This window comes from Bacillus sp. 22446 (assembly GCF_052044955.1).
Taxonomy (GTDB): Bacteria; Bacillota; Bacilli; order Bacillales; family Bacillaceae; genus Bacillus; species Bacillus altitudinis.
In genome coordinates, this window is sequence record NZ_JBQEOD010000002.1 from 403,039 (window position 1) to 518,381 (window position 115,343).

120 protein-coding genes (2 of these 120 only partly in view) are annotated in these 115,343 nt (G+C 39.9%); 94 read left to right on the plus strand and 26 right to left on the minus strand.

The features are described 5' to 3' along the window. From ACTJJD_RS06295 to ACTJJD_RS06420, 26 genes are all read left to right on the plus strand, one after another. Positions 1-636: the 3' portion of a GntR family transcriptional regulator gene (locus tag ACTJJD_RS06295; RefSeq protein ID WP_008344706.1), read on the plus strand. 90 nt of this gene lie to the left of the window's left edge; the window shows 636 of its 726 coding nt (coding positions 91-726); the start codon falls outside the window, past its left edge; the stop codon is at positions 634-636. A 103-nt stretch (positions 637-739) separates the two neighbouring features. After that, positions 740-1,969 (plus strand): MFS transporter, encoded by a 1,230-nt coding sequence (locus ACTJJD_RS06300; protein WP_377836751.1) that lies wholly within the window; start codon positions 740-742, stop codon positions 1,967-1,969. Between the two features lie 319 nt (positions 1,970-2,288). Next, the gene (locus tag ACTJJD_RS06305; RefSeq protein ID WP_440599954.1) at positions 2,289-5,405 is read left to right on the plus strand and encodes an MMPL family transporter; all 3,117 of its coding nucleotides are present in this window, start codon (positions 2,289-2,291) and stop codon (positions 5,403-5,405) included. Positions 5,406-5,550: 145 nt separating this feature from the next. Continuing rightward, entirely contained in the window at positions 5,551-6,831 is a 1,281-nt protein-coding gene (yfmF, locus tag ACTJJD_RS06310; protein WP_440599953.1) for an EF-P 5-aminopentanol modification-associated protein YfmF, read from the plus strand. Next, positions 6,828-8,120: an EF-P 5-aminopentanol modification-associated protein YfmH gene (gene yfmH / locus ACTJJD_RS06315; RefSeq protein ID WP_440599952.1), complete on the plus strand. Its 1,293-nt coding sequence runs from the start codon at positions 6,828-6,830 to the stop codon at positions 8,118-8,120. Before yfmF ends, yfmH begins: the two co-directional genes overlap by 4 nt. Positions 8,121-8,271: 151 nt before the next feature. Next, positions 8,272-8,748 (plus strand): MarR family winged helix-turn-helix transcriptional regulator, encoded by a 477-nt coding sequence (locus ACTJJD_RS06320; RefSeq protein WP_024720380.1) that lies wholly within the window; start codon positions 8,272-8,274, stop codon positions 8,746-8,748. Continuing rightward, positions 8,726-11,845, plus strand: coding sequence for an MMPL family transporter (locus ACTJJD_RS06325; protein WP_440608195.1), 3,120 nt, complete (start codon positions 8,726-8,728; stop codon positions 11,843-11,845). The genes ACTJJD_RS06320 and ACTJJD_RS06325 overlap by 23 nt, the downstream gene beginning before the upstream one ends. 29 nt (positions 11,846-11,874) lie before the next feature. Next, positions 11,875-12,603, plus strand: a complete 729-nt coding sequence (gene ymfI, locus ACTJJD_RS06330; RefSeq protein WP_041090430.1) for an elongation factor P 5-aminopentanone reductase — start codon at positions 11,875-11,877, stop codon at positions 12,601-12,603. Positions 12,604-12,676: 73 nt separating this feature from the next. After that, the gene (locus tag ACTJJD_RS06335; RefSeq protein ID WP_003211590.1) at positions 12,677-12,934 is read left to right on the plus strand and encodes a DUF3243 domain-containing protein; all 258 of its coding nucleotides are present in this window, start codon (positions 12,677-12,679) and stop codon (positions 12,932-12,934) included. A 131-nt stretch (positions 12,935-13,065) separates the two neighbouring features. Beyond that, positions 13,066-13,857, plus strand: coding sequence for a DUF3388 domain-containing protein (locus ACTJJD_RS06340; RefSeq protein ID WP_039166619.1), 792 nt, complete (start codon positions 13,066-13,068; stop codon positions 13,855-13,857). 23 nt (positions 13,858-13,880) lie between these two features. After that, positions 13,881-14,792: a helix-turn-helix domain-containing protein gene (locus ACTJJD_RS06345; protein ID WP_008344690.1), complete on the plus strand. Its 912-nt coding sequence runs from the start codon at positions 13,881-13,883 to the stop codon at positions 14,790-14,792. Between the two features lie 73 nt (positions 14,793-14,865). Beyond that, entirely contained in the window at positions 14,866-15,447 is a 582-nt protein-coding gene (pgsA, locus tag ACTJJD_RS06350; protein ID WP_008344688.1) for a CDP-diacylglycerol--glycerol-3-phosphate 3-phosphatidyltransferase, read from the plus strand. A 16-nt stretch (positions 15,448-15,463) separates the two neighbouring features. After that, on the plus strand, positions 15,464-16,714 hold the full coding sequence (locus ACTJJD_RS06355) for a competence/damage-inducible protein A (RefSeq protein ID WP_116306871.1): 1,251 nt from the start codon (positions 15,464-15,466) through the stop codon (positions 16,712-16,714). A 177-nt stretch (positions 16,715-16,891) separates the two neighbouring features. Next, positions 16,892-17,935 carry a recombinase RecA gene (recA, locus tag ACTJJD_RS06360; protein WP_007499478.1) on the plus strand — a complete coding sequence of 348 codons (1,044 nt, stop codon included), beginning with the start codon at positions 16,892-16,894 and terminating at the stop codon, positions 17,933-17,935. Positions 17,936-18,235: 300 nt separating this feature from the next. Continuing rightward, positions 18,236-19,798 (plus strand): ribonuclease Y, encoded by a 1,563-nt coding sequence (gene rny / locus ACTJJD_RS06365; RefSeq protein WP_003211958.1) that lies wholly within the window; start codon positions 18,236-18,238, stop codon positions 19,796-19,798. An 89-nt stretch (positions 19,799-19,887) separates the two neighbouring features. After that, positions 19,888-20,682, plus strand: a complete 795-nt coding sequence (locus ACTJJD_RS06370) for a TIGR00282 family metallophosphoesterase (protein ID WP_008344680.1) — start codon at positions 19,888-19,890, stop codon at positions 20,680-20,682. 202 nt (positions 20,683-20,884) lie between these two features. Continuing rightward, positions 20,885-21,145 (plus strand): stage V sporulation protein SpoVS, encoded by a 261-nt coding sequence (gene spoVS / locus ACTJJD_RS06375; protein ID WP_003211281.1) that lies wholly within the window; start codon positions 20,885-20,887, stop codon positions 21,143-21,145. Positions 21,146-21,348: 203 nt separating this feature from the next. Beyond that, entirely contained in the window at positions 21,349-24,393 is a 3,045-nt protein-coding gene (locus ACTJJD_RS06380) for an efflux RND transporter permease subunit (RefSeq protein WP_440608196.1), read from the plus strand. A gap of 176 nt (positions 24,394-24,569) precedes the next feature. Further along, complete coding sequence (tdh, locus tag ACTJJD_RS06385) at positions 24,570-25,634, plus strand: L-threonine 3-dehydrogenase (protein WP_440608197.1); 1,065 nt, start codon at positions 24,570-24,572, stop codon at positions 25,632-25,634. Beyond that, positions 25,631-26,812, plus strand: a complete 1,182-nt coding sequence (locus tag ACTJJD_RS06390) for a glycine C-acetyltransferase (protein ID WP_440608198.1) — start codon at positions 25,631-25,633, stop codon at positions 26,810-26,812. Before tdh ends, ACTJJD_RS06390 begins: the two co-directional genes overlap by 4 nt. 158 nt (positions 26,813-26,970) lie before the next feature. After that, on the plus strand, positions 26,971-28,497 hold the full coding sequence (miaB, locus tag ACTJJD_RS06395) for a tRNA (N6-isopentenyl adenosine(37)-C2)-methylthiotransferase MiaB (protein WP_007499471.1): 1,527 nt from the start codon (positions 26,971-26,973) through the stop codon (positions 28,495-28,497). Position 28,498: 1 nt separating this feature from the next. Continuing rightward, positions 28,499-28,933 carry a RicAFT regulatory complex protein RicA family protein gene (locus ACTJJD_RS06400; protein ID WP_008344661.1) on the plus strand — a complete coding sequence of 145 codons (435 nt, stop codon included), beginning with the start codon at positions 28,499-28,501 and terminating at the stop codon, positions 28,931-28,933. Positions 28,934-29,383: 450 nt separating this feature from the next. Then, positions 29,384-29,929 carry an outer spore coat protein CotE gene (gene cotE, locus ACTJJD_RS06405; protein ID WP_007499466.1) on the plus strand — a complete coding sequence of 182 codons (546 nt, stop codon included), beginning with the start codon at positions 29,384-29,386 and terminating at the stop codon, positions 29,927-29,929. A 124-nt stretch (positions 29,930-30,053) separates the two neighbouring features. Beyond that, on the plus strand, positions 30,054-32,630 hold the full coding sequence (gene mutS, locus ACTJJD_RS06410; RefSeq protein ID WP_440608199.1) for a DNA mismatch repair protein MutS: 2,577 nt from the start codon (positions 30,054-30,056) through the stop codon (positions 32,628-32,630). A gap of 22 nt (positions 32,631-32,652) precedes the next feature. Then, positions 32,653-34,554 (plus strand): DNA mismatch repair endonuclease MutL, encoded by a 1,902-nt coding sequence (mutL, locus tag ACTJJD_RS06415; protein WP_440608200.1) that lies wholly within the window; start codon positions 32,653-32,655, stop codon positions 34,552-34,554. A gap of 201 nt (positions 34,555-34,755) precedes the next feature. Next, complete coding sequence (locus tag ACTJJD_RS06420) at positions 34,756-34,929, plus strand: hypothetical protein (protein ID WP_158082758.1); 174 nt, start codon at positions 34,756-34,758, stop codon at positions 34,927-34,929. Between the two features lie 145 nt (positions 34,930-35,074). Here ACTJJD_RS06420 and bslA read toward each other — a convergent pair whose 3' ends face one another. Together bslA and ACTJJD_RS06430 are read right to left on the minus strand one after the other, a co-directional pair. Then, the gene (gene bslA / locus ACTJJD_RS06425; RefSeq protein ID WP_072367239.1) at positions 35,075-35,611 is read right to left on the minus strand and encodes a biofilm surface layer hydrophobin BslA; all 537 of its coding nucleotides are present in this window, start codon (positions 35,609-35,611) and stop codon (positions 35,075-35,077) included. 125 nt (positions 35,612-35,736) lie between these two features. After that, positions 35,737-36,138: a hypothetical protein gene (locus ACTJJD_RS06430; protein WP_008344023.1), complete on the minus strand. Its 402-nt coding sequence runs from the start codon at positions 36,136-36,138 to the stop codon at positions 35,737-35,739. A gap of 589 nt (positions 36,139-36,727) precedes the next feature. On the opposite strand from ACTJJD_RS06430, the gene ACTJJD_RS06435 reads away from it, so the two are divergent. The 3 genes from ACTJJD_RS06435 to ACTJJD_RS06445 all read left to right on the plus strand — a co-directional run bounded on the left by ACTJJD_RS06435 (position 36,728) and on the right by ACTJJD_RS06445 (position 39,579). After that, positions 36,728-37,201, plus strand: coding sequence for a CarD family transcriptional regulator (locus ACTJJD_RS06435; protein WP_007499456.1), 474 nt, complete (start codon positions 36,728-36,730; stop codon positions 37,199-37,201). Between the two features lie 314 nt (positions 37,202-37,515). Then, positions 37,516-38,265 carry a poly-gamma-glutamate hydrolase family protein gene (locus ACTJJD_RS06440; protein WP_056704764.1) on the plus strand — a complete coding sequence of 250 codons (750 nt, stop codon included), beginning with the start codon at positions 37,516-37,518 and terminating at the stop codon, positions 38,263-38,265. Between the two features lie 165 nt (positions 38,266-38,430). Beyond that, positions 38,431-39,579 (plus strand): Rap family tetratricopeptide repeat protein, encoded by a 1,149-nt coding sequence (locus tag ACTJJD_RS06445; RefSeq protein WP_056704766.1) that lies wholly within the window; start codon positions 38,431-38,433, stop codon positions 39,577-39,579. Positions 39,580-39,668: 89 nt separating this feature from the next. Here the strand turns inward: ACTJJD_RS06445 and ACTJJD_RS06450 are convergent, their stop codons facing one another. Further along, entirely contained in the window at positions 39,669-40,994 is a 1,326-nt protein-coding gene (locus tag ACTJJD_RS06450; protein WP_056704767.1) for a S8 family peptidase, read from the minus strand. Between the two features lie 583 nt (positions 40,995-41,577). Between ACTJJD_RS06450 and ACTJJD_RS06455 the strand changes: the two genes are divergently transcribed. Next, positions 41,578-42,312 (plus strand): poly-gamma-glutamate hydrolase family protein, encoded by a 735-nt coding sequence (locus ACTJJD_RS06455; RefSeq protein WP_039166578.1) that lies wholly within the window; start codon positions 41,578-41,580, stop codon positions 42,310-42,312. Between the two features lie 77 nt (positions 42,313-42,389). Further along, entirely contained in the window at positions 42,390-42,839 is a 450-nt protein-coding gene (locus tag ACTJJD_RS06460) for an OsmC family protein (RefSeq protein ID WP_017367284.1), read from the plus strand. A 46-nt stretch (positions 42,840-42,885) separates the two neighbouring features. Here ACTJJD_RS06460 and erbB read toward each other — a convergent pair whose 3' ends face one another. The 4 genes from erbB to ACTJJD_RS06480 form a co-directional block, all read right to left on the minus strand. Continuing rightward, complete coding sequence (gene erbB / locus ACTJJD_RS06465; RefSeq protein ID WP_212360300.1) at positions 42,886-43,254, minus strand: SMR family multidrug efflux transporter EbrB; 369 nt, start codon at positions 43,252-43,254, stop codon at positions 42,886-42,888. Between the two features lie 15 nt (positions 43,255-43,269). Continuing rightward, positions 43,270-43,587 carry an SMR family multidrug efflux transporter EbrA gene (gene erbA / locus ACTJJD_RS06470; RefSeq protein ID WP_017367286.1) on the minus strand — a complete coding sequence of 106 codons (318 nt, stop codon included), beginning with the start codon at positions 43,585-43,587 and terminating at the stop codon, positions 43,270-43,272. Between the two features lie 2 nt (positions 43,588-43,589). Further along, a complete protein-coding gene (locus ACTJJD_RS06475; RefSeq protein WP_008344015.1) occupies positions 43,590-44,132 on the minus strand; it encodes a TetR/AcrR family transcriptional regulator in 543 nt (180 codons plus the stop codon). Positions 44,133-44,244: 112 nt separating this feature from the next. Beyond that, positions 44,245-44,508: a hypothetical protein gene (locus tag ACTJJD_RS06480; protein ID WP_017359036.1), complete on the minus strand. Its 264-nt coding sequence runs from the start codon at positions 44,506-44,508 to the stop codon at positions 44,245-44,247. 104 nt (positions 44,509-44,612) lie between these two features. Between ACTJJD_RS06480 and ACTJJD_RS06485 the strand changes: the two genes are divergently transcribed. The 9 genes from ACTJJD_RS06485 to ACTJJD_RS06525 all read left to right on the plus strand — a co-directional run bounded on the left by ACTJJD_RS06485 (position 44,613) and on the right by ACTJJD_RS06525 (position 51,486). Then, a complete protein-coding gene (locus tag ACTJJD_RS06485) occupies positions 44,613-45,014 on the plus strand; it encodes a YmaF family protein (RefSeq protein WP_007499437.1) in 402 nt (133 codons plus the stop codon). A gap of 68 nt (positions 45,015-45,082) precedes the next feature. After that, positions 45,083-46,033: a tRNA (adenosine(37)-N6)-dimethylallyltransferase MiaA gene (miaA, locus tag ACTJJD_RS06490; RefSeq protein ID WP_017367287.1), complete on the plus strand. Its 951-nt coding sequence runs from the start codon at positions 45,083-45,085 to the stop codon at positions 46,031-46,033. A 25-nt stretch (positions 46,034-46,058) separates the two neighbouring features. Beyond that, on the plus strand, positions 46,059-46,280 hold the full coding sequence (gene hfq / locus ACTJJD_RS06495) for an RNA chaperone Hfq (RefSeq protein WP_003211269.1): 222 nt from the start codon (positions 46,059-46,061) through the stop codon (positions 46,278-46,280). A 161-nt stretch (positions 46,281-46,441) separates the two neighbouring features. Continuing rightward, a complete protein-coding gene (locus ACTJJD_RS06500; RefSeq protein ID WP_017367288.1) occupies positions 46,442-46,774 on the plus strand; it encodes a YmzC family protein in 333 nt (110 codons plus the stop codon). 79 nt (positions 46,775-46,853) lie between these two features. Continuing rightward, positions 46,854-47,066: a hypothetical protein gene (locus tag ACTJJD_RS06505; protein ID WP_003212415.1), complete on the plus strand. Its 213-nt coding sequence runs from the start codon at positions 46,854-46,856 to the stop codon at positions 47,064-47,066. 265 nt (positions 47,067-47,331) lie between these two features. Continuing rightward, positions 47,332-47,724, plus strand: coding sequence for a class Ib ribonucleoside-diphosphate reductase assembly flavoprotein NrdI (nrdI, locus tag ACTJJD_RS06510; RefSeq protein ID WP_017359034.1), 393 nt, complete (start codon positions 47,332-47,334; stop codon positions 47,722-47,724). Then, positions 47,684-49,786, plus strand: a complete 2,103-nt coding sequence (nrdE, locus tag ACTJJD_RS06515) for a class 1b ribonucleoside-diphosphate reductase subunit alpha (protein ID WP_017359033.1) — start codon at positions 47,684-47,686, stop codon at positions 49,784-49,786. The genes nrdI and nrdE overlap by 41 nt, the downstream gene beginning before the upstream one ends. Positions 49,787-49,803: 17 nt before the next feature. Further along, entirely contained in the window at positions 49,804-50,784 is a 981-nt protein-coding gene (nrdF, locus tag ACTJJD_RS06520) for a class 1b ribonucleoside-diphosphate reductase subunit beta (RefSeq protein WP_008344010.1), read from the plus strand. Positions 50,785-50,868: 84 nt separating this feature from the next. After that, positions 50,869-51,486, plus strand: coding sequence for a hypothetical protein (locus ACTJJD_RS06525; RefSeq protein ID WP_065460390.1), 618 nt, complete (start codon positions 50,869-50,871; stop codon positions 51,484-51,486). Between the two features lie 55 nt (positions 51,487-51,541). Here the strand turns inward: ACTJJD_RS06525 and ACTJJD_RS06530 are convergent, their stop codons facing one another. Further along, complete coding sequence (locus ACTJJD_RS06530) at positions 51,542-52,300, minus strand: N-acetylmuramoyl-L-alanine amidase (protein ID WP_008344009.1); 759 nt, start codon at positions 52,298-52,300, stop codon at positions 51,542-51,544. Positions 52,301-52,620: 320 nt separating this feature from the next. On the opposite strand from ACTJJD_RS06530, the gene spoVK reads away from it, so the two are divergent. The 5 genes from spoVK to glnA all read left to right on the plus strand — a co-directional run bounded on the left by spoVK (position 52,621) and on the right by glnA (position 58,159). After that, positions 52,621-53,580 (plus strand): stage V sporulation protein K, encoded by a 960-nt coding sequence (spoVK, locus tag ACTJJD_RS06535; RefSeq protein WP_008344008.1) that lies wholly within the window; start codon positions 52,621-52,623, stop codon positions 53,578-53,580. Positions 53,581-53,700: 120 nt separating this feature from the next. Continuing rightward, positions 53,701-54,963: a GTPase HflX gene (gene hflX / locus ACTJJD_RS06540; protein ID WP_017359031.1), complete on the plus strand. Its 1,263-nt coding sequence runs from the start codon at positions 53,701-53,703 to the stop codon at positions 54,961-54,963. 18 nt (positions 54,964-54,981) lie between these two features. Beyond that, on the plus strand, positions 54,982-56,262 hold the full coding sequence (locus tag ACTJJD_RS06545; protein WP_440608243.1) for an aminotransferase class I/II-fold pyridoxal phosphate-dependent enzyme: 1,281 nt from the start codon (positions 54,982-54,984) through the stop codon (positions 56,260-56,262). A 91-nt stretch (positions 56,263-56,353) separates the two neighbouring features. After that, on the plus strand, positions 56,354-56,764 hold the full coding sequence (locus ACTJJD_RS06550; protein WP_007499423.1) for a MerR family transcriptional regulator: 411 nt from the start codon (positions 56,354-56,356) through the stop codon (positions 56,762-56,764). Between the two features lie 60 nt (positions 56,765-56,824). Next, on the plus strand, positions 56,825-58,159 hold the full coding sequence (glnA, locus tag ACTJJD_RS06555) for a type I glutamate--ammonia ligase (RefSeq protein WP_007499421.1): 1,335 nt from the start codon (positions 56,825-56,827) through the stop codon (positions 58,157-58,159). Between the two features lie 130 nt (positions 58,160-58,289). Here glnA and ACTJJD_RS06560 read toward each other — a convergent pair whose 3' ends face one another. Then, entirely contained in the window at positions 58,290-58,550 is a 261-nt protein-coding gene (locus ACTJJD_RS06560) for a YesK family protein (protein ID WP_440608201.1), read from the minus strand. A 34-nt stretch (positions 58,551-58,584) separates the two neighbouring features. Then, positions 58,585-59,004 (minus strand): hypothetical protein, encoded by a 420-nt coding sequence (locus ACTJJD_RS06565; RefSeq protein ID WP_024720408.1) that lies wholly within the window; start codon positions 59,002-59,004, stop codon positions 58,585-58,587. A gap of 191 nt (positions 59,005-59,195) precedes the next feature. On the opposite strand from ACTJJD_RS06565, the gene ACTJJD_RS06570 reads away from it, so the two are divergent. The 5 genes from ACTJJD_RS06570 (at position 59,196) to ACTJJD_RS06590 (ending at position 63,262) form a co-directional block, all read left to right on the plus strand. Continuing rightward, positions 59,196-60,041 (plus strand): SMI1/KNR4 family protein, encoded by an 846-nt coding sequence (locus ACTJJD_RS06570; RefSeq protein WP_440608202.1) that lies wholly within the window; start codon positions 59,196-59,198, stop codon positions 60,039-60,041. A gap of 29 nt (positions 60,042-60,070) precedes the next feature. Then, positions 60,071-60,508: an NUDIX hydrolase gene (locus tag ACTJJD_RS06575; protein WP_440608203.1), complete on the plus strand. Its 438-nt coding sequence runs from the start codon at positions 60,071-60,073 to the stop codon at positions 60,506-60,508. A 414-nt stretch (positions 60,509-60,922) separates the two neighbouring features. After that, positions 60,923-62,014, plus strand: coding sequence for a Rap family tetratricopeptide repeat protein (locus ACTJJD_RS06580; RefSeq protein WP_113747387.1), 1,092 nt, complete (start codon positions 60,923-60,925; stop codon positions 62,012-62,014). Positions 62,015-62,016: 2 nt separating this feature from the next. Further along, positions 62,017-62,151, plus strand: a complete 135-nt coding sequence (locus ACTJJD_RS06585; protein WP_255201816.1) for a hypothetical protein — start codon at positions 62,017-62,019, stop codon at positions 62,149-62,151. Between the two features lie 775 nt (positions 62,152-62,926). Further along, positions 62,927-63,262 carry a hypothetical protein gene (locus ACTJJD_RS06590; RefSeq protein WP_057079508.1) on the plus strand — a complete coding sequence of 112 codons (336 nt, stop codon included), beginning with the start codon at positions 62,927-62,929 and terminating at the stop codon, positions 63,260-63,262. Between the two features lie 131 nt (positions 63,263-63,393). On the opposite strand, the gene ACTJJD_RS06595 is transcribed toward ACTJJD_RS06590, so the two are convergent. Beyond that, positions 63,394-64,380, minus strand: a complete 987-nt coding sequence (locus tag ACTJJD_RS06595) for a YhdH/YhfP family quinone oxidoreductase (RefSeq protein WP_440608204.1) — start codon at positions 64,378-64,380, stop codon at positions 63,394-63,396. A 112-nt stretch (positions 64,381-64,492) separates the two neighbouring features. Here ACTJJD_RS06595 and ACTJJD_RS06600 point away from each other — a divergent pair, with 112 nt between their 5' ends. From ACTJJD_RS06600 to ACTJJD_RS06610, 3 genes are all read left to right on the plus strand, one after another. After that, the gene (locus ACTJJD_RS06600; RefSeq protein ID WP_182489171.1) at positions 64,493-64,912 is read left to right on the plus strand and encodes a MarR family winged helix-turn-helix transcriptional regulator; all 420 of its coding nucleotides are present in this window, start codon (positions 64,493-64,495) and stop codon (positions 64,910-64,912) included. Positions 64,913-65,051: 139 nt separating this feature from the next. After that, positions 65,052-66,977: a T7SS effector LXG polymorphic toxin gene (locus ACTJJD_RS06605; protein WP_440608205.1), complete on the plus strand. Its 1,926-nt coding sequence runs from the start codon at positions 65,052-65,054 to the stop codon at positions 66,975-66,977. Positions 66,978-66,982: 5 nt separating this feature from the next. Continuing rightward, positions 66,983-67,471, plus strand: coding sequence for an immunity protein YezG family protein (locus ACTJJD_RS06610; protein WP_113767113.1), 489 nt, complete (start codon positions 66,983-66,985; stop codon positions 67,469-67,471). Positions 67,472-67,526: 55 nt separating this feature from the next. Here the strand turns inward: ACTJJD_RS06610 and ACTJJD_RS06615 are convergent, their stop codons facing one another. Then, positions 67,527-67,988: a macro domain-containing protein gene (locus ACTJJD_RS06615; RefSeq protein ID WP_243825307.1), complete on the minus strand. Its 462-nt coding sequence runs from the start codon at positions 67,986-67,988 to the stop codon at positions 67,527-67,529. A 186-nt stretch (positions 67,989-68,174) separates the two neighbouring features. Here ACTJJD_RS06615 and ACTJJD_RS06620 point away from each other — a divergent pair, with 186 nt between their 5' ends. Both ACTJJD_RS06620 and ACTJJD_RS06625 read left to right on the plus strand, forming a co-directional pair. Next, complete coding sequence (locus ACTJJD_RS06620; protein ID WP_440608206.1) at positions 68,175-68,699, plus strand: GNAT family N-acetyltransferase; 525 nt, start codon at positions 68,175-68,177, stop codon at positions 68,697-68,699. Between the two features lie 158 nt (positions 68,700-68,857). Then, on the plus strand, positions 68,858-69,439 hold the full coding sequence (locus tag ACTJJD_RS06625) for an undecaprenyl-diphosphatase (RefSeq protein WP_440608207.1): 582 nt from the start codon (positions 68,858-68,860) through the stop codon (positions 69,437-69,439). Positions 69,440-69,496: 57 nt separating this feature from the next. On the opposite strand, the gene ACTJJD_RS06630 is transcribed toward ACTJJD_RS06625, so the two are convergent. Beyond that, complete coding sequence (locus ACTJJD_RS06630) at positions 69,497-69,868, minus strand: iron chaperone (RefSeq protein ID WP_035700892.1); 372 nt, start codon at positions 69,866-69,868, stop codon at positions 69,497-69,499. 384 nt (positions 69,869-70,252) lie between these two features. Between ACTJJD_RS06630 and ACTJJD_RS06635 the strand changes: the two genes are divergently transcribed. The 5 genes from ACTJJD_RS06635 to ACTJJD_RS06655 all read left to right on the plus strand — a co-directional run bounded on the left by ACTJJD_RS06635 (position 70,253) and on the right by ACTJJD_RS06655 (position 74,692). Next, on the plus strand, positions 70,253-70,906 hold the full coding sequence (locus ACTJJD_RS06635; protein ID WP_272511603.1) for a CotZ-related putative spore coat protein: 654 nt from the start codon (positions 70,253-70,255) through the stop codon (positions 70,904-70,906). Between the two features lie 74 nt (positions 70,907-70,980). Beyond that, positions 70,981-71,325, plus strand: coding sequence for a DUF3992 domain-containing protein (locus ACTJJD_RS06640; RefSeq protein WP_008343952.1), 345 nt, complete (start codon positions 70,981-70,983; stop codon positions 71,323-71,325). A 44-nt stretch (positions 71,326-71,369) separates the two neighbouring features. After that, a complete protein-coding gene (locus tag ACTJJD_RS06645) occupies positions 71,370-72,650 on the plus strand; it encodes a BclA C-terminal domain-containing protein (protein ID WP_440608208.1) in 1,281 nt (426 codons plus the stop codon). Positions 72,651-72,895: 245 nt separating this feature from the next. Beyond that, entirely contained in the window at positions 72,896-74,008 is a 1,113-nt protein-coding gene (locus ACTJJD_RS06650; RefSeq protein WP_008343950.1) for a tetratricopeptide repeat protein, read from the plus strand. 462 nt (positions 74,009-74,470) lie between these two features. Beyond that, positions 74,471-74,692 (plus strand): hypothetical protein, encoded by a 222-nt coding sequence (locus ACTJJD_RS06655; RefSeq protein WP_008343948.1) that lies wholly within the window; start codon positions 74,471-74,473, stop codon positions 74,690-74,692. A gap of 39 nt (positions 74,693-74,731) precedes the next feature. Here the strand turns inward: ACTJJD_RS06655 and ACTJJD_RS06660 are convergent, their stop codons facing one another. After that, complete coding sequence (locus tag ACTJJD_RS06660; protein ID WP_440608209.1) at positions 74,732-75,427, minus strand: YoaK family protein; 696 nt, start codon at positions 75,425-75,427, stop codon at positions 74,732-74,734. Positions 75,428-75,461: 34 nt separating this feature from the next. Beyond that, complete coding sequence (locus ACTJJD_RS06665; protein WP_440608210.1) at positions 75,462-77,327, minus strand: DNA ligase D; 1,866 nt, start codon at positions 77,325-77,327, stop codon at positions 75,462-75,464. Between the two features lie 115 nt (positions 77,328-77,442). Between ACTJJD_RS06665 and ku the strand changes: the two genes are divergently transcribed. Beyond that, positions 77,443-78,291 carry a non-homologous end joining protein Ku gene (ku, locus tag ACTJJD_RS06670; protein WP_440608211.1) on the plus strand — a complete coding sequence of 283 codons (849 nt, stop codon included), beginning with the start codon at positions 77,443-77,445 and terminating at the stop codon, positions 78,289-78,291. A 28-nt stretch (positions 78,292-78,319) separates the two neighbouring features. Here ku and ACTJJD_RS06675 read toward each other — a convergent pair whose 3' ends face one another. After that, complete coding sequence (locus ACTJJD_RS06675) at positions 78,320-78,763, minus strand: DUF2188 domain-containing protein (protein WP_007499382.1); 444 nt, start codon at positions 78,761-78,763, stop codon at positions 78,320-78,322. Positions 78,764-78,922: 159 nt separating this feature from the next. Here ACTJJD_RS06675 and ACTJJD_RS06680 point away from each other — a divergent pair, with 159 nt between their 5' ends. The 8 genes from ACTJJD_RS06680 to ACTJJD_RS06715 all read left to right on the plus strand — a co-directional run bounded on the left by ACTJJD_RS06680 (position 78,923) and on the right by ACTJJD_RS06715 (position 86,837). Continuing rightward, a complete protein-coding gene (locus ACTJJD_RS06680) occupies positions 78,923-79,396 on the plus strand; it encodes a VOC family protein (RefSeq protein ID WP_159145701.1) in 474 nt (157 codons plus the stop codon). A 48-nt stretch (positions 79,397-79,444) separates the two neighbouring features. Further along, entirely contained in the window at positions 79,445-79,858 is a 414-nt protein-coding gene (locus ACTJJD_RS06685) for an Rrf2 family transcriptional regulator (RefSeq protein WP_135008853.1), read from the plus strand. Positions 79,859-79,993: 135 nt separating this feature from the next. Then, positions 79,994-80,845 carry an SDR family oxidoreductase gene (locus tag ACTJJD_RS06690; protein WP_440600413.1) on the plus strand — a complete coding sequence of 284 codons (852 nt, stop codon included), beginning with the start codon at positions 79,994-79,996 and terminating at the stop codon, positions 80,843-80,845. 223 nt (positions 80,846-81,068) lie between these two features. Continuing rightward, positions 81,069-82,667: a M48 family metallopeptidase gene (locus ACTJJD_RS06695; RefSeq protein WP_242730467.1), complete on the plus strand. Its 1,599-nt coding sequence runs from the start codon at positions 81,069-81,071 to the stop codon at positions 82,665-82,667. Between the two features lie 247 nt (positions 82,668-82,914). Further along, entirely contained in the window at positions 82,915-83,631 is a 717-nt protein-coding gene (locus ACTJJD_RS06700) for a (Fe-S)-binding protein (protein ID WP_007499377.1), read from the plus strand. A 21-nt stretch (positions 83,632-83,652) separates the two neighbouring features. Continuing rightward, complete coding sequence (locus ACTJJD_RS06705; protein WP_440608212.1) at positions 83,653-85,077, plus strand: LutB/LldF family L-lactate oxidation iron-sulfur protein; 1,425 nt, start codon at positions 83,653-83,655, stop codon at positions 85,075-85,077. Beyond that, entirely contained in the window at positions 85,074-85,796 is a 723-nt protein-coding gene (locus tag ACTJJD_RS06710) for a LutC/YkgG family protein (RefSeq protein ID WP_242730469.1), read from the plus strand. The genes ACTJJD_RS06705 and ACTJJD_RS06710 overlap by 4 nt, the downstream gene beginning before the upstream one ends. 132 nt (positions 85,797-85,928) lie before the next feature. Beyond that, complete coding sequence (locus ACTJJD_RS06715) at positions 85,929-86,837, plus strand: DMT family transporter (protein ID WP_440608213.1); 909 nt, start codon at positions 85,929-85,931, stop codon at positions 86,835-86,837. Between the two features lie 51 nt (positions 86,838-86,888). Here ACTJJD_RS06715 and ACTJJD_RS06720 read toward each other — a convergent pair whose 3' ends face one another. Next, entirely contained in the window at positions 86,889-87,029 is a 141-nt protein-coding gene (locus ACTJJD_RS06720) for a hypothetical protein (protein ID WP_440608214.1), read from the minus strand. A 111-nt stretch (positions 87,030-87,140) separates the two neighbouring features. Between ACTJJD_RS06720 and ACTJJD_RS06725 the strand changes: the two genes are divergently transcribed. The 8 genes from ACTJJD_RS06725 to ACTJJD_RS06760 all read left to right on the plus strand — a co-directional run bounded on the left by ACTJJD_RS06725 (position 87,141) and on the right by ACTJJD_RS06760 (position 98,946). After that, positions 87,141-89,357, plus strand: coding sequence for an RNA ligase (locus ACTJJD_RS06725; RefSeq protein ID WP_440608215.1), 2,217 nt, complete (start codon positions 87,141-87,143; stop codon positions 89,355-89,357). A gap of 64 nt (positions 89,358-89,421) precedes the next feature. Next, positions 89,422-90,132 (plus strand): DUF421 domain-containing protein, encoded by a 711-nt coding sequence (locus ACTJJD_RS06730; protein ID WP_440608216.1) that lies wholly within the window; start codon positions 89,422-89,424, stop codon positions 90,130-90,132. Between the two features lie 228 nt (positions 90,133-90,360). Continuing rightward, entirely contained in the window at positions 90,361-90,942 is a 582-nt protein-coding gene (locus tag ACTJJD_RS06735) for a TetR/AcrR family transcriptional regulator (protein ID WP_007499369.1), read from the plus strand. 21 nt (positions 90,943-90,963) lie between these two features. Next, positions 90,964-94,107 carry a bifunctional cytochrome P450/NADPH--P450 reductase gene (locus ACTJJD_RS06740; RefSeq protein WP_440608217.1) on the plus strand — a complete coding sequence of 1,048 codons (3,144 nt, stop codon included), beginning with the start codon at positions 90,964-90,966 and terminating at the stop codon, positions 94,105-94,107. A 189-nt stretch (positions 94,108-94,296) separates the two neighbouring features. Then, positions 94,297-95,205, plus strand: coding sequence for a trypsin-like serine peptidase (locus ACTJJD_RS06745; protein WP_045034804.1), 909 nt, complete (start codon positions 94,297-94,299; stop codon positions 95,203-95,205). Positions 95,206-95,351: 146 nt separating this feature from the next. After that, positions 95,352-97,346 (plus strand): glycosyltransferase family 39 protein, encoded by a 1,995-nt coding sequence (locus ACTJJD_RS06750; protein WP_440608218.1) that lies wholly within the window; start codon positions 95,352-95,354, stop codon positions 97,344-97,346. 227 nt (positions 97,347-97,573) lie between these two features. Then, complete coding sequence (locus ACTJJD_RS06755; RefSeq protein ID WP_224559893.1) at positions 97,574-97,954, plus strand: NucA/NucB deoxyribonuclease domain-containing protein; 381 nt, start codon at positions 97,574-97,576, stop codon at positions 97,952-97,954. Positions 97,955-98,097: 143 nt separating this feature from the next. Further along, complete coding sequence (locus ACTJJD_RS06760; RefSeq protein WP_008343823.1) at positions 98,098-98,946, plus strand: STAS domain-containing protein; 849 nt, start codon at positions 98,098-98,100, stop codon at positions 98,944-98,946. 34 nt (positions 98,947-98,980) lie between these two features. Here the strand turns inward: ACTJJD_RS06760 and ACTJJD_RS06765 are convergent, their stop codons facing one another. After that, on the minus strand, positions 98,981-99,523 hold the full coding sequence (locus tag ACTJJD_RS06765) for an IseA DL-endopeptidase inhibitor family protein (protein WP_008343822.1): 543 nt from the start codon (positions 99,521-99,523) through the stop codon (positions 98,981-98,983). A 296-nt stretch (positions 99,524-99,819) separates the two neighbouring features. Here ACTJJD_RS06765 and ACTJJD_RS06770 point away from each other — a divergent pair, with 296 nt between their 5' ends. Beyond that, entirely contained in the window at positions 99,820-100,263 is a 444-nt protein-coding gene (locus ACTJJD_RS06770) for a hypothetical protein (RefSeq protein ID WP_008343821.1), read from the plus strand. Positions 100,264-100,310: 47 nt separating this feature from the next. Here ACTJJD_RS06770 and lexA read toward each other — a convergent pair whose 3' ends face one another. Continuing rightward, positions 100,311-100,931 (minus strand): transcriptional repressor LexA, encoded by a 621-nt coding sequence (gene lexA / locus ACTJJD_RS06775; protein ID WP_007499350.1) that lies wholly within the window; start codon positions 100,929-100,931, stop codon positions 100,311-100,313. Positions 100,932-101,090: 159 nt separating this feature from the next. Between lexA and yneA the strand changes: the two genes are divergently transcribed. From yneA to ACTJJD_RS06805, 6 genes are all read left to right on the plus strand, one after another. Continuing rightward, entirely contained in the window at positions 101,091-101,402 is a 312-nt protein-coding gene (gene yneA / locus ACTJJD_RS06780) for a cell division suppressor protein YneA (RefSeq protein WP_007499348.1), read from the plus strand. A 17-nt stretch (positions 101,403-101,419) separates the two neighbouring features. Beyond that, positions 101,420-102,067, plus strand: coding sequence for a YneB family resolvase-like protein (locus ACTJJD_RS06785; RefSeq protein ID WP_017359583.1), 648 nt, complete (start codon positions 101,420-101,422; stop codon positions 102,065-102,067). Between the two features lie 69 nt (positions 102,068-102,136). Then, positions 102,137-102,367 carry a DUF896 domain-containing protein gene (locus tag ACTJJD_RS06790; RefSeq protein WP_008343816.1) on the plus strand — a complete coding sequence of 77 codons (231 nt, stop codon included), beginning with the start codon at positions 102,137-102,139 and terminating at the stop codon, positions 102,365-102,367. 188 nt (positions 102,368-102,555) lie between these two features. Further along, entirely contained in the window at positions 102,556-104,559 is a 2,004-nt protein-coding gene (tkt, locus tag ACTJJD_RS06795) for a transketolase (protein WP_008343815.1), read from the plus strand. 198 nt (positions 104,560-104,757) lie between these two features. After that, on the plus strand, positions 104,758-105,204 hold the full coding sequence (gene sirA / locus ACTJJD_RS06800) for a sporulation inhibitor of replication protein SirA (protein ID WP_007499339.1): 447 nt from the start codon (positions 104,758-104,760) through the stop codon (positions 105,202-105,204). Positions 105,205-105,288: 84 nt separating this feature from the next. Continuing rightward, positions 105,289-105,507 (plus strand): YneF family protein, encoded by a 219-nt coding sequence (locus ACTJJD_RS06805; protein WP_003212379.1) that lies wholly within the window; start codon positions 105,289-105,291, stop codon positions 105,505-105,507. A 268-nt stretch (positions 105,508-105,775) separates the two neighbouring features. Here ACTJJD_RS06805 and ACTJJD_RS06810 read toward each other — a convergent pair whose 3' ends face one another. Continuing rightward, positions 105,776-105,949 (minus strand): aspartyl-phosphate phosphatase Spo0E family protein, encoded by a 174-nt coding sequence (locus ACTJJD_RS06810; RefSeq protein ID WP_369810454.1) that lies wholly within the window; start codon positions 105,947-105,949, stop codon positions 105,776-105,778. Between the two features lie 208 nt (positions 105,950-106,157). Between ACTJJD_RS06810 and ACTJJD_RS06815 the strand changes: the two genes are divergently transcribed. Both ACTJJD_RS06815 and ACTJJD_RS06820 read left to right on the plus strand, forming a co-directional pair. Continuing rightward, positions 106,158-106,865 carry a cytochrome c biogenesis CcdA family protein gene (locus ACTJJD_RS06815; protein WP_008343813.1) on the plus strand — a complete coding sequence of 236 codons (708 nt, stop codon included), beginning with the start codon at positions 106,158-106,160 and terminating at the stop codon, positions 106,863-106,865. 94 nt (positions 106,866-106,959) lie between these two features. Continuing rightward, on the plus strand, positions 106,960-107,442 hold the full coding sequence (locus ACTJJD_RS06820) for a CcdC family protein (RefSeq protein ID WP_007499337.1): 483 nt from the start codon (positions 106,960-106,962) through the stop codon (positions 107,440-107,442). A 21-nt stretch (positions 107,443-107,463) separates the two neighbouring features. On the opposite strand, the gene ACTJJD_RS06825 is transcribed toward ACTJJD_RS06820, so the two are convergent. The 4 genes from ACTJJD_RS06825 to sspO all read right to left on the minus strand — a co-directional run bounded on the left by ACTJJD_RS06825 (position 107,464) and on the right by sspO (position 108,954). Beyond that, positions 107,464-107,892 (minus strand): DUF2621 domain-containing protein, encoded by a 429-nt coding sequence (locus tag ACTJJD_RS06825; protein WP_007499335.1) that lies wholly within the window; start codon positions 107,890-107,892, stop codon positions 107,464-107,466. A gap of 259 nt (positions 107,893-108,151) precedes the next feature. After that, complete coding sequence (locus tag ACTJJD_RS06830; RefSeq protein ID WP_025207398.1) at positions 108,152-108,541, minus strand: Hsp20/alpha crystallin family protein; 390 nt, start codon at positions 108,539-108,541, stop codon at positions 108,152-108,154. 102 nt (positions 108,542-108,643) lie between these two features. Further along, positions 108,644-108,790: a small acid-soluble spore protein P gene (locus ACTJJD_RS06835; protein WP_058337579.1), complete on the minus strand. Its 147-nt coding sequence runs from the start codon at positions 108,788-108,790 to the stop codon at positions 108,644-108,646. Between the two features lie 17 nt (positions 108,791-108,807). Further along, entirely contained in the window at positions 108,808-108,954 is a 147-nt protein-coding gene (gene sspO, locus ACTJJD_RS06840) for a small acid-soluble spore protein O (protein WP_017359581.1), read from the minus strand. A 220-nt stretch (positions 108,955-109,174) separates the two neighbouring features. On the opposite strand from sspO, the gene acnA reads away from it, so the two are divergent. From acnA to ACTJJD_RS06875, 7 genes are all read left to right on the plus strand, one after another. Further along, positions 109,175-111,904, plus strand: coding sequence for an aconitate hydratase AcnA (gene acnA / locus ACTJJD_RS06845; protein ID WP_008343808.1), 2,730 nt, complete (start codon positions 109,175-109,177; stop codon positions 111,902-111,904). Between the two features lie 66 nt (positions 111,905-111,970). Further along, entirely contained in the window at positions 111,971-112,474 is a 504-nt protein-coding gene (locus ACTJJD_RS06850; protein WP_008343807.1) for a TlpA family protein disulfide reductase, read from the plus strand. 76 nt (positions 112,475-112,550) lie between these two features. Beyond that, positions 112,551-112,676, plus strand: a complete 126-nt coding sequence (locus ACTJJD_RS06855; protein ID WP_003211002.1) for an FbpB family small basic protein — start codon at positions 112,551-112,553, stop codon at positions 112,674-112,676. A gap of 51 nt (positions 112,677-112,727) precedes the next feature. Further along, positions 112,728-112,871, plus strand: a complete 144-nt coding sequence (locus ACTJJD_RS06860) for an acid-soluble spore protein N (protein ID WP_008357830.1) — start codon at positions 112,728-112,730, stop codon at positions 112,869-112,871. Positions 112,872-112,886: 15 nt separating this feature from the next. After that, on the plus strand, positions 112,887-113,129 hold the full coding sequence (gene tlp, locus ACTJJD_RS06865; RefSeq protein ID WP_017359579.1) for a small acid-soluble spore protein Tlp: 243 nt from the start codon (positions 112,887-112,889) through the stop codon (positions 113,127-113,129). A gap of 103 nt (positions 113,130-113,232) precedes the next feature. Then, positions 113,233-113,655 (plus strand): acyl-CoA thioesterase, encoded by a 423-nt coding sequence (locus ACTJJD_RS06870; protein WP_008343800.1) that lies wholly within the window; start codon positions 113,233-113,235, stop codon positions 113,653-113,655. A 3-nt stretch (positions 113,656-113,658) separates the two neighbouring features. Then, complete coding sequence (locus tag ACTJJD_RS06875) at positions 113,659-113,967, plus strand: hypothetical protein (RefSeq protein ID WP_008343798.1); 309 nt, start codon at positions 113,659-113,661, stop codon at positions 113,965-113,967. Positions 113,968-114,008: 41 nt separating this feature from the next. On the opposite strand, the gene ACTJJD_RS06880 is transcribed toward ACTJJD_RS06875, so the two are convergent. After that, on the minus strand, positions 114,009-114,296 hold the full coding sequence (locus ACTJJD_RS06880; RefSeq protein ID WP_008343795.1) for a HesB/YadR/YfhF family protein: 288 nt from the start codon (positions 114,294-114,296) through the stop codon (positions 114,009-114,011). Positions 114,297-114,392: 96 nt separating this feature from the next. Further along, complete coding sequence (plsY, locus tag ACTJJD_RS06885) at positions 114,393-114,974, minus strand: glycerol-3-phosphate 1-O-acyltransferase PlsY (RefSeq protein WP_008343794.1); 582 nt, start codon at positions 114,972-114,974, stop codon at positions 114,393-114,395. Between the two features lie 154 nt (positions 114,975-115,128). Here plsY and ACTJJD_RS06890 point away from each other — a divergent pair, with 154 nt between their 5' ends. Then, on the plus strand, positions 115,129-115,343 hold the 5' portion of the coding sequence (locus ACTJJD_RS06890) for a CoA-binding protein (protein ID WP_429617395.1). 199 nt of this gene lie beyond the right edge of the window; 215 of the gene's 414 nt are visible here — the first part of the coding sequence; its start codon is at positions 115,129-115,131; its stop codon lies off the right edge, out of view.

A 115,343-nucleotide genomic window follows, 5' to 3' on the forward strand; every position in this document is an offset into this window, starting at 1 on the left:
GAAAAGCTCCCTTCTGAGTTTGAGCTCTCAAAGCTTTTAGGCGTTAGCAGAGCGACCCTTCGTGAAGCCCTTCGTATATTAGAAGAAGAGAAGTATTTAATTAGAAGGCATGGTGTGGGAACTTTCGTCAACTCAAGACCGCTTTTTTCTACTGGCATTGAACAGCTGACAAGTGTCACAAAAATGATTGAACAGGTCAATATGACGCCAGGTACCATCTTTTTGTCCTCACAAGAAGGAGAGCCGACAGAGAATGATGTCATTCGTTTTCAGTGTGATGAATCCGAGAAGGTTTTTTCAATGGAACGCGTTCGAACAGCAGATGGACAGCCAGTCGTCTATTGTTTAGATAAAATTCCGGTCAAACATCTTCCCGCTTCTTTTACTCATGAGGAAGAATCGCTTTTTGAGCTGTTTGGCAGAGAACCGCACAGCGGAATTAAATATGCAGTGGCAGACATCGAACCGATTGGTTATCACGATCAGGTTTCACCGATACTAGAATGTGACCCAGAAACAGCCTTACTATTACTGAAACAAATGCACTATGATCAAGATGATCAGCCGGTCTTATACTCGCTCAATTATTTTCGAGCGGATAAATTCAGCTTCCATGTCATACGTAAACGATTTTAACAAAGCAGTCGCTTCCATAGGCGGTTGCTTTTTGTTTGCCCATACATAAAACCCGTGAAACATGCCACACTAATACGTAACAGTATATAGAATTGGGTGAATGATGTTGGGCGAGAAAACAGTCAGTAAAAAGAATATTATTGCATTATCATCAGTGCCTCTAATCATGACACTTGGGAACTCGATGCTAATACCCGTATTACCAGAGATAGAAAAGAAACTCTCAATCACTTCCTTTCAAGTGTCACTCATTATTACGGTATACTCCGTAGTGGCGATTTTGTGTATTCCGATTGCCGGTTATTTATCTGACCGAATTGGGCGGAAAAAGGTACTTTTGCCGTGTCTTTTAATCGCAGGACTTGGAGGAGCTGTGGCAGCTGTTGCCTCAACCATCATGAAAGAACCCTATATGTGGATTCTATTTGGCAGGGTCCTTCAAGGAGTTGGCTCAGCCGGGGCAGCACCTGTCGTCATGCCATTTATTGGCGATTTGTTTCACGATGATGAAGAGGTAAGTGCGGGACTTGGAGCAATTGAAACTTCTAATACAGCTGGAAAGGTACTAAGTCCTATTATTGGGGCACTTCTCGCTTCTTGGTTTTGGTTTGTACCGTTTTGGTTCATTCCATTCTTTTCAATCATCAGCTTTGTGATGGTACTGTTTATGGTTGAATCCGCAAAGAAAGAGGAAGATCCGCCTACATTTAAAGAGTTTTTAAAATCAACAAAGACGATTTTTAAGCATGAAGGACGCTGGCTTTATGCCATTTTTGCTATTGGCGGTTTTATTATGTTTCTTCTTTTTGGCGTGCTCTTTTATTTATCAGATAACCTAGAGGCGGCGTATCAAATAACGGGTGTCAAAAAAGGCTTGCTGCTAAGTATCCCGCTCCTTTTCTTATCAATCAGCTCGTATATTGCGGGGAAAACAATCGGGAAAGAAAAGGGGAAAATGAGGATATTTCTCATCGTTGGTATGGCTCTTTTATCACTTTCGTATCTATTTTTATGGTGGAATCACAGTTTTTACGTGTTGTTTGTCTGCTTAAGTATTGGCGGCGTAGGGATTGGCATTGTGCTTCCAGCACTTGATGCGTTGATAACAGAAGGGATTGAAAAAGAGCAGTGCGGAACCATTACGTCATTTTATAGCAGTATGCGTTTTATCGGTGTTGCTTTAGGACCTCCAATTTACGCATTTCTTATGGATAAAGGAGACTCCATCGTTTTTATTCTATCGACCATATGTAGTCTCATTTCATTATTTTTGGTCCTCTTTTTCATCCAGCCAGATGAAAAGGATGAAAGTGAACAATTGAAAACGGTTTAAACATAGAAAAAAGACGGTATTTTGCCATCTTTTTTCTTTTTTATAAATTGACATGTAAAATTTTGATAGTTAAACTAATGTATAGTAATATCTTTTAAATTATCCCAAATAGGAGGTGTTCAAAAACATTCATTTTCTGTCTTTGTTTTAAGGCAGAAATTGAGCTCGTGGCTGATGATGGATATGCGTTTCTTCAACACGAAAGGACAATTGAATAGGTCATCCTGCCATTAGCACGTTGAAGGAGACGAAGTCAGCACTTCAGACACGCTCAAAAACAGCAAATTGATTGATGAACTAGAAGGAGCTTGAAGCAGCTATGTTGCAAATAATTAAAGCAAGATGGATTGTATTAATGGTGTGGATGATAACAGCTGTGATTCTGTTTATTACTGCGCCCAATTTAGAGGAATTAACAAGAGAAAAAGGGCAGTTAAAGGTTCCAGAGGGGACACCAACAGCTGAGGCACTTCACTTATTGGATAAGCTTTCAGATCATAATGGGAAAAAAGATACTGGTGTGATTGTATTCTCCGAACAACATTTGTTCCCTGCCAAAGAGCAGGAATTAAAAAAGGCTTTAGCTGCACTCATGACACATGCCCCAGAACTCCACATTGACGGAATTACTTCGTATTTTCATGTAGATCGTGACATTCAAAAACAACTTTTATCAAAGGATAAAAGTACACTTCTTGTTCCATTCAAATTCGACCACTACGAAACAAAAGCTGTGAAGGTTAAAGAACGAATTGAGGAAGTTTTAAAGCCCTACAACGTCTCATATGAAATGACAGGTCAAAAATTTGTGGACTCAGATGTCATTAAAAGCTCTCAACAAGGTCTGAAGAAAACTGAACTTATTACGATGATTTTTATTTTCTTTATTTTAATAATTGTATTCAGATCGATACTGGCACCTGTTGTTCCGCTTATTACGATTGGCATTTCTTATGCTGTCAGCCGGTGTATTGTGGCTTTTCTCGTAGAATATACACCATTTCCTCTGTCTAATTTCACTCAGATTTTTATGGTAGCTATTATGTTCGGTATAGGAACGGATTATTGTATATTACTTTTAAGCCGTTTTAAAGAGGAGATTGGTCAGGGGCGTGATGTCAAAGAATCAATTATCATCACGTATCAATGTGCAGGGAAAACAGTCTTTTTCAGCGGTTTAGCTGTGTTAGTCGGCTTCTCAAGTATTGGTTTCGCAAAATTCCAATTGTACCAATCAGCCGTCAGCGTTGCCGTAGGCGTTGGCATCCTGCTCATTGCACTTGTCACAATCGTTCCCTTTTTTATGTCGGTTTTCGGAAAATCCCTTTTTTGGCCGTCTAAAAGAGAAAACATTCGTCATCCACAAAGTAAGATTTGGGAATGGGCTGGACGCTTTTCATTTAAAAGACCGCTCATCAGCTTAGGTGTAGTTGCACTCATCACTGTTCCTCCGATTCTGATGTATGACGGCACTCTTTCTTATAATAGTTTAAATGAGATTGGGACAAAGTATGAGTCAGTGTCTGCATTTAATACGATATCTGAGCAATTTGGCTTTGGTGAAGCGCTGCCGCTGAATGTGCTTGTCGAAAGTGACAATGAGCTCGATAATCAAGAAAAGATCGTCATGATTGAAAAACTGACCCGTAAGTTAAATGACATTGAGGAAGTGAAAGCAGTTCGCAGTGTCACTCGCCCAGTTGGAGATGGGTTAAGTCAGCTCTACGTTACCTCTCAAGCGAAAGAGCTAGGAGGAGAGCTTGGGAAAGGTCACGAGGGCATCGGGAAAATTACAGATGGCTTGACCGAAACAAACTTAGCACTTCTCAAACAAAAACCAAAAATTGAAGAATCCGCTAAAGGGATTGATCAATTGATTGATGGGACAAAAGCTATCAAAGGCGGTATCGGAGAAGTGAGGAAATCACTCATTTCTTTAGAGGATGGTGTGAGGCGCAGTAAAGAGGGCGTAGGAACCATTCGCACTGAAATCAAACAAGCGAAAAAAGAATTAGAGCAAGAATACCGCAGAAGTGAAACCATGATTCAAGATCTTGAACGAGTCGTAAGCACACTGGAAGGTCACGCAACATCAAATGAGCAACTGATGACAACGATTAAAAAAGTGAAACAATCCTATGAAAACGTATCATTTGAAGGGCTTGAAAACCGGCTTCCAGAAATCAAAGACATGAATGAATATAAAGAAATCAAAAAAGTATTCAAAGACACAAAAGGAATGCTCGATCAAGCTGGAGAGCAAATGAGTGTCTATGAAGAGGAAGCATCTGCCTTTAAACAAAAGATCAAGAAAGCAGATCAAGTCATTCAAACGTTCTCAAGCAAGCAAAAAGAAATCAAACAACAAGTAAAGGCGCTGATGACAGGTCTAGATCAAATTTATGATGGTCTTGATGAAACGAATAAAGGCCAAAAACAGCTCATCAAAGAAATGCCTAAAATTGAAGATGGCGCAGATCAGCTGACAGATGGCCAAAAAGCCGTGAAAAAAGGGTTTAACCAGCTATCATCTAAACTATCACTATTAACAGATGGATTAGATGAAAGTATTTCCGGACTTGAGCAAGTAAAAAGCGGCTTTACCGAGGCAGACAGCTACTTAAAACAGCTTCAGGAAGCACCAGATGAAGAAGTAACGGGCTGGTTTATACCAGAAGAAGTATTGAAACGCCATGAGTTTAAGAAAATATTTAATACGTATATGTCCCCAGATCGCAAATTAACAACCTTTGAAGTAATTTTAAATGTAAATCCATACAGCAATGAAGCAATGAAAGGTGTAGCAAAAATCGAAGAAACCCTTGATCAATATTTACCTGTAAGTGGTTTGAAAAATGCCAATTACGGTGTATCTGGTATCTCCAGTTTAAATGTTGACTTAAAAGAAACGTCAGACGGTGACTTTATCAGAACGGTTATTTTCATGTTAATTGGTATCTTTATTATTTTAGTTTTATTACTAAGGTCAATCGTCATGCCGATATACTTAACACTTTCACTCATATTAACGTATTTTACATCCATTGGCTTAACAGAATGGATTTTCAAAACATTCTTTGGCTACGATGGTGTCAGCTGGGCTGTTCCATTTTTCAGCTTTGTGATCCTTGTGACCCTTGGCATTGATTATTCGATCTTCCTGATGGATCGCTTTAATGAATGGAAGGGAGAGCATGTTCAAGCATCCATGATATCAGCGATGAGAAATATGGGGTCCGTCATTATTTCAGCAGTTGCTATTTTAGCGGGTACTTTTGCTGCGATGCTGCCATCGGGTGTATTATCATTAGTTGAAATTGCAACGGTCGTACTCATTGGACTTTTATTATATGCTTTTGTTGTTCTACCACTCTTTATCCCGGTCATGGTTCGCATCTTTGGAAAATGGAATTGGTGGCCGTTTAGAATGAAATAACAACCTGCGTCTCTGCTTTTAGCAGAGGCGTTTTTATTTCCTATCCTTTCCTCTGATTGATATAATGACTATTAAATGGCTGTTTCACGTATATATCAGCTATGTTCTAATACATAATAAATAGGATGAACAAAGGAGGTTTCTCATGACGTACTTACAAGAGAAGACATTTGATACACCTGGTCTTCATACTCATATTGTCAAAACAGAAAAATTTAAAACCGTGACGATCCTTTTTAAAATGCTTGCGCCTTTATCCAAAGATGACGTCACCATGCGTTCCCTTTTCCCGCATGTGCTTTTAAGAGGAACAGAAAAAATGCCGAAAACGGGAGAGCTTCGTGCTTATTTCGACGAGCTCTATGGGGCGACCGTTTCCGCAGACATGGCGAAAAAAGGTGAAAATCACATCATTACCTTCCGTCTAGAAATGGCGAATGAAAAATATTTAAAGGATCAAACCCCTTTACTAGAAAAAGGGATTGCCTTACTTTCTGAACTTTTATTCCACCCGTACGTGGAAAACGGAGTATTTCATGAATTGTACGTTGAGCAAGAAAAACGAACATTGAAACAGCGCATTCAAGCCGTTTATGATGACAAAATGCGCTATTCAAACTTAAGACTTGTGCAGGAAATGTGTAAAGGTGAGCCATATGCACTGCACGTCAATGGTGAAATGGAAGACGTCGAAGCGATTACGGCAGAAGCGCTCTTTAAAGCATACGAACGTGCACTTAAGTCCAACCAGCTAGATCTCTATGTTGTGGGAGACGTTGATGAACAAGACATCAATCGAATGGTCTCGCAATACTTTAAAACAAGTGAAAGAGAGCCAGTCAAACAAAATACCGAATCATCAAGATCACAAATAGAGCCAAAAGAAGTCATTGATGAAGAGGACGTAAAACAAGGAAAGCTGAACATTGGCTTTCGCACACATACAACGATAGCAGATGAAGATTATCCGGCGCTGCATTTGTTTAATGGCATATTCGGCGGCTTCTCTCATTCAAAGCTATTTATCAATGTGCGGGAAAAAGCAAGTCTTGCGTACTATGCTGTTTCTAGACTTGAGAGCTTTAAAGGTTTGATGATGGTCATGTCAGGAATTGAAGTCGGCAACTATCAGCAGGCAGTAGACATTATCAAAGAACAATTTGATGCCATGCAAAAAGGCGATTTTTCTGATGAAGCAATTGAACAGACAAAGGCTGTCGTCAAAAATCAGCTGCTCGAAACCATTGATACGTCTTATGGAACAGCGGAATACTTATATCAGCATGCCGTCGTGCCAACAGGGGAGAGCCTCGATTCCTTTTTAGAAGCGTTAGACAGAGTGACAAAAGAGGACATCATCAAAGTGGGTCAAAAAATCGAATGGGATACGACCTATTTTCTTAAAGGAACGGAGGGTGCTTCATGACAGTGAAAACAATTCAATTCGACCAGCTGCAAGAAACGGTCTATCACGAAAAAATGGAGAGCGGACTTGACGTCTATGTACTGCCAAAGCAAGGGTTTAACAAAACCTATGCAACCTTTACAACAAAATACGGCTCTGTCGACAATGAATTTGTGCCTCTTGGCAAAGAAGACATGATCCGAGTGCCTGATGGAATTGCCCATTTCTTAGAGCACAAGCTGTTTGAAAAAGAAGATGGAGATGTGTTTCATACATTTAGTAAACAAGGAGCATCCGCAAATGCTTTTACGACATTTACGAGAACAGCTTACTTATTCTCAAGCACCTCAAATGTCGAACAAAACCTTGAGACACTCATTGATTTTGTGCAAGAACCTTATTTTACTGAAAAAACGGTCGAAAAAGAAAAGGGCATCATTGGTCAAGAGATTAACATGTATGATGACAATCCCGACTGGCGTTTATTCTTCGGTTTGATTGAAAATCTATATCAAGAGCATCCTGTGAGAATTGATATAGCTGGAACAGTAGAAAGCATCGCTCCGATTACAAAAGATCATTTGTATGAATGCTATGAAACGTTCTATCACCCAAGCAATATGCTTCTATTTGTTGTCGGTCCCGTTGATCCGAAGCAAATATTAGATCAAGTTCGAGCGAATCAGGCGAAAAAGCCATTTACAGACCAGCCAGAGATCAAACGAAAAGACATCAATGAGCCTGAAGGTGTGTACCGAAAAGAATATGAACTTCCAATGAACGTACAAGGCTCAAAATGTATGTTTGGATTAAAAACAAAGAATCCTCATAAAAAAGGCAATGAACTGTTAAAACATGAACTTGGCATGAATCTTATTTTAGAGACATTGTTTGGTAAAAGTTCTCTGCAATATGAGCGTATGTATGAAAAAGGCTTGATTGATGAGACATTCAGTTACGATTATACGGAAGAAGGCGGTTTTGGCTTTACTTCAGTTGGCGGAGACACAAATGACCCTGATCAACTCGCAGATGAATTAAAAGAAACGCTTCTTCAAGCAAAAAGCCTGATCACAGAAGAAAAGATTGAACTTGCTCGCAAGAAAAAAATTGGCAGCTTTTTAAAAGCGATGAACTCCCCGGAGTACATCGCCAATCAATTCACTCGATACGCATTCTTAGAAATGAGCTTATTTGATGTCGTGCCAGTACTGGAGCAAATCCAATTAACAGATATTCAGCAAATCTTAGACGAAGAAATTGATGAAGAACGAATGTCAGTTTTTAAAGTCGTACCGAAAGCAAAATAAATGAAAAAAAGACAAACTCAACGTATAAGAGTTTGTCTTTTTTGTGTCCAGCTAAAGAAATCGCTTTATATGCGAAGATATTGATTGACAATTGTTTGGGGATTTAGTTAAACTCTTTAATAGTTAAACAATCAAACTAAAGGAGCAGCATATGGTACAAAATAAAATTGCCCAGCTCATCCAGAGATATGCGGACGTCTATCTCATGATGGAAAAAAAAGTATCGAGTATGATCACGGAAAAGCTCGATAAAGAACTGACACTTGATCAATATTACTCGCTTCGATACATCAATTTACACCCAGGATGTACATCAACAGACCTTGCCATCGAATGTAATGTCAACAAAAGTGCTGTGACATCCATGACCAATCGTCTTTTTAATAAAGATTATATTTATCGAGAGCATGATCAAGCTGATCGAAGAAACGTTCATCTTTATGTGACACCCGAAGGAAAAGAAGTGGTCAGCCGAATGGAAAAGCAGCTTCAGGATCTTGTTCGGTCATATTTAGAAAAATTTGATGAAAAAGAAATCGAATCATTTATTCAAACATATGAAAAGATTTATCAAATTATCATCGAAGAGGAGGCACAACATAGTAATGAGAGCAATCATAAAGGGTAGATGGCTGATCACGATCCTTTGGGTCGTACTAGCGGCTGTATTATTAATCACCGCTCCTAATATGGCGCAATTAACAAAAGAAAAAGGGCAGATTTCTGTTCCAGATGGTTATCCCTCTTCCTACGCCGATCAATTATTAAAGAACATGTCTGAAAATGGGGATACGGAAAAATCGATCGTCATTGTCTTTCAAGGAAAGGATATCGTCAAAGAAAGAGAAGCCTCTTTAAAGAAAGCGATGGAGATTTTAGAAAAGGATCAAGATCTCCATGTTGAAGACATCACTTCTTATTTTGATGCAAACAAAGATATCAAAAAACAGATGCTCTCTAAAGATCAAACAACACTTCTTGTTCCAGTTACATACGACTCGAACAAAATCAAAGCATCCGATTTTAAAGAAAGAGTCAATGAAAAGCTTAAGAGCCTGAACCTGAAATTTGAAATGACAGGGCAGCCGCTAATTGACGATGATGTCATCACAAGCTCACAAGAAGGTCTGAAAAAAACAGAATTCATTACAATAGGGTTTATTTTAATTGTTCTTGTGCTTGTCTTTAGATCCGCAGTGGCACCGTTCGTTCCTTTAGTGGCCGTGGCGCTTTCCTATTTGGTCAGTCAATCCATTGTGGCTTACCTAGTAAAGTATGTTGATTTTCCGCTCTCGACCTTTACCCAAATTTTTATGGTCGCCATCATGTTTGGGATTGGAACCGACTACTGCATCCTGTTGCTAAGCCGGTTTAAAGAAGAACTATCTCACGGAAAAGATAAGATTGAGGCGATTATTACAACATATAAGACGGCAGGTAAAACCGTTTTATTCAGCGGAATTGCTGTCCTCATTGGTTTTACATGTATCGGTTTAGCTGAATTCCAACTGTATAAATCAGCTGTCGCCGTGGCGGTTGGTGTCGCCGTGTTAATTGTGGCACTGCTCACTGTCGTTCCATTCTTTATGGCGGTTTTAGGAAAAGTGTTATTTTGGCCGATCAAAGGCGATATTGCCCACCCGCAATCGAAAATGTGGGAAACAGCCGGCCGTTTTTCATTTAAGAAACCACTTCTCAGCTTGCTAATCGTTGCAATTATTACCCTTCCAGCGATTCTTATGTATAAAGGAACACTTTCATATAACAACCTAGACGAAATCGGCAATAAATACGAATCCGTCAATGCATTTAATACGATCTCTGACAAATTTGGACCAGGTGAAGCCCTTCCAGCAACCGTTGTCGTGAAATCATCCGATCTTTTAGACAATAACGAAGGTCTAATTGCTGTTGAAAAACTCAGTCGTGCGATTGAACAAACAGATGGCGTGAGTAAAGTGAGAAGTGCGACACGCCCTGTTGGAAAAGGACTGAATGATCTGTACGTGAAATCTCAAGCCAAAGAGCTAAATAGCGGACTTGATAAAAGTAACGAAGGGTTGAAAAAGATCCAAGATGCTCTTACAACCATGAGTAAATCCATCGAGGATCAAACACCACAAATTAAAGCATCTGGAAAAGGCATTAACAAATTGATTTCTGGAACCGAATCCGTAAAATCAGGTATTCAAAACGTCGAAAAATCGATGAGAGATCTGCAAACCTATATCGATCAAAACAAAAAAGGTGTTTCTGAAATTAAAGAAAGAATAAAGGGTGCGAAAAAGGAATTAACAGATCAAGTCGCACAAGTGAATCAGCAAGTGGCACTGTATAAAAGCATTTCCAAAGAATTAAAAGCCGCATTGGCACAAGTCGATACGTCATCCTCTGCCGCAGCGGATGTGAAAGCTTTGATCAGTCAAGCGAATAAACAGTTCAGTACACTTGAAGAGCAAATTCCGCAAGTGAAAGAAAATCAATCATATCAAGCCATCAAGGCTTCATATAACGAACTTTCTACTACCTTGCAAGAAGGAGCCAAACAGGCTGACAGCTATGCAAAACAAGCAAAAGAAGCAAAAAAACAGCTTGAAGCAGCAGATGCTTTTATCGCAAAAGCTTCAGAGCAGCAAAAAGTGTTTACAAATCAAATTGATGAGCTGATTGCTGGCTTAGAAGCCATTGAAAACGGGCTAGATCAAACGTCTAAAGGCCAAGGGCAGTTAGCTGATAGTATGCCTAAACTTGCAAATGGAGCCGGCGACATCATTAATGGTCAAAAACAAATGAAAGAAAAAATTGGCGGCTTTGGTGACGATCTGACCAAGCTGACGGATGGTCTAAACAAAAGTGTCGACGGACTTGAGAAAATTTCAAACGGCTTAATGGGTGCAGGAGACTACTTAGATGAACTGAAAAACGCACCAGATCAAGACATGGCCGGTTGGTTTATTCCAAAAGATGTCCTAAAAAATAAAGCATTCAAGCAAGTGTTCGATTCCTATATGTCTGATGACCGCAAGATGACAAAGGTTGACGTCATCTTAGAAGACAATCCATATGGAAACGACGCAATGAAAACGATTAAACAAGTAGAGGCTTCCGTCAAACGTGCACTTCCTGAAACAAACTTAAAAGATGTTTCATTTGGCGTATCTGGTGTTTCAAGTATGAACGCTGATTTAAAACAGTTGTCAGACCAAGACTTCAATAAGACGGTTTTTTACATGATGATCGGTATTTTCTTAATACTAGTGATTCTCTTCCGTTCTCTCGTGATGCCGCTTTACTTAGTTGGATCGCTGATTTTAACGTACTTTACCGCCATTGGTGTAACAGAATTTATTTTCACCCATTTCTTCGGATATCCGGGCATCAACTGGGCTGTTCCATTCTTTGGCTTTGTCATCTTAATGGCACTAGGAGTCGATTATTCGATTTTCTTAATGGAACGGTTCAATGAATACAAAACGAAAGACATTCAGTTTGCCATGACTGAATCAATGAAAAATATGGGATCTGTTATTATGTCTGCTGCCGTCATTTTGGCAGGAACATTTGCAGCGATGCTGCCATCAGGTGTATTGTCACTCTTACAGATTGCAACACTTGTTCTCACAGGGCTTTTATTGTATGCACTCGTTGTGCTACCATTGTTCGTACCTGTGATGGTCAAATTGTTCGGATCAGCGAATTGGTTCCCATTTAAACGAAAAGAATAAGGATTCCATAAAGAAAGTAGGAACAAAGTATGAGTCGTTGGGCACTGATTACTGGTGCCAGTGGCGGAATTGGGCAGGCGACAGCCAAAAAGCTTGCCCAAGAAGGCTGCCATCTGATGCTCCATTATCATCAAAATGAACAAGCGGCTAGTCGTCTTTCCGCTGATCTCAAAGAAACATATCAAGTAGAAACGCACGTCGTTCAAGCTGATTTAGCGAAAACAGGCGGAGCAGCAGAGCTTGTCAGCCGCCTGCCGCTTGATCCAGATATTCTTGTTTTAAATAGCGGAAAGAGTCATGTTGGTTTAGTGACAGATACTGAAAAAGAAATTTTAGCCAGCATGGTGCAGCTTCATGTGACAAGTCCATATGAGCTTACCCAATCTATTTTGCCTGCCATGATCCAAAAAAAGTCAGGTCATATTATTGCAGTTAGCTCGATATGGGGGGAAACGGGTGCCTCGTGTGAAGTACTGTATAGTATGGTCAAGGGTGCTCAAAATGCTTTCATTAAAGGGCTTGCCAAAGAGCTTGCCCCAAGTGGAATTAGAGCAAATGCAGTCTCACCAGGTGCTGTTCAAACTGATATGATGAAAAGCTTCACACAAGAAGACCTTGCGATGATGGAAGAGGAGATTCCGCTCGGCCGTCTTGCCGCACCTGAAGAGATAGCCGATGCCATTTGGTTTCTTGCCTCCAAGCAGTCAAGTTATATCACAGGTCAAATTTTATCCGTCAATGGCGGCTGGTACTGTTAAAAAACGTGTATAATTCGTCACTCCATGACAAAAGCTATGGCTGTAATTCATCTTTTCGAATGGAGGAATCGACATGTCAGTACTTGAGAACTGGGACCATTGGAAAAACTTTTTAGGAGACCGTTTAAATCATGCGCAGGATAAAGGCTTAAAAGATGATACTATCAATAACCTTGCGTATGAAATTGGCGGATACCTGGCTAATGAAGTTGAAGCAAAGAATGAGCAAGAAAGAGTACTTGCTGACCTTTGGAGCGTCGCATCAGAAGATGAGCAGCGCGCAATTGCCAATATGATGGTCAAACTGGTTGAAAATAATAGCTCGCACTAAACAAAAAGAGGGGTCGTTTGTGCCTCTCTTTTTATTTTAACTGTTTCACAACATTGTGCTTTCTAAAAATGTGAAAATGCTTTATGATAAAGGAAGGTAAAAATTTGCCACAATGAAGGGGGTAATATCATTTGGCAAAGCTCGAATGGTATTTTGAATATGAGATACAGGTGAACCGTCCCGGACTTTTAGGAGACATTTCTTCTTTAATGGGGATGCTTTCAATTAATATTGTGACAATTAATGGTGTTGATGTATCAAGACGCGGCATGCTTCTTCGCTGTGACCACACAGAACAAATTAAGCGGCTTGAATCAATTTTAAATACAATGGAAACGATAAAAGTAACGAAACTAAGACAGCCAAAACTTCGTGACCGTTTAGCTGTTCGTCATGGAAGATACATTCAGCGTGATGCGGATGACAAAAAGACGTTCCGTTTTGAAAGGGACGAGCTTGGTCTTCTTGTTGATTTTATGGCTGAATTATTTAAAAAAGAAGGACATAAATTGATTGGAATTCGTGGAATGCCGCGGGTTGGAAAAACAGAATCAATTGTTGCTTCAAGTGTATGTGCAAGTAAGAGATGGCTGTTTGTATCGTCGACTCTTTTGAAACAGACCATTCGCAGTCAGCTGATTGCAGATGAATACAGCCCAGATAACGTCTTTATTATTGATGGGATTGTGTCGACAAGAAGAGGTTCTGAAAAGCACTTGCAGCTTTTAAGAGAAATTATGAGACTGCCTGCTACAAAGGTGGTAGAGCATCCAGATATCTTTATTCAAAATTCAGAATATACAATGGATGATTTCGACTACATCATTGAATTGCGTAATAGTGCAGACGAAGAAATTACATACGAGCACGCTGAAGAACCACAAGTGTTTGATCATTCTGGTTTTTCTGGCTTCGATTTTTAATATGGTAATGGTAGGTGTTTGTTTTGACTGAATTGGGAAAACGGCTCGTTGAGGCCAGAGAGGAAAAAGGGATGTCGCTGGAGGATTTGATGGCGGCTACCAAAATCCAAAAGCGCTATTTGCTAGCAATAGAACAAGGAAACTATGATATCATTCCAGGTAAATTTTACGTCAGAGCGTTTATTAAACAATATGCCGAAGCCGTTGGACTGAATCCTGAACAATTGTTCGAAGAGTTTCGTAAAGATGTACCAAGTACGTATAACGATGAAGTGTCTGATAAATTATCAAATATTAAACCGCAAAGAGAGCTGCCAAAGCCTGCCTCAAAGGTACTGGAGCTGCTTCCGACGATTTTAATCATTGGAGGGATCCTTGTGGTGATCGCTATCATTTATGTGATCGTTCAAGCGGTTAATCATGATAGCGGACAAAAAAATAATCAGGCGGCTCCTCAGCAATCAGAATCAAAATACGAAGTGTCTAAGGATTCATCGCTTGCAAAGGATCAAAAGAAAAAGGAAAAAGCTTCGTCAGATGATCAAGAAAAATCATCTGAAAAAGACGATTCCTCAAAGGATTCATCTAAAGACGATGAAGATGTTTCTTTGAAGGCGACGAATACAGAGGGTTCTACGACAACGTATGAAGTATCAGGTGCAGAAGAGATGGAGCTAACCATTTCTGCCTCACAAGCTTCATGGCTTCGTGTGAGAGACGAATCTGGAAAAGTGCTGAAGATGGGTGAATTGAAAGATGGCGAATCGTTTAAAACAGACTTGACTGATCTTTCCCAAGTCGATATTCGCTTAGGAAATGCATCGGGAATCGATATTAAAGTCAATGACGAAACGCTGAAGTACGAATTAGACCCTAAAAACACCATGACACAAAACATTGTGATTGTGAATAAAGGAAAGGAAAAGTCATCTTAAGCAAGTAGATGACTTTTCTTTTGTTCCTACTATTATATACATAAAAAAATGCCTTATTGGAGGATTAGAATTCATGTTTAACTTACCGAATAAAATTACTCTTTCTAGGATCGCCTTGATTCCTGTGTTTATGTTGATTATGCTTGCTCCATTAGATTGGGGTGTTGCGCGCTTTGGTGACGTCAGCATCGAAGTCACTCACCTTGTTGGAGCGATCTTGTTTATTGTCGCTTCGACAACCGACTGGATTGATGGTTACTATGCACGTAAGCTCAATTTAGTTACAAACTTTGGTAAATTTTTAGATCCGCTTGCAGATAAATTGCTTGTTTCAGCGGCTTTAATTATACTTGTTCAATACAATCTCACACCGGCATGGATGGCAATTGTGATCATTAGCCGTGAATTTGCTGTAACAGGCCTAAGGCTTGTCTTAGCTGGAGGCGGTGAAGTGGTCGCAGCCAATATGCTTGGAAAAGTGAAGACGTGGGCGCAAATCATTGCGATTTCGGCACTTCTTTTGCATAACCTGCCGTTTGAACTTGTATCATTCCCATTTGGTGATCTTGCCATGTGGGTAGCGGTGTTCTTCACTGTTGTCTCAGGCTGGGATTACTTTGCGAAAAACTGGGAAGCCTTAAAGAATTCTAACTAAAAAGGACGTGTACGCTTTGAAGTCAGAGAGAAAAGCAGAAATTATTGCAGTCGGTTCCGAACTTTTGCTAGGGCAAATTACGAATACGAATGCACAATTCATCAGCAAACAACTAGCTGAAATTGGTGTGAATGTTTATTACCACACAGCAGTTGGTGACAATCCAGAGCGTTTAAAAAGGGCCATTCAAGTGGCTCAGGAAAGATCGAATTTTATTATCTTCTCAGGGGGTCTTGGACCAACGAAAGATGATTTAACAAAAGAAACCATTGCAAATACGCTCGGTAAAGAGCTTGTGCTAAATGAAGAAGCATTTGAGTCTATTCAAGAGTACTTCCGTAAAACCGGACGTGATATGTCGCCGAACAACCGTAAACAGGCGCTCGTTCTAGAGGGATCTGATGTGCTCGTAAACCGTTTCGGAATGGCACCTGGTATGTTTATACAAGAGGGAGATACGTTTTACATTCTGCTCCCTGGACCGCCAAGTGAATTGCACCCGATGTTTGAAAACGAAGCGAAGCCGCTTATTTCTGAAAAACTCGGCCTAAAGGAAAAAATCGTGTCTGTTGTCTTGCGTTTCTTTGGCATCGGTGAATCTCAACTGGAAACAGATCTTGAAGATTTAATTGATGCACAGACCAATCCAACGATTGCACCGCTTGCAGCTGACGGGGAAGTGACGCTAAGGCTGACAGCCAAGCATGAGGATGAAAAAGAAACAGAGCGTCTGTTAAAAGAAACAGAAGCACAAATTTTAGAACGGGTCGGCGAGTACTTCTACGGATATGGTGATACATCTCTGGCCTTTGAAGCTTCAAAGGCCTTGCATGAACACGGGAAAACAGTAGCAGCGGCTGAAAGCCTGACTGGTGGTATGTTTTCAGAGTGGCTGACAGATCTCGAAGGGGCATCATCCATTTTAAACGGCAGTGTGGTTTGTTACACAAATCAAGTCAAGCAGCAAGTGCTGGGCTGCCGTGAAGAAACATTGTCTTCTCATGGTGCTGTTAGCAAAGAGTGTGCGTTAGAGCTCGCAGAAGGCGTTAGAAAACTGACGGGAAGCGATATCGGTATTAGCTTTACAGGTGTGGCAGGTCCTGAACCACACGAAGGACAGCCGGTTGGAAAAGTATTTATCGGGCTATCGACAAAAGATCAGACAGACGTGTTTGAATGGATGTTTACTGGCAGTCGATCAGGCATTCGCAAGCGTGCTGTGAAATATGGTTTGCACCACCTTCTCAAATTATTAAAAGAAAGTTAATTTTGTTTTTTATGAGGTTTACTCCTTTATAAAAGAGCGTTTTTTCTAATAGAAACAGCTCTTTTCTTAAATAATCTGCCAAGAAAAAATCGAATATGTGTTCGTTTTTTTCTTGGCAAATGACGTAAAACAAGGTATAGTATAGATAGTGGAATTGATAAAGGAGGAAACAATAGAATGAGTGATCGTCAAGCAGCCTTAGATATGGCTCTTAAACAAATAGAAAAACAGTTTGGTAAAGGCTCTATTATGAAACTAGGAGAGCAAACAGATACACGTATTTCAACAGTACCTAGTGGTTCGTTAGCACTTGATACTGCGCTTGGAATAGGTGGGTACCCTCGCGGTCGTATTATTGAAGTATATGGTCCAGAGAGTTCTGGTAAAACGACAGTAGCACTTCATGCGATTGCTGAGGTTCAGCAGCAGGGGGGACAAGCTGCATTTATCGATGCGGAGCATGCGCTAGATCCAGTTTATGCTCAAAAATTAGGTGTCAACATTGATGAGTTGTTACTTTCTCAGCCGGATACAGGAGAACAAGCACTTGAAATTGCAGAAGCACTTGTTCGTAGTGGTGCAGTTGATATTGTTGTCATTGACTCAGTAGCTGCTCTTGTACCAAAAGCAGAGATCGAAGGAGACATGGGAGATTCACACGTTGGTCTTCAAGCACGTTTGATGTCTCAAGCACTTCGTAAACTATCTGGTGCTATCAACAAATCAAAAACAATTGCGATCTTTATTAACCAAATTCGTGAAAAAGTAGGGGTTATGTTTGGTAATCCTGAAACAACGCCTGGTGGACGTGCACTTAAGTTCTATTCATCTGTTCGTTTAGAAGTACGCCGTGCTGAACAGTTGAAACAAGGGAACGACATTATGGGGAACAAAACGAGAATTAAAGTTGTGAAAAACAAAGTGGCACCGCCATTCCGTATTGCCGAAGTAGACATTATGTACGGTGAAGGGATCTCGAAAGAGGGAGAAATCATCGACCTTGGAAGCGAACTAGATATCGTACAAAAGAGCGGGGCTTGGTATTCTTATCAAGAGGAACGTCTTGGACAAGGACGTGAAAATGCGAAGCAATTCCTAAAAGAGAATAAAGACATTCTTCTTATGATTCAAGAGCAGATCAGGGAGCACTACGGTTTGGATACAAACGGAGTGAAATCAACTGACGAAGAAGGACAAGAAGAATTGGAATTGAATGACTAAAAAGACGCTGAAAAGCGTCTTTTTTTTACAATTACATAACAGCTAGCGGGTCAAAAGTTCTGTCTTTGCTTGAAATAACGACTTACGCCTTAGTCTGACTAGCTTGACAAGTATTTCCGACACAATTACAATGGGAATGTATCACTTGTTTTTCTTAACATGATTGATAACTAATTTAAACTTGACAAGGGCAGTGAGGATCTCATTCCCTGTGAAGGCCCTGTATGTTGAGACACAAAACAATGTACATGCCGACACTTTATTTGTAAAACCAAGTTCATAGCAAGAGGAGGTGAAAATATGTCGCCTACGATGTTTACGATCATCTCCATTTTGCTGAGCCTAATCTGTTTAGTTGTTGGCTACTTTGTTCGTAAAACCATTGCAGAAGCAAAAATATCCGGCGCAAGAAACATGGCCGAACAAATTGTTGAGGATGCAAAGCGTGATGCGGAAGCATTGAAGAAAGAAGCGCTCTTAGAAGCGAAAGATGAAATTCATTCGTTTCGTGTAGAGGCGGAGCAAGAAGTTCGTGAAAGACGTAATGAGCTTCAAAGACAAGAAAACCGTTTACTTCAAAAAGAGGAAAACCTTGATCGCAAGGACGAATCTTTAGATAAACGGGAGTCCCTGTTGGAGAAGAGAGATCATTCTCTGAATGAACGACAACAACATATTGAAGAGATGGAAAGCAAAGTGGATGATATGATTCGTTTGCAGAAAGCTGAGTTGGAGCGTATTTCTAGTCTAACTCGAGATGAAGCGAAACAAATCATTCTGGATCAAGTTGAAAATGAGCTTTCCCACGACATTGCAGTCATGACGAAAGAATCTGAAAACCGGGCGAAAGAAGAGGCTGATAAAAAAGCGAAAAACATTCTTTCACTTGCGTTACAGCGTTGTGCAGCTGATCATGTAGCTGAAACAACAGTATCTGTAGTCAATCTTCCAAATGATGAGATGAAAGGTCGTATTATCGGACGTGAAGGACGAAATATCCGTACGTTAGAAACGTTAACAGGTATTGACCTGATCATTGATGATACACCTGAAGCTGTCATCTTATCGGGCTTTGATCCGATAAGACGTGAAACAGCGAGGATAGCTCTGGACAAGCTAGTCCAGGATGGACGTATTCATCCTGCACGAATTGAAGAAATGGTGGAAAAATCACGCCGTGAAGTCGATGATTATATCCGCGAGATGGGTGAGCAAACGACATTTGAAGTCGGAGTTCACGGTTTGCATCCGGATCTCATCAAAATTCTCGGTCGCTTAAAATTCCGTACTAGTTATGGACAAAATGTCCTGAAGCATTCAATTGAGGTTGCACATCTTGCAGGTCTCATGGCTTCAGAGCTTGGAGAAGATGCAAAGCTTGCAAAACGAGCAGGTCTTCTGCATGACATTGGAAAAGCCATTGATCATGAAGTAGAAGGAAGCCACGTGGAAATTGGCGTTGAGCTTGCGACGAAATATAAAGAGCATCCTGTTGTCATCAACAGTATTGCATCTCACCATGGTGACCAAGAACCGACATCTATTATCGCTGTTCTTGTTGCGGCAGCCGATGCATTATCTGCAGCACGCCCTGGTGCAAGAAGTGAGACGCTTGAAAATTACATTCGGAGACTTGAGAAATTAGAAGACATCTCTGAATCTTATGAAGGTGTTGAAAAATCGTTTGCGATACAAGCTGGACGTGAAGTGCGTATTATGGTGAAGCCAGATTCAATTAATGATCTTGAAGCTCACCGTCTAGCAAGGGATATTCGTAAGCGGATTGAGGACGAGCTCGATTACCCTGGTCACATTAAAGTGACAGTTATTCGAGAAACTCGCGCAGTAGAGTATGCAAAATAGAGCGGTGCGCTTAGCGCCGCTTTATTTTTTTGTGTAAATATGCAACACTGATAAGAAGATCATTTTATAAGAGAAAGGGTTCAAAACGTATGAAAATATTATTTGTTGGAGATATCGTTGGTTCACCTGGCAGAGATACACTGAAAGAATACTTGCCAAAGCTAAAGAAAAAATATCAGCCACACTTTACGATTGTCAATGGAGAAAATGCGGCTCATGGGAAAGGTCTTACTGAAAAAATCTATCACGAGCTGCTTCAAGCTGGGGCTGATGTGCTCACGATGGGGAACCACACATGGGATAAAAGAGACATTTTCGATTTCATCGATGATGCACCCCATATTGTTCGTCCGGCAAACTTCCCGCAAGGTACACCAGGGAAAGGGCTTACTTTTATTAAAAAACAAGGTAAAGAACTAGCTGTCATCAACTTGCAAGGCCGCACATTTTTACCTCCGATTGACTGCCCATTTCAAAAAGTAGATGAGCTCATAGCAGAAGCTTCAAAACGTACACCGTTTATTTTTATTGATTTTCATGGTGAAGCCACAAGTGAAAAGCAAGCAATGGGTTGGTATACAGATGGCCGTGCATCATGTGTCGTTGGAACACATACACATGTTCAAACAGCAGATAACCGCGTCTTGCCAAAAGGAACTGCTTATATTTCGGATGTTGGCATGACTGGTCCTTATGACGGTATTTTAGGTGTTGATCGGGAAACGATTATTAAACGATTTAAAACGAGCCTCCCTGTCCGTTTTGAAATTGCAGAAGGCCGCACGACATTAAGTGCAGTGATCGTAGAAATTGACGAATCGTCGAAAAAAGCTGTCAAAATTGATCGAATTTTGATAAATGATGACCATATTTTCTTTGAATAAATATTCACATATTTATTTCAGAAAAATATTAATCAGAAAGAAGGAATATGCGCCCTCTATCGTGAATATAGTAAAAATGGTAGGTAGCCTGCTATTTTTGAAAAACATTTTGGGGATGGATTTTCAAAAAAATAGCAACATCTAACAAAGATTGTTCTAATGAACACTCACTTATCCATTGTAAATTTAAGGGGGAGCAAAAATGGAAATTTTAAAAGTTTCAGCAAAGTCAAATCCAAATTCAGTAGCAGGAGCATTAGCCGGCGTTTTACGTGAACGCGGTGCAGCGGAAATACAGGCTATCGGCGCTGGAGCACTGAATCAGGCGGTCAAGGCTGTCGCCATTGCAAGGGGATTTGTTGCGCCTAGCGGAGTGGATTTGATATGCATTCCAGCCTTTACTGACATTCTTATCGATGGAGAAGAAAGAACAGCAATCAAACTGATTGTTGAACCACGATAATTCTAATTTTATTATTTTCAACCTGCTTACATCATGTAAGCAGGTTGTTTTTGTTTACCGCTATACATTTCTCATATAACATATTTCTTTCACAAAATAGATAGAAAATGACATATTAGAGCTTGCATTTTTTCACCATGATGATAAATTAAGATTAAGTTGAAAATACTTCATCAAAAATAAATATTTAAGTAGGTGAAATAATGATCGAAGCTTTTTTAAAAAGGGGAAAGCTTGTTTTTATTTTATTTTTTATCGTTCTCATTGCTGGAGGTTATTTGTTTACACAGCTTCCTAAACGAGAACTGCCAGAGTTTCAAGCAAATATTGTAACCATTTCGACTGTTTTCCCTGGTGCTGATGCAAAACAGGTAGAAAGTGATGTCACCAATAAGCTCGAGTCGGCCATTTCTGATATCAATGGTGTAGAGAAGACAAGCTCTGTTTCTGCTATTGGTTTCTCAAATATTGTGCTTGAAATTGATGATCAAGCCGATTTTCAAAAGGTGGCAAGTCAAATCAAGAGTGAAACCTCAAATGCCGCCTCTTCTTTTCCAGATGGTGTGATGGAGCCAGATGTAAAGGATGAGTTTGGCAATGTGCCAGTTGGTTCTTATATGATTGTAGCAAGTAACTCATCTGATTTAGCAAAAAGTCAGAAATCGCTGCGTGCGTTAAAAGAAAAAGTGGAGGACATCAAAGGTGTTGATGGAGTTGTCATCAAAGGATTCAATGACAAACAAGCAATATTGAACTTGGATTCAAGTAAACTGGAGGATAACGGGTTAAACGTGACCGATGTCACAAATGCCATCAATCAAGAATTTGACACATCCCCTCTAGGTGACGTCCAGGCAGCTGGAGAAAAGGTCAAGCTGTCCATTGATGCCTATGATCGTTTAGATCAAATCAAAAAGATTGAGATTTTCTCAAAAACGAGCCGCAAGCCTGTTACAATCGGTGAGCTTGGTCGTTTAAAAGAAGTAGAAAAAGAGAAAAGTGATATCGTTTCATATAACGGAAAGCCAGCCTATTCATTTACAGTCAATATCAAGCCGGGACTGGATATTCCTAAAATGTATGACAAAGTCAGTGCGGTCATTGAAAAAGAGAAAGAGCTGCCAAATGGTGTGGATTGGATAGACTACTATTCACAAAAAAGTGAAGTGGATTCCATTTTTAACGATTTAATCAAAGAAGCGATCGTGGCCATCATCGCCGTCATTATCGTCACCACACTTGGTCTAACCATTGGTGGTGCGTTTATCGTTTCACTTGCGATTCCGCTATCCATAACGATCGGAACCATCCCGCTGCCGTTTTTACAAGTGGACCTTAATCAAATTTCAATTATTGGCTTTATCATTGCGCTAGGGATACTTGTAGATGACGCCATTGTCGTCAACGATAATATTTTGAGGCAGATGAAAAAATACGAAAGTCCGCTTAAAGGAACAATTGCAGGTGTAAAAGAAGTGGCTGGATCTATTTTAACGTCAACACTGGCTGTTGTCTTTGCCTTCTTGCCGCTTGTTTTCCTTTCTGGTGCGAACGGTTCATTTATTCGAGCGTTACCGTCTGTTCTAGTCACAACTGTACTTGCGTCAATGGTCATTTCATTGACACTTGTGCCAGTGTATCAATATACAGCAAACCGAAAAAGAAAGAACAAGAAGATTCAAAAAGAACCGGGCTTTTTAGGCAAACCATTAAAAAGGTTAGCCGATTTTTATGCAGATCGAGTACTGACAAACATCGTGAAGCGGCCACTTCTCATTGGATTAAGTGGTTTGCTCGTAGCCACACTTGCCTTTTTGCTTATTTTCGCCACACCATTTGAGTTTTTCCCTGCGGCGAATAAGAAAGAAGTTGTTGTCACTGTGACACTTCCAAGTGAAACAACCTTAGATAAAACGAATGACACATTAGAGAAAATAGAACAAGAGATCAAACAGCAAAAAGGCATTGAAGAGACGGCCATTTTTGCAGGCGGCGGTGTGCCGAACTTGTTTAATGAAAGTATCTCAAACGCAAGTGATCATACGGGTCAGGTTGTTGTCAGAGTAGATAATGAGCAGATGACAAGTAAAGCATTGATCGATCGTATGACAGAGCCATTGCGAAAGAAATTTAAAGATCCTGATATCTTTATGAAAACCATTGTTCAAGGTCCGCCAACTGGTGCGCCTGTGACCGTAACCATTGCAGGAGAACAATTTTCAAAGCTCGTGGATGTGAAAGAGAAGCTCACAAAAGAAATGAAAGAAAGTGGAGCGAGCCTGATCACAGACGATGTCAATCAACCGGTGAAAACCATCTCATTTGAATTGAATCGTGACCGAATGGCAGAGGATGGGCTCACTGCTCAGTTTGTCAGCAGACAGCTTGGCCTAGTCACAGAAGGAATTCCATTAGGCACCTTTAAACAAGGAACAGATGACATCGACCTCGTAGTGAAACAAGACATGAGCACACATCAAAACGGACTGAAGCTAAAAGACATCAAGGTGCCTGTGAGTACAAATGAGGGGGGAATGCCTCAACTTGAGCCGCTTAGCCGATATGTAAAGGAAAAAGAAACAGAGCAGTATGAAAGCATTCCGCATGAAAACGGGATGCCGACGATCACGTTAAAGGCATATCCTGGTACATCAGATACGTTTAAAGACGATATGACAGAAGTTGTAAATGAAGTTGGGGAAAGCGATGCAGCGAAGAATTTGACCATTTCTCAGGGCGGAGAAAATGAAGATCAAACCCAATTCTTTATTGAAATTAGTCTCTTATTTGGGGTAGTCCTGCTGCTCATTTATGTGACCATCGCTTTCCAGTTCAATTCACTCATGCTTCCGCTTTTAGTTCTTGGAACGGTTTACTTAGCGATATCCGGAGCCATTATTGGACTATTTGTCACTCAAACGCCGTTTAGCTTTATGGCCACAATGGGGATTGTCTCATTGGCAGGTATTGTTGTCCGAAATGCGGTCGTTTTGTTTGAATTTATTGAACAGAGGCGCAAGCAAGGTCTCGATCAACGAACAGCTGTGATTGAAGCGGGGAGGGCAAGGATTAGACCTATTTTGCTGACAGCATTTACAGCACTTGTCGCTCTTATGCCCGTTGCTTTAAGTAATGACCCACTCTTTAAGCCGCTAGCGATCTGCATCGTATCAGGTGTCTTTTTCTCAACGATTCTGACACTACTGATTGTGCCGGCTTTATATGTAGCCGTTTCAAAAAAACGCTGACAACTTAAAAGCAAATCTCCGAATAAAAGGAGATTTGCTTTTTTTTTAGAAAAATATCTAAAAAAATATGTGGAGTGTTCATTTGTCTTCTCCTGAAAGACAGTGGTATTTACGTCTAAAATAAGACATGATAAGATCGGATTGGGAGAAGTTTTTTAACAAAGGGGTTGTACGTCATGTGTGGAACGATGAAAGCGATTGTTAAAAAAGAAAGCGCTTACGGAGCGACGATGATGGAAATGCCGATTCCAGAAATAAGTGATCATGAAGTGCTCATCCAAGTAAAGGCTACTTCGATATGCGGAACGGATGTGCATATTTATAATTGGGATGATTGGGCGAAGGGGAGAGTCAAAGCACCGTACATTTTTGGTCATGAATTCACAGGGGAAGTTGTCAAAACGGGGAACCAAGTCTCACGAGCAAAAGTAGGGGATTTTGTATCGGCTGAGACGCATATTGTCTGTAATCAGTGTTATATGTGTTTAACGGGTCAGCAGCATTTGTGCAGCGAAACGAAAATTTTAGGGGTAGACATTGATGGCTGTTTTGCTGAATATGTCAAAGTACCAGAACAAAATGTGTGGCATAATCCAGCTCAAATGCCAGTGGAACTTGCATCTATTCAAGAACCGCTTGGAAATGCTGTTCATACAGTTCTGCATACACCTGTTTCCGGAAAGTCAGTGGCGATTTTTGGCTGCGGTCCCATTGGTTTAATGGCGATTGCGGTTGCAAAAGCCTCCGGGGCTGTCCAAGTGTTCGCTGTTGATAAAAATGAATACAGACTGGATCTTGCCCGTAAAATGGGTGCAGATTATATCGTGGATATCGGAAAAGATGATCCTGTTGCCATGATTAAGCAGCTCACGCGGATGGAAGGGGCAGACGTGATGTGTGAGATGTCAGGACATCCCGTTGCGATTAATCAAGCACTCGAAGCTTGTGCAAATGGAGGGAAAGTGAATATACTAAGTTTGCCAGAGCGGCCGGTAACCATTGACATTACGAATCAAATTGTTTTTAGGGGACTAACCGTGCAAGGGATCACGGGGAGAAAAATGTTTGAGACGTGGCGTCAAGTATCCGAACTTTTAAAAACGAATACCATTGATGTACAGCCGGTTGTCACCCATACGCTGCCATTTGAAGATTATGAAAAGGGATTTGAACTCATGAGAAATGGTACGTGCGGGAAGGTCGTACTGATCATGCCATCATATCAAAGGGGGACGAAATGATGAAAGAATTTACGTATTTAAAAGATGAATTGGACACAATGAAGCAGCAAGGCACACATCAAACACTGAAAGAAATCGATTCCAAACAATCTTCCACGGTGACATTAAATGAACAATCCGTCATACAACTCTCTTCAAATAACTACTTAGGTCTCACCTCACATCCAAGGCTGATGAAAGCGGCAAAAGAGGCGATTGATGAATTCGGTGCTGGAACAGGATCTGTACGAACCATTGCTGGAACGATGACAATGCATGAACGGCTTGAAAAAAAGCTCGCTGCTTTTAAAAAGACAGAGGCAGCCCTTGTATTCCAATCAGGCTTTACGACCAACCAAGGAGTCTTATCCAGTATTCTCACAAAAGATGATATTGTCATTTCAGATGAGCTGAACCATGCCTCAATCATCGATGGGATTCGCTTAACAAAGGCAGATAAAAAAGTATATGCTCATTCTAATATGGAAGAGCTTGAGAAAATTTTAAAGAAATCGATGAATTACCGCGTCCGTCTTATCGTGACAGATGGTGTGTTCTCAATGGATGGAGATATTGCACCCCTTCCTGAGATTGTAAGACTTGCAGAAGCATATGATGCCTTTGTGATGGTAGACGATGCCCATGCGTCTGGAGTACTTGGTGAAAATGGGCGCGGAACAGTGAATCATTTTCAACTTGACGGCAGAGTGCATATTCAGGTTGGCACACTTAGTAAGGCAGTTGGTGTGCTAGGCGGTTACGTCGCTGGTTCTGCCGTTTTAATCGACTATTTAAAGCATAAAGCAAGACCGTTTTTATTCAGCACCTCACATCCGCCGGCTGTCACAAGAGCCTGTGAAGAAGCCATTGAAGTGCTGTTAGACGAACCGGAGCGCATTGAAACTCTTTGGGAGAACGCTGCCTATTTTAAAGAAAAAGTCATCGGTCTTGGATTTGAGGTGGCACCAACAGAAACGCCTATTATTCCAATGATGATTGGAGACGAGGCACTCACTTTCCGGTTTTCAAAAGCATTAATCGAGCGCGGCGTTTTCGCTCAAGGCATTGCTTTTCCAACTGTAGCGAAAGGAAAAGCGAGAATTAGAGCCATCATCACAGCTGAGCACACAAAAGAAGAGCTTGACCGTGCACTGACAATCATCGAAGAAGAAGCAAAAAAACTGAATATACTTGATTGAGAGAGCTGAGGCTCTCTTTTCTTTTGATCAAGAGTATTGATGACTGTCCAGATGAATAGACATTTTTCATAGAAAAAACACATATGAATTTATTTTCAATTCACGACAAAATAGTCTATACTGTAGGGTGGAGCTTGGTTTGAAAGGAGTACAAATTCATGAATGAAGAGCAGAGAAAAGCGAGCGGACAAGTAAGTTCATCGGACAAAAAATCCGAGAAGGACTACAGCCAATATTTTGAAGCTGTGTACATTCCGCCTTCCTTAAAAGATGCAAAAAAACGGGGTAAAGAAGAAGTCGAATACAATCAATTTCAAATTGACGAGCGGTTTCAAGGGTTAGGGAACGGCCGCAAGTTTTATATTCGCACATATGGCTGTCAAATGAATGAGCATGACACAGAAGTGATGGCTGGTATTTTTATGGCGCTTGGTTATGAACCAACAAATTCGACTGAAGATGCGAATGTCATCTTATTAAACACTTGTGCCATTCGTGAGAATGCAGAAAACAAAGTGTTTGGAGAGCTTGGTCATTTAAAAGCATTAAAGCGTGAAAAGCCAGATTTAATCTTAGGCGTCTGCGGATGCATGTCGCAAGAAGAATCTGTCGTTAACCGTATTTTAAAGAAACACCCATTTGTTGACTTGATTTTCGGTACCCACAACATTCACCGCCTGCCAGAGCTATTATCTGAATGCTACCTTTCAAAAGAAATGGTCATTGAGGTTTGGTCTAAAGAAGGCGATGTGATTGAAAATCTTCCGAGAGCCCGCCAAGGAAAAATTAAGGGCTGGGTGAATATCATGTACGGTTGTGATAAATTCTGTACATACTGTATCGTCCCTTACACGCGCGGGAAGGAAAGAAGCCGCCGTCCGGATGAAATTATTCAAGAGGTCAGACGCTTAGCAGCAGAAGGATATAAAGAAATTACCCTTCTTGGTCAAAACGTGAATGCGTATGGAAAAGATTTTGAAGACATGGAATATGGCCTTGGTCACCTAATGGATGAGCTGCGTAAAATCGATATTCCACGTATCCGTTTTACAACAAGCCACCCGCGTGACTTTGATGATCACTTAATTGAAGTGCTTGCCAAAGGCGGTAACCTTCTCGACCATATTCATTTGCCGGTTCAATCAGGAAGTTCTTCTGTGCTGAAACTCATGGCAAGAAAATACGATCGTGAACGTTACCTTGACCTAGTGCGCAAAATCAAAGAGGCAATGCCAAATGCTTCATTAACAACGGACATTATCGTTGGGTTCCCAAATGAAACAGATGAGCAGTTTGAAGAGACGCTTTCCCTCTATCGTGAGGTTGAGTTTGATGCGGCTTATACGTTCATTTACTCTCCAAGAGAAGGAACACCAGCAGCCAATATGAAAGACAACGTGCCAATGCGTGTAAAAAAAGAACGTCTGCAGCGCCTGAATGCACTCGTAAATGAAATTTCTGCGAAAAAAATGAAGGAATATGAAGGGCAGACTGTCGAAGTATTAGTTGAGGGTGAAAGTAAAAACAACCCTGAGATCCTAGCCGGATATACAAGTAAAAGCAAGCTTGTGAATTTTAAAGCACCAAAAGAAGCGATTGGCAACATCGTCAAAGTGAAAATCACACAAGCCAAAACTTGGTCTCTTGACGGAGAAATGGTTGGAGAAGCTATCGAGGTGAATTAAAATGACGCTTTATTCAAAGAAAGAGATTGTCGAGCGCGCAAGAGAGCTCGCGAAAATGATTTCTGAAACAGAAGAAGTTGATTTCTTCAAAAAAGCAGAAGCGCAAATCAATGAAAACACAAAAATTGCAGCGATCATTAATCAAATTAAGGCACTTCAAAAGCAAGCTGTGAATTTAAAGCATTATGGCAAACATGAAGCCTTAAAACAAGTGGAAGAAAAAATTGATGCCCTGCAAGAAGAACTGGATGAGATCCCAGTGATTCAAGAATTCAAAGAATCACAAACAGAGGTTAATTCCCTGCTTCAGCTTGTAGCGCACACAATTTCTAATCAAGTAACGGATGAAATCATACTTTCAACCGGCGGTGACCTCTTATTAGGAGAAACCGGTTCAAAAGTGAAAAACTCATCCCCAAGTTGCTCCATTAAATGAGAAAACCCCGCAGATGCGGGGTTTTTATATTATATAGAATATATGTAATTTGTATTTTGCTACTGCACCAACAACAAAATGTTGATGCAGTAGCCCCTGTATACCATAAAAATGTCTTAAACTAAAAATGAATTGATTTTACAGATTAGAAGATTTAAATTGAAACTCAATGCTTAATCCAAAAATATTTATTATAATATGAAACTCTTTCACAAAAATCCCTCCCTATATAAAGAAGGGCTACTAACTTTATTACATCAAATTACACCATTTCAGTCAACCCCAATCTCTCACTCTCCAACTTTTCCAATTTTCAAGGCAAGTTTATGGGCGACCATGCATACACTGAAACAGAAATGAATTTAATTGAACATGAGACTCAAAATCGTGACACACTAGACGAATGCCCAGCATAAGATAAAACGATCAAGAACAAGGAGGCATGCCGGAATGTCTGAATACAGAGAAATTATTACAAAAGCGGTGGTTGCAAAAGGGAGGAAATTTACCCAAAGCACACACACCATTTCTCCATCGCAAAAACCAACCAGCATCCTAGGCGGTTGGATCATTAATCATAAGTACGATGCTGAAAAAGTCGGTAAAACAGTTGAGATTGAAGGTACATTTGATATTAACGTGTGGTATTCTTACGCAGACAACACGAAAACCGAAGTGGTCACAGAACGTGTAAAATATGTAGATATCATCAAACTGAGATATAAAGATAAAAACTTCCTTGATGATGAGCACGAAGTGATTGCGAAAGTCTTACAGCAGCCCAATTGCTTAGAAGTCACCATTTCTCCAAATGGCAATAAAATTGTCGTTCAAGCAGAGCGTGAATTCATTGCTGAAGTAGTAGGGGAAACCAAAATTGTTGTAGAAGTCAATTCAAGCTGGAAAGAAAAAGATGATCACGAATGGGAAGAAGAAGTGGATGAGGAATTAGAAGATATTCATCCAGAATTCCTCGCGGGTGATCCAGAAGAGTAATTGATGACTAGGGCGCATATCCCCCTAGTTTTTTTGTGCCTTGATCTAGGGAAAAAAGGTGAATTTTTATGCTATAATGAAAGATGGTATGAATTCGAAAGTAATATAGTGAGGGATTAGAAATATGGCAAGTTATACGCCCATGATACAGCAATATTTAAAGATCAAGGCAGATTACCAAGATGCCTTTTTATTTTTTCGCTTAGGCGATTTTTATGAAATGTTTTTTGATGATGCAAAAGAAGCAGCACAAGAATTAGAAATTACGTTAACAAGCAGGGATGGCGGCACGATTCCAATGTGTGGTGTTCCATATCATTCTGCGTCTGCATACATAGAACAACTGATTGAAAAAGGCTATAAAGTCGCCATTTGTGAGCAGGTGGAAGACCCTAAAACGGCAAAAGGTGTGGTCAAAAGAGAGGTCGTTCAACTAATTACACCAGGTACGGTCATGGATGGCAAAGGACTGAATGAAAACGAAAATAACTTTATCGCATCTGTTTCCAGCTTTCAAAATGGCTACGGTCTTGCGCTTTCCGATTTATCAACAGGTGAAAACATGGCGGCTTTCATTGAACGGTTAGATGAAGTTGTGTCTGAAATTTATTCTGTCGGTGCAAAAGAGATTGTGGTATCAAAGCAGCTTAATGAAGAAACGGTGAAAACCTTGAAGGAACGCTGCCAAACGACCATCTCATACGAAGATAGCGCTGAATTAATAGATGAAGCTGAACGACTCGTTGCTCATCTTGACGAACATCTGAAAAGAGCATTTTTAACACTCTATGCATACTTAAGAAGAACGCAAAAAAGGAGTCTTGATCATCTTCAGCAAGTTCAAGTGTTTCAGCTTGAACAAACGATGAAAATTGATCTTTACTCAAAGCGAAACCTTGAATTAACAGAAACCATCCGTTCAAAAAGCAAGAAGGGTTCTTTATTATGGCTCTTAGATGAAACAAAAACGGCAATGGGCGGAAGATTGCTGAAGCAATGGATCGATCGTCCGCTCATCCGCCTTTCACAAATCAAAGAACGCCAGGAAATGGTGCAAATTTTGATGGAACATTTCTTTGAGCGAGAGGATCTGCGAGAACGTTTAAAGCAAGTGTATGATCTTGAACGTCTAGCAGGCCGTGTGGCATTTGGAAATGTGAATGCCCGTGATCTCATTCAATTGAAAGAATCTCTCAAGCAAGTGCCGGCTATTAAAGAGCTTGTCCATTCTCTCCCAGAGGATATGGCGAAATCTAGAGCAAATAACATTGACCCATGCGGTGATTTACTTGATTTATTAGAAGATGCTCTTTATGAGAATCCGCCGATGACGTTAAAAGAAGGCAATTTGATTAAAGACGGCTACAATGCAAAATTAGATGAATATCGTGATGCGAGCCGGAACGGGAAAGATTGGATTGCTCGTCTTGAACAGCAAGAAAGAGAATATACAGGCATTCGATCGTTGAAAGTCGGCTTTAATAAAGTGTTTGGCTACTATATCGAAGTGACCCGTGCAAATACGCATTTATTAGAAGAAGGCCGTTATGAAAGAAAACAAACCCTTGCCAATGCAGAGCGGTATATTACACCTGAATTGAAAGAAAAAGAAGCCCTTATTCTTGAGGCGGAATCAAATATTAGTGAATTGGAATATGAACTATTTTCTGCGCTTCGGGAACAAGTAAAAGCCTATATTCCTAGATTACAGTTGCTCGCAAAACAAATGAGTGAGCTTGATGCGCTGCAATGCTTTGCGACTGTGAGTGAAAAGCGGCGTTATGTCCGCCCTGAATTTTCATCAGATGAAGTGGAAGTCATTGATGGTCGTCATCCTGTTGTTGAAAAAGTGATGGATCATCAAGAGTATGTGCCGAATGACTGCCAAATGGGCAAAGGGAGACAAACCTTGCTCATTACTGGTCCGAATATGTCAGGGAAAAGCACATATATGAGGCAAATGGCATTGATCTCGATTCTTGCGCAAATTGGCTGTTTTGTGCCAGCATCAAAGGCAACCCTTCCGATTTTTGATCAAATCTTTACACGTATTGGGGCGGCAGATGATTTGATTTCTGGTCAAAGTACTTTTATGGTAGAGATGCTCGAAGCAAAAAATGCGATGGTGCATGCGACAAAGAACAGCTTGATTTTATTTGATGAAATTGGACGCGGGACAAGCACTTATGATGGAATGGCTCTTGCACAGGCTATCATTGAATTTGTGCATGATCATATTGGAGCCAAAACGCTTTTCTCTACCCATTATCATGAACTGACGGTACTGGAATCCCAATTAAGCGAACTGAAAAATGTCCACGTACGAGCAGAAGAACATGAAGGGACAGTTGTTTTCTTACATCAAATCAAAGAAGGAGCAGCGGATAAAAGCTACGGCATCCATGTAGCGCAGCTTGCTGAACTGCCTGATGCGATCATTGATCGAGCCCAGACCATCTTAACAGAGCTTGAGAGCGGATCACATGAAGTGATTCCGCGCGTCTCTAAAGCTCCGAAAAAAGAAATGGCTGAGGAAAAACAGCAGCTTTCTTTCTTTGAAGTGGAAGAAAAACCGCAAACAAAACCTGTGCTGAAAAACAAAGATCAAGCAGTGATCGAAGAGTTGAAGTCATTTAATTTAATGGATATGACACCGCTTGAAGCGATGACAAAGCTATATGAATTGCAAAAGAAATTATAATGTAAGGTGAGGTGAGCAAGAAATGGCAAAGATTATTCAGTTATCCGATGACCTATCAAATAAAATTGCAGCTGGTGAAGTGGTCGAACGCCCGGCTTCTGTTGTGAAGGAGCTCGTGGAAAATGCGATCGATGCTAGTAGTACTGTCATTGAAATCGATGTAGAAGAAGCAGGACTTTCTTCTATTAGAATTATTGATAATGGGGTGGGAATCGATGCTGAAGATTGTAAGCTCGCCTTTCAGCGTCATGCGACGAGTAAAATCAAAGATGAAAATGATCTGTTTCGTGTCAGGACGCTCGGTTTCAGGGGGGAGGCGCTGCCAAGTATTGCCTCTGTCTCTCACTTAGAAATGAAGACAAGTACCGGTGAAGGTGCTGGAACACACTTAGCTCTCCAAGGCGGGAAAATCATTTCGGAGAAAAAAACCTCTGGCCGTCGCGGCACCGAAATTGTGGTCACCAATTTATTTTATAATACGCCAGCCCGTCTAAAATACATGAAAACTGTTCATACGGAGCTTGGCAACATTTCTGATGTTGTGAACCGAATTGCACTTGCTCATCCAGAAGTGTCGATTCGTTTGCGACATCAAGGAAAAGTGCTGCTTCAAACAAATGGAAACGGAGATGTGCGGCATGTGCTTGCGGCCATTTATGGAACGGCAGTGGCCAAAAAAATGCTGCCACTACATGTACAATCACTTGATTTTGAAGTAAAAGGCTATATTTCCTTACCAGAAGTGACAAGGGCATCACGTAATTATATGTCTTCTGTTGTCAATGGCAGATACGTCAAGCATTTCCCGCTGGTAAAAGCCATTCATGAAGGATACCATACACTGCTTCCGATCGGACGCCATCCGATTACATTTATTGAGATGAAGATGGACCCCATTTTAGTCGATGTGAACGTACATCCTTCTAAACTTGAAGTCAGACTAAGTAAAGAGCAGGAACTTCATGAATTGATCAAACAAGGGATTAAGGACGTCTTTCAAAAGCAGCAGCTTATTCCAAGTGCTTCAGTGCCAAAAAAAGCACCAATGCCAGCAGTGAAAAATGAGCAACAGTCCTTATCTTTTGATTCTAAACAAACAATGAAAAGCCGAATGGAAACACCTGTTTCCTATGAGCCGGACTCACTCGCATCGGCTGTATACGAGACTAGTCAGAACGACACATACGGGATGCGTGAACCGGAAAGTACGGAAGCGACTTTACCAGCATCGTCTGAAGAAAAGTTTGACCATGTATATGTAGAGGAATCTGCAGCTTCGCATGAACAACATGATGAAGTGATACTGGAAGACAGTGCAGCCCAGCATCAGGCTGAAAGTGAACGTGTCCCTGTGATGTATCCGATTGGACAAATGCACGGAACGTATATTTTGGCTCAAAATGAACGCGGTCTTTACATCATCGATCAGCACGCTGCCCAAGAGCGAATCAAGTATGAGTACTTTCGTGAAAAGGTAGGAGACATTGAACAGGAAGTGCAAGAAATGCTTGTTCCATTAACCTTTCACTACTCAAAAAACGATATGTTGATTATTGAAGAGCATATCGATATTTTAGCAAAAGTAGGGGTCTTCTTAGAGCCATTCGGATCAGGCAGCTATATCGTTCGATCGCATCCGCAGTGGTTTCCTAAAGGAGAAGAGGCTGAACTCATCGAAGAAATCATTCAGCAAGTACTTGATGAAAAGCGTGTGGATATCAAGAAACTGAGAGAAGAAGCGGCGATTATGATGAGCTGTAAAGGCTCAATTAAAGCAAATCGTCATTTGCGTCACGATGAAATCAAAGCCTTATTAGATGAACTCCGGCAAACACAAGACCCATTTACATGTCCGCATGGCCGGCCGATTATGATTCATCATTCTACATACGAAATGGAAAAAATGTTTAAACGGGTGATGTAGCAGGATTTTAGCTGGTGGGTGAATCGGTTTGCCCACCAATTAATTTTTCAATCCGATAGTCTGTTTCGTGTTGTTGTGATGTGAAGATAAACATCCGCTGTCATGTTGTAAGGATAACCCCTTTCCTCAAATGGATAGGGGTTTTTGTTATTTGGTTATACGATTAGGTGAAGCGTGATATGATTGTAAAAAGGAGGGAATATGATGACATTCAAAAAAGCGTTCAATATAGGTTACTTTGTTTTGCTTTTATCTTTTTTTGTCGTATATTTTTTGCTTCCAGTCGATCAACTATTTACCGCAATGATGATCCTAACCTTACTATTTGGCGTATATCAATTTGTGATTTTTAAAAAACTAAAAGAGCAAAAATAACAATAAAAAACGCCATATATGGGTTTGCCAACTAAATGATGACAGTCCATCATGAGATATGGTGTAACAATTATATAAAGTGCAGTAAGCACAGCGGCAATAGTTGTGATAAATGAGAAAAAGCGCTCTAAGAGCGCTTTTTTGTTTAGCATCCGCAAGGATTTGGCGGTGTGACGACAACTGGCCGTTTATTAATATCAATCGTATCCTCTGCATAAAATGTGGAACCGATGCTGATCGCACGATTTTCTGCGCGGAACGTATATGTACCTGCAGCAGGAAGTACTTTATGAGAAAGTTGTAATGTATATTGGGAACTTCCGAATAAATCGAAACGAGCTGGAATGCGAACAGTTTTTCCATTGTTCAAAATGTAACTGTCTTTTAAAGCTTTTCCGTTGATAATATCCTTTGTTGTGGCTTGAAAACCTGCTGGTAAAGTAAATTCAACTGCACCAATACTTAGAACAGAATTTGGACGGTAAGTCAGGTCAATGTCAGAAAAAGACCATTCCTGTTTACTTGCTCCTGTGATTTTTGCATAAAGTGCAGCTGGCCTTGCATTCGTTGAAGCTTTGCTTTCCTCTGTTTTAGCCCCTTCAGCTGATGCGGCTAGCGGTACTGAGAGTGCTATGACCAATGTCAGCATCCCCATCATAATGATTGTCCATGTTTTCTTCATTTCTTCCTTCCCCCTTGGTTGATTATAGGTAAATAATAGATGATTACATCCATTATTTACCTATAAGGTTACCATATTCCTATATGTCATTAAATGGTATTTTATACCCTTATTTTTCTTGTTTTTTAGTAATAACGGGGTAGGAATGCATTTGGTTGGTTCATTCCGTAAGCATTTCCTGTCATATGATGATTTGCCGGCATCATCATTTGCATATCATGATAGCCGTATGGCTGGTGGGGAGCCATACCATAACCGCCGTAGTGACCGAAGTGATGGTGATCGTTCATCTGTACATTTGAATAGGGATCATACTGCTTCGTAAAAGGAGAATAGGCTGAATGATGATGCGGGTGGTGTCCGCTATAAGCATCTTTTTTACCGGTATGATAATGATTTGGCATATTCATATGGTCATGCATGTTTGGTGCGATCATATGCTCATGATTGGCTGTATACACATTTTCAAACGTGTGATAGGGATTTCCTTGATGGTAATGGTTGGTTTGGTTATTCATATTATTCATTTTGTATCTCATCCTTTTTTTCAGGTTGCCATATCTTATGAACTGCACCTGTTTCATGAGCCTATCCATATGAAAGAAAAGAACGACATGCAACAAAAAAACCGGCTTTTCAGCCGGGAAAACAAAAGCAGGTGCAGCGTCAAGCACTAAAATGAGAAGCTATGTCTTTTTCTGCGACGCTTCTTACATCTGCTACAGACACTTTTAGGAAAATAATGGGGATCGTAGCTTCTTGACGTATCCCAAAAATCGCTCTCAAACCAATCATCTTTTTTATGATAAGACATCTTTTTTTCACACGGCTCAATATGGTGATGATCGTCATGCTTTTTATAGCATTTTGAGTGGGAATGTTTGCTCTTGCATTTGCACATTGTCATCCCTCCTAAATGTGACTCAATGCTAGTATATGCAAGAAAGGTGTACGAGGACTGGATGGTGGCGCTCCTTTTGTAAAAAAAGGCTAATTCTTTAAAAACTCAAATAAAAAGAATTGACTAGTGCTAAATTAACATGATAAAATATAAATTTTTATCCTCTGCTGAAATGTGTTATAATGATATTGTGAATACTTTCGGAGGTGGCGGATTTGTTTCAAATAGGTGATAAAATTGTTTATCCAATGCATGGAGCCGGTGTGATTGAAGGAATGGAAGAAAAAGAGATTTTAGGTAAGACGCAGGAATATTTTCTGATTCAAATGCCGAATATGCAGATGATGGTCCCAAAAGGCAGAATCAATCAACTAGGTATACGTCCGGTAGCTGATCAAGCTACGCTGAAAGTTGTGATGAACAATTTTGCAGAAGAAACAAACGACGACACGCTTACTTGGAAGCAAAGATATGATGAAAATCTGAAAAAGCTAAAAACAGGTTCGATTGAAGATGGCGCAGACGTTGTCAAAGATCTGATGAGACGTAATCAGAAAAAAGCCTTAAATTCTAGTGAAAAGAAGATGCTTGAAGATGCACGGGGCATGTTAGTGAGCGAAATTTCACTGGCACAAGGCATGTCGCAAGATGAAGTGCTGACAGCATTAGAGAATGAATTAAGAGTTTAATGCTGGATATACAGAGACTGGCTGTAAACAGAAGGAGATATTCCTTTTGTTTACAGCTTTTTTATTTGAAAAAAGATGAAAATTCCCAATTTTGTAGGTGTTTTTGACTAAAACTAAAATGAGGTCATAGGATTTAGTTTTTACTTGCACATGAACCGTTTTAAAGAAGCCCAAAATACCTAGGGCAACATAAAAAAACAGGTAAGTTCTCCTGATTCATGAAAAGGAGCCGGACATTCTTTGAATTCTTTTAGCGATTGATAGTAAAATAATGCGATAAGATGACATCGAAGAGAATGAAAAGGAGCGGTGAAATGAAAAGACTACTCATATGTGGATTCATCTTTCTCATCCTGTGTGCTCTTTTAATGGTGAAATGCAGCCATTCTATCCAAGAAAATAAAGAGCAAAAACAACATCATGAAGAAGTAGAAAAGTATAAGAAAGAGCGAAAAAAAGGGGATCAATATGAAAGTTTTAAACAGCTTATACGGCATGAAAGAGACGGCTATGAGATAGAGTTTCATGAAAAAGGGGGAAGTGACTTACTTGTCTTTTCTCCTCACGGCGGCGAAATTGAACCAGGAACAAGTGAAATTGTAGAAGCATTTGAAAAGAAGTACTCTACGTATTTATTTGAAGGGACAAAACAAGATAACAATCGTGACTTGCATATCACTAGTACAAAATTCGATGAACCGATTTTGGTTCAAATGATTAAAACATATCCCTTTTCTATATCAATCCACGGCTATAAAAGTGATAGAAGACATACACTTGTGGGCGGGACAAACGAAAAAATGCAAGAAGCGGTTGTGCGAGAACTAAAAGACCGGGGCTTCTCCGCAGAGCTCGTGCAAAAAGGCGAGCGCCTCTCTGGAACGGATCCAAACAACATTAATAATCAAAATGCCAGTGGCGAAAGTGTCCAGTTAGAAATTAGTACGGCGCAGAGAAAAGCCTTTTTTGACAACTTTGATACGAGAAAAGGAAAGAAAAAAGCATTTAGTCGCTATGTCAGTGGTTTAAAAGAAGTGCTTAGAGAATTCGACCCTTCTTCGTAGAAAAAGGGTTTTGATGGGCAAAAGTACTCTCTTTAAACTTGGTAAAAAAGATAGAAATGTGCAAAATCAACATAAAATATGAAATAAATGACAATTTGCCTTAAAATCATAAATTATGTAAAATAATAGTTATCAGTTTGATATGATAGAATGGGGCTGAAGTGGATGGCACACAAAATACCATCTTCCGAAGTAGGTGTAAAAATCAATCAATGGTACACACATATTTGCAAATTTGAAGTTGATCAGGCAAACGATATGAAGCGCCTTGTTGAAGAAGACATTCATGAGATGGAAGAAGATCAAGATTTATTACTTTATTATTCTCTCATGGATTTTCGCCATCAAATGATGCTTCAGCACTTAACGCCAGTCCATGCAGGGAATGAATCGCTTCAAGCGGTCTCTTTTCCAAAAGAAATTGAAGAGGCAGAAGATGAGATGACGGGTTTATTGGGCTATTACTTTCATTTTTTCCATGGAATGTATGCATTTACCCAGCACCGGTATATCGAAGCCATTTCCTATTATAAGCATGCGGAACATCAGCTGATCTTAGTGACAGATGAGATCGAAAAAGCGGAATTTTATTATAAAATTGCTGAAGTATACTATCATATGAAACAAACCTATTTTTCTATGCATTATGCGAAAAAAGCGAGAGACATCTATAAGAAACATCAGCTTTATGGAAAAAGAAGCATTCAATGCGATTTTGTGATGGCAGGTAATTGGATTGATGTAAATCAGCATCAAAAAGCGCTCCCGTATTTAGAAAAAGCTTTAAAAGTGTGTGAAGCAATGGAAAGAAAAGAATGCACATCTTATTTTAAGGCGATGGCCCTTAATAACTTAGGAACTTGTCATTATAGTATGGGAACCTATCATACAGCGACTGTCTTCTTTGAACAAGCCATTTCACTTTATCAAAAAGATCAAGCTGCAACGATGATCAAATCATTGTTTTCACTGGCTCTTACTTGTTTTAAACTCGAAGATATGGAGCGAGCGAGTGAGGCTATAAAGGAAGGCATGAATCAGGCCTCTATATTGGGAGATGAAATTTATCAATTGAAATTCCAATTTTTACAGGCACTCTATATAGAAACAGACAGCTCTGAACAATTGAGATCAGCCCTTTTGGGACTACGAAACAAAAAAATGTTTGCTGATTTAGAGGAATTGGCACTTGATGCGGCTAATTATTATAAGGAACGCGACATGTACAAGGAATCTTCCACTTTTTTTGAAATTGTGATCGAAGCGCGTACGCACATTCAAAAAGGAGATGAGATGTATGAGAACGAAGCATAACATGTCAGCTGCTCAAGTAGAAGAAAGACTTCACACATAAAAACAGACAAAACAACACCCTTTACGAAAAACGTAAAGGGCTTTTTTATTTATTCTTGGATTGCTTTTTCTGCGTCGATGGCACCTGCTCCGTAAATCATTGGGTCCTCTCCAGACCACTTGCTTGTATTTTCTTTTAATAAGGCTTTGACTTCATCAGGTGTTAAATCTGGTGAATGCTCTAATAATAGTGCGCAGATACCGGCACAAATGGGTGTCGCCATCGAAGTGCCAGATAATGTCGTATAATCATCATCGACTCTACTTGATTTATCTAGTTTATCTAGGAATGATCTTGGTGATCTAAGAGAGACGATATTGACTCCTGGTGCGAGGAGGTCGGGCTTTGTTTCACCGTAGACCGTTGGACCTCTGCTCGAAAATGGTGCCACGACATCGTCACTTGATTCTGGCGTATTTCGATCATCATAGGCTCCGACTGTAATGACTTTTTGACTCACGGCAGGGCTTGCGATCGTTTGACTGTTAGGACCGGAGTTCCCAGCAGCAACGCATACGACAATCCCTTGATCCCATGCTGCATTAACAGCGCGCACCATCGGATCGTCTTGTTCGTCATCATAACGCTGTGCATCGCCGCCTAGTGACATACTGATGATGTGAATTGGGTCATCAGGATGGTCTTCGTTGAACTGTATGCACCACTCAACACCTTCTATAATAGTCGAAAGTGATCCAGCGCCTTGTTTATTTAACACTTTTACCCCAATGATATTGGCTTTTGGAGCGGGTCCTTTGTATAAGCCGTCTGAGGCAGCTCCGTCTCCAGCCACATCCCCAGCGCAATGCGTTCCATGACCGTTATCATCATAAGGTTTCGTTTTTTGTTTGACTAAATCTACAAAGTCGCGAATTCTTCCATCTAAGTCCTCATGTGGGTATACGCCTGTGTCAACGACCGCAACCGTAATGCCTTCACCGGTTAAGGTTGTGCCATTTCGAACGACTTCATCCGCATGACTTGATTGTGTCGCCACATCCAGCAGTGCATGTACCTGTCTGTCTAAATATATTTTGCGAATATGCTCCCCATTTGCTAAGAGTTCCTCTAAAGCCGCAGGGGTAAGATCAGCTGCGCAGCAGTTAATATGTGAAAAATGTTTTTTGATGTTTGTTTTTCTGCTTTTTTTCATTAGCTGCTTTGTGCTTTGAATACCTGCTTCGACTGCATCTTCTTTAAATTCAATGATGACCCGAAGCTTCTTGCTCTTCTTTAACCTTCCTTCAAAAAAACGATGAAGAAAACAAGGCGTCCACTTAAAAGGCTTATAGAGGTGAAGGACGGTCTCTCTTAAAGGCTGATCCAATTTACTAGCATGTGTTCTGACCATTTGTACCATGGAAAATCCAAACATGTGATGCCCTCCATTCTAGCTATCCATTCTCGTACACTCTTACGTTATGAACGTGACAGCATCTTTGTTCGGATTCTTGTCCCTTCTTTTGTTCATATTGGCGGCTGACTCATTCCCTTTAAAAAGAAAAGCGCTTACATTTTGTAAAATAATAGAAAAAGGTGGAAATCATATCAAAACTGCCGATGATAGGTGGGAGAGTTCTTCTTAGAGAACCAGTAAAACAGAGGATTCTGCAGAAAAAAGGGGGGTTCTAGACAGGGTCAATGCTCATACAAATGTGATTCATTCCAGATAAAAAAATCAAATTCGCATAAAAAAAAGACGAATTAAAGAAAACAGACTGGGTAGGACTAGGTCATTTTAAACATAACTTCATTTGTTTGTCATACTATTCTAACTCTGTTTTCAATCAGGAGAGGCGTTTCTGTGTATATAAATGCAATTATCTTATTTTTGAGGAATCTCATGATCTAGAGTGTTATGATCAAATTTGAAGAGAAAATGTGGAAAAAATGAAAAGAAATGATGATTCAATATTAATCATAGAAACGGCTTAGAAATCTGTTAAAGGAGAACGGGAATGAAGAAGTTTTTTGCTTTGCTTCTCCTGCTTGTCATCGGATGGGGCGTCTATTATACCATGCAAGCACAGGAACATGATGAGCCAGTGTCATCAGGTGGAGAAGACGAAAGCGGTTCAAATGATATGTATCGCAATTTTAAAGAACTGGAAGAGAATGAATCAACAGATCATTATCAAATTACATCCAATCCAGTGCCCGGCAGCCGTCTTCTAGTGATGTCGCCTCATGGCGGGAGAATCGAAGGCGGCGTTAGTGAGATTGTCCATTTTTTTGATAACGATTTTTCTACGTACTTATTTGAAGGTTTGAGAGAAAATGCATCAGAACTTCATATTACAAGTACAAACTTCGATGAACCAATCGGAGTCGCACAGGCAAAAGCACATGATTATGTCTTAGCTGTTCATGGTTATAAAGGGGAGCCGGGAATTGACCACACCCTTGTTGGCGGAACAGACTATGATCGTGCAGAGAAAATTGTGAACTCATTAGAGCGGAATGGATTTTCTGCTGAACTGGCTGTCGCACACGCAACCCTGAGCGGAACAAGCAATCATAATATTAATAATCTTACAAAAACAGGGCAAAGTGTACAGCTAGAGATTAGTAGAAGTCAGCGTGAAGCTTTATTTGACAGTTTTGACTTTCGGCGGCGGTCCAGCACAAAAAACGAGACGTTCTACCGGTATGTCAGGGCGATTCGGACAGTGCTTGATGAGGAATATACATAAAAATGGTGCACATGTTAAGACAAGCAGCGTGAATTCTTGTTACACTATAAAAAGTGATAACAAAAGGAGAGACAGATATGGCGCGTCATCATTTTCATCTTCAGGCAAGCTGGCCTGGTCTGCGTAACGATGTGGGGACAATCGAATGTGAACAGTTAAAGACGGAGATTTCCATTCCAAAAGAAATGGATGGACCGGGTATTGGAACAAATCCAGATGAGATGCTCCTAGGTGCAGCGGCCACATGTTATATCATTACACTTGCAGCCATGATGGAGCGGAGTCAATTAGAGAAAGAGGATTTATCGATGAGCTCTGAGGCAGTTGTCGATGTGACAAACGGTGTGTTTACATATGAGAAAATCATTCATCGTCCTGTCATCATTCTCAAAGAGTCGGCTACAGCACAGGACATAGAACGAGCTCGTAAGCTTGCACATAAAGCTGAAAGCTCATGTATGATCTCTAGAGCTGTGCAAGGGAATGTCCATATTTCCTTAGAAGAAACCATCAAAGCTGGTTATTAAGATAAAAAAGTCATTTTCTCTTGATTAATGGAGAAAATGACTTTTTTTATGACGTCCATTCGGTTTGATCGAATGGTTCTTTCTTTTCTTCCTTTTGTTTTTTGGATTGATTTAAGACAATGACGCCGCATATGACAAGTGCAAGACCAACGAATCCTTTCATATGAATGGTTTCGTTAAATAGCACGAGGCCCACTAGAGCAGTAAGTGCTGTACCGACCCCAGACCAAGTGGCATATGCAGATGACAGCTCAATTGTTTTGAGTGCCAAACTGAGAAAGGTAAAGGCGCATCCAAATCCGATCAGCACCCCCATACTCGGCAGCACCTGTGTAAAACCTTGCGAAAGCTTCAGCATCGTACTGCCAAAAACCTCTGTCAAAATGGCTCCTGTTAAATAAAGCATTCCTTTCATATCACTTCACATCCTTTAAGACATATTTAATAGTACGACCCCTGAAACAAGCATTGCCATTCCAATAAGTGCTTGACGGTTCAAGGTTTCTTTGAAAAAGAGCACGCCAAAAAAAGCCGTGAGGACGGTACCTACCCCAGACCATGTGGCGTAAGACATGCTAAGTGGAATGATATTTAGGGTCAATGACAGCATGTAAAAAGCAAGTGTATAGCCAGCGACAACGACAGCGCTAGGTTTAAAGCGTGTGAAACCATTTGATAGTTTCAGCATCGCTGCCCCAATCGCTTCTGAAAAAATGGCGATAGCCAAAAAAAGATATCCGAGGATCATCATCATCCCTCCTCTAAAATGTGTAAAATCCGATGAAGTAAAAGGGTTTTTTCCTCTCGATTCAATGGTTCAAGCTGAAACATTTCTGAAAACCATATGCCATCACAGGCAAGACGGATCAATTGGCTAAGTGCAGGGTCATTGATTTCCTCGGCTGCTTTTTCTTTAAATTCCGCATAAAAATGACGCCAAGGATTTAATAACGCTTCATCAAATGACATGGTTGCCAGCATACTTGTACATAGCTGTGTGGTGTTTTGTCTATCAAGATCATTTAATGTGGCCAATATATAGGCACGTACATAGGGCGCCTTTTCGTTTTTGTATGTTTCCTGATACGTGTCAAGCTGCTGACGAAAAGAGGCAACCGCATGCTCATTCATTTGCTGGATCAGGTCTTCCTTGCTCGAAAAATGATACAGTAGCCCAGCTTTGGTCATATTTGCATGTTCTGCCACCTGCTGAAGGGTGAGCTGACTCAATCCTTCTTTTAGAATGGTGTGAGCTGCTGCCTCAAAAATTTGTTCTTTTTTCGTTTTAGACATAAAAAAAACACCTACTTTACTGAACGGTCGGTAAAGTAAATGTTAACCTATGAAAAACAAATGTGTCAATCGATTCATTTTATAAGAGGATGTTTTCACTAAATCGTCATATTCAATAATAAGGGTATGGTCCATAAGGCGGGTATGGCGGTGGATAAGGATAACCATAGCCATATCCTGGAGCAAGAAGCGACCCAGCTAAAAGCCCTCCAGCAAAACCACCTAAAAATGGCGGTCCAAAAAATCCAGGTCTTCCATAGCCAAAACCAGGGCGCCCAAAACCAAACCCAGGTCTTCCAAAACCAAATCCAGGGCGTCCAAATCCAAAAGGTCTTCTCATCTCATCTTGAACAAACGGTGCGTCAAAATAATTCATAAAAAAAGACTCCTTTCACATAAAATCACTGTAACTGACATCAGTGTATTCGAATGGCCCACATGTGTTTGGGTGAATGCCTAAAATAAGGAGGAATGTAAAAAATGGGCCTGTATCCGTCTGATTGGGCTAAATGTCCACCTCATGCTCATGCTTATAAAGCGCGAACGGATGTAACAGAAGAACATTATCATTTAATAGAAGGTATTTCTCAGCCTGTGAATGGAAGCAGTACCGACAGACATACTCATTATTACCGGGGGATCACGTCATTTGAAAGAGGGCATTTTCATAGATATTATGGCGTCACTGGACCTGCTATCCCAAGAGTGGACGGGACGCACTATCATGAAATTGAGGAAGTCACGTTTTCTGCCTATACCGATTCTGTCCCGATTCCATACGGGGGAGTCGTTTACAGTCCAGATGAAGAAAGGCCAACGCATAAGCACCGTTTAAAAGGAAAGACATATGAAGTGGTCGGGAATGAACCGCTTGGCTGGTGACGGGAGGATATAGGAGAGAAAGAGAAGTTATGCTATACTGTAGGCAGTTTGTAAAAGAGAGTGATGTTATGAAAAAACAACCAGTGATTGTATTAGTAGGTCCGACGGCTGTCGGAAAAACAAAGCTGAGCATTGATATAGCGAAAGCATTTAATGGAGAAATTATCAGCGGGGATTCCATGCAGATCTATAAAGGAATGGATATTGGCACAGCGAAAATCACCCCTGAAGAAATGAATGGCGTACCGCACCATTTAATCGATATTAAACAACCGGATGAATCGTTTTCTACAGCTGAATTTCAGCAGCTTGTCCGCTTAAAAATCAAAGAGATAGCTGCGAGAGGGAATACGCCCATGATTGTTGGTGGAACTGGGCTATATATTCAGTCTGTTTTATATGATTACACGTTTACTGATGAGAAAAGTGATCCTGCTTTTAGAGAAGAGATGACGCTGTTTAAGCAGCAGCATGGACCGATCAAACTGTATGAAAAGCTAAAAGAAGCCGATCCTGACGCTGCAAAAGCGATTCATCCGAATAACGTCCGCCGCGTGATCAGGGCGCTTGAAATCATCCATACAACAGGTCAGAAAATGTCTGATATGCAAAACGGGCATCAAGAAGTTCCTCTTTATGATACTGCCTTCATTGGGCTGAAAATGGACCGAGAGCTTTTGTACGAGCGCATTCATCAAAGAATTGATATGATGTTAGATGAAGGCTTAATTGAAGAAGTGAGCGCACTTTATCAATCTGGTTTGAAAGATTGTCAGTCTGTTCAAGCGATTGGTTATAAAGAGTTGTATGCCTATTTTCAAGGCAACTGCTCACTTGATGAAGCCATCCAGCAATTAAAACAAAATTCCCGCAGATATGCGAAGCGTCAGTTTACGTGGTTCCGTAATAAAATGGATGTCACCTGGTTTGATATGACACCACCTTGCCACTTTTCGGACAAAAAAGAGGAAATTTTCGCATATATAGCAGGAAAGCTTGGACTTAAAGCGAAACTGTAGTTATCAGAATCAAGGAGGACGAAACATGAAACCGATTAATATTCAGGACCAATTTTTGAATCAGATCCGCAAAGACAATACATTTGTCACAGTATTTTTACTGAATGGCTTTCAGCTTCGCGGTCAAGTAAAGGGATTTGACAATTTCACGGTGCTGCTTGAGACAGAAGGGAAGCAGCAGCTTATTTATAAACATGCGATTTCAACATTTGCACCTCAAAAAAATGTAAATCTTGAATTAGAATAAACACCCGTTTTCACCAATAGCCCCATGCAACTGCGAATAAACCGGCCGAAACCCGCTACGTTTTTTGTCAGTGCAGAGGGGCTATTTTGCATGCCATGAAACTTTTCTGTCCAAGTTGCGTATAAATCCTTATTGGACATTTAAAAGGTGAGGGGATTTATATGGAAAATGCAGAGCTTGAATTGAGAAGGATTCGAGTGATCCTTCTTTTGATTGGAATCGTTGTCTTATTTGGAGCATGCGCCATCTCGAACATCGAAACGAGACAAGAAAGTTGGCATAACCATTCTGGTGAGCATGATGGGAGCCATGTTGATGGTCTTTTACCATCATCTGTTGCGCTAAAAAATAATCACATTGCTGTTGTAAAAGATGATGAAGTACATGTATACCGGTTTGATGAAAAAGAAGGAGAGCTGACGCTCATTACGACAAAATACATAGATGAATGGGATGAAGATGATGGTGATAGTGAAGACTTTGATGAAGAGTAAGCACGTAAATTTACAAATGAATGTGAAGTCGCTACACTATAAACATGCATCAGACATCTAGACAGAAAAGGATGAGTTCATGACACACAAAATTAAAATTAATCATTGGGAACAAACTTGTGAAGATGACTCCTGTTTCGAATATGGAACAAGCGTTTCTGTAAACGGGAAAGAGTTAGTAAGAGAAGCCTCGATCGTCTCTGCGCTTGAAGCGGTGCTGAAAGAATTAGGTGTTGAAGTGGAAATAACAGAAGTGTCAGAAGATTTACAGTGCGATGCCTACAAAAAATAAAACAAAAAGTCTAGTCTACTAAGCGATTTTTTTTCGTGTTATGATAGATTTCGGTTTCAGTTGAATAGGGAGTAGGGCAGTCTATTTTTAGAACCTGCTCTGCTCTATTTATTTGAACGTACGAGTTCGGCTATGAATGTTCGGCCGGGTTGGTTGATTTTTTTCGTTTCGAGCATCTATATGTTGTGTTTTGAAAAAACATAGTATACTATATATAGTGAATAGCGGAATGATCAACAATACTAAAAACTAGGTCGTGATGGAATTGATTCAAATCGTATTTGATTCAAAAACAGGAAATGTTCAACGCTTTTTGGACAAGACCCCTTTTACAGACAAACGAAAATTGACTGGAGAAGAGTTTTTGGATACGCCGTTTATTCTCGTCACCTTTACGACAGGATTTGGACAAGTCCCTGGTACCACTCAGTCATTTTTAGAGAAAAATGCGCACCTTTTACTAGGCGTAGCGGTGAGTGGGAACAAAGTGTGGGGAGATAACTTTGCCAAAAGCGCCGATACGATTTCTAAACAATATCAAGTTCCTATTTTGCACACCTTTGAACTAAGCGGAACAAAAAGGGATGTTGAATTGTTTACACAGGAGGTAGAAAGAATTGTCACAAAATCAGGTTCCAAAGTGGATACAATTAAATAACGAGATTATGATTCAAAAAGAAGGAAAGTTTCAGTTCGACAAGGACAAAGAAGCTGTACATAGTTATTTCGTAGATTATATTAATCAAAACACGGTCTTCTTTCATAATCTAGAAGAGAAGATTGATTACTTAATAGAAAACGACTACTATGAGGAAGAATTTTTAAGACAATACAGCATGTCAGATATTAAAGAAGTATTTGAAGCTGCATATGCCAAGAAATTTAGATTCCCATCATTTATGAGTGCGTTTAAGTTTTACAATGACTATGCACTGAAAACAAATGACAAAAAGAAAATCCTTGAACGCTATGAAGACCGCATTTCAGTTGTGGCTCTTTTCTTTGCGGGCGGAGACAAAAAGAAAGCACTTGAGTTTGTGGAACTGATGATCAACCAAGAGTATCAGCCAAGTACACCAACATTCTTAAACGCAGGCCGTAAAAGACGTGGTGAGCTGGTGAGCTGCTTCTTGCTTGAAGTGAATGACTCATTAAACGATATCTCAAGAGCCATTGATATTTCCATGCAGCTGTCTAAATTAGGCGGCGGCGTCAGCTTGAACCTTTCAAAGCTTCGTGCGAAAGGTGAAGCGATCAAAGATGTTGAAAATGCGACCAAAGGTGTCGTAGGCGTCATGAAACTTCTTGATAATGCATTCCGATATGCAGATCAAATGGGACAAAGACAAGGTTCAGGAAGTGCGTACTTGAATATTTTCCACAGAGATATTAATGATTTCTTAGATACGAAAAAGATCTCTGCGGATGAAGATGTTCGTGTGAAAACACTTTCGATCGGTGTCGTCATTCCAGATAAATTTATCGAGCTTGCTAGAGAAGATAAAACAGCTTACACATTCTATCCTCATACAGTTTATAAAGCTTATGGACAGCATCTTGATGAGATGGATATGGAAGAAATGTATGACGAGCTTGTAGAAAACCCGAAAGTCAAAAAAGAAAAAGTCAATCCGAGAAAACTTCTTGAAAAATTAGCTGTTCTGCGCTCAGAATCAGGCTATCCATATATCATGTTCCAAGATAATGTGAATAGAGAGCACGCTCTGAACCATATTTCACGTGTGAAATTCTCAAACCTTTGCTCAGAAGTACTTCAAGCTTCAGAAGTCTCTTCTTACACGGACTATGATCAAGATGATGAGATCGGACTTGATATTTCTTGTAACCTTGGTTCTTTAAATATCATGAACGTGATGAAAAACAAATCCATTGAAAAAACAGTCAAGCTTGCAACGGACTCACTTACACTTGTGTCTGAAACAACAGATATCCGCAATGCACCAGCTGTTAGAAAAGCGAACAAAGCGATGAAATCAATTGGACTTGGTGCGATGAACCTTCATGGGTATTTAGCTCAAAACCAAATTGCTTATGAAAGTGAAGAAGCAAGAGATTTCGCTAATACGTTCTTTATGATGGTGAACTATTACTCCATTAAGCGTTCAAGTGAGCTTGCAAAAGAAAAAGGGGAAACATTCCATCGTTATGAGGGCTCTGGTTATGCAACAGGTGAGTACTTCAATAAATACGTAGAAAATGATTTCACTCCAAAAACAGAAAAAGCGGCTGCGCTATTTGAAGGCATGCACATTCCAACAAAAGAAGATTGGGCAGCACTCAAAGACTTTGTAGCGGAAAATGGCATGTACCATAGCTATCGATTATGTATTGCGCCAACAGGTTCTATTTCGTATGTTCAATCGGCAACAGCTTCTGTAATGCCAATTATGGAACGTATCGAAGAAAGAACATACGGAAACAGCAAAACGTATTATCCAATGCCAGGACTTTCAGCACAAAACTGGTTCTTCTATAAAGAAGCATACGATATGGACATGTTTAAAGTAGTCGATATGATCGCAACCATTCAGCAGCACGTCGATCAAGGAATTAGCTTTACATTATTCCTAAAAGATACGATGACAACGCGTGACTTAAACCGCATCGATCTTTATGCACACCATAAAGGCATTAAGACACTTTATTATGCAAGAACGAAGGATACAGGGCAGGAAGGCTGTCTTTCTTGTGTTGTTTGATTAAAGGAGAGTTTAACGTGACAAAAATTTATGATGCAGCCAACTGGTCAAAACACGAAGATGATTTTACACAAATGTTTTACAACCAAAACGTCAAGCAATTCTGGCTTCCAGAAGAGATTTCCTTAAACGGGGATCTCTTAACATGGAAATATTTAGGTGAAGAAGAGCGAGATACGTACATGAAGGTACTGGCTGGACTGACGTTACTTGATACAGAACAAGGAAATACAGGAATGCCGATAGTGGCTGAACATGTGGACGGTCATCAGCGTAAAGCCGTGTTAAACTTTATGGCAATGATGGAAAATGCCGTGCATGCAAAATCATACTCAAATATCTTCATGACGCTTGCACCGACTGAAACGATTAGTGAAGTATTTGAATGGGTCAAGAAAAATAAATTCTTGCAAAAGAAAGCAGATATGATTGTAGGTCTGTACCGTTCCATTCAAAAGGATGACCCGATTTCCTTATTTAAAGCAATGGTTGCTTCAGTGTATTTAGAAAGCTTCCTATTCTATAGCGGCTTTTACTACCCGCTATATTTCTACGGTCAAGGAAAGCTCATGCAAAGTGGTGAAATCATTAACTTGATTTTGCGCGATGAAGCGATTCACGGTGTGTATGTTGGATTGTTAGCACAAGAAATTTACAACAAACAAACACCTGACGTGCAAAAAGAGCTTTATGATTTCTCTATCGATCTGCTTAATGAGCTTTATGAAAATGAACTTCATTACACTGAGGATATTTATGACCAAGTCAATTTATCGCATGATGTGAAAAAGTTCATTCGTTACAATGCCAATAAAGCGTTAATGAACCTTGGATTTGCCCCTTACTTTGAAGAAGAAGAGATCAACCCAATTGTATTGAACGGACTCAATACAAAAACAAAGTCACATGACTTCTTCTCAATGAAAGGGAACGGCTACAAAAAGGCAACAGTTGAGCCGTTAAAAGATGATGATTTCTTCTTTGGAGATGAATCATAAGGAAAGCGTAAAAGTCAAAACGCATCACTCGTTTTGGCTTTTTGCCATTTCTAACAATGTGTTACATACTGGAGGTTACCGAACATGGGAAAAATGGACGAAATCATTTTAGTTGCACCTCGCGCACGCGTGTTCCAAAACGAAACACTTGCGTTTAATGGTGTGAATAGTGAAGAGAAAACAATCAACACCATTATGAAAGAAATTGAAGAGCACTTCGAGCAAATGCGAAGAGGCGATGCAGAAGAAAATCCTGACTTTAAGCAGCCAATTCCATATGTTGTCATTAAGCGTGAGGACGAAGTGTATGTATATGAAAGACTTCAAGGTGGGGGAGAGACTCGCTTACATCATAAGTTATCTCTTGGCTTTGGCGGTCATATGAATTTCATTGAAGGAAAAAAATTTGCTGAAATTCTAAAAGAAAATACCGATCGTGAACTGGACGAGGAACTTTCGATTCAAGAAGAAGACAAACTTGAGATGAAAACCCTTGGACTTATTAATGATGATGACAACAGTGTCGGCCGTGTGCACATCGGACTGTTATCAGCCCTTGAATTATCGCCAGGTGCTCATGTAGAAGTAAAAGAAACAGATCAAATCTCAGGCAAATGGATGAAAGTAACAGATTTGAAAAAGCCTGAGTACTTCGATCGTCTTGAAACATGGTCTCAATTTGTCGTGAACATTTTAGCATAATTGGATAGACAACAAACCGGCTCTAAAGATGACTTGAGCCGGTTTGTTTTTTAGATTATTGAAAAACGAATGCGTCGTGACCGGCCTGCTTTAATCGAGCGACGAGGTCATCTGCATTTTGCTTTGAACGGAAAGCGCCAGCTTGGACTCGGTACATGCCGCTATCCAGTACGACCAGCGCTTCAAATCCTTTGGATCTGAGTGTAGCTGCTAGTTCATCCGCATTGGCTTTGACCTTGAAAGCCCCTGCTTGCACTTTATATAGGTTACTTGCTTTTTTTTTCAATTGAAGGGCTTTTTCTAATCCAGTGGCATGAGCACGAGCGATCCCTTGAAGGAAAGTAGCGTTACGGAGCTTATTTGCATCAGCTACCGTATCAATGAAACCGTTTTCAGTTAAAATGGCAGACATAGAAGTTTCCCGCAGAACGTGGAAGTTCGCCGTTTTCTTGCCGCGGTCGGCAAAATCAACGGAGCGGACAATCTCATCATGAAGGGCATTGCGATACGTGGTGGTTGGTGCTGAAACGCCAGGGTACACATAACTTTCAAAACCTGTGCCTCCGCCAGCATTAATATGAATAGACACGAAATAGTCAGCTCCCCAGCTGTTTGCCGCATTCGTACGCTGGGATAACGTGACGGATTGGTCAATTGAACGACTTAAGCGGACGGAAACCCCATCATATTCACTAATCAACATATCTCTCAGAAAAAGCGCAATTTGCAGTGTGATATTTTTCTCCAAAAGTCCATTAGCAGCAGCTCCAGAATCTGTTCCTCCGTGGCCAGGATCAATAAAAATTTTCACCATCTATTCATCACCTCGTCTTTATTTTATGAGGAAATAGAAAAATTGCCTGTACAAAATGCGGAAATCATCGAGACTCTTTTCTGCACAATTTGTGATGAAAAAGCGCCATTTTTCTAAGAAAAAACAAATTGTTGGTTTGTCCGCCCGAAATGGATGAATACAATGGAAATAGCACATCATTTCCTGGGAAACCGCACAATCCCCTACAAAAACCGGTATCTCGGGTCATTTTGACAGTAAACCGATGCTAGTGCGGGCGATTGTCACGATTACAGCTCCACCCGAATAGATTAAAGAGAGAAGAGCGAGAGGTGAATACGTTGGAGCGAGCTGTCACATATAAAAATAACGGCCAAATCAACATTATACTTAATGGACAGAAGCAAGTATTGGTTGATGCAGATTCAGAGGCAGAATACTTAGAGGCCTTGCAAAAAAATGAGGCCAAACACAGCATCTTACGAGAAATAGAACGAGAAATGAACAGCCTTGTCGGGATGGATGAAATGAAACGAAACATAAAAGAAATTTATGCTTGGATTTTTGTGAATCAAAAAAGACAAGAACAAGGATTAAAGGTAGGAAAACAAGCGCTTCATATGATGTTTAAAGGAAATCCCGGCACAGGGAAAACAACGGTTGCACGGCTTGTCGGGAAGCTTTTCTTTGAAATGAATGTTCTTTCAAAGGGGCATTTAATTGAAGCAGAACGAGGAGATCTGGTTGGAGAGTACATTGGACATACAGCTCAAAAAACAAGAGATTTGATTAAAAAATCACTAGGCGGCATTTTGTTCATCGATGAAGCCTATTCTCTTGCCCGCGGAGGCGAGAAGGATTTCGGGAAAGAAGCCATTGATACCCTTGTAAAACATATGGAGGATAAGCAGCATGAATTCATCCTCATCTTAGCTGGATACTCCAAGGAAATGGATCATTTTCTTTCTCTAAATCCTGGTCTGCAATCGAGATTTCCGATTAATATCAACTTCCCTGATTATACGGTCGATCAGCTGATGGATATTGCAAAACGAATGATGGCCGATCGGGAATATGTCTTTACCCAAGAGGCAGAATGGAAATTGCGAGACTATTTAATGCACATCAAGAGCACAACGAGTCCTGCCAAATTCAGCAACGGCCGTTTTGTGCGAAACACCATTGAAAAAGCGATTCGAACTCAGGCGATGAGGCTGCTTCTTGTGGATCATTATGATAAAAAAGATTTACTTACGATTAAAAGCCATGATCTGCAAATGAAAGAGGATACGCCTTCTTGAAATGGCGTATCCTTTTTGTAAAGAGACAAGAAATTAAACCTTCCGAATGGTGGTATACGTGTGGTGTGTTTGGTATGATGGTACTACTGAAACTTAAGTACAGAAAGGAAACAACTGACGTTGAATGAACATGAAATGATCGAAAAAGCGATCCTTGTCGGCTGTCAACTGCCGCATATAACGGATGAACGCTTTCAATATTCTATGGAAGAATTAGCTTCCTTAACCAAAACAGCTGGCGGTGAAGCTGTCAGCATCATGACGCAAAAAAGAAATAGACAAGACAGCGCGACTTACATCGGGAAAGGGAAAGTGGAAGAGCTTGAAGTGCTTTGCGACGAGTTAGACTGTGACGTTATTATTTTTAACGACGAGCTTTCGCCTAGCCAGTTAAAAGCTTTGGCGACTGCCTTAGATGTGAAAATCATTGACCGTACGCAATTGATTCTAGACATCTTTGCCAAAAGAGCCCGTACAAGAGAGGGGAAGCTGCAAATAGAGCTTGCCCAGCTTCAGTATGCCTTGCCGAGACTGAGTGGACAAGGGATCAGCCTTTCAAGACAAGGCGGCGGAATTGGCGCAAGAGGTCCAGGTGAAACAAAACTTGAAACAGACAGACGTCATATTCGAAACCGCATACACGAAATTCACGGACAACTGTCTGCAGTCAAAGAACATCGCACGAGATACCGGGAACGACGGAAGAAAAATGGCGTATTCCAAATCGCTATTGTCGGGTATACAAATGCCGGGAAATCAACATTGTTTAACCAGTTAACAGAAGCGGATAGCCATGAAGAAGATTTGCTGTTTGCCACACTTGACCCAATGACGCGTAAAATGACACTTGAATCTGGCTACAGTGTACTGATTTCCGATACAGTTGGTTTTATTCAAGACCTTCCAACCACACTGATTGCAGCATTTCGTTCCACTCTTGAAGAAGTAAAAGAAGCAGACTATTTGCTTCATGTGATCGATTCTTCAAATGAGGATTATGAAGGGCATGAACGAACGGTTCATAAGCTTTTAGAAGAATTAGAAGCTGACCGTATTCCGATGCTGACAGTCTATAACAAAAAAGACCAAATCCGGCCGGATTTTATCCCTTCCTCAAAGCAGCGCCACATTTTAATCAGTGCTAGGCGCGAGGAAGATGTGAAGCGGTTAAAAGCGGATATCATGGCTGAACTGAAAAAAGATTTTTTAAAGCCATATCATGTAAGGATTCCGGCATATGAAGGGAAACTCATATCTGCCTTAAAGTCAGAAACCTTGGTGGAATCACTGGAATTTCAAAAGGAAGCAGAGCTTTATGACATCACTGGATTTAGTGGTGAGGAGCAAACCATATTAGGACAAATCAAGAAGTATATGTTGTAGGAAAGGAATTAAATGACGATGTTTCACACTTTAAAACATGGCACCATTTTAGAAAAAATAGCAGCAGAAGCAGAACAAGACATTTCACAAATACATCAGCAAATTGATCGAAAGAGTGAACAAAATGAGTGGCGGGTTCTTGAAAGCTACCGGAAACATAAAGTCAGCGACTCTCATTTTAACCCGACAACTGGTTATGGATACGATGATATGGGAAGAGACACGTTAGAAAAGATCTATGCGGATGTATTTGGAGGGGAAAGCGGTCTTGTACGCCCGCAGATCATTTCTGGAACACATGCCATTTCCATCGCCTTATTTGGTGTGCTAAGACCTGGTGATGAATTGATCTACATGACGGGGAAACCTTACGATACCCTAGAAGAGATTGTCGGGATTCGCGGCAAAGAAGGGACAGGCTCATTAAAAGATTTTCAGATCGATTACAAAGCGATTGATTTGCGTCAAGATGGATCTGTCGATTTCGACAAAGTCAAAGAATCTATTTCCCCAAAAACAAAAGTCATCGGGATTCAGCGTTCTAAAGGTTATGCGTCAAGACCATCCTTTACAATAGAAGAAATTGAACAAATGATTTCATTTGTGAAAGACATCAATGAGGACATCATTGTGTTTGTTGACAACTGTTATGGTGAATTTACTGAATTACAAGAGCCGTGTCATGTGGGCGCAGACCTTATGGCAGGTTCTCTCATTAAAAACCCAGGCGGCGGCCTTGCCAAAACTGGCGGCTACATCGTCGGAAAAGAAAAATGGGTAGAGACTTGCTCTTATCGAATGACATCTCCAGGCATCGGCAGTGAAGCGGGTGCATCGCTGTATGCGCTTCAGGAAATGTATCAAGGATTTTTCTTAGCACCGCATGTTGTTGCACAAAGTTTAAAAGGTGCCGTGTTTACAGCGCGTTTTCTTGAAAAACTCGGGTTCCAAACAAACCCGTCGTGGAATGCGAAAAGAACCGACTTGATTCAATCTGTAGAATTTGGAGACCCTAAAAAAATGATTGCATTTTGTCAGGCCATTCAATATGCATCACCGATTAACAGTCATGTCACACCTTATGCGAGCTATATGCCTGGATACGAGGACGATGTGATTATGGCAGCGGGCACATTTGTCCAAGGAGCCAGCATTGAATTATCAGCTGATGGTCCGATTAGACCGCCTTACACAGCCTATGTTCAGGGCGGTCTCACGTACGCCCATGTGAAAAATGCCATTTGCAGTGCTGTAGATGCCTTACTAGAGCAAGGTTTTATTGAAGTGCCTGCTCGATAAAAAAATCCATGTTAATATTCCTAACATTTCGTTGACACATAATATAACATGACATATAATAAATTTAAGCAAAGAGGAGGAGACAGTTGAGATGAGTGATAACATTCGCCGCTCAATGCCTTTATTCCCAATTGGGATTGTCATGCAGCTAACAGAATTATCTGCAAGACAAATTCGCTATTATGAGGAAAATGGTTTAGTATTTCCAGCTAGAAGTGATGGGAATCGCCGATTATTTTCTTTCCATGATGTTGATAAATTACTAGAAATCAAAAACCTCATCGAACAAGGTGTAAACATGGCAGGAATCAAAAAACTTTTTGCCAAAGCTGAGGCAGAAAATCCATCGTCTGAAACAAAGACAGAGGAGAAAACCACAGCGAAGCACAACTTGACAGATGATGAACTCAGGAAGCTACTGAAGAAGGAACTCATTCAGGCTGGACGTTTCCAACAAGGAACGACCTTTAGGCAGGGGGATATGTCAAGGTTCTTCCGTTAACCAATTAGCAAAAGCATTGCTATACACATTTTACCTTTTGTAGGGGAGGAGTTTTACGAAATGGCAAAGTACACAAGAGAAGATATCGTAAAATTAGTAAATGAGGAAAACGTAAAGTACATCCGTCTGCAATTTACAGACATTCTCGGAACAATTAAAAATGTTGAGATTCCTGTGAGCCAGTTAGAAAAAGCTCTCGATAACAAATGTATGTTTGATGGTTCATCTATTGAAGGGTTTGTACGTATTGAAGAATCAGATATGTACCTATATCCAGATCTAAACACGTTTGTTATTTTCCCTTGGACAGCAGAAAAAGGTAAAGTTGCACGCTTTATTTGTGACATTTATAAGCCAGACGGAACACCATTTGATGGAGACCCTCGTAACAACTTAAAGCGTATCTTGAAGGAAATGGAAGAACTAGGATTTAGTGATTTCAACCTTGGACCTGAGCCAGAATTCTTCTTATTTAAATTAGACGAAAAAGGCGAGCCAACGCTCGAACTAAACGATAAAGGTGGATACTTTGACCTTGCACCAACAGATTTAGGTGAAAACTGCCGCCGTGACATCGTGCTTGAGCTTGAAGAAATGGGCTTTGAAATTGAAGCTTCTCACCACGAAGTAGCACCTGGTCAGCATGAAATTGATTTCAAATATGCAGGCGCCATCCGTTCTTGTGATGACATTCAAACGTTCAAGCTTGTTGTGAAAACAATCGCTAGAAAGCACGGTCTTCATGCGACATTCATGCCAAAACCATTGTTCGGTGTAAACGGATCTGGTATGCACTGTAACCTATCATTATTTAAAAATGGTAAAAACGCATTCTTTGATGAGAAAGCAGACTTACAATTAAGCGAGACAGCTAGACACTTTATCGCAGGTATTGTGAAGCACGCAACAAGCTTCACAGCGGTCACAAACCCGACGGTGAACTCTTACAAACGTCTTGTTCCTGGCTATGAAGCACCTTGCTACGTAGCATGGAGTGCACAAAACCGCAGCCCATTGATTCGTATTCCAGCATCACGCGGCATTAGCACACGTGTAGAAGTACGCAGTGTAGACCCATCTGCAAACCCATACCTTGCACTAAGTGTATTACTTGCAGCAGGTCTAGACGGAATCAAAAACAAACTAGACGCACCAGCGCCAATCGACAGAAACATCTATGTCATGGACAAAGAAGAGCGCCTTGAAAACGGCATCGCTGACTTACCTGCAACACTTGCAGAAGCACTTGAGCTGCTCAAGTCAAACGAAGTCATGATCAACGCACTAGGCGACCACTTATTCGAGCACTTCATCGAATCAAAAGAAATCGAATGGGATATGTTTAGAACCCAAGTACACCCATGGGAACGCGATCAGTATATGTCTCAGTATTAATCAAGAAATCCCCTTGGAGCCATTGGCTTCAGGGGGTTTTTATTTAATTAGTTGGTCTTGTGATATTTTCATGCATATTTTCACTTTTAATAATCGAAAGAGCCACTTCTTATGCAGAAGTGGCTCTATGTTATTTATGACTAAAATAACTCAAGGTACTATTAATAATTAAGGTGCTCACAGATGCAATCAGTAAAGATATACTGATTGCACCCAGTCCTAAACCTTCCCACTTTCCTACGAAAAAACTGATTAATAATAAGATAATACTGATGAAGATGAGAATTGATGGTATTCCATACTGTAAAGGTGCATTCTTTCTTTTAAAGATCAAAGAAACACCCAATATAACAATCGTAAGGATAACTGTTAGCAGCCAAAATGATGACATTTATTGACCTTCCTTCTTTTAAAAATATATGAAATTATTTTATTTCCTCATCCATTACTTTCTTATACTTTTCAAATTCAGCATCTTTCATTTCACCGTTCATTTGTAATAAAAAGTTTCCTTTTGAATAGGTGTGAGAGAAGAACATAGATCCAGCATTGCCTAACTCATCATAATAGGATTTCGCCTGCTGTAAATCAGTTTCATTTCCAAATTTAAAAATTCGTCCACCAGCATTTTCACCTAAGGAAGGAACGAGAATTCTTTTTCCTTCTTCTCTTATATTTCCAAACTCTTTTTGTTTAAGATCAGATGGTTTTTCTGCTTCAAGCCCAGCACTTTTAAAAGCTTCAATAATATTGGCTGTCGTGAGCTGTTTTTCATTTGATGCTGCGCTACTGCAAGCTGTTAGCATCATTAAACAAATAAAAATGAATATAGATAATTTCTTCATATTGGATCCTCCTGATTTTTAGGTGCAAAGGAAATTTTACATGAAGTACCTTCTTTTTACTATCGTTTCGACAAAAATAGACAACGTGAATGACTAAGTAACTAATATTCTTCTTTTATTTTGCCTAAATTGTTAAATATACTCAGCAAGATGGTATACTTATGTGCATATTTTACTAGGAGGCATTCACCTTGAAATCATTTTGGGCAATAGACGAGGAAGGTTACTATACGTTAAAAAAGATCAACGAAGCAGAAATAGCTAAAGCTGAAAAGAAACTTGGTGTCACTTTGCCAGATACATATAAAAAGCTCATATTAGAGCAGAATGGTGGTTATACCATTCATAATGCTTTTCCAACCACTCACTCTAATTCATGGGCTGAGGATCATATTCAATTTAATCACCTGCTGGGTATCGCCGAAGGTGAAGGAATTATGGATAGTGCCTATTTGATAAAAGAGTGGGAGCTGCCAGAAGGGCTTGTCTTAATTAACGGGGATGGTCACACTTGGGTAGCGATGGATTATCGAAAAACGAAAGAGAACCCTGCAATTCATTATTTTGATGTTGAGATGGAAGAAGACTTTAAGTTAGCTGATTCCTTTGATGAATTCATTGAGGGGCTGGGGCTATATACAGCTGAGTATACTGTTGATGAGGAAGCAGCAGCGGCTGAATATGAACTTTCTGAAGATCATTTAAGTAAAGAAGAACTCGAAGCTATATTTGAATTGGACGTGCTTGATGAAGGTAATCTGTATAAAATTCAATATTACCCGATGGTTGATTTGAACGAAATTGAATGGTTTTTTAAAAAGATGCAATATCACATTGAAAAAACAAAAGATGAAGATGATCTTTATCAAGTAGCTGATACGATTATTAACATTCTCTTATTGAATCCAAATATGCCAATCAATAATAATATTAAAGAGCTGGTGCAACAAATATCCGATTTCTTACAAAGTAATGAAGATCCACTTGTAGTAAATGTAGGCGAACTTATTCTTAGTCAGTTCGAGAGTATTATTTAAGGTGAATTTTAAGAAAAAGAGGTTAAGCAATGAGAGCACCGTATCAAGTATTGATATTTCCTTATATAGAAACTGAAAATTCCATTCTATATGCTATTTTTCATCGAAGCGATTATGGTTATTGGCAAGGAATAGCTGGTGGTGGGGAAGATGGTGAGGCTCCTATTGAAGCAGCAAAACGGGAAGCGTTTGAAGAGGCTGGTATTATAAGAGAATGTCCATATATAACACTCGATTCTGTGTCTTCACTACCCGTAGAGGATGTAGTTGGTGAATTTCTTTGGGGAAAAGATGTTTATGTGATAAAAGAATTTTCTTTTGGCGTTAAAGTTTCTACAAAAAATATTAAATTATCTAAAGAACATGTTGATTATAAATGGGTGTGTTTTGAGGAAGCGGTAACTCTTTTAAAATGGGATAGTAACAAAACAGCTTTGTGGGAACTAAATAAAAGGGTATCAAAATAATTGAAATGTTGTTAACAAAGCCAATAGTAGAACGAGAATTAAACGGAAGAAACTTTGCTACACCTCTAAAGCAAAGCTCTTTTGCTTCTTCAATCAATTCAGGTTCCTCCTTACATAGTGAAATATGAAGTATCCTATCAAGTTCTTCTTTAGGCGCATTCCCAATAAAACATTTAAATAACCCTGTGTTCATCTAAGTCCTTCTTTTTATTTAAGTAAATCAAAAATCTACACTTTACTTTATTTTTGAAAAACTTCTAAATAGCGAATGAGAACAAAAGTTTGATTAACGGTTTGGATTTCATGTATTTTGCGGGATACCGAAAACTTTTAAAATAAGCACCTTGTCTTTACATATGTTGTAAATGTCATGTTAAAATTATACAAAGGAAATGATAGCAAGGGGGTAATGGAATGTCGAATTTGATTGCTTCTGTAGATGTAGCAAACACTCTTAACAAATGGTATTTACATATTAAAAAGAGGGAAGTTTCACAAGCAGTAGAGTTGAGGGATGAGATTCAAGATATGTTAGACGAAATGGAAGAAAATCAAGATGTTTTACTCTATTTCAATATTCTTGATTACAGGTTTAAGGTACTGATGGAAGATTTAGTGGGGCAACCAACAATAACAGAAAGTGAAAGAGTCAAAACAGATGACATGCTAAGGTTTTACTTTTATCTTTTTAAAGGTATGTATGAGAGTGCAAAGAATAACTATTCAGAAGCTCTAGTCCTATTCAGAGTAGCTGAGAGACAACTGGACAAGGTACATGATGAAATTGAAAAGGCCGAATTTCATTATAAAATTGGTACACTCTACTATTTCAATAAGGTCACGCTCCTTTCTCACCATCATCTACAAACAGCAAAGGACATCTACAAGGGTCATGAAGGCTACAGCATACAGACCATAAACTGTAATATGTTGTTGGCACTGAATTTGATTGATGATGGTAGACTAGACAAAGCTGAAAAAATGCTTTTGGATTGTGTTGAGAAACTGATTGAAAAGAATGATAAGAGATTGTTAGCGTTAGCTTATTACGATCTAGGATTTCTAAAAATTCAGGATGACCACCATATAGAAGCAATTGAATATTTCAACAAAGCAATTTCCGCAGAGGATCTAAAACAGTCAGCTCCCGTTTCATACTTACAATGTGCGTATGAATTTGCAAGATCAAGCTATAAATCAAATCAGTTGGATCAGGCAATAAGTTGGGTTGCTGAGGGGAAAGCCTTTTCTAAAGAACAGCAGAACACAAACTTTATTTTAAAATTCAATATCCTTGAGAAATGTTATACAACACCACAGGAAAGCTCTGAGGATATTAAGAAAGAACTAGGACTTTTGGAAGAAAGAAAAGCATATGTTGATATAGAGGCCTTAGCTCCTGATGTTGCCTCCATTTATAAGAAGTTAAATCTTTATGAAGAAAGTAACTATTTCTTGGAATTGGCTTTAAAATCTTGTACGCTTATAGGAAAGGAGGTCATATGATCATGAAAAAAGTAATGATGATGATTACTACTGCTTTGCTATTAGGTACAATTCTTGGAATGCCTGTTGTACAACAAACTCAGTCAGATGTTAAAGATGAGATAGTGTTACTTTCCTCAAGAGGTGCAGGATCATAAAAGGGATAGGGTTTTAATTCATCACTGCGAAGTATAATTGTTTAAAAAATGATAAAGTGGATTAAAGTGTCAGGCTCCTTATGGTATAAAAGAATATGCCATAAAGGAGTCTTTTTTATATTAGATGCTCCATTTGCTTTAATGTCAGTTAGAGGAACTCTGGGTATTACCCAATTTCACTGTATATATTTATGCGAGAGCTGTATAAAGCATGGGATTCTGAAAACCGAAAAAAATTTATGAAGAATTTCAGGATGTTTTTATGAAGAAAGAGAAGAAAACAATTTGAGATAAAAATAAATATAGTACATACTTTCAATTTTGTTACTCAACTCCTAAATATGGAACTGACTGTAGAATGTTAAGACTGATTGTTTTATAATTTCACGGTAACATAACTTTCTCTGGATTGTAATTAAAAGTATAAAACGTAAGTGAAAGTATATCGGAGGATTTGGATGATAAAAAAAGAAGTTTTTCAAATAGTTTTGTTTACAGTCCTTTTGGCTATTTTTCTTTATCAAGGTGTACAAAGAGATTTTCCTTTTGAATATCTGCTTACATTAATTGCGTACTATGTTGCTGTGATAGTTTATAGAATTATAAAAGTAATGAAATATAAAAAGGAGCAAAGTACAGTTAAGTAGTTTGAGCTATTTTTGTTTGCGGTGTTCGCAATCACTTTTGGGATCAGACGTATGAGGTCATGGCTCTTTGGCATGTTGACATTAAGAATTATATAATGAACTAAATTTAACTTCGGAGGTGCTTTTATATGTCTATTCAAGTAGATGATGATAATGTTTTAGAGATGTGTAATATATATGCTCAAGAAACTCATCACAGAGAAGCATTGATTTTAGGAAACAGGAAGGGTCTATTGGAATTAAAAAATGCGATAGATCAGGCTTTAAAAAACGGTAGTGCTGTTGCAAATTTATACCCATCTGATTTTGAAGGGTATGAAACTTGTATTGCTCTAGTGGATGATGAAAAGCAGTTTGAGAAATTAATTACTCCTTATGTAGAGGAATATACACAAGATGATGATGCGATTGATCCAATTGATATTATTAAAGAGTACGATTCCAAAAAAGAAAAACCCTTATAATAGAGTTTTTCTTTTATTATTTAGTGGAGTATAGTTTCACCTTTTTTAGCTTTGTGTTTACTTGGTATTAATGCTCTAAGAGCATGGGGTATATGGATTGGTAGTCTTGTATAATATAGTTCAAGTAGAGTTTAATATTTAATAATTGTTCTTCCTAAATGTTGGCCGTTTTTAATGGCTTCAATTTTTTCAGGTAACGAATCGAGAGTAATCTCATTGACTAGAGTCGTTTGGGCGATATTCCATTCGTTTGCTATCTCGTTCCAAATGACTTTGCGTTTATTGATTGGTACATTTACAGAATCGATTCCTAGAAGGTTGATCCCTCTTAAAATAAAAGGTAACACAGTTGTTGTTAATTTAATTCCACCTGCATTCCCGCACATGCTCATGCTTCCACCATAAGAAATTTGAGGGATTATGACAGAAGCCACATCTCCTCCTACGGTATCTAAGACGAAGTCATATTTTTGCTTGTTTAATGGTTTTTTGAGCTCTCCTAACTCGTTTGCAAAAATGACATCAGTTGCTCCTAAAGATTTTGCAATGTCAACTTGATAATCTTTACGCACTAAAGCATGAATATTTTTGTACCCAATTTTAGATAATAATTGTATCGCGATGCTGCCAACTCCACCAGTTGAGCCTGTAACGAGTATATGAGGTTGATTTTTTGTATTCATCCCACTTTCCTGTAAAGCCATGATCGAAAGAGCGGCTGTAAAGCCTGCTGTTCCAAAAATCATTGCTTCTTTTAAAGTCAAGTTATTTGGCAAAGGAACAATCCAATCCGCAGGTACTCTAGCATATTCTGAAAAACCTCCAGTGTGGCTCATACCCATAGCGAAACCTGTGACAATCACTTGTTGACCCTCTACAAAACGATGATCTGTTGTATGAACGATCGTTCCACTTAAATCAATTCCGGGAATCATCGGATAGTTACGAATAACACCTCCATTCTTTTGAACAGCCAGCATATCTTTATAATTGATTGAAGAATATGCTACTTTAATTAATACTTCTCCTTCAGATAGATCATTCACACTTACATTTTGAAGATCATAACTCACTTGATCATTTTGTTCTGTCACTAGTATCGCTTTAAATGAATCCATTATTTATTTTCCTTTCTAAAAATATATTATCACAAAACATTTCTGGTGCAAAAGTGTTTCAATTAAAAAACTACCATGATATTATAGGTAAAGTCAATGTGGGGGAGATAAAATGGAATTATCAGAGTGCATAAATTTCTTACTAAGTGTTAGTCAAAATAAAGTGTTTAAGTACTTTAGTAAGCTTTTAGAGGAATGTGATTTGACACCCGCTCAATATGGTGTGTTGAATTGTTTGTGGAGAGAGGGCCAGCTATCTCCCAAACAAATTGGAGAACTCGTGTATTTAGAAGCCTCAACAGTTTCTGGAATTTTAGATAAAATGCAAAAAGCTAACTTAATTGAACGCACAATAGATCCGAAAAACCGAAGAAATATTTTAGTAGAGGCGACTCAAAAATCTTTAGCCATTAAAGAAAAAGTTGAAGCAGCAACAATTGAGCTGAACAATACAGCGCTCCAAAACTTGTCAAATGATGATAAGGTTTTGCTAAAAAAAGCATTGTATACAATTATCAATAACTTTAAATGATGTATTTTTATAAACAAGTTACTTATGTATCAAGAGGTAGCTCTGATAGATTGGTTAAAAAACGATAAAGTGGATTAAAGTGTCAGGCTCCTTATGGTATTCTAGTAAAAGAATATGCCGTAAAAGGAGTCTTTTTTATATGAAAATATTAGATGCTCCATCTTTACTATCAGCTGTAGAACAGAGATCAAAGGCCTATCATGAGCTTCAAGAAGAAATGAAACTTGTGAAAAAAGCATTAAAAAGTGTGTCGGGCTTAGGTGATGAATTTACTGGAAAAGGTGCAGACAATATCAAATCTTTTTATGAGGATCTTGCGCTGTACACAGACACTTATCTTGATTTTATCGATATGCAGAAAGCTTTTTTAGATGGGGTGAAAGGAAAGCTTGATGATGAATCATTAGGCGGGAGTACTTTTATTGATGAGCACTTTTTAGACAATCAATTGAAACAAGGGATTCAGAACAATAAAGATATGGTCAAAGAACAAAAAGAGGCACTTTCCACTATTTTTGACGATATTAGTGATTTAATTGAATTACATACTTTTTCAAGTAAAGAGGTCAATGAACATTTAGACGATGCGAACAAAAAAAGAAAAGAGACCATTGAAGTTTTACATCAAATAGACAATGATTTGAAAACGGAATACGCAAAGTCAGAAGCGGTTGAGAATCACCTCAACACTTTTTATGCAAAGATGATGGCTGCTACTGGAAAAGGAAAAAATGCGCAGCCAATGTATTATGATGCAAAAGCATTCCATGAGACAGACGTGTACAAGAACCATGATCAGATTGATGCTCAAGTGAAAGCCTATTTAAAGGTGAAAAAAGAAGAAAAAGAAAAACGAAGAATCAAAGAATTGAAAGAAAAGCTCAATGATCCTTCGTGTCTATCAGAAGCGAAGTACTTTGAGATTGTAGATGAGATCGGTTATGAGAATCTCACATATGATCAAAAAATTTATTACAGCCAGCTTCTCCAAATCAAAGCACAGGAAGAAGCATCGGAGGTGTTCATTGATAGTGTAAAAGGTGCTGCAGTGGGTCTATATGATGTGGCAAAAGATACAGTAGTTGGTATCTACGATCTTGTGACAGATCCTGGAGGTGCCGTTGAATCGGTCGTAACGGCTGTTTCTCATCCAATTGAAACATCGAAAGCGATTGGAAAATCGATTTCAGACTCATTCCAAAAAGAGGTCATCGATGGTGATGCATATTCTCGATCACACTGGTTCGCCTATGCGACTGGTTCTCTTGCAGAAATTGTCTTTGGTTCTAAAGGGGCAGGAGCCATCACAAAAACAGGGGCAACAGCTGCCAAAACGACGGTGAAGAAAGGCCTTGAACAAGGGGCAAAATCAATAGATAGAGTCTCTATTCCGAATCTATTGCCATACTCACCAAAGTTTCAAATGGCTGGTGGACCTAAGCTCCCGTACAATGTATTTGATGGAGAAAATCTCAAAAATAAACTCCTCTCCATGGCAAAGCGACTAGACAACAATTCAGGATACGGGATCTCTAAGACAGGCAGACGCTTACCGGCACCAAAATCACCACCGACTGTTGTCAGTTACGGAGATCATTATGTGAGATGGAAACGTAAAAAAGTGCTAAAACCTAATGTTGTCTATTCAACCAAACAAGGTTACACCTACACAACCGATCACTACGGACGTATTGTCAAAGTCGAAGCAAGTGATTTAAAATACGGAGAGGTCAAAAGAAATCAATATGCTCAATCCAATTCAGGTAAGCCGGATCGATTGCTGGATGATGATGGTGGTCATTTAATTGCGACTATTTTCAAAGGTTCTGGTGATATTGATAATCTGGTGCCGATGAATTCGCAGATTAATCGTAGTGGCGGGAAATGGTATGAGATGGAACAGAAATGGAGAAAAGCATTAGCATCTGATCCCCCAAAGCGTGTAGAAATTATAATTGAGCCGAAATATTTAAATGATTCAATTAGACCCTCTGAGTTTGGTGTGTTTTATAGCATAGAAGGAAAGGAAAAGTATCTAATTATTGAAAATAAAATCGGAGGGTGAATAATATGGAAAACATAACAATAGATTCTATCTATCAAAAAATAGCTGAACTTATTCATGATAACATTCCAGTTGAATGGGAAAAAATACGAATGTATACGGAAGTGGTCAAACACGAAGCAGAAATAACTTTTTACTTTAGAAAAAAGGGTGATAAGGAGTTTATTTACGGGCACAATATACCTAAATTATTTAATATCAGTAGATCAATATATATGGATTTTTTAGTTGAATTAACACGATTATTTAGACAGTTAAAAACATTTTATGAAAAAAATAATTATGGTTCATGGACTAATCTCACGCTTGAGATGGAGCATTCAGGTAAATTCTCGATTGAATATGGGTATGAAGATATTTTCTCATTAGGTATTGATGGTGATCAAAGAATAGCCGTTTGGGAATACGAAACGTTCGGATTTCTACCTGAAGATGAGGAAGATAAAGAAGCTGTGCTAAATTATTTGAAAAATAAAGAAGAAAATAGCAAATGACCCTCCAAATAAATGAAGGAGGGTTTTTGTAATTCATTAGAATTTCTCATTTTACCTATTTAAACCGATAAACCGTCACTTCACACTCACCAAGGACCTCTTCCATCATCTCTCGAACAACCGTCCAATCGCCACCTGCCAAGCCGCAGCCGATCCCATAAGGAATGGCGATAGAATGAAGGGGGTTCTCTTCATTTGGATTTGTCACTGTCTGTTTTAGATGTTCAAAGCAGCTGCGTAACGCGTCGTCATCCGTTTGTTTTGTTTTTCTTCCGTATCCAACTTGGGCGAATAAGTTGGCAATGGTTTTTCCGTCGCTCGTTGTGATGAGCTGAACGGAGCTTAATAAATCATCTCCTTGTTCTGCACATAACCGTTTATAGTCTTTATACACATTTGGATATTTGCTTTTGATCTGCTTTGCTAACCCTGCTCCCATGACACCCTTACAATTCACTTGGTGACAGATGATATCTTCTTTTGCCTCTAAGATATTGCCTTCTACCGTTTTGATCATTTCAAGTCATCCCTTTTCAATAAAATGCAAACTTATGTTCGATTATAGCAGTTTTGATGACATTATTTCATTACAAAATGCGCTTGGAGTTTAAAAAATGGATACGTCCATGCGATCAGAGTGTCAAAAACAGTGGATGTCATCTAAAATAGTGAAAGATAAAGAAGAAACAGTAAGGAGACCCTTATGGATAAAATAGAAACAAATCGTTTAATTCTTAGACCATTTCGTGATGAAGATGCACCCGGAATGCTTGCATACTTGTCTCAACCAAGAGTAAATTGTTTTCTGGATGATCAAATCTCTACATTAGAAGAAGCGGTCGCTAAGGTGCAAAAAAGAAAAGCAGATCACTCTTATATGGCGGTTTGTTTAAAAGAAAGTCAGTTGATTATCGGTGAACTGTTTCATTTAAAAGATGAGCCGGATACGTATTCGATTGGCTGGAATTTTCATGCGTCATATGAAGGAAAGGGATATGCCCGTGAAAGTGCTGAAGCGCTCTTGTTATATCTATTTGTCAATCAAGGAGCAAGGCGTTTATATGCATATGTAGAGGATGACAATGATCGATCTCAAACATTATGTGAGCGTTTAGGCATGAGGAAGGAAGGCCTCTTTCTAGAGTTTGTTTCATTTACTACAAATGAGGATGGCACCCCTAAATATGAAAATACCTATCAATATGCTTTGCTGAAAAAAGAATGGTAGCAGTATCATTCTAAATAGTGCTTTGTTTCTTGGTATCCGAATGACAACGAAGTGACAAAAATGTGAGATGATCCCTTTATTTTGTTCGCTCGATCGATGTCACGGTCTTCTTTTTTCATTTATCCTTTTCCTAAACGAAGCAAAAGGAATGAAATGAGATGCAGGAGTTTAATGAACGGGTATTTCGGTCGATTAATCAACTTAGTATGAATCACGATGTCTTAAATCCAGTTCTTATTGGATTGGCTGAATATTCAGTGATGTTCATTGCGATCATGTTTTTGATCATGTGGTTTCAAAATCGGAGCAGAAGAAACAGATGGATGATGATATCTGCTGGGTTGACCTTTATCTTGGCAGAGATGCTAGGGAAAATCGCTGGGCTCTTTTATTCCAATCAGCAGCCCTTTGCAGAATTGAATCATGTTAATCTTTTAATCGAAAAGGAAGTGAACAACTCTTTTCCGAGTGATCACACCATTTTTATTTTTTCCATTTGTATAGTCTTTTGGCTTTTCCACAAGCGTCGTATTTACTGGCTTTTCATTGCCTGCGCTGTAGGATTTTCAAGGATTTGGGTAGGTGTTCATTATCCATTTGATGTGTTGGCAGGTGCTGTGATCGCTTGTTTAACGGCAGTAACGGTTGTTTATTTGCCGCTATTCCAAAAGGGCGTTAATGTACTTCTGTCGTGCTATGAATGGGTGGAGCAGAAATGGACAGGAGAGAGAACCAAATAAAATGTAAGTCCACGAAAAAACACCCCAATCTGTTATGAAAACAGATCGGGGTGTTTATTATTTTCGCCAAAATGTGGAACAATCTGCTTTGTCTTCAATGTTAAATTCGATGATTTTTTTTAGGAGAGGGTAGTCAATCGGTAAGCTTTCCTTCATCCGAAACATCTTTTTTCCATGGTCATAACCAGCTTGTACAATATCTGTTGAAAAGTGATCAATCCCTTTTCCTTCTGGCGCAACAGAAATGTGGTGTTTTGCGACGCTAAATCCGATAATAAATGTGCCATGATCTGTGAACATGGGCTGATTCCAAGCAATTCTTGGCTCTAATTGAGGGAATGTGTCTGAAATCCATTGTAAGATGTCTTGTGTGCGCTGTTTCAGCTCTGGATGACCGATATTGCTTACATATTCTTCAAAAACCTGCATTGTTTTCATCCTCCATATTCATCAAGCCTCAGACGGGATTCGAACCCGCACTCCTTTCGTAAGCATAGGCTAGGGGGCAACACGCTTCCCTACGGAATTTCACCGACAGGAGTTTCACCTGTCTCAGCTCATTTGCTTTTCGGTGCTTCTGAAACCCTTGCCTTGCGACCCGCTAGCTACAATTGTTTTACGGCGCTCTTCCCTTCTAGAGCTACTGAGGCACGGAAGTTCTTGTTCATATTATATAGAGAAACTTGAAAAATGAAAAGCTATGCTCATCATCTAATCCAATCGCACAAAATAGTCAAAGGCACATATGATAAAAGACCATATAGTTATGTATACAGCATGGAATTGGGCTGATTGAAAGTGACAAACCTGTTGATGAGTAAACTAAAAGAGATAAACAATCAAACAAAATTAGAAGGCTTTACTCACAAACGTTCGATGAGTTCTCCCTTTTTGCTCACCATGGAAGATGGGGAACCTTTTTACTCATGGGTGTTTTTTGAAAGAAGTGTGTTTAAGACTTGCTATTTTTCTTTGAGCTCTATCAATGAAAAGCAGAATTGTGTGCTGTTGGAACTTCTTGTACCGTGCTGCAATAGATCAACATGCTGTCAAAAAGTTTTGTATCGATCCAGTTCGAAAATTCTTGTAGATCTTTCTTTTTTATGTGGAATGATTGAAGTAGAGCTTCCTGTATATGATGCGCTTATTTTAAAGAATATAGAATCTCACCACATCTTTCTTTGTTTTTCCACATCGCCCAGTTCGGTGGAAGTATGGCGGAATGGAACAAAATTTCTCAATACGGCAACTGTTGTGTTGCATCATCAAGATCATCAGGATGTACCAGTCGCAATTAGGATTCAAACTGGTACATTTTGTTATGATCTTCTTGTCCAAAAAGGAGAAAGTCGTGCGATTACTGTGAAAGATGTGAAATTTATCTTGAAATCTCCATCAACTGAAAGTGTGCAAGCACGATTAGACATGCAAATCAACATGGTGCAAAGAAGAAAAATAAAGCTTTGAAGCTGTGATAATCGCACAATCTTCAAAGGTAAATGGATCATAGTCTATCAAGACTAGGTTGAAGGAGGGTTAAAATGGCTATTTTAGGCGGATGTAGTAATGAACAAGCGGGCTTTGTAAATGATGCAGTATGCTTCACACTTGATTTAGCAGCAGCAGCTGATGCAGTTGTCGTCTGGACAGATGGAACACCTTATGTCATAAACGGAACCATCATGGTGGAAAACAATGGGATTGTGGCTGTAGCACCTACCGTGGCTTTAGAGGTAAACGGTACAGCTGTTCCTGATTTCACGGTACCGCCAGGAGAGAGTCGATCCATTACGCTCAGTGATCTGAACTCGATTGGGATTTTAGCTACTGGTGGAACCTCGACTGGAAGTATTGTCGTTTCGTTTTCTCTCAATTATCAGTATTAGTGTGTATGTCTTGAAGATTCCACAGTTTGAAAGTAGTGTGAGACATGTGCGCCCAACTTAATATGTGTGGAGGAATAACTGGTCCAACGGGATCCACGGGTTCAACAGGAATAACCGGCTCAACCGGAGCCACGGGTTCAACGGGAGTAACTGGCCCAACGGGATCCACGGGTTCAACGGGATTAACCGGTCCAACGGGAGCCACGGGTCCAACGGGATTAACCGGCTCAACGGGAGTCACGGGTTCAACAGGAGTAACTGGTCCAACCGGATCCACGGGTTCAACAGGAGTAACTGGCCCAACTGGAGCCACGGGCTCAACGGGATTAACCGGCCCGACTGGATCCACGGGTTCAACGGGAGTAACTGGTCCAACCGGATCCACGGGTTCAACGGGATTAACCGGCCCAACGGGAGCCGCGGGTCCAACGGGAGTAACTGGCCCAACCGGAGCCACGGGTTCAACGGGATTAACCGGCCCAACCGGATCCACGGGTTCAACGGGATTAATCGGTCCAACTGGAGCCACGGGTCTAACAGGAGTAACCGGCCCAACTGGAGCCACGGGTCCAACGGGATTAACCGGCCCAACGGGAGCCACAGGTCCAACGGGATTAACCGGCCCAACTGGAGCCACGGGTCCAACAGGAGTAACCGGCGCAACTGGGACCACGGGTCCAACGGGATTAACCGGCCCAACTGGAGCCACAGGTCCAACGGGATTAACCGGCTCAACGGGAGCCACAGGTCCAACGGGATTAACCGGCTCAACGGGAGCCACGGGTTCAACAGGAGTAACTGGTCCAACGGGATCCACGGGTTCAACGGGAGTAACTGGCCCAACCGGATCGACGGGTCCAACGGGAGCCACAGGTCCAACCGGAGTAACCGGTGACACAGGTCCAACCGGTACTAGTTTTACAACTAACTCGATGTACGCATCCAATACGTCGGGAAGTACGGTGCTGGTTGTTTTAGGCGGAACGGCAGTGACGCTGCCTAATAACCAAAGTTTAGATGGATTTACCGTAAGTGGTGGTAATACGGTGTTTACTGTACCTGTTTCAGGGCGGTATTTTATCACGTATCAAGTAAATACAAGCGCTGCACTTCTGGCAGGAACAAGGGTGATTAACAACGGAACACCCATAGCAGGGTCTATTTTAACACCTGCTTTATCTACATCTACCTACAATGTATCTCTCATTACAACACTTGCAGCAGGGAATCAAATTTCTCTTCAAATATTCGGTTTAGTCGCAACCGTAGTATTACTTGGCGGGGGATCTGTTGGAGCGGCATTAACCATTATCAGATTGGAATAAATCCAAAAAGCCCAATAAGGGCTTTTTTTTCAATTCAACCGTGTCCTTTAATAGAAAAAAGACGGAATTTTTAGTGTATGCATCATTGACTAGGAGAAAGAAACGCAATAACGAAGGAATCGGTTATTGAAGATTCAAGTGATTCATATTAAAATGATGTCAAATGGACTAATTAGCAATTGCTAATAGAAGTTCCATATTTAGTGAAATCATGTGGTGTAGCTGAAGGTGATTGGGGGTGTAGAATGAGCAAAGTTCCTGTGGCGGAATTGGCATCACTATTAAATGACTGGAACATGGAAATCAAAAAAGATCATGCAGATGAGGCAGAACGGCTATTTGCTAAAGCGAAACAGGCAGTAGAGGAAATTGATGATGCTGACATCCTCATGTATTATTCTCTTCTAGAGAAAAGGCATCATATTCTGATGTACAATTTAAGAGGGCAAAAAGGCAATGTTTCAACGAAAAGTATAGAAGGCCATTATGGGAAAAAAGATGATGATTTGTCTAATCGCCTTGCTTATTATTTTGATTTTTATGAGGGTGTGTATGAACAGCATCAGGGGAATTATGAGGTTGCATTACAGATGTATCAAAGTGCGGAAAAGCTCTTAGATAAAATTCCAAGTGAAATTGAACGCGCTGATTTCGATTTTAAGGTCGCGTGGCTTTACTATCGCCTGAGTCATATTATGCTTTCATTAAGTTATATTCGCAGGGCTCTACACGTCTATAAACGTCACAAGCAATATGAAAGAAGAACTGCACTTTCATATTCTCTTATTGCAGCCAACCTTACAGAGATTGGCAGGTACGAAGAAGCGCTTGAGAATTATCGTTTGGCGGAAGAGGTGTTGACGAGCGAACAGGATGATTTTATGCTGGCTCAGCACCATCATAATGTGGCCATTTTATATTCATTTTGGAATAAACCGAAAGAATCCATCAGCCATCTTGAAAAAGCATTGTCTCATCAAGAGTATTATGATTCAGATTTCTTTTTCCATTCTACGTATCTGATCAGCCGGGAACTCTGTGTGATTGGTGAAAAGCAGCGCGCAAGCCAGTATATAGAGGCTGCATATGCACGAATAAAAGATGCTTCTCATGAAGTGTTTCAGCTCAAAATAGGCATCGTACATGATCTTTACTTAACGAATGTGCCACAAAGATTTCAGCAAATTAATGAGAAATTAAGAAAGTTAGAAGAAAAGAATGAATATCATGAAGTGAAAGAGCTTTCTCACTTTGCTGCAAAGTATTGTGAAAAGCAAGCACTTTATGAGCAGTCTGTTTTTTACTTGAATAAAAGTTTAGAAGCGGATTTACATATGAAAAGAATGGGGTTGATATAAGATGAAAACAGGATTAAAAGTATTATTCGTTGTGGGTTTAGCGGTCGCTGCGGCTGTTTTAACTGAAAATGTAGCGGGTTCTTTCGAAGTAGCAGAAAAAATCATTGGTGGTTAATCACCCAATCATATCTCGCCCTTGTTGATGATCATCAGCAAGGGTTTTTTATATGGGTGAAAATAGGCTCTTCTTATTAAACGCTGCAAGAACGTTTAATAAGAAGAATTCGCAACAAAGGGGGTGTGCAAATTTGTTACCTGCTCCATTATTCTAAATAAACATAGGGCAGAGCAACAAGTTAAAAAGGTCACCTTTCTTTGCTTAATTTAATTTTTTGCAGGACTTTTCATTCAAATTTTATGAAATTGGTCTATTGTACATAGAAATTGTTACAAAAGAGGGAACACCGCTCCATTTGTCACGCATATGATGAGATGAAGTGTAAGTTGAAGGCAGGTGATTGTATGGATCCACGGGTGTATGGAGGCTTTCATGGCGGCGGTTTTAGCGGTGGAGCAGTGGGACCTCATATTGGCTTTGGCGGGTATTATGTGAGCCCTGGCGTGTTCTCGGGCTTAGGAGGTTACCCTGGATATGGAGGGTTCGGGACGTTTTCTGGATATTCTCCATATGGCTCCACATTCATTATGGGGCGTCCTCCTGGTTTTTATGTAAGAAGTTATTAATGTTTCATCACAGTGGTTGAAATAGCCATCTAAGATTGGCTATTTCAATTGGTGAAAGTGCTTAAATGTAGCTGTGATTACAATAACCCCTAGGATGCAAATAGGCAGCCAAATGATGATAAACGGATCGTACGCATCTGTGTGTGCTGCTAAAGCAGCACCTAGGCAGTAAAAGACAATAGAACCGATTCGCAGCAAGCTCACATGTTGAATAGGGGCTTTTCTTTTTTCCCGATTTGATAAGCGCTGCGCCAAATCTTCAAATAAGTTAGCAAGTGTACTCGTTAAAACTGTTGTAGAAATGCCAGCGACATTTAATTTGCGTGCGGCCGCCGTTTGCATGCCCATCGCCATACTTAAAAGGATAATCAGCATAAAATAAGCACCTTGCGTATAAGGAAAAATGGTCATAAGAGCAAATAGAAGCAAGATGATGACTTCTATAATAAAGATGCGTGTAACGGCTTTTGGCCAAAATGTTTTTTCTTGTTTTCCACCTATGACAACAGCTAGTAAAACACCTAGAACAAATCCGCTAAGTGCCGTGATGGAATGAAGAGCGGTTAACTGCAATGAACTGCCTGCTGCAATGCCAAGCAGTACAATATTTCCCGTCATATTTGCTGTAAACACATGCCCCAGGCTTAAATAGCCAATAACATCCACTATTCCTGCGGTAAGACATAAGAACATCAGGGCAATGTTTCGTATTGAGTGTGCGGTCAAAATAGTCATCCCTTTCTTCCTCTCTAATGAATAAGTGTAACGCTTAATGACCGCGTATGTCCATTTTATGAGCTGGTAACATGTCCTGCAGCTGATATAAAACTTGTCGAAAAGAATCATCATTCACATGGTGCCTCATTTTCCGGAATGGATCGCCTTTTTCCTTTAGACGTTTCATAACAGCCGGCATCGTAAATAAAGAAGGATGACAGTCTTCGCTATTTAATTCTTCCCATTCAATCGGTGTTGCAACAAGTCCGAGCTCGTTTCCTCTCGGGGAATACGGGGCGATGATTGTTTTTCCAGCATCATGTTGAAGGTAGTCTAAATATAAACGGTTGCCGCGGTTTTTCTTTAGACGCTCTAGCGTAAACAGCTCGGGTGCTTGTTCACATAAAAATTGGCAGATGAACGCAGTGAATTGTCTAGTTTGTTCATATGTGAAGGCATTTTTCTTCAATGGGATATAAACTTGTAGCCCTTTCCCACCACTTGTTTTAATAAATGTGGTGAGAAAGAGTCCATCTAAAATGGCCTTGATTCGTTTGGCTGCTTCTATTGCTAGGTGAAACTCTTTAACAGAAGGCGGATCTAAATCAAATACAATTTCTACAGGCCGATCTGTATCTCTCGTTTCAAAAGGAATATGAAATTCCATCGCCAGCTGGTTACCAAGCCAAAGCAACGTATTAGGATCATTACAGATTGTGTAAGAAATATCGTGCGCTTGATCTGTCTCAACAAAATCAGGCGCATAATCGGGCGTTGCCTTTTGATAAAAAGATTCTCCACCAGTGCCATGAGGAAAGCGTATTAACGTAAGACGTCTTTCACGTAAAAAGGGCAATAAATAGGGAGCGGCTTGCCTCAAATAAAGTAAGTAATCTGCCTTTGTGATATGAAGGGCAGGTACAACCGGTTTCTCTGGGTGGGTGACGTCAATCAAAGCTGGGAGCGGATAAAGCTGTTTGAGCATGTGTTGAAAGGTACACGTTGCTGGATCTGCATCGAATAAAAACGAAGAAAACCGGGGCTCTCGTAAGGCTGATCCATCAAAAGAGATACAGGCAATCTTTGCGACAATGGATGGTGGGATTTCATAATGTGATGCTCCAGTCATTTGACCTTTGGTTAGAAATAAGGTGCGCAGGGTTTGTTCTTCTTCTTTAGAAAAACCATGCTTAAATTGGACAACCTCTAAGAGATTCGTTTCTTGATAAAGACATCCTTGAAAATAGCCATTGTCTTTATCAAAACGAGTCACGATGACAGATACATACCGCCAATTTTTGATTTTGAGCCATTCTTTCGAGCGGGTATGCTCCTGCCATTTACTCATTTTCTTTTTAGCAACTAATCCTTCCGCTAAATAGGTCAGCATGATTTTTTTCATGTCATCAGGGCTGCTATCGGTTTGGATGATTTGAAGAAGAGAGGGGTGATTCAGCTGAACGGAGGGAGGAAGATTTGCAGCTTGGAACACCTCATGCAGCTCAGCTTTTCTTTCAATCAGCGGTAAATCAACGAGGGATTTCCCTTTAAATCTCAATAGATCAAATGCAATCAAATGACATGGAAACCGCTTAGCCTGGCGTTGAATGGTTTCTTTGTTTTTCAGCCGGCCTCTTTGCTGAACCTTTGTAAAGTCGCTTTCTTGTTCACTCAGTAAAAAGACCAATTCTCCATCTAGGGTCAGCGGTAAAAAAGGTGCAAGCTGCTTTGTTAGTTGCTGGCACTGCTCAATGACTTCAGGAAATTGTTTGTTTAATCGTTTTCCCGCTCTGCTCTCTAAATGGATGGTGTCTTTTTCCCAAATAAGAATGGCCCTGAAGCCGTCATATTTTAATTCATACAGCCAGTCTGCTCCAGCAGGAATATCATGTGCAGACGTTAAACGCATCGGATCCATTGTGTTTTTCACTTCCTTACATCATGTGTTCTTATGGTGGGATGAAATTTTCATAAACATACATAACTCTGATGAAAACATTACATAGTAAGGAGAAAAGAACGGAGGCGTTACGATGCATACAGTATGGAAGGGCGGCATTAGCTTTGGACTGGTGAATATTCCAGTCAAGCTGTTTACCGCTACAGAAAACAAAGATATTAAATTAAGACAGCTTCATAAAGAATGCCATACGCCGATTAACTACAAAAAGGTTTGTGCTAACTGCGGCGAGGAGGTAGCGCCAGAGCAAATTGTAAAAGCGTACGAGTATGCCAAAAATAAATTCATTGAATTGGATGAGGAAGAACTCGAAAGGCTGAGAAAAGAAAATGAAGAAAAAGCCGTCGAAATTATTGATTTTGTGAAGATAGAAGAAATCGACCCCATCTATTATGAAAGAAGTTATTTTCTATCTCCAGATACCGGCGGAGCAAAGGCTTATTCATTATTAAGAAAAGCGTTGCAAGAATCAGGGAAAATCGGTGTAGCCAAGATCATGATTCGCTCAAAGGAGCAATTAGCGATTGTTAGGTGCTACGAACATATTTTACTAATGGAAACCATTCATTTCCCTGACGAAATTAGGCAAGTGTCAGACGTCCCAAATATCCCGCAAGAGGAAAACATCGTGAAGAAAGAGTTAGATACGGCACTCCTTTTAATTGAGCAGCTGACCACCACATTCGATCCAGTCGCTTATCGCGATGAATACAGAGAGCAGCTGATGAATGTAATTGGAGACAAAATCTCTGGAGAACATACCGTTCAACCAGCAACGACAGGTAAAAAAGAGGCTTCATCCAATGTCACCGATTTGATGGCCGCTTTGCAGGCTTCTATCGATCGATCAAAACCAGAAAAAACGAAAAAAGCAGCACCTAAGAAAAGAAAAGCACCCGCTAAAAAAGAAAAGAATGCATAAAGAAAAGACCGCTCGCCAAAGGGCGGTCTTATTTTGGCTTCACCACATCCTGAATTGTCCCGTCTGTTCGGTGGATGACAACTGCTGTTCCTTTTTTAGATGAAATCTCTTTCGCGCGGTCGATGGCTTCCTGTTTCGTTTCTTTTACCTCACTTGCACGCTTCGCTTTTTCAGTTTGAACCGCCCAGCCTTCATCATGTTTCACGACATGCTGCGCATGATCCATGAGCTCAGGTCGTGCAGAGCTGCTTTTCTTAGAAGGAGTCACAGAACCATGAGAGTGAAAGTCCTCCATTTCTTTTTCCGTCGCATTCTTTTTCCACTCTTTTGCTTGATTGATCGCAATTGGAATCGCTCTACCTTCTTCATAGCCTTCCTGCACCATTTTGTTGGCAATCTCAAGTGCTTTTTTTCGAATGACTTTGTCTAGTGATTGGAATGAAGCTGGATAATCTTCCATTGTCCAAGGCATATTGAACGCTCCTTTCTTTTATTTGAACACCTTCCCCCATATGCAATGGATCAAACATTTCACCATCTCAATCCAATGGCTTGGTTGAAATACATCGTTTTGCTGAGGAAGAATGTTTTCAATTCCTGCACAATAGAAGATAGTAAAGGAGTGATTGAAATGATGATGAAAGGCTTGTATGAAGCACATTTACCTGTGAGTGATTTGAAGGCATCCATTTCTTTTTTTGAAAAATTGGAATTAACGCTTGCTCATGAAAATGAACGAGTGGCCTTTTTATGGATTGAGAAAGGAAAGAGCTGGCTCGGCCTTTGGAAGGTTGATATGTCCACTGTTCCATATCACCCAGCGACGCGACATGTGGCCTTCCAAATAGAAACATCCAGCATTGACCAGATCAAAGAATGGCTGATAGAAAAAGGGATCAGCATACATCCGATGTTTGGCTTTTCGGAAGAGCAACAGCCTTTAGTACTTGATAACCCACCACAATTTCATGCCGCCATTTATTTTCTTGATCCCGATGGAAATCTGCTTGAATGTATTGCACCGCTAGAAATTGATGCAGCAGAACATCATGAGATGATGACATTTGAAGATTGGGAAAGAAAGAAAAATCCGTTTATTGATTGACAAATCCATTCATTGTAACTATATTGGTTACAACGGTGGTGAAGGAATGTGAAACAAATTAGCAGCAGGTATACCATTGCTGTTCATATTTTGTCATTTATTGCGGGTGTTTCAAAAGAGTGTACAGGGGATTTTATTGCAGAAAGTGTCAATTCAAATCCAGTCATTATCAGAAAAATGATGGCTATGCTCAAAAAGGCGGATCTCATTGAGATTCGCCGAGGAGTTGGCGGTGCTTCCTTAAAAAGGCCGGCAGAGGACATTACTCTACTAGATGTGTACCAGGCTGTGGATGTAAGCGCAAATGAAGAGTTATTTAACTTTCATCAACCAGTCATTGCATGTCGAATTGGTCAAGCCATGGATACGAGACTGCGGAAAGAACTTAAAGAAGCACAGTCCGCACTTGAGCATCACCTTAAACAAGTGACAATTAAGCAATTATTAATCGAGGCGGAGTAGAAAAAGCTCATACATAGAGCTTTTTTTACCCCTTCGTTGTAACCATTTCGATTATAACGAATGATCTGATGCAAGAAACTAGCTGCTTCATACATGAAACATCACCGTTGAACGAAAAATGAGGAGGTCAAATCAATGACATTATTAGTGACAGGTGCAACAGGACAACTTGGATCGCTCGTCGTCAAACATTTGCTCGCGAAAGTGCCAGCTGAACAAATTGCGGTCAGTGTTCGAGATCCGCAAAAAGCAGTTCATCTAAAGGAAGCTGGGGTGGATGTGCGCAAGGGAGACTTCACACAGCCGGATACACTTCAATCAGCGTTTCAAGGGATTGATCGCCTTTTGATCATTTCGTCTGGGGATGGAGACCGCGTGAAGCAGCATATCAATGCCATCCAAGCAGCGAAAGCAGCGAATGTGTCATTTATTGCTTATACAAGTGTTGTCAATGCAAGAGAAAGTCAGCTTAACCTAGCACATGACCATGCAAAAACAGAAGAAGCAATTTTGGCCTCTGGCATACCTCATGTTTTTCTAAGAAACAATTGGTATGTGGAAAATGAAAAAGATACGATTCTGGCATCAGTGAACGGAGCGCCGTTTATCAGCCCAATTGGTGAAGGTAAAGTCGGCTGGGCAACAAGAGATGACTATGCAGAAGCAGCAGCAAATGCGTTAACAATGCCGGCACATGATCAGGAAATCTATGAATTGTCAGGTCCGCTTCGCACACACACTGAACTTGCACAAATGGTCAGCAACGTGAGCGGGAAAGAAATCAAAGTAGAGCACATGGATATAGACGCATTTGGAGAATTTTTAGCGTCAAATGGTGTGCCAAAAGAAGTCGTTCCATTTTTCAAAGCGATGCAAAGCGGAATTCGTGATGGTGCGTTAACAGTCGAAAGCAATGATTTCGAAAAATTATTAGGCCGTTCTTTAACACCTATTGAAGATAGAATACGAGAAATGATATCAAACTAAACAATTAAAAACGCCCTGTAAAAGGGCGTTTTTTCTATCCTTGTTGATCCGTTATTTTGAAAAAATAGGTGTAATGTCCATTTTGTCGTACATATTCTTGTATGTAGATGTTAGAATTTTATGAGATGATTCCAGCAAATGAATGACGCTTACTTTATTATGAAATACATTATTCAAGATATTCATTTTGTTTTAGTCCTATTAAACAGCAGGATGTGATGACATGTTACGCAAAGCCTTCCTCTCTTATTTGACTGCCAGTATGATCACAATCATCGTCATTATGATTGAACTCGGCTTTCGTTCAGCCGTTGTTTCACCATTTGTTTTACTTGATTCGAACGAAGAAAGCAACCCAAAAGTATTCGTCGCTCATTCGCTATATCAGGGTGACGTTTTATTAACCTATCAAGACGGTTCTTTCAATGGCCCTTCAGAAGCATCCCTTCAATTAAGTGGAAAGAACATAAATCTCACACAGATCCCATCTACGAATGGAATCAGTATGATTGAAACAGACAAAATAATGAATGATAAGGCATTGGTTTTTCTAAGAAAAGGTTTTGTACCTATCCATGATGAGACGATCATGATGGAACAGGTAACGCAAAATCCCTTCTTTTCTACATACAATCTAACAAATCTAACAGAAACAACTAAGATCAACACAAACTTTAAGTATAGCATCACATTTGTTACATTCATGACTCTAATGGGAATTCTTTTGCCCGCTTTGTTATTTTTCCTTTTTAACCTTCATGAATCGATGAAAAACCTATTCACATTATTCATTCCCTTTGTTCTAGCCATTTTTCTTCCCTTGGGATTAAATTATTATTTTTTAATGGGATACGTGCTATCAGTTACAGGATCTTATGTGTTGAGTATGATTCTCTCTATACTTGTGCCTAGTTTCCTGTCAGTCTTATTGACAGCTTATTCATTTGAGTATGTGACAAAAAATTCTTCTGATGTATTAGGAGAAAATGAAGACACTTTAGGAAATTCATTCTTTCTAAACGTTAGGGAGCAAGCCGTTTTATTTGGTGCTATCACATTATCCTTGATATATTTCGGCTCTTATTTAGTCATGCCTTTGGCGTTTCAAGCGAAGGTTATGGATCACCTTTTTCTATTTTGTGCTTGGTATCTCGCCCTAGTCATCTTATTTATTATGGGTTACTCATTCATTCAAAAAATGATAAATAAGTATGAAGTCTTACGGACGGACGAATTCATACTTATTTGCAAAGATATTGAGCATCAAACGAACCAAAAGGTAAAAATATGGGTAAAAAAAGACTCACAACATGATGTGAATGCATGGATATATTCATTTCAACTTCCATTTAGAAGAAAAGTCAATCTATATGTGACGGAAGGGTTATTAGATAAGTTTGATACAGAGGAAATTCGTGCGATCTTATTCCATGAAATGGGACATGTAAAATTAAAACATGCGCATTTCACCATTTACCTCACTGTGATTGTCACTTTACTTATGGGAATCAGTATGTATTATGCCAGACAGGTGATGCTTGCCAATGGTTGGTGGCAATATATTTTGTTGTTCCCAGTAGGGGTATTAATCATAATATTTATGACGGAGTGGTTGCCAAAGAAAATGAGTCGGTTATTTGAGATTCAGGCGGATCGCTTTGCTGTTCACCATCTTGAGAATCAAACTCTATATCTCAATACTTTGATAAAATTAAGTCATTTGATTGAAGAAGATGGAGATGACGGAAGAAAATCTGAATGGCGTGAAAGTCATCCTTCTTTTGAAAAACGAATTCATCACATAAAGAAAATCATGAAGTGAAGGCGGTTTGTGTGAAAGACGACACTTCCTTCGGTAGTATGAAGAAATAAAAACATGAATGTTCTCAAACGCCCTGTAAAAAGGGCGTTTTTTTCATGTACCTTCACAAGCACAATATCCAAACTTTAAACAAATCCGTTCGTTGAAATTTCAGAAATTTGGGATTAAAATGAAATGAAGGTCCATTATTTAGTCATCAGATGACCAGACATAAATCAAGGTGCAGCAAAAGAAAGGAAGTTCGCCGATGAGAGTCAGTTTATTTGTCACCTGTTTAATTGACACGATGCAGCCACATGTAGGAAAGGCGACTGTTGAGGTATTAGAGCGGCTCGGTGTTGAAGTAGAATTCCCTGAGGCACAAGTGTGCTGCGGGCAGCCCGCCTTTAACAGCGGCTATACAAAAGAAACAATCAAAGCGGCCAAAAATATGATGAAAGCCTTTGAATCAGCTGAATATGTCGTCACACCATCAGGTTCTTGTAAGGCCATGTTTTTAGAATATCCGCACCTTTTTAAAGAAGACCGAGCGTGGTTCGCCCGTGCTCAGGCACTTGCTGCGAAAACATATGAATTAACGGAATTTATTGTTGATATATTACATGTAACAGATGTAGGAGCGAGTTTGAAAGGAAAAGCCACCTATCATACCTCCTGCCATATGACGAGACTGCTTAGAATTAAGGAAGCGCCTTTCACACTGTTGTCAAATGTCAAAGATTTGGTGATGGAACCATTGCCTCGCGCTGAAAATTGCTGCGGATTTGGAGGAACTTTTTCAATCAAAATGACACCCATTTCTGAGCAGATGGTTGATGAAAAAGTACAAAGCATAGAGGAGGCAGGCGCTGAATATATCATCGGTGCTGACTGTGGATGTCTGCTCAATATCGGAGGAAGGCTGAATCGTCTTCATAAGCCAGTTAAAGTGATGCATATCGCAGAAGTGTTGAATAGCCGCTGAAGCTAAGAGGGGGAACGGCACATGAGTATGAAAATTGGAGAGAAGGCTTTTAAAGAGCGGATCGGCGAAGGATTAGAAGACGCTGTGATGAGAGGAGCTGTTTCCTCAGCACAGGAGCGTCTGTATAAAAGGCGGATGACCGCAGGTGAAGAGCTTGGAAACTGGGAAAAGTGGCGTGAACTTGGAGAGGACATCAGGCAGCATACACTTGCCCATCTTGATGACTACTTATATCAATTAAGTGAGAACGTGAGTAGACGTGGAGGTCATGTGTTTTTTGCAAAAACAAAGGAAGAGGCATCGGCGTACATTCAAGATGTAGCACAAAAAAAAGCAGCAAAAAAAATCGTGAAATCAAAATCAATGGTCACAGAAGAAATTGAAATGAATGAAGCGCTAGAAGAGATTGGCTGCGAGGTAGTTGAAAGCGATCTTGGAGAATATATTCTTCAAGTTGATGACCATGAACCACCTTCACATATCGTGGCACCAGCCCTTCATATGACGAAAGAACAAATACGGGAAGTTTTTCACGAAAAGCTTGGATATGATATGTCAGAGACTCCTGAAGAAATGACCAAATTTGTAAGAGCTTTGTTACGAGAAAAATTTCTTGAAGCAGATATTGGTGTGACGGGCTGTAACTTTGCTGTGGCTGACACAGGATCGATTTGTCTTGTGACGAATGAAGGGAATGCGGATCTTGTCACGTCCATTCCAAAGACACATATCGCAGTCATGGGAATGGAGCGGCTTGTACCAACGATGGAGGAGCTCGATGTCCTTGTCGGTCTATTGTGCAGAAGCGCAGTCGGTCAAAAGTTAACAAGCTATATCTCTGTCGTGGGACCAAAAGGAGAAGGAGAGGTCGATGGACCAGAAGAGTTTCATTTGGTCATTGTGGATAACGGACGGTCAAATATATTAGGGACGGAATTTCAGCCAGTTTTGCAATGTATTCGGTGTGCAGCCTGTATTAATGTGTGCCCCGTTTACCGGCATGTTGGCGGTCATTCGTACGGATCAATTTACCCGGGTCCGATTGGCGCTGTTCTTTCGCCGCTACTTGGAGGATATGACGACTACCAAGAGCTTCCTTTCGCCTCAAGTTTATGCGCAGCCTGTACAGATGCTTGTCCAGTGAAAATTCCACTTCACGAATTATTAATCAAACATCGACAAGCCATCGTTGAAAAAGAGGGGAGAGCGCCTAAAGCGGAAATGATGGCAATGAAAATGTTCGGAATGGGCGCATCCACTCCTAGAATGTATCGATTTGGAACAAAAGCAGCCCCTGTGCTCTTGAAACATATGGCTTCAAACGGACAGATTTCAAAAGGTGCGGGTCCTTTAAAGAATTGGACAGAAATTCGTGACCTCCCAGCGCCAAGCAAAGAAAGGTTTCGGGATTGGTTTAAAAAGAAACAAAAGGAGGAGCGGCAATGAAAGGAACCATTTCTCATCGAGATCCATTTTTAGCACATATCCAGCAACAATTAGGCAAAAGCTCCTCCAAGCCTGCATCTATTCGGCGTCCGGCTTGGAAGAATCGAGTCAATTGGGAAACAAATGAAGGTCTGTCGAAAGAAGAATTGATAGAGCAATTGAAGGTGCAATGTCAGCAAATTCATACGAGAGTGGTAGAAACAACGCCAAAAGAAGCACCCTCAACGTTACGATTATTGATGAAAGAGTATGGAGAAGGTCCTGTGATGACTTCGAGCGATAGACGTTTTGCACAATATGAATGTCATCCTATGTTTCAAGCTTTGCAGAAAGAAGGAATCTCAGTCACTAGCTGGAATGCAGATACATCAAGAGAAGAAAATATAAGGCAGGCAGAACAAGCGAAATATGCAGTGGTATTCAGTGATTACACACTTGCAGAATCCGGAACGGTTGTTCTTTCCTCCCATCAAGGTCAAGGGAGAGCACTTCATTTTTTACCGATGATGTATATCGTATGTATTGAAAAAAGCACAATTGTCCCGCGGATGATTCATGCTGTTTCAGCTCTTCATCGCTTAGTAGAAGAAGGAGAGCAGACGAAAGGCGCCATTCATTTTATATCAGGTCCAAGTAATTCTGCCGATATTGAAATGAATTTAGTGGTTGGTGTTCATGGGCCGGTGCGGGCTGTTTATGTATTAATAGATGATGAATGAGGCTTTCGTGAAGAAAGCCTTTTTTATGTAAACATTCTTAAAATTCATCTTGCCTCTAGGCGAATAGTCATAGTAAGATGACGTCATACAAGATGAGAAGCTCATCTACTGCTGATGTAAAGGAAGCTGCTAATGGAAATGAAGACAAATGCTCCAAAGAAGTCGATTGCGGTGCCGCTTATGATCTCAATCATTGCGATTTCGTTTTCGGCCATTATTGTGAAGTGGTCAAGTGCGCCTGCTGCTATTTTAAGTATGTATCGAATGATATTTGCGGCGGTTTTGATGCTTCCGTTTATTCTGCCGCGTCAAAAAGAGTTTGTCTCGTTAAAGCGGAGAGACTGGTTTTTCTTATGTATGTCAGGTTTCTTTTTAGGGCTCCATTTTGTTTTGTGGTTCGGCTCATTGAAGCTCACCACAGTGGCGAGCTCTACAATCATCATTGCACTTCAGCCGATGGTGTCATTATTAGGCGGATTTCTCATTTTTCGTGAACGAACAACGAAGTCAGCCATTTTCACAATGTGTACGGCGATTGTTGGTGCGCTCATGATCGGATGGGGGGATATCGGACATAGCCAAGACGCCATTATAGGAGACATTTTATCCTTTTTCAGTGTAATCGCTGTTGTTTGTTATTTATTAATCGGTCAACAAGCTGTGAGAAAGATATCTCATTGGATTTATAGTTTTTGTGTATTTGGTTTTGCCGGCCTTTTTTTAATTTTATTTAACCTTATACAGCAAACGCCTTTTGTAGGCTATTCGGGTAAAGAATGGGGGATTTTCTTACTGCTCGCCATTATCCCTACCATGTCCCATGTCATTAACAACTGGCTGTTAACCTATGTGAATGCGACAACTATTTCAATGAGTATTCTAGGCGAACCTGTTGGGGCAACGATACTCGCTGTTTTACTGCTTGGAGAGAAAGTCACGCTGCTGCAAATGTTCGGTGGTCTTCTTGTCCTTTTAGGTGTCTTTTTCTTTTTGATGCAGCAGCGACAAGGGATCGTAATGAAAACACAAAAATCCGGATAACTCCCGGATTTTTACTCTTTTAAATGATTTTTTTCAATTACTTTGTTTCATCTAGCCTCTACTTTCTTTAATTCCATTTGTTTTCTTCTTATCATTCGAATAGCAATCACAATGATGGTCACGATCAATGCGATGAATAGAAGAGAATACGATATCCCCAATATTGAATGCAGCACTCTCTTCATTAGACATATGTAACCCCTTCTTTTTATATCTATATATTTCCATATTCAATAAAAGATTGAGATTTATCCATAATTTATCTATAATAGGTAAAATATCACTCATTAAAGGAGAACCATTATGAGAACTTTAGTCCTTTTACGAGGTCTCCCAGGTGCAGGTAAATCAACTTGGATCAAAGAACAAGGCTTAGAACCATATACATTATCAGCGGATCAGATCCGTCTGTTAACCCAGCCTCCGCAGTTATCAGTCAATGGGAAACCGGAAATTTCAAGCAAACATGATCATAAAGTCTGGTCTTTATTATTTGAACTCCTCACAGCCCGGATGGAACGAGGAGACTTTACTGTCATTGATGCAACACATGTCACAAGTAAGTCCATTTCGCAGTATAAGTCATTAGCTACTTCATATCGCTACAGAGTGTATGTCGTCGATTTTACGCAAGTGCCTCTTGAAACAGCCCTGCTGCAAAATCGCGGTCGAGAGCCTCACAAAGTAGTGAAGGAATCTGTGTTATATCAAATGAATGAACGGTTAAAGACAGAGAAGGTGCCTTCATGGGTAACCGTTTTGACGCCTGAGGAATATCCAGCCATTATGACTTATCAGCCCAGGTCTTTTGATCAGTATGAGGCCATTCACGTATTCGGTGATATTCACGGCTGTTACACGGCTCTAAATACTTATTTGCAAGGAGACTTGAAAGAAAACGAGCTTTATATCTTTGCAGGTGATTTGCTTGATAGAGGAATAGAAAACAAGGAAGTTTTAGAATGGATGCTGGCACATAGAGAATGCCGCAATGTGATCGTCATTGAAGGAAATCATGATCAGCATCTTTACAAATATGCGCATGAAGAAAAAGTGAGAAGCAATATGTTTAACCGTCATACTGCGCCTGAAATTGCAGAAGCAGGTTTTGACCTAAAAGAGTTAAGGAAGTTTGTCAGAACATTTCATCAGCTCACCTATTTTACGTATCATGGTCAGACATTTCTTGTCACCCATGGTGGGCTTGCCCATTTGCCAGAAGAGCTTCTGCATGTCTCAACGCAGCAGCTTATTCACGGAGTAGGTGAATATTCAGATGACATTGACCACTTATTTGTGCAAAATACTTCTGGATTAGATATCATTCAAATTCACGGTCATCGCAATTTATATAGACTGCCTATCCAAGCGGCGGAAAGATCTTATAATCTCGAAGGTCAGGTTGAATTTGGCGGACAGCTGCGTGTGTTAAAAATTACAGCAGGCGGGGTTGAGACACATGAAATTGACAATCCTGTCTACAGAGCTTCTGAAAACAAGCAACCGGTCTTTGTTCAGCCCAATGTGACGCTGGATGATTTTTTATCCCATTTAGATCAGCATGAATATGTACAGGAATTAAAGCTGCCACACGATATTTCATCTTTTAATTTCACCAAAAAAGCATTTAGTGAAAGACAATGGGATGAAATAAATGTCAAAGCAAGAGGGTTGTTTATCAATATGACTTCAAAGCAGATTGTGTCTAGAAGTTATAATAAGTTCTTTAATATTGATGAACGTCCTGAAACAAGAATGCAGCATTTAGTTAATCATCTTCAATTTCCTGTGACGGTCTATGATAAAGCAAATGGATACTTAGGCACGGTTGGGTTTAACGACATAAAAGATGAGCTGGTGTTTACGTCCAAATCGTATACGTCACATGTGAAGCAAAATCAGCATGCTGCTTGGGTCGAAGAGCTATTTTATGCGACCTTTGACGATGTGCAGGTCGATTACATCAAATCATATGTACGCGACAACCATGTATCCCTTGTATTTGAAGTCATATTGCCAGAGAAAGACCCGCATATTATCACATATGATCATGATCAACTCATTTTACTTGATATCGTGAAACGTCAGCTGAGTTATGAAAAAGAACCATTTGCTGAAGTGAAAAGGCTCAGTGAACAGCTTGGCATGCGGTGCAAACAGCAAGTGGCAGTGTTTCATGATTGGACCTCTTTCTATAAATGGTATCAATCTGTATCACATGATGACACAATCAAAGAAGAAGGCTATGTCATTGAGGATAATAGCGGCTTTATGACCAAGTTAAAGCTTCCTTATTATCAATTTTGGAAGCAAATGCGATCCATTAAACAGCGTGTTGCAGATAAGCGCTCCACCCAAAAATATATGCAGGCTTTGCAAACAGCAGAGCAAGCAAGATTTTATACATGGCTACTCGAGCAAGATCCAGTAAACGTGAGAAACAGCTCAATCATTGAGCTGCGTTCACAATTTGAGCAAACGGAAGCGGGCCATTTGAATAATGACGGAATAAATGCATAGTCTAACAAAGAGTCTTTTCTAGAGAAAAGGCTTTTTTTCATGAAATCGAAAGGTGGAAGCTGAAATGCCAGATCATATTGAAGTCATACTTCGAACCATATTTGCTTTTGCTATTTTATTCGGCGGTGCCCGTCTTCTTGGAAAGCAAACCATTGCACAAATGAATATTTTTGATTTCATTGCGGCGATCAGTCTAGGTTCAATTGCGGCGAACCTGGCGTTTAATACTACGCTTCCGCTTCATCACACAACCATTTCTTTTGTGACTCTTGTGATCATTATTTTTGTGATTTCTTTGCTTGCTTTAAGAAGCCGGAAGATGAGAGGATTTATGGCCGGTAAACCAACGCTTGTGATTCAAAATGGCAAAATCCTTGAAGAGAATATGAAAGGAATGAGGTATACACTTGATTATTTAAATCAACAACTCAGAGAAAAGAATGTGTTTGACATTAGTGAAGTTGAATTTGCAATGATTGAAACAGATGGGCATATGTCAGTGAAAAAATACCCTTCATTTGATTATGTCACGCGAAAAGATCTTAACCTGTGGATGCAGGCAGAGCGTTACATGCCCATTGAAGTCATTATGGACGGAAAGCTCATTTTGAAAAACCTTCATGAAAACCAATTAACGGAGCAGTGGATATATGAAGAAATGCAAAAACGGCAGCTGTCTTTAAAAGACATTGTTTATGCGGTTCGTTCAAGTAATGGCAGTTTATACATTGATACATATGACGATCACATCCATTCTCCAATTGACCAAGAATGAACATATAGTTCAGACGACACCCGCGCGTCACAGAACTGCCAATATTTATAAGTCGTTTGGATGTCATCTATCTAGGTATCATTTCTCAATTATTATTATTTTCTGAAAATGTAGTGACGGAGAAAAATAAGTATGTTTAAGTATAAATAGAAGAATTTAAAATATTAATATAATATACATCAAGCGGAATGAACATTCATTCCTGATAAAACGAAAGGAGAGGATGAAATGCCCGCAGCAACTACTGATAAACAGGAGCAGATTATGAAGGCTTCTCTGGACTTATTTATTGAACGGGGTTTTGACGGTACAACGATGCCGATGATTTCGAAAAGAGCCAATGTTGGAGCAGGAACCATTTATCGTTATTTTGATAGTAAAGAGGCTCTTGTGAACATTTTATACCAGCGAAGCCTGACTGCATTTATCGACAAGGTGAATACAAACAGTCCAGACCCTAAAGCAAGTATCAGGGCTTATTTCAAACATGTCTTTTACTGCTTAGTGCTCTTTACAAAAGAGAACCCAAGTGGTCTGTACTTCTTAGAAATTGACAAACGCTCACACTATTTAGATGAGACAAGTAAAGAGAAGATGCAGCAGCTATTAAATGAGCTATTTCATATTTTTGAAGAAGGCAAAAAGGATGGAATTCATCCAAATCTTTCAGGGAGAACGATTTTATCCATTGTATTTGGAGCGTTCGTTCAGCTTCATAAACAGATTCTAGCAGAGGAAATTGAACCAACGATTGAATTTTTAGAAGATATTGAGCAATGCTTATGGCGTGCCATTAGCGTTGCATCATAAAGAAATAAAGGGAGTGGGCACATGCAACAAACATCAATCATTCCAAAACCAAAAACATACGGACCTTTAAAAAATATTCCTCATATCAAAAAAGGAGAGCTTTCTCAAAGCTTTTGGCGGCTGGCAGATGAATTAGGGCCGATCTTTCAGTTTGAATTTTCAAAAGCAACAAGTATTTTTGTTTCCAGCCATGAACTTGCCAAAGAAGTATTTGATGAGAGGCGTTTTGATAAATTCATTGGAACCAGTCTCAATAAAGTGAGAACATTTTCAGGGGATGGGTTATTCACAAGTTGGACAGAAGAGCCGAATTGGAGAAAGGCTCATCACATCTTGATGCCGGCGTTTAGCCAGCAGGCCATGAAGGGCTATCATGAGATGATGCTCGATATTGCCACACAGCTTGTACAAAAATGGCAAAGAACGGGCCGTGATGAAGAAATTGAAGTAGCAGAGGATATGACAAAGCTCACTTTAGATACGATCGGGCTATGTGGTTTTGATTTTCGATTTAACAGCTTTTATAAAGAAAATCAGCATCCATTTATTGAAAGCATGCTGAATGGTTTAAATGAAGCGATGGATCAAGCAAGCAGATTGCCGGTCGCAGATAAATTAATGATCAAAAGAAGAAAAGAATTTGAACAAGATGTTGATTTTATGAAGCAATTAGTAGATGACATTATTCAAGAACGGAAAAAACAAGATAAAACGGGCAATGATTTACTTTCTCTCATGCTACATGCAAAGGATCCTGAAACAGGTGAACGCCTGTCAGATGAAAATATCCGTTATCAAATCATTACCTTCTTAATAGCGGGTCATGAAACAACAAGCGGATTGTTGTCATTTGCGATTTATTTTTTACTAAAAAATCCTGACAAATTAAAAAAAGCCGTACATGAAGCAGACGACGTGCTACAAGGCGGCCTGCCGACATTTAAGCAGGTTCAAAAACTAAGTTATACACGTATGGTCTTAAATGAAGCACTTCGCCTCTGGCCGACGGCGCCTACGTTCTCTCTTTATGCGAAAGAGGATACAGTCATTGGAGGAAAATATCCGATCAAAAAAAACCAAAGTGTCAATGTGCTGCTTCCTAAATTACATCGGGATCAAGCGGTTTGGGGGGAGGATGCAGAAGAATTCAAGCCTGAACGTTTTATGCATCCTGAAAAGATTCCACAGCATGCCTATAAACCGTTCGGAAATGGACAGCGTGCGTGTATTGGGATGCAATTTGCCCTTCACGAAGCCACGATGGTTCTGGCGATGGTTCTGCACAACCTTGAATTGATTGACCATACGTCGTATGAACTGGATTTAAAAGAATCCCTGACGATTAAGCCGAATGATTTTAAAATCAAAGTGCGGCCAAGAAAGCAGCAATTCTTTATGGCGCCTCCGAAAGAAGAACCAACAAAAAGCACGGCATCTGCTGAAGTGAAAATAGCAAGTCATGGAACACCACTATTGGTCTTGTACGGATCAAATCTGGGCACAGCAAAGCAGATGGCAAACGAATTTGCTGAAGACGGAAAAGCAAAAGGGTTTGACGTGAGAACGGCACCGCTTGATGATTATACTCGGAAGTTACCAGAGTCAGGCGCAGTTTTAATTGTAACGGCTTCATACAACGGGCATCCGCCTGACCATGCGAAACAGTTTGTGGATTGGGTGACGCAGGATGAGGAGCAGGATCTATCAAACGTGACATTTGCAGTCTTTGGGTGTGGGGATCGAAATTGGGCGAGCACGTATCAGCGTATTCCTCGTCTGATTGATGAAGCACTTGAAAGAAAAGGGGCGAAGCGTGTAACGGATATTGGTGAAGGCGATGCGGGCGGTGATATGGATGAAGATAAAGAAACATTCCAGAAGACAGTCTACGATGAGCTTGCAAAAGAATTCAATTTAACCTTGCAGGAGAAACGCCAAGAAAAGCCAAACCTATCCATTGCATATACGAATGAGCTAGTGGAACGTCCTGTAGCTAAAACATACGGTGCTTTTTCAGCTGTTGTATTGAAAAATCAAGAATTACAATCTGAAAAAAGTACCCGCCAAACAAGACATATCGAACTTCAATTACCTGAAGGCAAGCACTATAAAGAAGGAGATCATATCGGAATCGTGCCAAAAAATAGTGCAATACTCGTTCAGCGAGTGACCGATCGTTTTAAGCTGGATCCAGAGCAGCACATGATACTCTCTTCGGAAAAAGAAGCAAGTCATTTACCATTAAATCAGCCAATTCAAGTCGGAGAATTGCTGGCGTCACATGTAGAGCTGCAAGAGCCTGTGACACGTACTCAGCTAAGAGAACTTGCAAAATATACGGTGTGCCCACCTCATCGTATTGAACTTGAACAAATGGCGGGAGACATTTATCAAGAAGCTGTATTAAAGAAACGTGTGACCATGCTGGATTTACTAGAACAATACGAAGCATGTGAACTGCCATTTGATCATTTTTTAGCCCTTTTACCAGGATTGAAGCCTCGTTATTACTCGATCTCCAGTTCGCCAAAGGTGGATGAAAAGAGGCTTAGTATCACAGTAGCTGTTGTGAAAGGAAAATCATGGAGCGGACGCGGTGAATACGCAGGCGTCGCATCAAACTATTTATGCGGACTGCAAGAAGGAGATGAAGTGGCCTGCTTCCTTCATGAAGCTCAAGCAGGATTCGAATTGCCGTCTTCTCCTGAAATACCAATGATCATGATTGGACCAGGAACAGGTATCGCCCCGTTTAGAGGGTTCATTCAGGCAAGGGAAGCATGGCAAAATGAAGGGAAGTCGTTAGGTGAAGCCCATCTTTATTTTGGCTGCCGCCACCCGCATGAAGATGATCTGTATTATGACGAAATGCAGCTTGCACAAGAAAAAGGAGTCGTCACCATCCACCGTGCTTACTCTCGCTACGAGGAGCAAAAAGTGTATGTCCAGCACTTCATTAAAAATGATGGAGCCAAGCTCATTGAATTGCTCGACAAAGGCGCCTACCTGTATATTTGCGGGGATGGAAAGGTCATGGCACCAGATGTCGAGGCAACACTTATTGAACTGTATCAGACTGAGAAACAGTGTGCGAAAGAAACAGCTGAACAATGGCTGACATCTCTAGCCAATGACAACAGATATGTAAAAGATGTATGGAGCTGATCATGTTGAAACCGCCAAAAAGGCGGTTTTTTCTTTTTTCATAGAGAGATCGCTAGAATAAATATTTGGAAGATACGAAACACCTAATTTACAAATGAAATATTTTGTAAAAAATAAGAATATTCTCTCATTTACTCCAATATGAAACAATCGTATCATTTTTGATATAGGACATAAAGGAGGAATATGATGAAAAAGGTGAAAAAATTAATCCCTTCTCTACTCGTTTTTGGTGCTTTAAGTGTGCCTAGTTTTGCCCATGCAGCATCTGATTCAGTACTTACGTCTGATTATGACATGGTGACTTCTGACGGAAAGGTGATTTCTTCAGCTGACTTCCACAACGATATGAAAACCCCCTCATCCTTTGACAAAGTGGATGATCTCTCTTCTACTATTGGCGAAAAAGTAAAACCACTCACAACATATTTAAAAGACTTTCAAACAAAAGTAGTCATTGGAGACGATGGTAGAACAAAAGTGACGAATACAAGAGTAGCACCCTATAATTCTATTGCTTATATTACATTTGGTGGATCTAGCTGCACTGGAACACTCATTGCTCCAAACAAAATATTGACAAACGGACACTGCGTCTACAATACAGCCACAAGAAGCTATAGTGCAAAAGGGTCTGTCTACCCAGGCATGAATGACAGCACGGCTGTGAACGGCTCAGCAAACATGACCGAATTCTATGTACCAAGCGGATATATCAATACGGGGGCGAGTCAATATGATTTTGCCGTCATTAAAACAGATACGAACATTGGAAATACGGTCGGCTACCGCTCTATTCGTCAAGTGACAAATCTAACAGGTACAACGATTAAAATTTCTGGATATCCAGGTGATAAAATGAGATCGACTGGCAAAGTGTCACAATGGGAAATGTCAGGTCCAGTCACGAGAGAAGATACGAATCTCGCATACTATACGATCGATACATTTAGCGGAAACTCTGGCTCTGCGATGCTAGATCAGAACCAACAAATCGTCGGGGTCCATAATGCGGGTTATTCAAACGGAACGATCAACGGCGGACCAAAAGCGACGGCTGCCTTTGTTGAATTTATCAACTATGCGAAGGCGCAATAAAAAATAGAACAATCAGCTTGTTTCCTTTACAGGGGACAGGCTTTTTTGATCGTCAAATGCAGAAAAGTTTCTTTTTTTGTTCATCACTATTTCATATTTACAAGCTATGCTGAATGAAATAAATGAAAAAGAAAGAAGAGATATGAGTGAAAAATAAAAAAATAGATATGATATTGTTGTTGATTTTACTGATTGCAGCTTTTCTCTACACTTATCAAATTTGGCAGAATGACAGTGCCAATCAATATTATTTAGCTGCAGTCAAAAGTATGTCCAAAAGCTTCCATCACTTTTTTTATGCCTCATTTGATGCAACTGGATTCGTATCAATTGATAAACCACCCGTCGTTTTATGGATTCAAACCATCAGTGCACTTATTTTTGGCTTTCATACATGGAGTGTGATATTGCCGCAGGCACTTGCTGGAGTGGGGTCTGTTCTTCTTCTTTATCTCATGATAAAACCGGCTTTCGGTCAAGGTGCTGCAAGGGTGTCAGCGGCCGTTATGGCTCTCACACCAATTGCCGCAGCTGTGAGCAGAACGAACAATATCGACAGTATGCTCGTCTTCACATTACTTGCGGGTACGTATTTCTTGATGCGTGCTGTAAAAAGAGGGAAGTTGCGCTGGCTTCTTATTGCCTTCGCTTTGGTAGCGGTAGGATTTAATATGAAGATGCTGCAAGCGTTTATGGTCGTTCCAGCATTTATTTTCTACTATTTCATTGCTGCTCGCGTACCGTTAAAAAAGAAAATTTTCTCTCTCTTATGCTCGATCGTCGTATTAGTCTGCTTATCTCTATCGTGGGCAGTTGCTGTAGATATGACAGCTGAAAGTGAGCGCCCTTATGTGGGAAGCAGCCAAACAAATTCAGTGTTAGAACTTGCCTTTGGGTATAACGGCACGGAACGGCTGCTTGGTCAGACGACAGGGAAATCTTTTGGTGACATGAACCAGCAAGCAGGTATGGTGATGCCAGACAATTCTGGATTAGGGAATTCGTCAGAGAATCAGTCAAACAGAAATCAGCCGCCTCCATCCCAAAATCAAATGATGCCACCTCAACATGGTCCAGGTGGTGGTTCTCCGCCTGGAAGTGCTGTAGGTCAACAAAGTATGAATATGTATGGCACGGGGAATCCCGGTATATTTCGTTTATTTCAATCTGCATTGTCAGGTCAAATCAGCTGGATGCTGCCGTTTGCTTTGTTTGGGCTTTTAGGGATGATCATCAGTTGGTGGAAGGAGAGAAAAGCTCAATTAAATGAATGGAAACAAACGATGTTTTGGACAGCATGGCTGATTCCTGCTGCCGGATTCTTTAGTATTGCGGGTTTCTTTCACCATTACTATCTCATTATGCTTGCCCCGCCTATTGCAGCACTATGCGGCATAGGAGCTAAGAAGATGGGAGAGTTATTTAAGGCAAACAAAGGAGTATCTGCGTATTTGCTTCCAGCAGCAATCGCTGTTACAGCCATCTTCCAAGGGTATATTTTGAGTAACTATACGACTCAAATCAGTAGTATTTGGATGTATGCCATTGCGATTGCGGGAACAAGTATCGCTATCCTATTGCTGATGTACAGAGAAAAACAATTGATCATGAAACGACTGCTCATCACTGCTTTGACAACGCTGTTACTGTTTCCAGGTTTTTGGTCCGCCACCCCAATCATATATGGTGGAAATGCTGTTCTTCCAGAAGCAGGTGTACAGCTGGCTAGTTCACGAGGAGGGAACATGTTTACATCTAGTGTCGATCAAGGCTTACTCACTTATTTAAAGGCTCATCAAACAGGTGAAACGTATTTATTTGCAACGCTTACGACTGTTACCGCAGCGCCATATATCATTGATGAAGATGAGAATGTCATGGCATTAGGTGGTTTTAATGGGACAGATCCTATTTTGACTGTCAACAAATTAAAAGCACTTATTCAACAAGGAAAGGTGAAATACTTTTTATTACCAGACAATCAGTCATCAGCTAACAGCAAATTGGTTAGCTGGATTAAATCACATGGTACAGTCATCTCATCTGAAGAATATAAACGATCCTCATCAGCTGAAGAGGGGATGCCGTCCGAGATGTCTTTACAAAACGAAACATTATATAGAGTAGATGAAATATCTTAATTAGAACAAGGCGAATGATGAAGAGATCATTCGTTTTTTCTTATGGATCAGTATCTAGGAAGATTCAGCTCATGTTTTTCACATGTCATCACTCAGCCACTCATACATTAAAAATGACTCATTCCCTAGAAGTCAACATCATTTCATCAAAAGTATGAGGAGGTCACGAGCTTTTGAAGATGAGAAAAGGCTGGATCGCTGCTGTCGTTCTTTGTTTTGTCATTTGGATGGGTGCGTTATTAGGTGGTTTTGGAGAGGATCGTTCCGCAAAAGGGGCAGATCGTTATGATCATGTGATTCAATTTCCTAAGGAACGGTATCCTGAAACAGGCAGTCATATTCAAGAAGCTATTCGAAAAGGACACTCAGACGTGTGTACCATTGACCGAAATGGGGCAGATGCTCGCAGGCAAGAATCATTAAAAGGAATTCCCACAAAACCTGGTTTTGACCGGGATGAATGGCCGATGGCGGTGTGTCTTGAAGGAGGAAAGGGGGCGAGCGTTCAATATGTCAGTCCATCAGATAATAGAGGCGCTGGTTCATGGGTCGGGCATCAAATCAGTGGGTATCCTGACGGGAAACGAATTTTATTTATTGTCAAATAAACATAGACAAGAGGCTCCTTGAGAGGGGCTCTTTTTGTTCAACAGGAGCGTATTCGAGCTAGCAGGTACAAAAGATTCAGTGGTACAATCAATCCATCAGGTACAAAGACTGACAAGTAGAAAATGTGAAGGGACATATGCTTATGGAAAAGAACCGTGCATTATACGATTTTTTCATGCAACATGCAGAGAAACTGACTGAAACATGGTATGAATCAATTGAGGATGATGATCCAGAATCCATTTATCGTTCAACAGATTCCAGCATCATAGCAGAGCTAAAACGGCAAAATCAAGATTATTATCAGCATTTTATACGCGCACTTATTGAAGACAAGACGTATTTACATACGAAATTTAAAAAATGGTCTGAAGACTTAGCAAGTGATCCGAAGCACTTGAACACGCCATTAGATTACGTCGTGAGAGAATATATGTCCAATCAAAGAGTAGTTCTTCATTACTTAAAAGAGTTTATAAAACAGCATCAAGGTGATATTGACATTGACCGAATATTTTATTGGTATGATTTGATATCTGAGGCATTTAACATTTCAATTCATGTCTTTATTCAGCAATATGTGAAAAATACCACCAAAAAACTCGTTGCACAAAGAGACATGATTTATGAGTTGAGTTCCCCAGTCATTGTGTTAAAAAGTCATGTTGCCTTATTGCCTTTAGTTGGAGATATTGACACTGCGCGAGCAAAGATTATCTTAGAAAATACATTAAAACAGTGTTCGCAAAAAGGTGTTCAACATTTATGTATTGATTTATCGGGTGTCGTCATCATTGATACGATGGTAGCACATCAAATCTTTGATCTTGTCACGTCACTTCGGTTAATCGGGGTTGATACGACCATTTCAGGTATTAGACCAGAAATTGCTCAAACGGCTGTACAGCTTGGACTTCCTTTTAATGAATTTCAAACGGCTTCATCACTTGCTCACGCTTTAGATCGTATGACTGAATTTTCACCAATATAAAAAACCAGGCCTAGTAAACGGCCTGGTTTTTTATTTAGATCACAGCGTCAATTTTTGTTACTTTCCAATCCTTTTGTACTTTCTCGAAAGTGACAGTACGTTTTACCTTGCGTCCATCAAGTGTTGGGACTGTGAATTCGTATGTGCGGATTGTATTTTTCTTAGAGACGAGTTTAGGTGTTGCCTTATCCCAATTAAGCATATTGTCTCCGTCACCAACTGGCACAGCCATTTTTCCTTTATGAACGATGAACTGATAGTCTTTTAAACCGTGAGTAATGGCATCTTTTGTGAACACTTGAGATAGATAGCTGTTTAGTTTTTTCTTTGTATCAAATGTGTTAGACAGGTAGTTGTAAGTCATGTCTTTATAAGTAAATGATTTTAATTTGTAATCTGAATGCTCTTTAATGTTGTAGCCTGACATAGCACTCCAAAAGTGTTCTCTTGCATCAAGGGCAATATGTAACGCTTCTTTATTTGTCAAAGCGGCTGATTTTTTGGAAGCGGCCAGTGTTGTTGTTTGTAATGAGATCATAAGCATAATAGCGGTTAATAAAACAAATAATTTTTTCAAGGCGATTGCCTCCTTTTCTCAATGAAAACTTCTTATGTTACAAATGTTACAATAGTTACAGAGATATTACAAGTATTAAATCTAAATGTTTTTTATTTCTTTTCTTTCTATCTATATAACGTTTGAGGGAGACAAAAAGTTTTCATTTTTTTATTTTTTTCTTCCTCATTAGTATTTAACCGTTCTAAAGAAGAATAAAACGTCTTTTGGAAAGATTTCTATTTGTCTCCTCAACACTCTTTTTTTATGTATGACATATACTGTCGTGATGAATGTCTAAGAAAGTGGTGTTTAGTATGTATAATCCATATGAAGGTACGTGGAATGGGTACTTGTACGATCGGCAGGTACAAAGCATGCCGGCGTTTCCTATTTCTCAAGTTGGAGGATTTCCCGGCTTGCCATTCGGAGGGACTGGGCAAGGGCAAGGTGCAGGAGGACAATCGGTCCCGCCAGCCCCGCCGCAGCATATCATCTCGCAATATCAACAAGCAGTCTCTCAGCCTCAAAGTATGCAGCCGCTCATTGCAGGGCAGAGTGTAGGCGGAAGCCAGCAAACGGTTCAATTTGCAGCTGGATGTAATAGAAGGTGGACCATTGTGTTCCTTAGAAACGGTCAAGTATTTCTCATGTATGTTCTTTCGTCGCAGCCTTTTGGCCGTACAACAGGTTTCATATGGCCGAACTTTACATTCGGCTCGTTCCCAAGCTCCAGTATTCTTGCATATTCTTGTTCATAAAAGAAAAAGCCGGCTCTCATCAGCAGTTGATGAAATACCGGCTTTTTTTAATGAATATTTCTAAATACGCCAATCACTTTACCTAGTATACTCACATTCTGTAAAATAATCGGTTCCATTGATGGATTCTCGGGCTGTAATCTAAAGTGTGTATCTTCCTTATAAAAACGTTTCACTGTTGCTTCATCTTCTTCTGTCATAGCCACCACGATATCTCCATTGTTGGCAGTGCTTTGCTGACGCACAATGACGTAGTCTTTGTCCAAAATACCTGCATCAATCATACTTTCTCCCATAATTTCAAGCATAAATACTTGTTCATCTGGCGCTGCAAAAGTTTCTGGAAGTGGGAAATATTCTTCTACATTCTCAACAGCCGTGATAGGCAAGCCTGCTGTGACTTTTCCGATGACTGGAACATTCATTACAGCGCTCTTTGGAATATTCATTTCCTCTTCATCTAGTACTTCGATCGCTCTAGGTTTTGTTGGGTCTCTTCTAATTAAACCTTTCGTTTCTAGTCTAGCTAAATGTCCATGGACAGTTGAACTTGATGCTAGACCGACAGCTTCGCCAATTTCACGAACGGATGGGGGATAACCCTTGCTTTTTACTTCTTCTTTTATGAATTTCAGGATATCGAGTTGTCTTTTTGATAGCTTCGTCATCTTTTGCACCTCAAAACGTCAATTTTAAAGAAATTATAGCATGTTTTTCCTAACAGTACAAACATAGGTTCGAAAAAAACGTTTGACAGAAACGTTTGTTCGTATTTATAATGAGTGACAGAAAGAACGAACACACATTCTATTAGGAGAGATGACATTATGAGGTTAAAGGAATCTATTATTTTTATTGGGCTATTCTCATTCATCGTTGGCATATTTCTCTCACTTATTGCAGTCACTAGCCATAATGATCCAAATCAATATGTTAAAATAGAGGTTCAATCAGGTGATACTCTTTGGGGATTAGCTGACCAAGTAAACGACAGTAAATCAATCGATAAAAATGCTTTTATTGACTGGGTAACTGAACACAATGATCTCGCTTCAACTGACATCCAGCCTGGAGATATCCTTGTCATTCCAGTTAAAAAAGAGCATCCAGTCGTATATCAACTTGCAACAGTACAGTAGAAAGGTCGATTGAAGACATGAATGCAATCATTTATGCGAGAGTAAGTACTGCCAAAGAAGAGCAAGAAACCTCGCTTAAAAGACAAGAAGAAGAACTGCTTGCTTTAGCCGCAGCGCACAAGATGAATGTAGTCAAAGTGATTAAAGAAAAAGCGAGTGGATACGATCTTGATCGTGACGGTGTTTTTGACATGCTGGCTGCGCTGAAAGAGGAAGAAATCGATGCTGTTCTCATTCAAGATGAGACACGCCTTGGAAGAGGGCAGGCGAAAATCGCTCTTCTCCATTGTCTGTTTAAAGAAAAAGTCAAGGTGTACAGCGTATTTCATAGAGGAGAGCTTGAGCTTTCAGAAGCAGACGAGATGGTCATTGAAATTGTAGGCGTTGTAGAAGAGTATCAGCGGAAAATTCATAATTTGAAAATTAAGCGTGGGATGAAAAAAGCTGTTGAGCGAGGGTATCAACCCGAACTGAATTTAAAACACCAAGAACAGGCGCCTGGCCGCGAACGTATTGAAGTACCGATTTCTGAAATTGTTCGATTAAGAAAAAACAACATGACATTCGCTGAAATTGCAGTGACATTGCAGGCACTTGGTTTTGACATTTCAAAAGCAACCGTCCATAGAAGGTACCAAGAATATGAAAAAGGGCTTGCGACTTAAAGCGTGATTTGTTGTAAAAATGACTGATATTTAGTAGTATGTAGAGAAAATGTTTTAAAGGAGTTTGTCATGATTTCTAAAGAACAGCTTGCAAGAATCAATGAGCTTTCAAAAAAGTCGAAAGAGGCCGGTTTGTCGGACGCTGAGAAAACAGAACAGAAGCAATTAAGAGAGGAATATTTAAAGGCTTTTCGTTCTTCTATGAAAAATACACTCAAAACCGTGAAAATCGTCGATCCAGAAGGAAACGATGTCACACCAGAAAAATTAAAAAGAGAAAGAGACCAGAATCTTCATTAAAGGTCGTCATTTCTTTATTTTTGAAAAGATGGGAGGAATATTCTCATCTTTTTTCATATTTGCATAAGTTTTTAGGTGATCGATAAACTAAATGTGACAAAATCCTTCTTTTTCGGCGTGAAATAGTTGTGAAAAAAGGACAGTAGATTTATGATAATGGTGTACACAAGATACGGAAGGGGATTTATATGGAAACGATTGAATTGAAATCTATTGCAACAATACGTACTCTCTCCATAGACGCAATTGAAAAAGCGAATTCCGGTCACCCTGGAATGCCGATGGGCGCTGCACCAATGGCATACGCTTTATGGACGAATCACTTAAACGTAAGTCCGCAAAATCCAAATTGGTTTAACAGAGACCGTTTTGTGTTATCTGCGGGACATGGCTCTATGCTTTTATATAGCATGCTTCATTTAAGCGGATACAATCTGAGCATCGAAGATTTAAAACAATTCCGCCAATGGGGAAGCAAAACACCTGGACATCCTGAGTTTGGACATACAGAGGGCGTAGATGCGACAACAGGTCCTTTAGGACAAGGGATTGCGATGGCTGTTGGAATGGCACTTGCAGAAAGACATCTTGCAGAAACGTATAACAAAGACAATTTTAATGTTGTGGATCACTATACATACAGCATTTGCGGAGATGGAGACTTAATGGAGGGCATTTCCTCTGAAGCTGCTTCACTTGCTGGTCATTTAGGCTTAGGCCGTTTAATTGTTCTTTATGATTCAAACGACATTTCTTTAGATGGCGACCTTGATCGTTCTTTCTCTGAAAATGTGAAGAATCGTTTTGAAGCGATGAATTGGGAAGTTCTTTATGTAAAAGACGGCAATAACATTGAAGAAGTGACGGCTGCCATTGAAAAAGCCAAACAAAGTACAGACAAACCTACACTTATTGAAGTGAAGACGACAATCGGTTTCGGTTCTCCAAACCGTGCGGGAACGTCTGGGGTGCACGGTGCACCGCTTGGCAGTGAGGAAGCGAAGCTAACGAAGGAAGCTTATTCTTGGACGTTTGAAGAAGATTTCCATGTACCTTCTGAAGTGTACGATCATTTCAAAACAGCTGTTAAAGACGCTGGACAGAAAAAAGAATCAGCGTGGAATGAACTGTTTGAGCAATATGAAAAAGAATATCCAGAACTGGCAGCTCAGCTGAAGCTCGCGATTGAAGGAAAACTTCCTGAGAATTGGGATCAAGAAGTTCCTGTTTATGAAGCAGGTTCAAGCCTTGCCTCTCGTGCTTCTTCTGGAGAAGTATTAAATGGCATTGCAAAGCAAGTACCATTCTTTATTGGTGGGTCTGCTGACCTTGCTGGATCAAATAAAACAACAATCAAAGATACAAATGACTTTGGTAGAGAGAATTATGCTGGCAGAAACATTTGGTTTGGTGTGAGAGAATTCGCAATGGGTGCAGCATTAAACGGTATGGCACTTCACGGCGGACTTCGTGTATTCGGTGGAACATTCTTTGTTTTCTCAGACTACTTAAGACCTGCCATTCGTCTTGCTGCATTAATGGGACTTCCTGTCACTTATGTATTTACGCATGACAGCATTGCGGTTGGGGAAGATGGACCAACGCATGAGCCAGTTGAACAGCTCGCTTCATTACGTGCGATGCCTAACCTTTCTGTTATTCGTCCAGCTGATGGAAACGAAACAGCTGCAGCATGGAAAATTGCTGTATCTTCAACGAATAAACCGACAGCGCTTGTTCTTACTCGTCAAAACCTTCCAACGATTGATCAAGCACCAGAGAAGGCGTATGAAGGCGTAGAAAAAGGTGGATATGTCGTCGTTGAAGCAGCTGATGCACAGCCAGAAGCTCTTCTACTTGCTTCAGGATCTGAAGTAGGTTTAGCCATTGAAGCACAAAAAGCACTTGAAAAAGAAGGCATTCGCGTTTCTGTCGTGAGCTTACCTGCATGGGATCGCTTTGATGAGCAGTCAGACGAATACAAAGAGTCCGTTCTTCCTAAAGCAGTGAGAGCACGTGTTGCAATCGAAATGGGTGCTTCACTTGGCTGGGAACGTTACACTGGCCTTGATGGCGATGTGATTGCGATTGATAAATTTGGCGCTTCTGCACCAGGCGAAACCATTATTGAAAAATACGGTTTCACTGTCAGCAACGTGGTGAGCCGCGTAAAAGCAAAGCTGAATAAATAATCAGTCTCCAAGCATCATGCTTTTTTGCAGTCGGTTTGCAGAGCTTTTCACTATGCTCTGCAAACTTTTTTCTTTTTTCTTGTTTTTTTGACAAAACTAGTTTCTTCTTGCTTCATATATAGACAATTCTTTCTTTCACATTTTTGTATAATACAAGCAATAAGCGAGATTGACGAAATGTGAAAGGAAGGGATAGACATGGAACGCCATTATTATATTTATTGGATTGAGGATGAGTTTGCTCATCATTATTTTGGTAGAGAATCTATTTTGTTTCATTTGTTTGAATCGTTACACTGGACGAACCGCAGTGATGACGAATTAGTCATGCTTGTTAAGCAAGTGGATTATGTAACGAAACGAATCCCTGCTTTTCATATGCACCAGCGTTTAATGAACAATTTAACCAACATTCACTATACACAAATAGGCTCAATATACAGTGCATCGCTGCCAGATGGAAAAGGCACAGCCGCATTCATTATAAAAGACCGTTACATTCAAATGTCTGCCACAGGCAGTTATGAGGCAGAAGCGGTGTTTTTTGAAGTACTAAGAAAAATTAGTCCTTGTTTCCTGGCTATGGACTTTGGATCAAAGAAGCACGGGTGGCTCAATCCGGTAAAAGTGAGGAATTTTGTTTAAAAAAATAAAATTGAACGTGAAATGTTGTATAATAGCCTTTTGTTTAGTACACTTTATACGAGACAACATGAAGGAGGAAGAATTATGGATTTATGGGTTGTCATCCTTGTAGGCGTTGTTGCATTGCTTGCAGGAGTTGCACTCGGATTCTTTATTGCTCGTAAGTATATGATGAGCTACTTGAAAAAGAATCCACCAATTAATGAACAAATGCTTCGAATGATGATGATGCAAATGGGCATGAAACCGTCCCAAAAGAAAATCAATCAAATGATGAAAGCCATGAACAACCAAGCGAAATAATACGTACGTTATTATGATCATAGATGGAACATGGTCCCTAAAGATTGGACAAGCGATGTCCTTTCTTTATTGAAGTCACCTTCATCAGACGCATAAAACCACTGTACTTGCATGAATAAAGCAGGGAAAGTGGTTTTTATTTTGCCGTGAACCGTCCGTTAAAGACAAAACAAAAAACCCCTGTGAGCAGAGGTTTTCGTTTCTTTTATTGTCACACATATCAACTTTTCTAAAATCGTGCGGCATTTGTTTCTATCTTGAGATATCATTAGTTGGCTGAGTTTGAGTGTAAGTGTCGTTGATATTGTAAGAGGAGATGATCTAGCTGCTGGCTATGTTCGATGGTCACTGTTGATGTCATCCCATTATGCAAGACAACTTTCATCAGCTCTTCTCTTTTTTCTTCAATTTGAGTTAATAATGATGTTTTTACCAAAGTCATGTTCCTTTCATGCAAATCTTGATAAAAAGAATCGATTCTATTATATCCATTTTAAGGTTTATTTTCAAATTTAAAGGGTTTGGTATCTTGATGTCAAATTAAATTATATAAGGTTTTAAGAGATTAGACCATCTTTATTGAGGCGATGTAAAAAAAATGAAATGAATTTGTCATCTCTTATTGTATATTGTAAGAAGGGGGTGTTCTTTTGTCAGATTTGAATTACTTTTTAGCGTTTGGAGCAGGGTTTCTATCTTTTATCTCACCGTGCTGTCTGCCACTTTATCCAGCCTTTTTATCCTATATTACGGGCGTTAGTATAGATGAAGTGAAATCTGAGAAGGTGATGCTGAGAAGAAGAAGTCTTCTTCATACATTATTCTTTTTAATTGGGTTCTCTCTCATTTTTATTGCCATTGGATTTGGGACATCGTTTGTTGGGAAGTTTTTCATTGAATATCAAGATGCGATTCGTCAAATTGGTGCTATTCTCATTATTTTCTTTGGCTTTATGATTCTTGGTGTATTTCAGCCTTCTTTTTTAATGGGAGAAAAGAGGTTGCAGTTTAAAAATCGTCCAGCCGGTTTTTTTGGATCGATTCTCATCGGAATGGGTTTTGCTGCTGGTTGGACACCATGTACCGGCCCGATTTTATCAGCTGTCATCACACTTGCCAGCAACAAGCCAGAGTCCGCTGTGACCTACATGATTGCGTATGTATTAGGTTTTGCTATCCCATTTTTTGTTCTTTCCTTTTTCATCACAAAAATGGCTTGGATCAGAAAGCGTCAGCAGCTCATCATGAAAACTGGCGGGATTATTATGATCGTAGTAGGGATCTTGCTGTTCTTTGATCTTCTGACATGGATCATTATTATGTTCTCATCATTATTTGGAGGATTTACGGGCTTTTGAAATCGTTTTCTACAGTCGCGGCGAATGGTTTTTTTTCGTCAATTGGAGTATATTATACATAGACTGACCTTAAAGAATAAAGGAATGATTTGATATGATGATCATAATTTCTTCTATAGTGGCGGTATGTATGGCGGTAGCCGTCATGTTTATTCGCATTAAATCATCAGCAAAACCTGCAACCGCGAAAAAAATTATATTACCTCCTATCTTTATGAGCACTGGTGCACTGATGTTTTTTGTGCCAATGTTTCAAGTAACTGGAGCTGAATTTTTAGAGGCGATTACTGTAGGGATGTTTTTCTCTATCTTTTTAATTAAAACATCGAAATTTGAAATTAGAGGCAATGAAATCTATTTGAAACGTTCAAAAGCATTTGTGTTTATTCTCATTGGACTTCTTGTCCTTCGTATCGGAATGAAGACGATTTTAAGCTCTTCCATTGATTATGGTGCGCTCAGCGGGATGTTTTGGATTCTAGCCTTTGGCATGATTGTCCCTTGGCGGGTTGCGATGTATTTGTCGTTTAGAAAGATGTCTAAACAATTAGATCTGCAGCAGGCCCAAATAAATTAAACCTCCTTTTTAAAAAGGAGGTTATTTTAATAAAGATTCATATGGTGAATGGTCGATCTTTTTTTCTTGAAGGCGCTTTAGTAGAAATTTATGATCCCGCTTCGGTGTAGCGATAATATAGCCGCGAATGATTAAGTCTAAATTAATGCTGGCCGCTTGTTCTTTAAGTGCCAGCTCGCCAATTTTACCGGCGATTTTTTCTTTGGCGACATCTCTAAAAAGTTCTGGAACCGGTAATACTAGCTCATTTAATAGCTGTTTGTCTTCATCGCGCCATAGGTGCAGGCTCTTTTGAATATATTCATCCTGCCAATCAAGCTCTGATTTCCCGTCTTCTTTCGGCAATCGTTTTAAAAACTTGCGAAACATAAAAAAGCCACCGATTGCTAGTAATCCAATCATCACTGTACCCCAAAATAAAATGAACCACAAAAACCAGCCGCTTAACATGTTCTCACTCCCTATATCCCTTCTCTCTACTCTATTTTACATGAAGGGAAGGTAGAAGAAAATAACAAAAATGTATGAGTTTTTTCTCTATAAACGCCTTTTTTGATCAAGAGGCGCCCATTTACTAGAATGACCCAAACCATTTAGTAGAAAAGGAATACATTATTGTATAGCGACTCTACTATTTGGCCATGGTGGTTCGCACAAGGTATTGACTTGAAACGAACGGAAGAGAGCCCGCCTGTATACAGGCGGGCTCTTAATGTTTGAAGTGCGGCATTTGAAAGGAAAATGCTCCGTCTTGACGATGGGCATCCTTTTTGATTTTGATTGATATGATTCTGTTTTCGTAATCTGTATCAATGTCTTTGTCATTCAAATAAAAAGGGAGCATGACACTTTTTTCAATCGGCTGTTCTCTTTCATCAATCAAATAAGCGAGGATGAGCTCACATCCGGAAAAGGTCAGTTTTAAATCAGTGATCGACAGGGTGGAGAGGTCGATCTCAATAATATAATCACGGCTCGTTTCATAAAGATCTATTGGGAGCTGTTCGTCATACCATGCAAAAGGATCGTCCATTAATACATTCAGCCAATCATCTATTTCAAGAAAATCAGAGGAATTCACTTGCTTTTCATTCTCCATAAACACTCCTCCATCACATCTCATAATAAATCATATGATAAAAGCTGAAATGTGTGAAAGACCTAAAACATCCCGTTTGGTCACGGGCTTTAGAGAAAATGTTTACATATCATGATGTGAATTGTGCTTTTGTCTTGTATGGTTGCGATTTTTCACTTTTTTACTGCCTGATAGTGGCTCAGGTTGCCCGCCTTGATGCTCTTTAGGAGAGTTTTGACGTATGTCTTTCCCAGTGTTTTTGTCCGTCATCATTTCTCACTCCTTTCTTATTGGTTTTTTTTACGCTTTTTATTGTTTTGCTTTTGTTCTTCTGTTAAAACGAGCTGATCATTTTCTATATAGCCTGCACCATTTCCTTGGCTTTTGGCTGCGTTCATGCCGTCAATGACATGATTTGCTTTTCTTTTTGTCATGTTCTATCACCTCAGCATTAGTATGAACCCGTGCTGCTCAGTTTATGAAGAGTAATCATTTCCTTATGATAAGCTAAACTTATTGAATTTAATAAAAGCATTGTTATTTACTTATGTATGAATTTGTTTTAAGATGAAATTGTGAGAAAATTGTGGTGAAATACGACGATTTTTCTGAGAATTGAAATTGATCTTGATCATCAAAAGGGGGATTTTGGACATGTCGAAACAGCAGCAAGTCGCTAAACAAGACGCTTTTCAATCTAGAAAAACGTTTTCGACAAATGGGAAAACGTATCACTATTATTCGTTAGAAGCACTAGAGAAACAAGGAATCGGAAATGTTTCTAAGCTGCCTTATTCCATTAAGGTACTTTTAGAATCAGTGCTTCGCCAAGTAGACGGTAGAGTGATCAAAAAGGAACACGTTGAAAACTTGGCAAAATGGGGAACTGCCGAGGTAAAAGAAATTGATGTTCCATTTAAACCTTCTCGTGTTATTTTACAAGACTTCACGGGTGTGCCAGCTGTCGTTGACCTTGCTTCTTTAAGAAAAGCAATGGCAGATGTGGGAGGAGACCCAGATAAAATCAACCCTGAAATTCCAGTTGACCTGGTCATTGACCACTCTGTACAAGTCGATAAAGCTGGAACTGAAGATGCATTAAACATTAACATGGATTTAGAATTCGAACGTAACGCAGAGCGTTATAACTTCCTTAGCTGGGCAAAGAAAGCGTTTAACAATTATCAAGCTGTTCCGCCTGCAACAGGGATCGTTCACCAAGTGAACTTAGAGTATCTTGCAAGTGTTGTTCATGCAATCGAAGAAGATGGCGAGATCATCACTTACCCAGATACATTAGTTGGTACTGACTCACATACAACAATGATTAACGGTATCGGTGTACTTGGATGGGGCGTTGGCGGTATCGAAGCAGAAGCTGGTATGCTTGGTCAGCCTTCATACTTCCCAGTACCAGAAGTTATTGGTGCTAAATTAGTTGGAGAGCTTCCAAACGGAACAACTGCAACTGACCTTGCATTAAAAGTGACACAAGTTCTTCGTGAAAAAGGCGTAGTGAACAAGTTCGTCGAGTTCTTCGGACCTGGTGTTGCACAATTGCCGTTAGCAGATCGTGCAACAATTGCAAACATGGCGCCTGAATACGGTGCTACTTGCGGATTCTTCCCAGTAGATGAGGAAGCTCTTGCTTACCTTCGCCTTACTGGACGTGATGAAGAGCAAATTAATATCGTTGAAGAATATTCTCGCGCAAATGGCTTATTCTATACGCCAGATGCAGAAGAGCCAATCTTTACTGATGTTGTGGAAATTGATCTTTCTCAAATTGAGTCAAACTTATCTGGTCCTAAACGTCCACAAGATTTGATTCCACTTTCTCAAATGAAAGAGACGTTCCATAAACACATCGAAAGCCCAGCTGGTAACCAAGGGTTTGGCTTAGAAAAATCAGAGCTAGACAAACAAATCGAATTTGATCTAGCAAATGGTGAAAAAGCTGTGATGAAGACAGGTGCGATTGCCATTGCAGCGATTACGAGCTGTACGAATACATCGAACCCATACGTCTTAATCGGAGCAGGTCTTGTTGCGAAGAAAGCAAGTGAGCTTGGCATGAAGGTGCCAAACTACGTGAAAACGTCACTAGCGCCAGGTTCTAAGGTTGTAACAGGATACCTCGTGAACTCAGGACTTCTTCCATACTTAAGAGACCTCGGATTTAACATTGTTGGGTATGGCTGTACAACATGTATCGGAAACTCAGGACCGCTGGAAAAAGAAATTGAAGATGCTGTCTCTGAAAATGATCTTCTGATCACTTCTGTTTTATCAGGTAACCGTAACTTTGAAGGGCGTATCCACCCGCTTGTAAAAGGAAACTATCTTGCATCTCCACCATTAGTAGTGGCCTATGCGCTTGCTGGTACGGTGAATATTGATTTAACAAAAGATCCGATTGGTGTCGATAAAAATGGCGAGAACGTTTATTTCAATGACATTTGGCCATCAATGGATGAAATCAACAGCGTCGTCAAAAGTACGGTCACACCTGAGCTATTCCGTTCAGAGTATGAAACTGTTTTTGACAACAATGACCGCTGGAATGAAATTAAAACAACGGATGATGCATTGTATAAATGGGATGAAAATTCCACATACATTGATAACCCGCCATTTTTTGAAAACTTATCAGTTGAACCTGGTAAAGTTGAACCACTTAAAGGATTGCGCGTAGTGGCGAAGTTCGGTGATTCTGTCACAACAGACCATATTTCTCCTGCTGGAGCAATTGGTAAAGACACGCCTGCAGGTAAATACTTGCAAGAAAGAGGCGTTTCGCCAAGAGACTTTAACTCATATGGATCACGTCGTGGTAACCACCATGTAATGATGAGAGGTACTTTTGCAAACATCCGCATTAAGAACCAAATCGCACCAGGAACAGAAGGCGGGTATACAACGTACTGGCCAACTGGTGAAGTGACATCCATTTATGATGCATGCATGCGTTATAAAGAAGATGGAACTGGTCTTGCGATCTTAGCAGGCAAAGACTACGGAATGGGTTCTTCACGTGACTGGGCTGCAAAAGGAACAAATCTTCTTGGAATTAAATTCGTTCTTGCGGAAAGCTTTGAGCGTATCCACAGAAGTAACCTTGTCTTCATGGGCGTACTTCCTTTACAGTTTAAAGACGGTGAAAGTGCAGAAACTTATGGACTAACAGGAACAGAAACATTCGAAGTAGATGTTGATGAAACAGTTCGTCCGCGTGATCTTGTCACTGTAAAAGCAATTGATACAGATGGCAACGAGAAAACATTTGAAGTAATTGTTCGCTTTGACAGTGAAGTCGAAATTGACTACTACCGTCATGGTGGTATCCTTCAAATGGTACTGCGTGAGAAATTGGCAAGCAACTAATAAAGCAAAGAAGAGAAGGCGCTTAGACAGCTTTCTCTTCTTTTTTAACATAGTGGAGGATCAATCATGTGGAAAAAAGGAATGGCAAGCGCTGTTTTACTTGTGTTGATTGGTTTACTTGCATGGAATGTATTCGGACCAAAAGAACCCGCCATCGGTCTTGAAACAGGGGACAAAGCCCCTGATTTTGAGCTCAAAACCCTTGATGGCAAAACGGCATCTTTATCTGATTATCGAGGGAAAAAAGTACTTCTCAATTTTTGGGCGACATGGTGTAAGCCTTGCCGAACAGAAATGCCAGATCTAGATGCAATTAGAAGTGAAAATGACCAAGTTGAGGTACTAGCGGTGAATTTGACGAACACTGAAAAGAGTGTGGATCACGTCGCATCTTTTATTGATGAACTTAAGGTCAGTTTTCCTGTTTTATTAGATCAAAAAGGTATTCAAGCGAGATATCAGGTACTTTCATATCCGACGACATACATACTAGATGAAAAAGGGCGTATCCTGTCTGTAAAACATCAAATGCTCACAAAAAAAGAAATTGAAAAAGAGCTGGATCTATAATGATTCAGCTCTTTTTTGCTTATTTTCTAAATGTTTTGGCGAAAATGGTATGAACAGAGTGGAGGTGGTGATAGAAATGAGACGAAGAAAGCGCCGTACTTTTGAAGAACTTGTGCTTGAAAATAAAAAAGAATTATTAAGCAATGAGGAATTTTTAAACCAGCTTGAAGAAAAGTTGGAAGAGCGATTTAGACAGAAATAAGTTATGATTTGACCTTTTTCGTTCATCCTAAAGAAGAGGGAGGGATGAATGATGGGTAGAGAGCATGATAAACAAGCGCAGTTTACACCAGACCATTTAGGGACAAAACCTGTAGCATACAAACGAAATAAAGGCAAAAAGATGCATAATAAATCGAATGAACAGCCTGATGTGATACAGACGAAGGGCGAATAATAGGAGGGAAGCATGATGAATGACAAGTCATATCAATCCAATCCAGATGATCGTTCTGATAATGTTGAGAAGCTGCAGGATATGATCGAAAACACACTTGAAAATATTGATGAATCTGAAGCAGCAATGGGTCTTTCAACAGAGGAAGAAAAGCAGATGATCAAGCAAAAAAATGAAAACCGTAGAACAAGTATTGACGCAATGCGTTCTGAAATAAAGGACGAGGAAGCAGCAAGAAAGAGCGGTTACACTGAATAAACCAGGGATTCCTGGTTTATTTTATTGCCTCTTTTTAGAAGAACCATTTGGAATGTGGTAAAATGTCAGAGACGTTAGGTTTTGATAGGAGAGCGATGAAAACGTGTATGTATCTAAAAAAGAAATAGAAGTCCGTTATGCAGAAACAGATCAAATGGGTATTGTGTATCATGCCAACTATTTAATCTGGATGGAAGTCGGCAGAACAGCGTTAATTAAAGAATTAGGCTTTTCCTATGCCCAGTTAGAGGCAGACGGTGTCCTTGCACCTGTTGTCGATCTTCAGGTTCAATATAAGAAACCACTACTGTACGGTGAAACGGCTACAGTTCACACATGGATTGAAGAATATAACGGCGTGAAAACAGTGTATGGCTATGAAATACAAAAACCTGATGGACAAACGGCTATTACAGGGACCACCTCACATATTTGTGTGGACAAAGAAACCTTTAGACCGATTCAATTTAGAAAAGCTTTCCCTGCATGGCACAGCGTATACGAACAGTCCAAGAAGCAGGTTTGATTCATGGCATTTGGAATTAAAAGAAAGGATCTACATGCTTGGAAATCAGCTGTTCGGCAAGGGAATGTGGCCTTTTTGACACACTATTGGCTTGATGACCGTTTTCCGCATGCGAATACTGTCACAAAGGCAGCCTGTCAGGATATGGAGCAATTAATCGCTTGGGGACAAAAGCATGGATTAAAGAAAGAATGGATTCATGTTCGCGAAGGTTTTCCTCATTTTGATCTCATCGGTGATTCGCAAAAACGGATTTTACAAAAAGAGCGGTCGTTAGGAAACATTCAGGAGTATGGACTTTATATTGAGTGATAAACAAAAAAGATACCCGAGGGATGAGGTATCTTTTTTGTTTATTCATAATGAAATTCTGGTTCTTTCACGGACTCGTTATAATCAATATGCAGATCATGGTTGTCAAAATACCAAATATCACTTTCTTCCACGAAGAAAGTAATGCCTTCTACTTCAGCGGTTGCGCCGGCATTTTGAGGTTCATCTTTTGCGACGCCGAGAGAAAAGCCTTTTTGTACATTACTGCACCCGCCATATCTGACAAAAAAGCGAACATGATCACCTTTTTCTAAATCCAGTTCATTCTTGTACCAATTGAGTGCATCATCTTTTATCGTTAATTTCAATGTGATCGCCCCTTTTTGAAGTCATGCTGTTTTTAAATGCAGGATGCAAAAACAGCTTTTCTTTACTTTTACCACATATTTAAATTGATGAAACGGCTAAAGCCATTTGATTTTCGGTTCAGTTTTGTTGAGAATTCGTTTGAGGTTGGCGATGTGTCTGAAGATCACAAAGCCAGCAAGAACGGCAACAACAATAATTAAAAATAGATCTTGGGTGAATATGCTGTAAATGAATGTGTAGATCCCAGTCAGCATAGATGATAATGAAACATATTTACTAATGTATAAAAATAAGAAAAAAGCAGCGATCATCGTGATAAATAAGAACGGGGCATAAAATAACAGCACGCCGCCTGATGTAGCGACCGCTTTTCCCCCTTTAAATTTTGCAAAGACAGGAAAGCTGTGACCGATAACAGCAGCAACTCCTGCTAATAAGGGATGAATGTCCAGTTGCATGAAAAACGGTAAAGCAGAAGCAAGAGTCCCTTTTAAAATATCAGCAGTGATAACGATGGACCCTGCTTTCACACCTAGTGTACGGAATGCATTCGTCGCACCTAGGTTCCCGCTGCCATGTTCACGGATATCGATTCCCTTTGCAGCTTTCCCGACAATGAGACCTGATGGAATACTGCCGAGAAGATAAGCCAAAATAAACATCAAAGCAATTAACATCTGCATAACTCCTTTATATTCTCCCTCTTGTCTTACATTTTAACATGATCTTATGAAAAACATGGCGATCTTTTTTTGAAAAAAACGATGGCCGATGAATTCAGCTTTGTTTTTAACAAGAAATTCGCTAAAATAGAAGAAAAGGAGTGTCTGGATGAAACATCCTTCAAAACAAGAAATTGGGCGTATATTAAAAAGCAGTAAGCGAATTGCAGTTGTAGGTTTGTCAGATCAGCCGCACCGAACGTCCTATATGGTTTCAAAAGCCATGCAAGATGCCGGTTATGACATCATTCCTGTCAATCCAACGATTGATGAAGCACTTGGGGTAAAAGCGGTCGCCTCTTTAAAAGACATAGAAGGGCCTGT

What these genes read in the sequence shown, in the direction of transcription:
- ACTJJD_RS06335 (WP_003211590.1), top strand. Translation starts at nt 12,677, where the DNA reads ATGTCAGTACTTGAGAACTGGGACCATTGGAAAAACTTTTTAGGAGAC.
- rny (WP_003211958.1), top strand. Translation starts at nt 18,236, where the DNA reads ATGTCGCCTACGATGTTTACGATCATCTCCATTTTGCTGAGCCTAATC.
- ACTJJD_RS06620 (WP_440608206.1), top strand. Translation starts at nt 68,175, where the DNA reads ATGGATAAAATAGAAACAAATCGTTTAATTCTTAGACCATTTCGTGAT.
- ACTJJD_RS06445 (WP_056704766.1), top strand. Translation starts at nt 38,431, where the DNA reads ATGGCACACAAAATACCATCTTCCGAAGTAGGTGTAAAAATCAATCAA.
- ACTJJD_RS06550 (WP_007499423.1), top strand. Translation starts at nt 56,354, where the DNA reads ATGAGTGATAACATTCGCCGCTCAATGCCTTTATTCCCAATTGGGATT.
- ACTJJD_RS06715 (WP_440608213.1), top strand. Translation starts at nt 85,929, where the DNA reads ATGGAAATGAAGACAAATGCTCCAAAGAAGTCGATTGCGGTGCCGCTT.
- ACTJJD_RS06655 (WP_008343948.1), top strand. Translation starts at nt 74,471, where the DNA reads ATGGATCCACGGGTGTATGGAGGCTTTCATGGCGGCGGTTTTAGCGGT.
- ACTJJD_RS06305 (WP_440599954.1), top strand. Translation starts at nt 2,289, where the DNA reads ATGTTGCAAATAATTAAAGCAAGATGGATTGTATTAATGGTGTGGATG.
- ACTJJD_RS06770 (WP_008343821.1), top strand. Translation starts at nt 99,820, where the DNA reads ATGTATAATCCATATGAAGGTACGTGGAATGGGTACTTGTACGATCGG.
- erbA (WP_017367286.1), bottom strand. Translation starts at nt 43,587, where the DNA reads ATGATCCTCGGATATCTTTTTTTGGCTATCGCCATTTTTTCAGAAGCG.
- ACTJJD_RS06320 (WP_024720380.1), top strand. Translation starts at nt 8,272, where the DNA reads ATGGTACAAAATAAAATTGCCCAGCTCATCCAGAGATATGCGGACGTC.
- yfmH (WP_440599952.1), top strand. Translation starts at nt 6,828, where the DNA reads ATGACAGTGAAAACAATTCAATTCGACCAGCTGCAAGAAACGGTCTAT.
- hfq (WP_003211269.1), top strand. Translation starts at nt 46,059, where the DNA reads ATGAAACCGATTAATATTCAGGACCAATTTTTGAATCAGATCCGCAAA.
- ACTJJD_RS06830 (WP_025207398.1), bottom strand. Translation starts at nt 108,541, where the DNA reads ATGGAGAATGAAAAGCAAGTGAATTCCTCTGATTTTCTTGAAATAGAT.
- ACTJJD_RS06730 (WP_440608216.1), top strand. Translation starts at nt 89,422, where the DNA reads ATGCCAGATCATATTGAAGTCATACTTCGAACCATATTTGCTTTTGCT.
- ACTJJD_RS06695 (WP_242730467.1), top strand. Translation starts at nt 81,069, where the DNA reads ATGTTACGCAAAGCCTTCCTCTCTTATTTGACTGCCAGTATGATCACA.
- ACTJJD_RS06835 (WP_058337579.1), bottom strand. Translation starts at nt 108,790, where the DNA reads ATGACGGACAAAAACACTGGGAAAGACATACGTCAAAACTCTCCTAAA.
- ACTJJD_RS06645 (WP_440608208.1), top strand. Translation starts at nt 71,370, where the DNA reads ATGTGCGCCCAACTTAATATGTGTGGAGGAATAACTGGTCCAACGGGA.
- ACTJJD_RS06630 (WP_035700892.1), bottom strand. Translation starts at nt 69,868, where the DNA reads ATGCAGGTTTTTGAAGAATATGTAAGCAATATCGGTCATCCAGAGCTG.
- lexA (WP_007499350.1), bottom strand. Translation starts at nt 100,931, where the DNA reads ATGACGAAGCTATCAAAAAGACAACTCGATATCCTGAAATTCATAAAA.
- ACTJJD_RS06595 (WP_440608204.1), bottom strand. Translation starts at nt 64,380, where the DNA reads ATGGATTCATTTAAAGCGATACTAGTGACAGAACAAAATGATCAAGTG.
- ACTJJD_RS06370 (WP_008344680.1), top strand. Translation starts at nt 19,888, where the DNA reads ATGAAAATATTATTTGTTGGAGATATCGTTGGTTCACCTGGCAGAGAT.
- ACTJJD_RS06605 (WP_440608205.1), top strand. Translation starts at nt 65,052, where the DNA reads ATGAAAATATTAGATGCTCCATCTTTACTATCAGCTGTAGAACAGAGA.
- ACTJJD_RS06440 (WP_056704764.1), top strand. Translation starts at nt 37,516, where the DNA reads ATGAAAAGACTACTCATATGTGGATTCATCTTTCTCATCCTGTGTGCT.
- ACTJJD_RS06790 (WP_008343816.1), top strand. Translation starts at nt 102,137, where the DNA reads ATGATTTCTAAAGAACAGCTTGCAAGAATCAATGAGCTTTCAAAAAAG.
- plsY (WP_008343794.1), bottom strand. Translation starts at nt 114,974, where the DNA reads ATGTTAATTGCTTTGATGTTTATTTTGGCTTATCTTCTCGGCAGTATT.
- ymfI (WP_041090430.1), top strand. Translation starts at nt 11,875, where the DNA reads ATGAGTCGTTGGGCACTGATTACTGGTGCCAGTGGCGGAATTGGGCAG.
- ACTJJD_RS06475 (WP_008344015.1), bottom strand. Translation starts at nt 44,132, where the DNA reads ATGTCTAAAACGAAAAAAGAACAAATTTTTGAGGCAGCAGCTCACACC.
- sirA (WP_007499339.1), top strand. Translation starts at nt 104,758, where the DNA reads ATGGAACGCCATTATTATATTTATTGGATTGAGGATGAGTTTGCTCAT.
- ACTJJD_RS06650 (WP_008343950.1), top strand. Translation starts at nt 72,896, where the DNA reads ATGAGCAAAGTTCCTGTGGCGGAATTGGCATCACTATTAAATGACTGG.
- ACTJJD_RS06810 (WP_369810454.1), bottom strand. Translation starts at nt 105,949, where the DNA reads ATGACTTTGGTAAAAACATCATTATTAACTCAAATTGAAGAAAAAAGA.
- ACTJJD_RS06755 (WP_224559893.1), top strand. Translation starts at nt 97,574, where the DNA reads ATGGGTGCGTTATTAGGTGGTTTTGGAGAGGATCGTTCCGCAAAAGGG.
- ACTJJD_RS06500 (WP_017367288.1), top strand. Translation starts at nt 46,442, where the DNA reads ATGGAAAATGCAGAGCTTGAATTGAGAAGGATTCGAGTGATCCTTCTT.
- ACTJJD_RS06700 (WP_007499377.1), top strand. Translation starts at nt 82,915, where the DNA reads ATGAGAGTCAGTTTATTTGTCACCTGTTTAATTGACACGATGCAGCCA.
- ACTJJD_RS06325 (WP_440608195.1), top strand. Translation starts at nt 8,726, where the DNA reads ATGAGAGCAATCATAAAGGGTAGATGGCTGATCACGATCCTTTGGGTC.
- ACTJJD_RS06480 (WP_017359036.1), bottom strand. Translation starts at nt 44,508, where the DNA reads ATGAATTATTTTGACGCACCGTTTGTTCAAGATGAGATGAGAAGACCT.
- pgsA (WP_008344688.1), top strand. Translation starts at nt 14,866, where the DNA reads ATGTTTAACTTACCGAATAAAATTACTCTTTCTAGGATCGCCTTGATT.
- cotE (WP_007499466.1), top strand. Translation starts at nt 29,384, where the DNA reads ATGTCTGAATACAGAGAAATTATTACAAAAGCGGTGGTTGCAAAAGGG.
- ACTJJD_RS06725 (WP_440608215.1), top strand. Translation starts at nt 87,141, where the DNA reads ATGAGAACTTTAGTCCTTTTACGAGGTCTCCCAGGTGCAGGTAAATCA.
- ACTJJD_RS06760 (WP_008343823.1), top strand. Translation starts at nt 98,098, where the DNA reads ATGGAAAAGAACCGTGCATTATACGATTTTTTCATGCAACATGCAGAG.
- ACTJJD_RS06545 (WP_440608243.1), top strand. Translation starts at nt 54,982, where the DNA reads ATGTTTCACACTTTAAAACATGGCACCATTTTAGAAAAAATAGCAGCA.
- ACTJJD_RS06455 (WP_039166578.1), top strand. Translation starts at nt 41,578, where the DNA reads ATGAAGAAGTTTTTTGCTTTGCTTCTCCTGCTTGTCATCGGATGGGGC.
- ACTJJD_RS06575 (WP_440608203.1), top strand. Translation starts at nt 60,071, where the DNA reads ATGAGAGCACCGTATCAAGTATTGATATTTCCTTATATAGAAACTGAA.
- ACTJJD_RS06665 (WP_440608210.1), bottom strand. Translation starts at nt 77,327, where the DNA reads ATGGATCCGATGCGTTTAACGTCTGCACATGATATTCCTGCTGGAGCA.
- ACTJJD_RS06420 (WP_158082758.1), top strand. Translation starts at nt 34,756, where the DNA reads ATGATGACATTCAAAAAAGCGTTCAATATAGGTTACTTTGTTTTGCTT.
- ACTJJD_RS06855 (WP_003211002.1), top strand. Translation starts at nt 112,551, where the DNA reads ATGAGACGAAGAAAGCGCCGTACTTTTGAAGAACTTGTGCTTGAAAAT.
- ACTJJD_RS06805 (WP_003212379.1), top strand. Translation starts at nt 105,289, where the DNA reads ATGGATTTATGGGTTGTCATCCTTGTAGGCGTTGTTGCATTGCTTGCA.
- ku (WP_440608211.1), top strand. Translation starts at nt 77,443, where the DNA reads ATGCATACAGTATGGAAGGGCGGCATTAGCTTTGGACTGGTGAATATT.
- yneA (WP_007499348.1), top strand. Translation starts at nt 101,091, where the DNA reads ATGAGGTTAAAGGAATCTATTATTTTTATTGGGCTATTCTCATTCATC.
- ACTJJD_RS06565 (WP_024720408.1), bottom strand. Translation starts at nt 59,004, where the DNA reads ATGAAGAAATTATCTATATTCATTTTTATTTGTTTAATGATGCTAACA.
- ACTJJD_RS06640 (WP_008343952.1), top strand. Translation starts at nt 70,981, where the DNA reads ATGGCTATTTTAGGCGGATGTAGTAATGAACAAGCGGGCTTTGTAAAT.
- mutL (WP_440608200.1), top strand. Translation starts at nt 32,653, where the DNA reads ATGGCAAAGATTATTCAGTTATCCGATGACCTATCAAATAAAATTGCA.
- ACTJJD_RS06600 (WP_182489171.1), top strand. Translation starts at nt 64,493, where the DNA reads ATGGAATTATCAGAGTGCATAAATTTCTTACTAAGTGTTAGTCAAAAT.
- ACTJJD_RS06560 (WP_440608201.1), bottom strand. Translation starts at nt 58,550, where the DNA reads ATGTCATCATTTTGGCTGCTAACAGTTATCCTTACGATTGTTATATTG.
- ACTJJD_RS06825 (WP_007499335.1), bottom strand. Translation starts at nt 107,892, where the DNA reads ATGTTAAGCGGCTGGTTTTTGTGGTTCATTTTATTTTGGGGTACAGTG.
- mutS (WP_440608199.1), top strand. Translation starts at nt 30,054, where the DNA reads ATGGCAAGTTATACGCCCATGATACAGCAATATTTAAAGATCAAGGCA.
- ACTJJD_RS06675 (WP_007499382.1), bottom strand. Translation starts at nt 78,763, where the DNA reads ATGCCTTGGACAATGGAAGATTATCCAGCTTCATTCCAATCACTAGAC.
- yfmF (WP_440599953.1), top strand. Translation starts at nt 5,551, where the DNA reads ATGACGTACTTACAAGAGAAGACATTTGATACACCTGGTCTTCATACT.
- spoVS (WP_003211281.1), top strand. Translation starts at nt 20,885, where the DNA reads ATGGAAATTTTAAAAGTTTCAGCAAAGTCAAATCCAAATTCAGTAGCA.
- bslA (WP_072367239.1), bottom strand. Translation starts at nt 35,611, where the DNA reads ATGAAGAAAACATGGACAATCATTATGATGGGGATGCTGACATTGGTC.
- ACTJJD_RS06300 (WP_377836751.1), top strand. Translation starts at nt 740, where the DNA reads ATGTTGGGCGAGAAAACAGTCAGTAAAAAGAATATTATTGCATTATCA.
- ACTJJD_RS06505 (WP_003212415.1), top strand. Translation starts at nt 46,854, where the DNA reads ATGACACACAAAATTAAAATTAATCATTGGGAACAAACTTGTGAAGAT.
- glnA (WP_007499421.1), top strand. Translation starts at nt 56,825, where the DNA reads ATGGCAAAGTACACAAGAGAAGATATCGTAAAATTAGTAAATGAGGAA.
- ACTJJD_RS06740 (WP_440608217.1), top strand. Translation starts at nt 90,964, where the DNA reads ATGCAACAAACATCAATCATTCCAAAACCAAAAACATACGGACCTTTA.
- ACTJJD_RS06460 (WP_017367284.1), top strand. Translation starts at nt 42,390, where the DNA reads ATGGCGCGTCATCATTTTCATCTTCAGGCAAGCTGGCCTGGTCTGCGT.
- ACTJJD_RS06710 (WP_242730469.1), top strand. Translation starts at nt 85,074, where the DNA reads ATGAAAGGAACCATTTCTCATCGAGATCCATTTTTAGCACATATCCAG.
- ACTJJD_RS06610 (WP_113767113.1), top strand. Translation starts at nt 66,983, where the DNA reads ATGGAAAACATAACAATAGATTCTATCTATCAAAAAATAGCTGAACTT.
- recA (WP_007499478.1), top strand. Translation starts at nt 16,892, where the DNA reads ATGAGTGATCGTCAAGCAGCCTTAGATATGGCTCTTAAACAAATAGAA.
- miaB (WP_007499471.1), top strand. Translation starts at nt 26,971, where the DNA reads ATGAATGAAGAGCAGAGAAAAGCGAGCGGACAAGTAAGTTCATCGGAC.
- tkt (WP_008343815.1), top strand. Translation starts at nt 102,556, where the DNA reads ATGGAAACGATTGAATTGAAATCTATTGCAACAATACGTACTCTCTCC.
- ACTJJD_RS06660 (WP_440608209.1), bottom strand. Translation starts at nt 75,427, where the DNA reads ATGACTATTTTGACCGCACACTCAATACGAAACATTGCCCTGATGTTC.
- ACTJJD_RS06615 (WP_243825307.1), bottom strand. Translation starts at nt 67,988, where the DNA reads ATGATCAAAACGGTAGAAGGCAATATCTTAGAGGCAAAAGAAGATATC.
- ACTJJD_RS06590 (WP_057079508.1), top strand. Translation starts at nt 62,927, where the DNA reads ATGTCTATTCAAGTAGATGATGATAATGTTTTAGAGATGTGTAATATA.
- ACTJJD_RS06530 (WP_008344009.1), bottom strand. Translation starts at nt 52,300, where the DNA reads ATGGTGAAAATTTTTATTGATCCTGGCCACGGAGGAACAGATTCTGGA.
- miaA (WP_017367287.1), top strand. Translation starts at nt 45,083, where the DNA reads ATGAAAAAACAACCAGTGATTGTATTAGTAGGTCCGACGGCTGTCGGA.
- ACTJJD_RS06875 (WP_008343798.1), top strand. Translation starts at nt 113,659, where the DNA reads ATGGCATTTGGAATTAAAAGAAAGGATCTACATGCTTGGAAATCAGCT.
- ACTJJD_RS06450 (WP_056704767.1), bottom strand. Translation starts at nt 40,994, where the DNA reads ATGTTTGGATTTTCCATGGTACAAATGGTCAGAACACATGCTAGTAAA.
- ACTJJD_RS06785 (WP_017359583.1), top strand. Translation starts at nt 101,420, where the DNA reads ATGAATGCAATCATTTATGCGAGAGTAAGTACTGCCAAAGAAGAGCAA.
- tdh (WP_440608197.1), top strand. Translation starts at nt 24,570, where the DNA reads ATGTGTGGAACGATGAAAGCGATTGTTAAAAAAGAAAGCGCTTACGGA.
- ACTJJD_RS06850 (WP_008343807.1), top strand. Translation starts at nt 111,971, where the DNA reads ATGTGGAAAAAAGGAATGGCAAGCGCTGTTTTACTTGTGTTGATTGGT.
- tlp (WP_017359579.1), top strand. Translation starts at nt 112,887, where the DNA reads ATGAATGACAAGTCATATCAATCCAATCCAGATGATCGTTCTGATAAT.
- ACTJJD_RS06820 (WP_007499337.1), top strand. Translation starts at nt 106,960, where the DNA reads ATGATGATCATAATTTCTTCTATAGTGGCGGTATGTATGGCGGTAGCC.
- ACTJJD_RS06390 (WP_440608198.1), top strand. Translation starts at nt 25,631, where the DNA reads ATGATGAAAGAATTTACGTATTTAAAAGATGAATTGGACACAATGAAG.
- ACTJJD_RS06680 (WP_159145701.1), top strand. Translation starts at nt 78,923, where the DNA reads ATGATGATGAAAGGCTTGTATGAAGCACATTTACCTGTGAGTGATTTG.
- ACTJJD_RS06735 (WP_007499369.1), top strand. Translation starts at nt 90,361, where the DNA reads ATGCCCGCAGCAACTACTGATAAACAGGAGCAGATTATGAAGGCTTCT.
- ACTJJD_RS06690 (WP_440600413.1), top strand. Translation starts at nt 79,994, where the DNA reads ATGACATTATTAGTGACAGGTGCAACAGGACAACTTGGATCGCTCGTC.
- ACTJJD_RS06635 (WP_272511603.1), top strand. Translation starts at nt 70,253, where the DNA reads ATGAGTAAACTAAAAGAGATAAACAATCAAACAAAATTAGAAGGCTTT.
- ACTJJD_RS06400 (WP_008344661.1), top strand. Translation starts at nt 28,499, where the DNA reads ATGACGCTTTATTCAAAGAAAGAGATTGTCGAGCGCGCAAGAGAGCTC.
- erbB (WP_212360300.1), bottom strand. Translation starts at nt 43,254, where the DNA reads ATGAAAGGAATGCTTTATTTAACAGGAGCCATTTTGACAGAGGTTTTT.
- acnA (WP_008343808.1), top strand. Translation starts at nt 109,175, where the DNA reads ATGTCGAAACAGCAGCAAGTCGCTAAACAAGACGCTTTTCAATCTAGA.
- ACTJJD_RS06380 (WP_440608196.1), top strand. Translation starts at nt 21,349, where the DNA reads ATGATCGAAGCTTTTTTAAAAAGGGGAAAGCTTGTTTTTATTTTATTT.
- ACTJJD_RS06485 (WP_007499437.1), top strand. Translation starts at nt 44,613, where the DNA reads ATGGGCCTGTATCCGTCTGATTGGGCTAAATGTCCACCTCATGCTCAT.
- ACTJJD_RS06860 (WP_008357830.1), top strand. Translation starts at nt 112,728, where the DNA reads ATGGGTAGAGAGCATGATAAACAAGCGCAGTTTACACCAGACCATTTA.
- ACTJJD_RS06430 (WP_008344023.1), bottom strand. Translation starts at nt 36,138, where the DNA reads ATGAATAATATGAATAACCAAACCAACCATTACCATCAAGGAAATCCC.
- ACTJJD_RS06705 (WP_440608212.1), top strand. Translation starts at nt 83,653, where the DNA reads ATGAGTATGAAAATTGGAGAGAAGGCTTTTAAAGAGCGGATCGGCGAA.
- ACTJJD_RS06720 (WP_440608214.1), bottom strand. Translation starts at nt 87,029, where the DNA reads ATGTCTAATGAAGAGAGTGCTGCATTCAATATTGGGGATATCGTATTC.
- ACTJJD_RS06580 (WP_113747387.1), top strand. Translation starts at nt 60,923, where the DNA reads ATGTCGAATTTGATTGCTTCTGTAGATGTAGCAAACACTCTTAACAAA.
- ACTJJD_RS06525 (WP_065460390.1), top strand. Translation starts at nt 50,869, where the DNA reads ATGGGAAAAATGGACGAAATCATTTTAGTTGCACCTCGCGCACGCGTG.
- ACTJJD_RS06745 (WP_045034804.1), top strand. Translation starts at nt 94,297, where the DNA reads ATGAAAAAGGTGAAAAAATTAATCCCTTCTCTACTCGTTTTTGGTGCT.
- ACTJJD_RS06585 (WP_255201816.1), top strand. Translation starts at nt 62,017, where the DNA reads ATGAAAAAAGTAATGATGATGATTACTACTGCTTTGCTATTAGGTACA.
- sspO (WP_017359581.1), bottom strand. Translation starts at nt 108,954, where the DNA reads ATGACAAAAAGAAAAGCAAATCATGTCATTGACGGCATGAACGCAGCC.
- ACTJJD_RS06625 (WP_440608207.1), top strand. Translation starts at nt 68,858, where the DNA reads ATGCAGGAGTTTAATGAACGGGTATTTCGGTCGATTAATCAACTTAGT.